The organism is Roseovarius aquimarinus, assembly GCF_043661195.1.
Lineage (GTDB): Bacteria > Pseudomonadota > Alphaproteobacteria > Rhodobacterales > Rhodobacteraceae > Roseovarius > Roseovarius aquimarinus.
On sequence record NZ_JBIHMM010000001.1, the window covers coordinates 1 to 110472 of the forward strand.

Here is a 110472-nt window from a genome sequence, read left to right on the forward strand (position 1 = left end):
GAAGCCTGTGCGCTTTGAAATCTCTGAAGGCACCCGTGCATCACTGGCACGGTGGATGCGGGAGCCGCTCATGATCGGATCTGAACACCTTTGGCCTGGGCGTTTTCACGAACGGCTCCATATCTCGACCCGCCAGTACGCGCGGATTGTGCGACAATGGGTGAAATCCATTGGCTTGGAAGCCAGCGCATACGGCACGCATTCGATGCGGCGCACAAAGGTCACGCAGATTTACAAGAAGACTGGCAACCTGCGGGCGGTCCAACTTCTGTTGGGGCATACAAAGATGGACAGCACTGTCAGATACCTCGGCGTTGAACTTGAAGATGCGCTGGCTATCGCCGAAGCTATCGAAATCTAAACGACTGGGCCGTCTACACGGACGGCCCGGAGCTGCCGTTCGTTCCCCGCGCAGCGGATGACCGCTCCTAGCCCGCTTTTACGTGCTATCCGCAGGAGACTCGGCACAAAAGCCGCACATTTTTTTGTCCTTCTCACGGAAGGTCATACCTTTTGGTCTTTTTCTTTAAGTGCTTCGGCCAATTCTTCAACTCGAGGCCTCAGTTGTTTCAGCTCCCCAAACATCGTCCAGTAGCCATCTTCATCCTCTTCAAATCCAAATTCCGCAAGAGCTTCTTGTAGGTCACCTTCTTCCGTCATGGGTTCTGCTAAGTAGAATTGGTATTGATTGGGTGCCTGATACAGCGTGAGGTAGAAAGTAATTTCCGCGCCCTTGAAGTCTCTTGTGAAGCAGAGGCCAGGCTCATCATCCGTGGACGTAGCCTCATAATAACTCGTCGAAAAGCCGTCTGGCTTCATGTCAGACGCGAGGCTGTCGTACAGGCAATAGGTAAACAGTTCCGCATGTCGTCCGTTCATCTGCGTCTTTCTAAGAAGGTAAATGCCCCCATCCTCTGAGAAGCGCATCATTCTGTATGTGCCGTAGTCGTACACCGAGGGCGTTGCGAGGATCGCCTCACGCCACGGATCGATTTCCGATGCAGACTCGAGGACGCCGCCAAGGTCAGCGGCATATGAGCCCGGGTCCTCAAGTTGGTCCCAGAGGTCCTTTAGAACCTGGCTTGACCGACCACCTGCAGCTGCATTGCGAAGGAGTCTCTTCCAACCCCAAGCCTCATCAGATGAAGTGTTCAGCAACGATCGATTTCTGCCGACATTCGGCAGGAAATCTCCAACCGCGAGAAGTGCGCTCTCCCAGAGCCGCCCAGATCCCTTCGGGTGTTTCACAAGGTCGTCGAACATCTGTGAGGCGCATGCGAGATAATGCTCGAACGGTTCCACTAGTTCGTTTGCGGTAGCTGCATCGAGACGCTCGATCTCGGCATCTACCTCACCAAGCTTCAAGCCACAGCAGCGTAGCAAGAACCCAATCTGCCCTCGAAAATAGGTATGCCGCTCTGCCCGGTCGAGCCGTTCCGGCCAGCCGTCGCCGAAACCGATGAGATGAGCTTTGATCCGCTCCTCTGCGACCTGCTCGCGGGAGAAACCTCTCACGTCGCCGTCCGAACTGGCGAGGTGGTTGAGGATATCGTTCATCCACGGCGTGAGGTCCCGGAGACCAGCAAAGCTCCGACGCAGGTCTTCGGGGCGATTGTAATCGGTATTGGTTGCGAGGTTGGAGACGACCCGCATCCATGCATCAAAAGCATTGGAATCAATCTCTCCGGGCGAATGCACGAGGAACTGGGCATAACCGGCAAGCTGAGCAAGCTGTTGGAAGGTAAGGCTGGTCGGTTTGGTGAGTATGTCCTGAAAAAGGGCCTGTTCATCGAGATGCCGCGTGTCGGGAAGATAGCGGCAGAACGTTTCGGCCCCCGCACTCCACCGCTCCAGGAGCGTGATCAGCGCCAGGACCATTTCCTGATCCAGCCAACCCCTGTCGTGAAACCACGTATAGCTGCTGGCTCGCGCCATGGAGCGAATGTCGGCCAGATCCAGCGAGGTTGCAGCAGCTTCGGGATCCCTCGTCACCATGATCACTGCCCGCAGCAGGTTCATCATGGCGTCGTCGAAGGTGGCAGTTTTCTTATCACGGAACGGCCAGAAAAAATCGGACCAGCGAGTATCAATCCGATGAGAGAAAAAGTCTGCAAGTGGCGTCCCATTGCAGAGATCCGGCGGAGCATCCTTGAACTGGTTTTCCAGATGCCTCTCGAAACGCGCCTTGAATGTCTCGAATGGAGTTAGCGGTTTCCCGCGCGCATTCATCTTGATGTACAAATCATCCGAAAGGTCAAAATGCTCAAGATCAAGAAGTTGGAATGTGATTGCGGGAGCCGTTTCGTCGATCAACCGGGCATAAAGGCCTGACGTTTTCCGGAAGACTTCGTGCATCCTGTCCAACATTGATAGTGCTGCACGAATCGTTGGATCGAACCGCCAGCTGCGAAAGTACCAAGGCTGGTCAGTTATCATCCCTGCAATATCTTCGCATTCCCCGGCCGATATAACCGGTATATAGTTAGCAAACGCGTTGATGAAATCCCGACTACTGGGACGCACTTCGTAGCTGAAGCGGGACCGTCCCGATGTGACGATCCGAGTGCGGAGATCTTCGCTGGAGCCGTCGACCCAAGCGAGATACCAGTGCAGCAGAAATAACGTGGTGAGGCGCTGTTGACCATCGAGCGGCTGAAAGGACCCGTTCACGATGCTCCCGTAGACGAAGTCGAGATCGAGGGGCAGTGTTGGGTCTTCTCTAGGCAGGCACAGCGCGTCGTGAAGGGATTTGAGGAAGTCGTCTCGGACGATGTGCTGGTCCGCCCGCCCTTGCGCATAGTCTCGCTGAATAACCGGGATCTCAACACGGCCGTGACGTTCGATCAGCTTGTCGAAGGTGGTTCGCGAAGTCATCGGCTTGCCCCTGCTTGCCCGAGGAAGAATCGCGTCAGCGTTCGACTGATCGCATCTAGGTAGTCTTGTCCGTCCTGGTCGGTCCAAAACATGACGTTGCCAACCGTGCGGCTGTAGCATTTAAGGAAGACGTTACGAGTGCAGAGAGGGACAAAAATTCCGGACCTGTCGTTTTCCAACAAAACGCTGCGCTTTATCGCAAAGACCGCATTTCGATAGCCGCGGTTGGTCCGCGAATCCAGCAGTGTCAGGTTTGCGAGGTCGTGATCAGGGCCGTCCGTCGCCTCGTTGAAGAATGACAGAATCTTGCCGTCGATTTCCTCGAAGCTCGCCCGGCTGCCTGGCTCAGAATCTGGGTCGAGGTAGGCTTCAATGCTTTCAGCAAGCGCTTGCTCGTCTTCTTCCTTGGCAGTGCTCAGGAACATCAAGCAGTGGCGCAGCCATTCGTCCTGCTCTCGGGGGCGTGAAGGTCGTTCGTCGCTCACTGAGCGTATGTGCTCGATATCCCAAGACTCTCTCTTGAAACTATCGAACTGGAACCGGATGTTTGATCGCGGATCCTCAAGCAGGGTTGCCAAATTGAACAAAAGAAGCAGGCTCCGCACCTTGGGTGCATTTGCGTAGTCGACTGTACGGCAGAGATTGGTGATCTCTTCCGAAAGTTCATCTGGGGAAGCCGCCGACAGATCACTTCCGAGCACCATCCGATAGACCCGATTGCGAAGACCTTGGGAAAAATCGTGTTTGCTAATGGCTTGGCTGTCAGCAAGCAGTTCGGTAATCGTGGAGAGCCCACCACCGGTCTGATTGAGAACAAACCCAAGGACGTGGAAGAGGTATCGGTCTTCGTACCATTCCTCCAGCGCCATGAAGATATCCTTCACCTTGCGCCATTCGATCTCGGCACTTTGTCCGACGCTCAAAAGGTCTGAAAAATGGGAAAATACCGCGTAGTCTTCTCCGTTCAACGCATGGCCTTCCATCCTTGCCGCGAGCCGAAAGACAAGGCCGATCCGGTTTGCGTCATCGAGGTCGGCGTTCTGCAGGAAGTACCAGACTGAGTTATCCTGCAGCCGTTTTTCGATCTGATCCCATTCGTAAGCAATTCGTAACGAAAGATTGCCGGTAGTATCGTCTTGGGACGCGCGGCGCAGGAACAAGGCACGGACCAGTTCAGCCTCTGTAAGTGGTATCTTCCCTATGTTCAGTCGGGTGAAAGCTGCAACCGGATCGTCATTGGGTGCCAGCTCGTACCAGATTACCTTCACGTTCCGACCGGCCTCATCGTCATTGAGCAGATGCTGCAGAAGCTTTAGCGCATGCATTCGGTCGCGGCCGGCAAGCCATTCCTCAATCGCTCGCCAAGCCTGGCAAATGTGGTAAAAATCTACGTTCTCGTTGGATCGGTCGAGATCGATTTCATCAAGAAAAGCGCGGTCACGCGTCTCGTAGTCGATGGAAAAGCGTTGTTTGCCGAGGAGTGTGAGGATTTCATTTTGGTGGGAGAGCAGGATGAAGATGGTTGTCAACCGCTGCTGCCCATCGACGACCTCGTATCCCCCGTCTTCCAGCTTACGTACAACTAATGGCTGCAGGCAGTAAAAGGAGGTTCGGCGTTTCTCCTCGCTGGATTGAATGAAGTCCCAGATGTCATCAAGGAGTTGGGTAACCTGTAGCCGGTCCCAGCGATATCCGCGCTGGTATGCGGGGATCCAGTACCGTGCAAGGGAGCCGTCTTCATCAATGAGCAGCCTATTTATTGATCTCAACTCAATGGATGCACTTTCAGATTCCATGGATTCTCCGCTCAAATTGCACGCTAATCATCAATGATGAAAACGTGCTTGCACATAAGGGCCAACTGCATTTCTGCACCTTGTCAGTCTGATTACTCAATACTCCGCAAAAAAATAGTGCGGACCAGTGCTTTCCCCTGAGACATTCTGGCTTGAGCGTCGTTCCTTGCCTCAGTCGCCGGGCAGCCGAAAGGGGTTAACAAACGTGATGTGCGTCTGCTCACGGCGCATTGGGGACGTTCGTGACTTGAGCGGCGAACTTCCGCTTCCCTGAAGGTTTTTCGATGCGGGCCTCGGCGCACCGGTGGCCATCCTGCGGTGGCGGCCCGCGTCGACAAACCTCGGAAGGAGGAAGCCGCGGGGGGCTGGGATCAGCTTATGGGGAAAGTGCCCGGACGCTTGGGGCAACCATTGGATCTGGTTGCGGCTGATAGCGTGGCTGGCGACCGATCCGCCCTCTGATTGCTCCAACAGCACGGAGGGATTGGGGGCGAATGCACCCAAGCGGCCTGGCCGGTGACGGCAGGCACAATCCAGTCTGGCCGGGTTTGCAGGGAGCAGCCGGTGCCATTCTGTAAAAGAGGATCGATGACAGGAGATTTATCATGCGGCTTGCTCCCTGGGTGGGGCGCGCGACATCGGTTTCTGCCCGCGCCGGAAGATCTCGATGATGCGCATGGGGCCGCCACAGCAGGGGCATGGCTCGCGCAGGGTGAGCGGAGCGGCGTCCGCCTCGGCACTTGGCGCAACGGTGTCTTCTGGGCGTTGTAGGCAGAGCAAGGCGCGGATCTTCGGAAGGTTGGCCTTGCGGGTCGAACTGGCCAGCAGGCCGTAGTGCCGGATACGGTGGAAGCCGTTCGGGAGGACGTGGATGAGAAAGCGGCGGATAAACTCGGGGGTGGCCAGCCGCATCACCCTCTGGCGATCCCCGCGCTTTATGCGGTAATCCTTCCAGCGGAAGGCCACGATATCGGCATCAGCGCTGACCAGGCGGGCGTTCGAGATCGCCACCCGGTGGGTATAGCGGCTCAGGTAGGCCAGCACCGCCTCGGGGCCACCGAAGGGCGGTTTGGCGTAGACCACCCATTCGGATTTGCGGAACGGGGCGAGCCAAGAAGCGAATGTATCTGCTTCAGCCAGCCCTTCGAGATTACCGAAGAAGGTGAGTTTGCCCGCGCGGTGCAGGTCCATTAGCCCATCCAGAAACAGGCGCCGGAACAGGCGGGACAGCACCCGCACATGCAGGAAGAAGCCAGGGCGGCAGGCGATCCAGCGGCTCCCGCCCGGCGACAGGCCGCCACCGGGAACGATCATGTGGACATGCGGGTGGTGCGTCAGCGCCGATCCCCAGGTGTGCAACACGCTGGTCATGCCGACCCGCGCGCCCATGCGCTTGGGATCGGCGGCGATGGTCATCACCGTTTGCGCCGAAGATTTGAACAGCAGGCCGTAGACCGCCCGCTTGTTCCAATAGGCGACCCGGGCAATCTCTGCTGGCAGCGTGAAGACGACATGGAAGTATTCAATGGGCAGCAAGTCTTCGGCGCGGGCCTCCATCCAGTCGCGTGCCGCTGGCCCCTGACACTTCGGGCAGTGCCGGTTCTTGCAGGAATTGTAGGCGATGTGGTGGTGGCCGCATTTGGTGCAGCCCGCCACATGCCCGCCGAGCGCCTCGGTCCGGCAGGCCTCGATCGCCGACATTACCTTGAGCTGGGACAGGCTGACATGCCCTGCATTGGCCCGCCGCCATGCAGGGCCATGAGCGCGAAAGATGTCAGCGATCTCCAGCTTGGGCCGAGCCACGGCCCCCGAGCGTTATGCCAACCCTCGTCGGAGGGTCTCGTCTTGCAGCAATTTGATCTGCTCATAGGGGCTGACCGTGCTACGGATCGTCTTGGTGGCCACATGGGCATAGCGCGCCGTCGTGGTCAGCTTGGCATGCCCGAGCAAAACCTGGATGACCCGGACATCTGTGTTCGCCTCCAGAAGATGCGTCGCAAAGCTGTGGCGGAGCGTGTGCAGCGTTGCGGCCTTCTTGATACCCGCCATGTGTTTTGCCGAGGTGAACGCCCGATTCAATTGCCGCGGCGACAGCGGGTTGATCTTGGGCTTGCCTGAAAACAGCCAGCCCTCCGGGCGGGACTCGCGCCAATACTCGCGCAACAACGCAAGCAGGTTGGGCGACAGCATTGCCTTGCGATCTCGCCCGCCCTTGCCGTCATCAACGTGGATCAGCATCCGATCGCTGTCGATGTCGGTGACCTTGAGATGGCATACCTCCGAGGCGCGCAGCCCTGCGCCGTAGCTGATGCCGAGAGCAGCGCGATACTTGAGCCCGGGCCCGGGAACGGCGGCCAACAGATCGGCCACCTCCTCGACGCTTAGGACGATGGGTAATTTGCGGGGCTTGCGGTGAAACTGCATGAACCGCTTCATGTCTTCGCGTCCGCAGGTGGTGCCGAAAAAGAAGCGAAGCGAGATAATACGCACATTGAACGTGCTGGCCGACACCCCGTCCTCGGTCATCTTGAGCTGATACGAGCGTAATTCCTCTGGCGTGGCCGTGTCAGGTGGCCGCCCGAGAAACGCCGCGAAATGCTTCACGTTGCGGATATGAGCTTTCTGGGTCTTCTCGGCCAAACCCCGAATGTTCATATCCTCGATCATCCGCTGACGCAGCGGTGTTACTCTTTCCTCTGTCATGGAAGCCTCCTGTCTATCGATTGAGAAGGCCCCAATCGTCAGGCAGGTCAGGAAGATCACAAAATACGCATCATTGGGGGAAATTCACACCATCAGACAAGAACACCAATGCCGCGGAGCGGCTTAGTCCTCCCGCCCGTTCTGTTGAAAAACTCGCTGGCTAGGTTCCGGCACGCCATCCGCAGCAAAGTCGTTCCGCTCCCGACCAAATTCGATCTACGGTGGGCTATCGATGACGGCTGCACCAGCAGGCAAAGTCGCCAAATCGTATGTAAGGCAAAGGAGACGTGGAAATGGAAGCATTACTTGACGCGATTGGAGCGGTTGCGCTCATTCTTCTGATCTTGATTGGCTTAGGCGCCGGCTATCTTGCAGGAAAAATAGCGGGTCGGCACAAGCCGCTCTACCTCGTCGTCGGCGTGGTGGCAGCCATCGCGACTCCCTTCCTTTTGGCAGCGCTAGGCATCGGTGTTCTCGCAGCTGGAGGGGTGATCCTCTTGGTGCTCGTTTCGGCTGCGGGCGCGCTCGTAGTCCTCGCGCTTGTCTGGGCAATCTTCGGGAGGGGGTAGCGCGCTTACTCTCTAACTTGAGCCCCCGGCGCGACATTTGGTGAGGCGCTGGAACCTCATTCCAAAAGCATCCGACCGTGGAAAGAGGCAGCGGCCCTGTGTTCAATGTTCCATAAGGAAGCGTGGATTCCGCAGACCCCAAATCCGCCCGACTCATATTCGTGATAAGTGCGCTGCCATTTTGGTCAACGACCGATGTCGGTCCGACCGCCAGTTTGATTTGCCGTCGCAACGAACGATGGCTTCCCGCCGAAATCGCCTGAAGTCGGCCTCACCTTCAATCTCAAACATTGGAGGATTACTCTGATGCTAGTTGGCCCCGCACTAGCGGATCTAATTTTCGTGAATTCCTCTCAAATGCCCCGCAGGAGGAGATGATCTCCCGCACGGACTGGTAAGCCTCCACCTTTTTCCAGACGACATCTGAACTCGTCGGCGCGCGCAGAGGGACCGAGGCGAGAAAGAGCGTCTTGCCAAAGAGGTACCGCTTATTTTGACGGTGGGGCGGCACGAGGATCGTCATGGTGAGGGAGCCATTATCGGTGGTTTCATTGTCGATCACGAAGATCCGGCCGTTCTGGTAGCCAACCTTTCCATCGCAGCGTGTCCAGCGGCGCGGGCGACCCGGAGCCTCGGGCAGCACCTCGATCAGGCGCGAGCGCACCGTGCCTTCGACCTCGTCCAGAAAGACGGCATTCACGAAGATCGAGCCCGGCGCGGCGGTCGAGGTGAAATGCACCTGGTAGGCACCCAGATGCGGCCTGAGCGCCGCCAGATCGCCGGGAAAGGCGGTCGCCAACGGATCGCGGCGGCGCTCGGTCAGTGATCGGGTCTTCTTGAGATAGATCTTGAGCAGCGCCTCGTGTGAGCCGCAAAGCACCGTGTCAGGCAAACCGAAATATCTGGAGATGCGGCGCAGGTTGTGGGCGGACGGTCGTGATCTCCCGCTCAGATATTTGCTGAACTGCTGATGGTTGATGCCGATTTCTCGGCACACTTGGGCGACCGACGGTTTTTCGGCGCAGAGAAATTGGAGGTTCTTCTCGAGCTCGCTGCTCATGGCGTCGCTCCTTATTTTGCTGCCCTGGTCATCATACGCTTATACTCGCGCAATTTAGCTTAAGGTCGCGCAATTGTTCGTTGCAACGATTCTCGTCGATGTTCGGGACGACCAGCCACATGGAGGACACGACATGGACCAGAAAGACCATCTGAAGCTGCTTGAGGCGCGCCTGCGCCGGGGTGCCATCGGTCGCCGCCAATTCATGCGGGGCGCGCTTGCCACCGGGATCGGCCTGACGGCGGCGGGTAGCCTTGCGGATCGCGCGGATGCCGCGACGCCGAAGAAGGGCGGTATGCTGACCGCAGGCCTTGGCCATGGCGCCACCACCGACACGCTCGATCCGGGCCGGTTCGAGGCGGGTTTTCTCATTCCGCTCGCCTTCGGGATGCACGGCTACCTGACCGAGATAGACGCGAACAGCGCCGTGCAGCCCTCGCTAGCAGAGAGCTGGGAGGCATCGGACGGTGCATCGGTCTGGACCTTCACATTGCGCGAGGGGCTGGAGTTCCATAACGGCCAGCCGGTCACCGCCGAGGATGTGATCGCCTCGATCAATTATCACCGCGGTGAGGGATCGAATTCGGCGGCGGCGCCGCTGGTTTCTGACGTTGCGGAGATTACCGCTGAGGGACCACGCACGGTCGTCTTCAAGCTGTCCGGCGGCAATGCCGATTTCCCGGCAGTTCTCAGCGACTACCACTTTCCCATCCTCCCAGCCGTCGATGGCGGCATCGATTGGAAAGCGGGCATCGGCACCGGGCCTTACCGCCTCGACAGTTTCAAGCCGGGCGTCTCGGCCGAGCTGTCGCGCTTCGAGAACCATTGGAACGACCAAGTTGGGCATGTCGATCAGTGGCGTCTCCTGGCGCTGCTCGACACGAACGCGCGCATGACTGCTGCCGCTTCGGGTGATGTGGATCTCGTCGATAAGGTCGATCTCAAAACCGCCAACCTCATGGCCCGCAAGCCAGGCGTGACGCTGCACTCCGTCGCAGGCACCCAGCATTACACTTTCCCGATGCTGACCAATATCGCGCCCTTTGACGACAACAATGTGCGCCAGGCGCTGAAATGGGCGATGAACCGCGAGGAGATGGTCGAGAAGGTGCTCTTCGGCTACGGCGCGGTCGGCAATGATCATCCCATCGGCCCGAACCAGCGGTTCTACAATGACCAGATGGAGCAAAAGACTTTCGATCCCGACAAGGCCAAATTCTACCTCGACAAGGCTGGCATCAGCGATCTGAGCGTGCCGCTGACCACATCGGATGCGGCCTTTCCGGGGGCGGTCGATGCCTGCCTTCTGATCCAGAACTCGGCCGCAAAGTGCGGTATCACCGTCGATGTCGAGCGCGCGCCGAACGACGGCTATTGGAGCGACGTGTGGCAGAAGCGCCCGTGGTGCGCGAGCTACATGGCGGGCCGCCCGGTCGAAGATCTGATGTTCTCGCTGGCCTACAAGTCGGGCGTGTCGTGGAACGAATCCTTCTGGTCAAACGAGGCGTTCGATGCGCTTCTGGTCGCGGCCCGCGCCGAACTGGACGAGACCAAGCGGCGCGAGATGTATTTCGAGATGCAGGAGATCGTCGCCAATCAAGGCGGCGTGGCGATCCCGATGTTCGCCTCCTACGTCTTTGCCACCGCGGACAGCGTCGGCACGCCAGAGGCTTTCGCCTCCAATCTCGACCTCGACGGCTCGCGCTTCATGGAACGCTGGTGGAAGGCCGACTAGGATTCTACGATTTAAGCAACGAAGGCTCCGGATCAGCCCCGGGGCCTCTACACGGCCTCATGCCGCCGCGTGCGGCAGGCCAAGAACTTGCAAGACGCGGGAATGACGATGCGATTGTTCATGGCGACCCTCTCGACCGAGACCAATACTTTTTGCTCCATGCCGACGGCCATGTCGGGCTTCGAGGAGTTCTACCTGCGCCACGGCACCGCGACGCAGGAGGCGCCCAACCTGATGACCGAGGCGCTGCATGTCTGGCGTAGCCGAGCCGAGGCCGAGGGCTGGGAGGTGACCGAAAGCTTGGCCGCGATTGCCGAGCCTGCGGGCCTGACCACCGCGCCCACCTATGAGGCGCTGCGCGGCGAGATCCTGTCGGATCTGGACGGCGCAGACGGCGCGGACGTCATCCTTCTGCAACTGCATGGCGCGATGGTGGCCGAGGGGGTCGAAGATTGCGAGGGCGACATCCTCGCCGCCGTCCGCGCGCGCTGCCCGGGTGCCGTGATCGGCGTTGCGCTGGATCTGCACTGCCACCTGACCGCCCGGATGTGCGAGGCGGCGGACCTAGTCATTACGTTCAAGGAATATCCGCATGACGACGCCACCCCCCGCGCCGAAGAGCTTTTCGACATGGCGCGACGCATGCTGGCGGGCGAAATCACCCCGGTCATGTCCGTCTTCGACTGCCGGATGCTGGGCCTCTACATGACCAAGGAGGGCGAGATGGCCCGAATCGTGCAGGAGATGCACGCGCTGGAGGAAACGCCCGGCATCCTGTCGGTATCGCTCGCGCATGGCTTTGCCTGGGCTGACGTGGCAGATCTCGGCGCGCGCGTTCTTGTGATCGCGGATGGCGATGCAGGGTTGGCGCGGCAGACCGCCGAGGCTTTCGGTCGCAGCTTCTACGAGCGACGGCAAGCGCTGACGAAGGATTATCCCTCCTTGGACGAGGCGCTTGAGTCCGCGTTGCGCGAGGGCGCCAATGGTCCGGTCGTGCTTGCCGACATGGGCGACAACTCGGGTGCGGGCGCCCCCGGAGACGCTACCTTCATGCTGCGCGAGATGCTGGAGCGCGGTCTGCCCGGCGTCGCGCTCGGGCTGATCTGGGATCCGATGGTGGTGCGCATCTGCCGCGACGCGGGGGAGGACGCGACGCTATCCCTGCGCGTCGGAGGCAAGACCAGCCCCTTTTCTGGCAATCCGATCGATATCGAGGCGCGTGTCATGCGCATCGCCTCGGGGCTGGGACAGCATCTCGGCCCGGGCCTCGAGCCGCTGGGCTGCATGGTCTGGCTGCGCATCGGCGAGGATACCGATCTTGTGATCAACGATCTGCGCACGCAGGTCTATCACCCCGAAGCCTTCGAGCAGATGGGCATCCGCCTGGCCGAGAAACGGCTTGTGGCAGTCAAATCCACCTTCCACTTCTACGCTCCGTTCCGCGCGATCGCCTCGCGCGTTATACAGGTGGCGACGCCCGGCGGCGCCTCGCCGGATTTCCGGAATTTCGATTATCGCCGAGGTGGTGCTGGGCTGTGGCCGTTTGTCGATGACCCTGCCGATATGTTGCTGGATGAGAATGCTGCACAAAAATCGTTAGTCTGAAACGATGCCCGGCCATTTGGCTTTATGATCAGCCATCCATTGGCTTGGAAGCCAGCAAATACGGCACGCATTCGGTGCGATGCATAAAGATCACGCAGATTTACCAAAAGGCCGGCAACCTGCGGGGGGTCCAAGTTCTGCTGGGGCACACCAAAAGGGGCAGCACCGTCCGATACCTCGGCGTTGAACTTGAAGATGCGCTGGCTATCGCCGAAGCTGTCGAAATCTAATCGACTGGGCCGTCATCACGGACGGCCCTTTGCTGACGTTCATCGACCGGTCAAGATGCTGCGGTCGCTACCCGCTTTGCGGACAAAAAATGATCAGTTCCGCTTGGGTCGACTTTGGCGCTAGCAAAGTCGGAGTCACAGCTACTTTGCTAACAAAGTGTAAGGTAGTAAGGAACCGGCTATCCCCGCTCGATTGAAGCCATCAAAAGACTTTATCTGCATTGGCCCTCATGTAATTTGAGACTTCCTTGACCAACTCCCTTGCGCCGACAAGATCGGCAGCCTTCTTGTAGTCAAGTTGCAAAACTTCTGTGAGCCAATTGGCTTTGTTCGCCCGAGATATCGTTCTGCAAAGGCTCTCTAGTTCGCCTTCCGGGTTAATGAAGAGACCATATGAGGCGGCTGCTTTTCGAATCCTGTCAAACGCGCGTATTGACTCAGCGTCGACAAACGCCCGTTTGCCGTCTTCCTTTATTCGTCCCCAAGGAGAAGAACGCCGGATCAGAGTCGCAATTTGGTCCGTAGTGTCTTTCTTGATATTCTCAGATTGCCCAGTCGCCGCTTTCAGCCTTTCTATCTCTGACCAAAAATAATGTGGAGAAATTTCTGACTTCCGCTCGGACACTCTTGTAAGGATCAGCTTGTGATCCTGTGCAACCTTTGAATAGTCGCCTCCATGAGCTTCAAAGAGCCGCTGAAAACTCACTTTGTCGTTCAGAACATCGATGTCACAAACCGAGAAAACGTTTGCACCAATAGCCGAAATTGCTTTGACGATCCCATGAATCTTCTGCTTACCGCCGCAATGGGTGATGAAGTAGTCGATGGAAAGGTCATCGCTCATCTCATCATCAAGCGCCCAGCGTAAGAAACGAGCGTCGGTTTCGCCCTCACAGACTATTGTGAACTGGTGAAATAGCGAAGATAGGGCATTGGATGTTCTTAGTAGCGGGTCTGACCAAAGTGTGGCAACGTCGTCATGCCTTAGATACTTGACAGACGCCCCCTCCTTTGAACGAGTTAATCGAATAAAGTTGATATCGTCTGGCTGAGTATCGAGTATGCCTTTGACGAACTCGTCACTATGGGTTGCAACAAACACCTGCGAATGCACGGGTCGCTCACGAACTAACGCGGCAGCAAGTTGCCTGATCTGAGGCGGATGCAGGAACAGTTCAGGTTCGTCAATTGCCAGAATGCTAAGTCTCCGGACAAATATTTCTATGAGCACCCTGGCAAAGCTGCGCATTCCATCGCCCTGAGACCGGAGGGTGGCTTGCTTTTCCATCCATTTTCGAAACTCTGGTGTCAGACGTTCTTCGTGTGAAGGAAGGTCACTGCGTTCCGCGATGTAGAATACACCTTCCTTTCTTGTTCGGTCCAAAATCAGATCGATACCGAACGACCTGCGAAAAATATCGCTAAGAGCAATCTCTTTGGGTTCGTTACTGAAAATCTGATTTACCGCGTGATTCACAGAGTCATTGTATCCCGTGCCGCTCAATCGCTCACTGGCAGGTAGGAACTTCGAAAACGTAGCTTCCACCGGATTTGGTAAGTTGTTGTTTGTAATTGCCTTGCGAAGAGTGGAAGTCTTGTAGCCGTTCTTCGAGTAACCATGGTCGAAACGGTATCTGTCCTCTTCTTTGTCGTAATAATTCAACGCTTCAAAGAACTCGAAAAAATCGCTGGCCGATCCGACCAACTCAGTCTCTACCTGCCGCACTACCCGACCAGTATAGCCTGCCCGGCCTCTGCCTGAAGAGAAATGCTTATCAATATCCCGCAGACTTGTACTCTTGCCTGCATTGTTTGGCCCTGTGATGACGGTGATTGAACCCGGTTTCAACGGCAATTCAGACTTATCCGAAAAATGAGCTTCGTGATAACGATACCGGGTTCCATGGGACCTCATGCGGGCAGCTTGGTTTAAAAGCAGTGTATGGCACATCAAGTTGTATAGGAAGACCTGCAGGTCTCTATATCTGGCGGTGCCATGTCTGAAGTGGAGCCAAAATAGGGCATTCCTTCACTGAGAAAGCTTGTAAAGGATGGTCCCCAACTTTTGCGGCGATGACCTTACAATCGTTCGGCGTAAAAAAGCGCGGTCGCGAATGGCCGCTTTCTTCCATGGATACATTTCAGCTAGCGTCAGTAGCGAATGCCTGCTTTCCGTCCGAAGCCGCGCTGTTTCCCGTAATGGCATAACTCAGAAAGGTAGTCAGGTCTCGGCCCATGCTGTTCACGTGATCTCACTAAACTGGCGGCCGATATCCGGACAATGCTTTCGACCCGCTTGAGGGAAAGATTACGCGCCCCGCTTGTGAGGCCGTAAGACGACTGCGTCCGCGCGCTCTGATGCCCCAGCGCCTTCGCGATGGCTTCGGGCTCAAACCGGTCCGACGCTTTCATGTCTGCGCCCAAGGCATGCCGGAAAACATAGGGTGTCAGGTTATGCCTGAGCCTTGGAAACGCGATTTTCCCGAGCCTGGTCACGAGCTTCCCCAGACTGACAGACACCCGGCGATGACGCTCGGATCTGTGAAGCGGAATTCCGGTAGTGGCATGGACAGGGCTGGAGAGCTCAAGCCGAAGAAATCGTTGATCGGCCAACCTGTCCCGAAGCCATCTCGTCTCGGGTGTCTTACATTCCAGCTCGAGGGTCCGAATTGATTGGCCCTTCCCCGGCAGCCCTTCGTGAACCTGGTCCGTTGTTTTCGCGCCATGGATCTCGAATAGCAGTCGATCCCGGCCGCCCTCCGAGACCAGCCGGACATTCACGCCTAGATCGTCCGAAAACTCTGCAGGCCGCGCCCCCGTCGCGATCATCGTCGCCAGAATAGCCCGTCTTGTCGGATCGAGATGCGGATCTCTCAAGACCGCCGTTGTCCAGAAGTGACTGCGCCAGTCATAGTCTGGAACATCGGTCCGCTTTCTGCGTGCATGTCGATTTAGGGCAGTGAGCGGTGTCTGCGCCGAACGATCCTGGCGGCGCCGATTGCCGGACGGGCCGTGTTTTGACTCTCTCTCGCGCGCCTTGCTGTGGAAGGGATCCGGCGGAACCTGAATGAGAAACCATGCAGCAGCCTTGAGCTCATCGCCTTCCTCTGCGGTGAGGGGCCGTCTCGCATCCTTCATCTGCTGCCTGACCGACGCAGACAGCTTGGGGCGCAGGTCGTCCAGAAGTGCCTCGCGCTCCGTCCAGGCCTCCATCTTGGACAACACCTGTCGCCAGTAGATTGGCATCAGATCGAGGACGATGCGCGCCGCGATGCGCACGAGGGCGGACCGGTCGGCTTGCCTGGCATTTCGGGTTGACCAGCCGTCCACAGCGAGGCGTGAGAGGAAGCCCGCAAACGGATCTCCTCTCGGATGAGCTCTGCCTAGGGCGGCGACACGGCGTTCATATTTTTCCCAGGTTCCAGTTTCGATCAGGTCTTCGGGACTGAACGCCACACTCGCGCTTGATGCGAGATCGAAAGATTGAATGCTGGTTTGAAAGGGTATGAGGCCAGCCTCATGGACGGACTGGTCTCCTTCCAAGCCTCTGAGAAAGAGGTCGCTTGGACTGGAATGCTGGAATTCATCGATCTTCATGAGGATTTCTTCTTGAATTTACTGTGTGGCAAGCCCCAAGGTTCACAACAGGTTGGATCCCTATGCCGTCTGCGAACGAATGCTGGGGCAAGTGATGGGCCCGGGACGTAGTGATCACCCTGTCACGAAGGGTGAGGATGGCTATCTGGCCCGGCGAGTGACGCTCGCAGAACCTCGAGCAATGCGATCTTGAGCTTGTCGCCATTTACGCCTGCGCAGAAAAAGATGCTGATGTTCAGAACAGCGACCTGGAGGTCAATTCGGGCTTTCAGACGAGGATCTGACACGTGGTCATCAGCGGCGATCAACTCGAAGTCTCGTCGCTGAAAAAACGGCCACAATCCGGTGATGCGTCCCCAATTCTGGAAACGCATCTCACCCGTCGGCCTCTTGTCGCGCATCCGGCAGACCGTGATCGTCAGATGGCGGTTGTAACCGTCGAGCAGCAGATCGCCTTTCCACGTGGAATGCTTTCGGTTTGGCACATCGAGCAGCACTCCAGAATAGGCCGGGCGCTTTAACCCTGCGAGCGCAAGTCTCGCAATCTCTCGCTGCTGTCGCTCTCGGAATTGGCGTCCAAAATTGCTTTCATCAGCGTCTGACATCGCCACACCTCTCGCTTGGATCTGCGGGTGAGGTGGGGCGGCGAGCTTAAAGCAAGGTAAATTGCCTACGCTGGTGCATTGCGTTCTCGGTCACGGCAGTTGCCATGGGTGGATCCGCAACGCGATCATTCTGCATCAGCTCGTTTGAGGGCGGCTTTATGCTGCCCCGGCATTCCGAAGACCTTGGCGTCCCGTCTGCAGACATATCCAATATGATGCGACCGACCGAGGCTGTGTCAGACGGCGAATTGCAAGCCGAGGGGCTGGTCGCTTGCAGCCATCCGAGATACCTTTTCAAACAGACATGAGCCGAATAGGGCTGAGGGGAGAAGCCGTGCAGCGCATCCAGATTTTGTTCAAATTTTAATGTTCTAAAGGTGGATCAGTCGGTAGATGCGAAAAATGCATTATCGAGCAAGCACCGGTTTTGAAACAAAGAAACGGTATTGACACTACTCCCGCCGGAGGGGTGTTATCCTTGCGTCTTGCGATGTCGTGACGTCTCAAACCGTTTCCCGCCTATCCACTAGAAAAAGCACTAATGGCGTAAGGTGCTGATATGGCTTAGATTTTCCACCGTCTCGCCGGATTTTGCGCGACTTTCAGATTTCTGCTTCGCTGAGCACCCGCCGGGCCACATCACTCGATTGGCGGGACGAGCGGAGAGCCCCGATGATCACTGAACTGACGTCGGTCCCTGACATTTGGAAGCGGATGCCGAGCGAGATGCACGCGCGCCGCTTCCGGGAGGGCATCATATGGTCGACTGGCAGTGATCTGATCCCCGCAAACCGGACCGTGTGAAGCTGGAGTTTTCCGCTACGATTTCCCGGCTGGGAGAGGAGTGGACTGATATGAAGGCATCGAAGTTTTCGCTACGCGGTCCTTCAGTTCGGACGCGCAGAAAGGGTTCATCATCAAGCATGGCGAGGAAGGCACGCCGGTTTCTAAGATCTGCCGTAAGGCCGGGATCCGTTGACCGGAAGGTGATTGCAAAGCAATCGCCGAGAGGTGGTCAGGCGACCTACTTCAACTGGAAGAAGAAGTATGCCGGCCTTTTGCCGACCGAGATGAAGCGGCTGAAGCAGCTCGAGGATGAGAATGGCCGGTTGAAGAAGATCGCGGCCGATCTGATCTTGGACCGCGAGATGTTGCAGGATGTCATTCGGCGAAAGATCTGAAACCCTTCTCTCGGGCATGCAAGCATGCCCTGCCGGGCAGCGGATCGGATGCGCGAACTGGTGCGCGGGATGTGCAGCGATTGAGCGGTCTCGATCCGGACGGCGTGTGGCGTCATCGGATTTGATCGCTCGACGCTCCACTGCAAATCCCGCGGCGCCGATCAGGCTGTCGTGGAAAAGCGGATCAAGGAGATGTGCGAGATACGTTTGCGCTACGGCTGTCGCCGGGTCCACGTGCTCTTGGATCGCGAGGGCTGGGCATCAACATCGAGAAAGTCTATCGCATTTACAGGGAGTTGGGCATGCAGTTGAGGAACAAGACGCCGAAACGGCGGGTGAAGGCCAAGCTGCGCGATGACCCTGCCGAAGCCGTTGGGCTGAACGATGTCTGGGCGATACGCTGCCCGATAGGCGGTTGCGCAAGCGAAATCTGCTGGAAGGGATTTTGTCCATGACCAACTGGCGACTGGCAAAAAGCTTCGGGTGCTGACGATCGTGGACAGGTTCTCGCACATGTTCCGGTGCTCGACGCGCGGTTCAGCTATCGCGGTGAGGATGTCCTGGCGACGCTGGACCGGCTGTGCCGAATGATCGGGCTATCCCAAGACGATCCGGGTCGATCAAGGAAGCGACTTCTTCTGCTGCGACATGCACCTCTGGGCCTGTAAGCGTGGTGTCAAGCTCGACTTCTCACGTACGGAAAAGCCGACAGACAATGCGTTCATCGAAGCGTTCAATGGCCGGTTCCGTGCCGAGTGCCTGAACGCCACTGGTTCCTGACGCTCGCAGATGCGGCCGAAAGGTTGGAGACTTGGCGCAGACACCACAATGAGAAACGGCCGCACAGCGCGATCGGCAACAAAGCCCCGATCACGCTGATGAAATCGGGAGTCATTACCAGCCTGTCACCCTGATCGGAGCCGGAAAACTCTCGCCAAGGGCGAAAGAAAGGTCGGGGTCGGACCAGAAGCCGGAAATTCGTGCCTTCGGGTGGGCCAACCTTGGAGGGCAGATCAGGGCTGGCACGGAGCGACCTCAGGATGGTCGCAAAATGAGTGCAGTTCGATTTCAAAGACACCGGAGTACCTATCCTATCGTCGCGAAAGACATTGAAGACAGCCTGAGGAACGGCGAAACTGCCGTTTTACTATGGCGAGTTCATGGGATATCTGTGTCGACATGTCGCTTCGTAGTCTTCGTAAGTCTTTCCGTTCGTTGATGGCTCAACGAAAGAGCCACTCTCTTCGCCAGAGGGGAGAAGACATTCTGCGTGCGCGCGGGGAAGATCCGATGGTCATCGTCATGGTTGATGGCGGGCTCTGCTCGGCGATCACGAAATACGTATTGGGCGAGTGTTTCCGGAAGGCCTTCGGTATGGGCGTAAAATATGATCTGACGTGGTTCGAAACCAACGGAATGGATTGCGACAAGAAGGGCAGCCGTCTGTTCACCCTGACTACACTGTTCCCGAATATTGAAATGGAGTCTGCCACGAAGGACGAGATCGATTTCTACAAGCGGCACTTCTACTACAGCAATCCAAAACCTTACTGGTACGACCCTGCCATCTTTGATAACCCTAAACCTCTGTATTTCGATGGATACGCAGAGAACTGGAAGTACTTAGTCGACGTCGAGGATAAGGTGCTTTCCGAACTGCGCTTCAAAGATCTTGAGTTAGACGAGGCCAACCGGGATGTGCTGACAGACATTAATCAGTCGCCTCTGTCTATCGCGGTTCATGTACGTCGAGGGGATTACGTAGGGCTTGGAATGGCGATGCTTGGCGAGGACTACTATAGAACCGCCATCGAACAAATCGTATCTGCATCGGGGCAGGATAAGGCGAAGGTCTTCTTCTTTTCTGACGACATCGACTGGGTGCGAAGTCACCTTGCACCGAAACAGCCGCCATACATCGATTGGCGCTGCGTCGATGTGAACGATATCGAAGCCGGACACTTGGATCTTCTACTGATCTCGCAATGCGATCACCAAGTGAGCTCTAATTCCAGCTTCGGGTACTGGGGTGGCCTGCTCAACGACAACGACGACAAGATCGTGATCGTCCCAAAACGCTGGCTGCCAGACCAGACACGCGGGCCGGAACTGGCCGGTAGCGACACCGCGCATGACTACCCGGGCTTCCAGAAGCTTGAAAATTTCCCTAGCTCTTGAGAGTTTCGCCCGTTCAAGGAGGCTTGGCAGCGCCGAACGTGCCGCAAGGGACCTCATTTGGGACGGAGTCATCGCTGGCGCAACGCCCCGGAAACATAAATTGTGGCGCCCGCGACCGCGGCACCACCACATGCTCTAAGGGTATCATGACCAAATCGCCTGTTGCCCAAGTCACTGGGCCCAACCTGAGACTTAGACTGATCACGCCAGATGATGCGTCTTATGTATACGCGCTGCGCAAGGACCCACGCTACAGTCAGCACCTGTCTCCAGTAACGGGTACGGTCGAGGATCAGCGACTGTGGATCGAAGGCTACAAAACCCAAGAGGCAGAGTGCCGCCAGTTTTATTACGTGATCGAACGTCACGACGGCACTCGCTGCGGGTTAGTACGCCTGTATGACATCGAAAAAGATCAGTTCACCTGGGGTAGCTGGATACTCGACGCTAACAAACCGCGGAAAGCCGCGTTGGAAAGTGTCGTCTTGTCATTTGGCATTGGCTTCGATCATCTGAACCTCTGGGTGGCCAAGGTTGATGTCCGGGTGGGCAACCGCCACGCTGAGGCATTCTATCGCCGCCTCGGCATGATCGAGACCAATAGGACCGAGCAAGACATCTTCTTTGACTATCCGCGCAGAATTTTTCAAGAGACCCGCCCCTGCTATTTGCAACTTCTCAAGGAATGACCCTATCAATGGCACGAGTTTCTGCTCCCAATGTAACCTAATGGGATGAACTACCTTCCCGCCAAACCGCAGCTACTCTTGCGAGTATGGGTGGAGAGAGGAGCATCTGATGGACATCACGGTTTTGGGAGTTGATCACATTAGGTCACCATCTAAGCTCCGAGGTGGAGGCCTTCCCAATTGCCCGCCGCCTAGCACAAGAGATGCTGAGCTTGCCAATGTGACCGCAACTGGATAGATCCTTGGTCACAAAGCAGATCGTATCCGAGGTCTTGCGCTTGCGGATCTAGGCGGCTCTGATCGGCCGATGGCTTTCAATGGAACGCCCCGCCGATGACGAGGCAAAAAGCGAGAAATGAATGTCTCATCTGTGTTCTGTTTTATGTGTTTCCTTCCAGCATGCGAAATTCGCTGCGGCGGGGCTGCAATCGATTTACGAACAAACCTATCGAGACATAGAAGTCATTGTGTTGGATGACGGATCATCGGACAATTCGGTCGAAGTGATTGAGGCCATGCTGGCCGAGAGCCCCTTTCCGACCACTTTTATCAAGCAGGCAAATTCCGGCAATGTGCCGGCGAACTTCAACAAGGTTCTCGACGCGGCCTCCGGGGACTTTGTCACGATGATGTCGCTGGACGACCTCCTGATGCCGGACTGCATCGCAAATGCGGTTGAGGTGTTGTCCAGAGATCTGAACATCGTCTTCGCGGCCAATACCGGCCATTACGAGATTGACGGAAACGGACGCCAGATCACGGATGTGATCCACCTTCCGGCTCCTGAAAACCACCCTGAGACCGCTGAGGACTTAATTGAGCTTGAGTACAGTTGCCTTGGCTCATTTTACATTCAGGGGCAGGTGTTCCGCCGCGACGCCCTCATGGCCGTGGGTGGATTTGATGACACCATGACCGGGGATGACATAATTCTGCGGACGCGTCTGTTTCAGCACATGGTGCGACACCCTGAGCTAACCTTTGCGCTGGGGAACAACGTCGTACTATCCTACCGCAAACACGGGAGTAACCTGCATCAGAATACTTTCCGGCAGATCAAGACAGTTGTTCAGTGGAAGGAAAAGTACTTCCCGGAGCGCGCCTACCCTGATCTGTTTTTCAAATGGCTCGAAGCGTTGATCGAGAGGAGTATCAAGCAGGATCGACCCGAAGATATCCGAAACGCGTCGGAACTCAGCCCACAGGTCGCGCAGTTCATTCGAGACAAACAAAAGACGTGGGCTTATCGCCGCCGCATCACTAAGCGAAAAATCCGAAAGCTCTTCGGCGCGTAGTTTGTGCAGACAATAACGCGATTAGTCGGCGGTTGATCAAAGATACCAACCCTTTGCTCAATCTAGGATGACGTACTCCAGACTTTTAGCAAGTGGAGTAGCCTCCTGAAAGTGGTCCACCAACTGGGATAGATTGTCCGGCAAATTGGAGGATCAGCGATGGCTGGGAAAAGAGAGAAGCCCGAAGAGATTGTATCGAAGCTCCGGCAGGTTGAAGTGTTGCAGGGACAAGGTGCTACGATTGCCGAGGCAGTGCGCCAGATTGCCGTGACGCAGCAGACGTTCTATCGATGGCGTAAACTCTATGGCGGGATGCAACGGTCTCAGCTCGCCCGGCTGAAAGAGCTTGAGAAGGAGAACCAACGGCTTCGGCGGGCGGTGTCTGTCCTAACACTGGACAAGCTCATTCTGACCGAGGCAATACGGGGAAACTTCTGAGCCCTTCGCGTCACCGCAAATGCAACGACCATGTGCGGCGGGAGCTTGGCGTATCGGAACGCCGCGTCTGCCGCACGCTCGGGCAGCACCGCTCCACACAACGCAAAGTGCCGCAGGGCCGGGTCGATGAGCAGCGTCTGACTGATGACATCAGCGAGTTGGGCGATCAGTACGGGCGCTACGGATATCGGATGGTGACCGGCTTGCTGCACAACGCGGGCTGGCATGTAAACCACAAGCGGGTTGAGCGTATCTGGCGACGCGAAGGGCTGAAAGTCCCACAGAAACAGAAGAAGAGAGGACGGCCCTGGCTAAACGACGGGTCGTGTGTGCGTCTACGGCCGAAACGCCCCAATCACGTCTGGTCCTACGACTTTGTCCAGGATCGAACTGCTGACGGGCGGGTCTATCGGACTCTGAACATCATCGACGAAGACACTAGGGAGGCGCTCATGATCCGCGTGGATCGCAAGCTCAACTCAACAGATGTTTTGGATGCGCCGACGGACCTGTTCATCCTGCGCGGTCCACCGGAATATGTAAGATCCGACAATGGGCCCGAATTTATTGCCCAGAAGGTTTGGGACTGGATCGCGGCGGTCGGTGCCAAGACGGCGTTCATAGAGCCGGGCAGCCCTTGGGAGAACGGATACTGCGAAAGCTTCAACGCCAGGTTCCGAGACGAACTGTTGAACGGCGAGCTATTCTACAGCCTGCGTGAGGCCCAAATCCTGATTGAGCAATGGCGCGCTCACTACAACACTGTCAGGCCGCACAGCGCTCTGGGTTACCGCCTACCCGCGCCGGAAAGCGTCGTCCCAATGGACCAAAGGCCCACGATGCACTAACAATCAAACGGACTACCTAATCGGGGCACGCCAGGCTTTTCGATCGCGTGTTGGACAATGTGGCACCCCCGGAGCGGCGCAGGCTGATCAATCTCGTCGACGCGCTCACGGAGGCCGAACTGGCGCGCGCCTATCGGGCGATCATCAAGGATGACGAACTTCTGCTTGGCGGTTTCCTGAGTGGGTTCAATCTCTTGGTCTATGCCTGCCAGGAGGACTTTCCATTCAACAGCCGCGAAGGGGCTACAAATTTCAATGCCGGTGTTCGGTACCCTTTTCTTGTCGACCCGGATGACCTTGTAGCGCCTGAAACGATTTATGCGTCCTGCGAGGCGTTCACGCCGAACCTGCCACGGGCAGACTTTCACACACCCGTCGCCTCCGATCTGCCCGTCATGGTGCTATCCGGTCTTGCGGATACACAGACATCATGGCGGTGGGGGCCGCTCGCCACCGAGACACTGAGCAATGCGCAAAGTTTCGTTTTTCCGGGGGCAGGGCACGGCGCTTTGTTGTTTTCGGATTGCGCAAGAGACATGACGGTCACGTTCATTCACGCACCCGAACAGCCCGTTCCCGACGGTTGCATCCACGACCTTGTCCCGACCTTCGTGTTGCCGAACGACCGGATGCCGGACTAAGCGACGGATATGCGGGCTTTCGTTATCATCATATCCCTCGCTCTGGTAGGCGCCGTGATCTGGGGCTTTGGACGGCCGGTGCTCAACATCGAACGACCAGAGGGTTCTTTGCAGGTCAGCGCCGGGGCAGAAGCCGGCGCCAACGAAATCGAGGCACGTCTCCTCGCTGCCGGATTGCACCCTGTGGGTATTCTTAACGATCTGGGTGTGGACAACCACATGGATCGTCTCGCACGCGGAACTGTCGATGTGAGCACGCTTTCAGCCTATGCGGACGCCATCGACGCGCTGACGGCGCGCGGTCAGTCACTTCCTCCGACGCTTTGGGATGTCAGCACACCTGCTTTGCGTGAGGCAGGTTGGACCGTCTACACGCTTACCGAAGCGCTTTCCTCCGAGGCCGGTGGCGTTCACGTCGACTTGTTGATCGATGCGTATGCTGCATTTTTGTCTGCGCGGCCTGATGCGCTGGAGGGATCCCTCGCGCTCTTGCCGCTGGCCAGGGCGTATGTTGAGGCGCTTCCCGAAGAGGCCCGCGCAGAGCGTGAGGCCCACGCGCGCACACCGGGAGAGGCGACGCTTCTGATATGGCAGGCGCTTTTGAGCGGCACAACGCGGCATAATCCGATCACCCACCGCCCGCTCTGGTCACACGGTTATGTCGGCCACTTCAGCGTGCCACATATCCATCAGTATGCGACAGGTGAGGGGCTGACCCCGTCGCAGGTCTGGGGCACCGAGGGCTTTGCAGCCCACGTGGTTGGTCCCGCGTCCAACGCCAATCAGGTCGAGCATATGGGCATTTCGGCGCTGTTGCAGGGGGTTGTGCATGTCCCCGGCGCGGTCTTGAGCGCGGTAGAGGCGGTCGAGGTCATGGTAGACGGAGAGGACCCAGACGCCGCTGCGGCTGACCGGGCCTTGAACCAAGCGATCCGCGAAGCGCTACTGCCAAGGGTAGAGGCTCCGGCTGAGGAAATCGTTGTCGCGCTGCGCGAGGCTTTGGGTGACGGCTAACTCTCGTTGGCCGATGTCCTCGATGGCGCAGTCTCGGGAAGCATCTCACGGCAGGGTAAGAATGGCCTCATCGCCTCTTGTCCAGAGCTCCGCAGGCCCTCCGTCTTAATCGCTGAAGACACAGCGCGCACCGGAGCCGGACGGCACGCGCGGCAAGGCCGGCGCATTGTCGGTCCAGCGTCAGGAAACAAGCGAGAGATCGCCTTTCACAAAGACTGCACCAACGAGCGCTTCAAGGCCATCACAGCGCAATGCAACGGGCCCAACAGCAACACCACAATCCCCGCGCGCGGCGGCGTACCCTTCGCGCAGGTCGTGCAATCGAAACGTACAAGCATTGGCGACACACGTCTCAAGGCCGAGCGAAGATTTTCAGCATTCATCACACGATTTGATCCACCCCCGTTGTTCCGCGCGCGAACCGGACGCTTGGTCGTCTTCCAGGCCGATGAGTGCCGCGCGATATGTCCGCTGCAATTCCCTGTCCACTTCGGCCAATCCGGGATCACTGCACACTGCCTCTTCAGCGCTGGACGAAGGTTCGGTACAATCCAAACTTGGATTGCCTTGCGCCTGCCTGTGCCGCCAAAGCAGAAAAGCCAAGAACGGAAACAATGCGTCGCAGAATCATTGCACCGGCACCTTCCTGTAAGCTCGGAGTCGTTTCATTGCGCCCTTTTGGGTCTTACAAACCGTGAGAGACGGAACCGGCACCTTGATGAAAAGTGGCTTCCGTCACTATCCGGTTTTCGGGGGGGTAGCTCAGATGTGCTACTTTAACCGAAAGCAATTTCCGGCCAAATCCTAAGCGTGGATAACTAGGTGGATTTGATGCCTCATGTTACCTCCATCACTATGACAAATAGTTACTTTCTTGCTTGACAACATCCTCGCCGGAGGCATCCGCCGCCCGCCGGGTGCGCCGTCAGTTGCCGCGATAGAGATACTCGCGCGTGAGCGGCACCGCCTCCTGCGCGCGCGCGAGCTGCATCTGGAAGACGACCTGCCGGTTCAGGCGGAAGGACAGCTCGCTCGCCAGAAGGTAGAAGCGCCACATCCGGCAGAAGCGCTCGTCATAGAGCGCGCGCACCTTGTCGAGATTGTCCATGAAGCGCGCGTGCCAGTGGCGCAGCGTCTCGGCGTAGTGGAGGCGCCAGATCTCGACATCCGTGGCGATGAGCGCCGCGTCCTCGACGGCGCGCGACATCTCCGACAGGGCCGGCACGTAGCCGCCGGGAAAGATGTATTTCACGATCCAGGGGCTGGTGGTGCCGGGCGGGCGCGCGCGCCCGATCGTATGCACGAGCGCCACGCCATCGGGCGCGAGAAGCGTGCGGATCTTGTCGAAATATTCGAGATAATGGGGCGTGCCCACATGCTCGAACATGCCGACCGAGACGATGCGGTCGAACTCGCCGGTCACGTCGCGGTAATCCATCAGCTTGAACTCGGCCCGCCCCTCCAGCCCCGCGTCGCGCGCACGCTGCGTGGCGATCTTGTGCTGCTCCTCGCTCAGCGTGACGCCGGTGACTTGCGCGCCGTATTGTTTGGCGAGCGTGAGGCCCATGCCGCCCCAGCCGCACCCGATATCGAGCACGCGCATCCCAGGCTCGAGCAGCAGCTTGCCCGCGATATGCGCCTTCTTCGCCTCCTGCGCTTCCTCGAGCGTCATGTCGGGACGGCGGAAATAGGCGCAGGAATACTGGCGGTCGGTATCGAGGAAGAGATCGTAGAGCGCGCCCGACAGATCGTAATGATGCGCGACATTGGCGCGCGAGCGGTTGGCGGGGTTGAACTGCCGCGCGCGGCGGAAGAGATAGCGCAGAAAAACGAGCGGGCGATGGCTTTGCAGAACGCCGCCCTGCGCGCCGAGATTGCCGATGCAGACGCGCAGCAGCCCTTCGAGATCGTCGCCCTCGATCGTCAGGGTGCCGTCCATATACCCCTCGCCAAGCGCGATTTCGGGCGACATCATGAGGCGCCGGGGCAGGGCGGGATCATGGAGCGTGACCGCGACCTCGTTCGGCGCGCCGATCTCCTCTCCGCCGCCGGGCGCGTCTCCGGCGTATTGATGCGTCGTGCCGTCGGGATAGGTGATGCTCAGCCGGCCGTGCCGGATGAAGCCCGCCAGCATGCGGTGCAGGGCCTTTTGCCACATGTCCCACCTCGCTCATACCATCGGCGCCCGCACGGGGGGCGCTCCAGCTTACGAAGATGTCGGGCGCGGTCGGCACCCGAGCCTGCCGCCGATCTGCGCCGGCGCCCGGATATGTTTGCGCATATTCAAAATCTTGTAAATGCCCGTGATATCGGCGCGCGCCGCTCGGCGGATCGGCCCTGCGCCGCGCGGGCGCGCCGGAGGGCGCCGCGCGGGCCGCGCCCCTTGACTTTGCCGGCCCGGCCATGTGTATCGGCCTCGACACCGGACCCGCCGCCCGCACCGCGCCGCGCACCGCCAAAGAGGATGACCCGCATGCACGCCTATCGCAGCCACACCTGTGCCCAGCTGACCAAATCGGATGTGGGCCAAAATGTGCGCCTGTCGGGCTGGGTGCACCGCATCCGCGACCATGGCGGCGTCCTCTTCGTCGATCTGCGCGACCATTACGGCATGACACAGCTCATCTGCGATCCCGATAGCCCGGTCTTCACGCAGGTCGATGCCGTGCGCAGCGAGTGGTGCATCCGCATCGACGGCGAGGTGAAGGCGCGCGACGAGGCGCTGGTGAACCCCAAGCTGCCGACCGGCGAGATCGAGGTATTCATCCGCGATATCGAGGTGCTGGGCAGCGCCAAGGAATTGCCGCTGATGGTCTTCGGGGATCAGGACTATCCCGAGGAGACGCGCCTGCGGCACCGTTATCTCGACCTGCGGCGCGAGGCGATGCAGCGCAACATGACCCTGCGCAGCGACGTCGTGGCCTCCATGCGCCGCCGCATGTGGGATCAGAAGTTCCGCGAATACCAGACGCCGATCATCACCGCCTCCTCGCCCGAGGGCGCGCGCGACTTTCTCGTGCCGTCGCGCCTGCATCCCGGCAAGTTCTACGCGCTTCCGCAGGCGCCGCAGCTTTTCAAGCAGCTCATCATGGTGTCGGGCTTCGACAAGTATTTCCAGATCGCGCCTTGTTTTCGCGACGAGGATCCGCGCGCCGACCGCTCGCCCACCGATTTCTACCAGCTCGACCTCGAGATGAGTTTCGTGGAGCAGCAGGACGTCTTCGATACGATCCAGCCCGTCATTCAGGGCATTTTCGAGGAATTCGGCGGCGGGCGCAGCGTGGACGATGTCTGGCCGCAGATCAGCTATGCCGACGCCGCGCACTGGTACGGCACCGACAAGCCCGACCTGCGCAACCCGATCAAGATGCAGGACGCCTCCGACCATTTCCGCGGCTCGGGCTTCGCGATCTTCGCCAAGCTGCTGGAGCAGGAGGGCACCGAGATCCGCGCCATCCCCGCGCCGGGTGGCGGCAGCCGCAAGTTCTGCGACCGCATGAACGCCTTCGCCCAGAAAGAGGGCCTGCCGGGGATGGGCTATATCTTCTGGCGGGCGGGCGATGACGGGATGGAAGCCGCAGGCCCCCTCGCCAAGAATATCGGCCCCGAGCGGACCGAAGCGATCCGCCAGCAACTCGGCCTCGGCGAGGGTGACGCGGCCTTCTTCCTCGGCGGCAAGCCTGCCAGCTTCGAGCGGGTCGCGGGCAAGGCGCGGGTCGAGATCGGCAACGAGCTCGGCCTCACGGATCAAGACCGCTTCGCCTTCGCCTGGATCGTGGATTTCCCGATGTACGAGGCCGACGAGGAAACGGGCAAGATCGACTTCTCACATAATCCCTTCTCGATGCCGCAGGGCGGGCTCGAGGCGCTCAAGGGCGATCCGCTCAAGGTGCTGGGATATCAATACGATCTGGCCTGCAACGGCTACGAGCTCGTCTCGGGCGCGATCCGCAACCATCGCCTCGACGTTATGATCGCCGCCTTCGAGAAGGCCGGCTACGACGAGGCCGAGGTGCATGCGCGCTTCGGCGGCCTCGTGCAGGCCTTCCAATACGGCGCCCCGCCGCATGGCGGTTGCGCGGCGGGCATCGACCGCATCGTCATGCTGCTGGCGGATGAGGCGAATATCCGCGAGGTCATCATGTTCCCGATGAACCAGCGCGCCGAGGACGTCATGATGAACGCCCCCAGCGCGCCTTCGTCCGATCAGCTGATGGAACTGGGCCTGCGGGTGATCCCGCAGGACAAGTAGGCCGAAAAGGCGGGGTCAGTCCTCGAGACTGTCCTCGCGCTTTTCCTCGATCAGCTTCATCTCCTCGTCCTTGCGCTTGGCGAAACGCTCGCCATAGCCTTTGATCTCGCTGTCGGGGATCACTTCGCGGGCACGGGCGAAGACCTCTTCCTCTTCCTCGTCGATGTGATGCTCGTAGTCGTGGCGCAGGGTAATGAACTTCTCGAGCCACGCGCCCGAGGACATGTCCATTTCGCGCAACTCTTCCATAAGATCGTCGATCTCCTGATGCTCGTGGACCGAATGGCGCGCCGAATCCTGGCCCCAGGTCTTGGAGATCAGCTTGGAATAGAAGGTCTCCTCCTCGGCGGCGCCGTGGCTTTTGACGTCGCGGTAGAACTCCTCCCACGCGGTCTTGCGGTCCTCCGAGGCGCCGGAGGTGTCCTCGATGCGGTCCAGCAGCTCGCGGTGGTGATCGTGGTCGGCTTTGATCGCGGAATAGATGTCGCTCATGGCTTCGCTCCTTTTGCGTGGCGTCGCCCTAGCAACGCCGAAGAAGAGAGCGGGTTCCGCAGGGTCTAGAGGGTCTGCGCGGGATCACTCGCGGCGCGCACCAGCCGCGTCAGATCGCTCAGCGAGGAGCGCTGCACGCCGCCCGCGTCGAAATTCGACGGATCGAGCCAGAGCCGGAACGCTTCGCCGAGCGCGGGCCATTCGGCGTCGATCGCAGCGAACCACGCGGTATCGCGGTTGCGGCCCTTGATCACGGACGCCTGCCGGAAGATCCCCTCGTAGCTGAGGCCGAGCCGCTGCGCCGCGCGGCGCGACGGCATGTTGAGCGCGTTGCATTTCCACTCGTAGCGCCGATAGCCCGCATCGAAGGCCCATTTCATCATCAGATACATCGCCTCGGTCGCGGCGATGCTGCGCTGAAGTTGCGGCGCCATGGCGATATAGCCGACCTCGATCGAGCCGGCAGCGGGCTGGATGCGCAGATAGGAGGCGATGCCGCCATAGGCGTCTCGTGCGCGGTCGAAGATGGCGTAGAAAACGAAATCGGGCGAGGCGGTGATGTCGCGCACCCAGCGGTGGAACTGCGCGGCGGAAGCGAAAGGCCCGGCGGGCATGTAGTCCCACACCTCGTCATGCCCGTCATAGGCGCGAAAGAGCAGCGCCGCGTGCTTTTCGGCATCGAGCGGCTCGAGCCGTACGGCGCGGCCTTGCATCGGCGCGCCGTCGGGGGCGGGCGGCGGTGTCCAGCCGGGGATGATCGGGCCACGCGGCCGGGGATCGCTCATGATCGTCGCTCCTGTTTCAAGGCGGAATATAAGCGCCGGGGCGCCCGAGAAAAGCGCAAACTTGGCCCTCGGCCTTGCGGCAGATCGCTACATCGCCGCCCGGTTGCCCAGACGCTCCTGCACGAGGCCCGCCACCTGCGCGAGCCGCGCGCCGAGCGCTGTGCCGCCGCGTTCGGGCGCGCCGAGCGCCTCGGCCGCGCGGGCGAGCTGCACATCCTCCGCCGCGCGCGCGACGCCGCCCAGGAACTGCGCGAGATAGGTGAGCGCCGGCCCCTCGGACGTGTCGTCGAGCAGGTTCGAGGCATGCACCATGTCGTCGCGGTAGGCGATGGGATCGGGGTGGATCTCGTCCGAGCGGGCGACGCGCGGACCGGCGGGTCGGCGCTCGGCCGGCAAGGTGGCGAGCACCTTGCTCTGGAACACGCCGAGATTGGTCATCGGCTTGGCGAGAAAGCCGTCCGCGCCCGCCGCCAGCGCCGCCGCCTCGGCGCCGTCATCGCCGCTCGACGCGAGGATGGAGGTCACGCGCGGCGCCGCGCCCGCCAGCTCCGCGATCAGCTCGAGGCCCGAGCCGTCGGGCAGGCCGAGATCGACGATCACCACGGTGGGGCGATAGACCTGAAGATGCCGGCGCGCGGAGCGCAGACAATCGGCCCGCCGGATACGCGCGCCCGAATGCAGGCACATCAGGCGCATCGCATCGCAGGCGTAGAGGCTGTCGTCGACCACCAGCACGGTCATGCCCAGAAGGGGCCGCGCGGGCGTGGGGTGGGGGATCGGGGTCAGGCCGGGCAGATCGTCCATGGCGGTATCCTTTGGGTTGGCAGCATCACATGCCCCAGCGTTACGCAGCTTTGGCTAACGCGAAGTTAATGCCTGCGGCGAAATCCGAGCCGCTGCACCGCGCGGTGCGTGCGGTGCGACGCCGCGCCGCTTGCCCTCGCGCGCCGGGCGCCCCATAACAGGGGCCAGACGCGCGCCAGCGCCATGCACAGAAGGATTTCAGCATGATCGGACGCCTCAACCACGTGGCCATCGCGGTGCCGGATCTCGAGGCCGCGATGGCGCAGTATTCGGGCGCGCTGGGCGCCACTGTCGGTGCGCCGCAGGACGAGCCGGATCATGGCGTGACGGTCGTCTTCATCGAATTGCCGAACACCAAGATCGAGCTGCTCTATCCCTTGGGCGAGGCGAGCCCGATTCGCGGTTTTCTGGACAAGAACCCCTCGGGCGGCATCCATCACGTCTGCTACGAGGTTGAGGACATCGCCGCTGCCGCCGCGCGCCTGACCGAGAGCGGCGCGCGCGTTCTGGGCGACGGCACACCCAAGATCGGCGCGCATGGCAAGCCCGTGCTGTTCCTGCATCCGAAGGATTTCAACGGGTGCCTCATCGAGTTGGAGGAAGTCTGATGGGCCCCGTATCCGGTCTCGTTCTTTATGCGGTCATCTGGTTTCTGACCTTTTTCGTCGCCATTCCGATCCGCCTTCAGACGCAAGGCGAGGCGGGCAGCACCGTGCCGGGCACGCATCACAGCTCGCCCGAGCGGCACGATCTGAAGAAGAAGGCATGGATCACCACGGCGGTCGCCTTCGTGATCTGGGCGTTCACCGCCTATGTGATCCTCTGGGACGTCATCACGCTCGACGATATCGATCTCTTCACGCGCTTCGGCCCGGGTCCGGTCGAAGAGCGTGGACTAGGTGGGTAAAGGTCGCGGCGCCGAGGATCGGGATCAGCAGGTTCACCAGCGGCACCGATAGCGGGATCGCCATCAGCACACCCGCGCCCCAGATGCGCAGCCAGTGCCGGCGCCGCAGATCACGCGCGCCTGCGCGGCCCAACCGGCGCATCGCGGCGAGCTGAAAATACTCGCGCCCGAGCAGATAGCCGTTGAGGCCCCAGAAAATCGCGAAGGCCCCGAAGGGCAGCGCGATATAGAGAACGATCGCCAGAAGATTGGCGCCGATCAGCACGCCCAGAAAGCCCACCGAATCGCGCAGCGCTTCGAGCCAGCCCATTGGGGTCACGGGCGGCAATTGCGGGTAATGCCGGGCCTCGACAGCCGCGGCGACGTCATCGAGGAAAAGCGAGATGATGGCCGAGGCGACGGGCACCATGAGAAAGATCGACATGACGAGCATCGCGATCAGGCTGCTCCAGCCGAGAAGGTCGTCGACCCATGTCACCTCGCCGACGAGGGGCAGGGTCATCGTGTCGCCCGCCGCCCAAGAGACGAGCCCGAACACGAGTGCATAAGCCGCGAAGAGAAGCGCGACGGTGAGCGCCAGCCCGAGGAGGAGCACCCGGCGAAAGCGCGGATCGCCCATCTGCCCGAGCGCCTTGGAAAACGCGGTGAGGATCATACGTCGATCCAGCTCGTGATCGCGTCGATATCCGGGCGGGGCCGCTCGGGCGGCATGCTGGTCTCGGTGCCGATGTGGATGAAGCCCGCGATCCGCTCGTTCGGGGCGAGGCCCATGACGGTCCGCGCGAATTCGGCGTCGTGGCTCGCCCATCCGCTCAGCCAGTTGGCGCCCCAGCCCGCCGCCAGCGCGGCGTTGAGCAGCGCGAGGCAGACGGCGCCCGCCGAATAGGTCTGCTCGATCGCGGGGATCTTGGGCGAGGGGCGCTGCACCTCGATCACCGCCACGGCGAGATGCGCGCCTTCGTATTGCGCCTGCGCCTTCTGCACCGCCTCGGGATCGGTGGCCGCGGCAAGCGCCGGGATCGCCGCCGCGATGCGCAAGAGCGCCGCCCGCTCCAGCACGATGAAGCGCCACGGCTCCAGCTTGCCATGATCGGGCGAGCGCGCGGCCATCTCGAGAAGCGGGCGCAGCGCGGCGCGGTCCGGCACGGGCAGGCCCAGCGTCTTGGCGGGGCGCGAGCGGCGCGTGGCGAGAAAAGCGAGCACTTCGGGTTTGGGCGTCGGCATGAGGCAGGCTCCGGGCGGTCAGGTCAATCGGGTCGGCGCGATACGCCGTCGGGGGGCAGCACCTATGTCGGGGGGCGATGATGCGGGGTCAAGGGCGCGCCGCGCCCTTCTGCCGGATCTGCGCGCTGCGATAGACCCCTTCGGGCAAGTTCAGCGCGGCGCCCAGATCGCGAAGCTGCGTCATTGAGAGCGTGATGCTGCGCATCTCGTTCAGGCGCGGATCGAACTGGCGGATGACGACGCATTCCTCGAAGGCTTCGATCAGCACATCCTCGCTGAGCGGCGCCGCGCCCTCGTCGACGAGCGTGATCACGGTGGCGTCGAATTCGTGCTCGATGGAAAACATCGCGTCGGCTCCGCCTTGTTGGACAGTGATGCCGCCGAGAGTGGCGGCATCGGCGGCGCGTTGCAAGGGCGCGCCGCGCGGCGCGCGATCGCTCTGGCCCTCAGCGCGCGGCGGCGGTAAACTGGACGCCAAAGTTTCGGAGGTTTTTCATGCGAAAACTCGCCTTGCTCTGCGTCCTGGCCCTGGCCGCATGCGATGCGCCGCCCCCGCCCAGCGGCGGGCCCAGCCAGCCATCGACCCAGCCCGCGCCCCAGCCGCAGGCCCGGGCGCCGCGCGCGCCCGCCACGCCGACATCTGACAAGGTCGCGCAGTTCAAATCGGTCGTCGCCGCGGTCGAGCCGGTGGCCGAGCGCGAGTGCAACGCGCGCACGCAAGGCATCAATTGCGATTTCCGAATCGTCGTCGACGATCGTCCGGGCATGCCCGCCAACGCCTTTCAGACGGTCGACCGCCAGGGGCGCCCCATCCTCGCCTTCAACCTCGCGCTCATCGCCGAGGTGCGCAACCGCGACGAGCTTGCCTTCGTCATGGGACACGAGGCCGCGCATCACATCGCCGGGCATCTCGACCGGCAGCGCAACAACGCGATGGCGGGCGCGATCCTTCTGGGCGGGCTTGCCGCGATCACCGGCGCCAGCCAGGGCGCGGTGCAGAACGCGACCGATCTCGGCGCGGGCCTCGGCGCGCGCACCTATTCAAAGGATTACGAACTCGAGGCCGATGCGCTCGGCACCGTCATCACCAAGCGCGCGGGCTACGATCCGGTGCGCGGCGCCGCCTTCTTCACGCAGATTCCCGATCCCGGCGATCGCTTCCTCGGCACGCACCCGCCCAACGCCCAGCGGATCGAGACGGTCAAGCGGGTCGCGGCCGGCCTTTAAGCGCCGGGTATGGCGGCGGGCCGCATGTGGCAGCTGACCGGCGTTGTCAGCGACCGGGGATCGAAATACGCGGTCTCGGGCGGGCGGGCCGCCTCGCGCGAGGAGACGGACGCCTTTCTGAAGGACCTCAAGCGGGACAAGAAATTCGCCAAGGCCACGCATAGCAGCTGGGCGGTGATCCTGCCCGATGGAACGCCCCTCAAGGGCGATGACGGCGAGGCGGGGGCGGGCATGGTGATCCTGCGGATGCTCGAGCGCGAGGAGCTCTGCGGCTATATCCTCGTCGTCACGCGCTGGTATGGCGGCAAGCATCTGGGCGGCGACCGTTTCCGCCACGTCCAGACCTGCGTCGAGGCATGGCTCGCCGAATTCGCGCGGTAAGGCCCGATCAGGGGATGAGGGGCATGGCGGGAAGCGCCACCGCGATCCCGGCGAAGAAGCAGCCCGAGGCGACCACGACGAAGCCATGCCAGATCGCGTTCGAGAAACGAAGCGTCTCCCATGTGTAGAAGAGAACGCCGAGACTGTAGAGCAGCCCGCCGCCCGCGATGAGCCCGAGGCTGAGCCAAGGCAGAAGCTGCGTGAGCGGCACGAAAAGCGCGAGGCCGAGCCAGCCGAGCGCGAGATAGGACCAAGCGCCCGTGCGCATCCGCCCCGGCCCGGTCAGCAGCTTGGCCGCCGCGCCGATCAGCGCGAGCACCCAGACGAGCCCGAGCGTGACATAGCCGAAAGCCGAGCCGAGAAGCACGGCGAGCGGCGTGAACGTGCCCGCGATCTTGACGTAGATCGCCGCATGATCGAGCCGCCGCAGCGCCGGGCGCAGCACCGTGTAGGCCAGCGAGTGATAGGCGCCCGACGCGCTCAGCATCAAAATGAGCGTCACGCTGTAGACGATCAGCGCCGCACGAATACCGGTGCCCGAGCCATCCGGGATATGCACGAAGAGCACCGCCACCGCCGCAATGGCCATGCCCACGCCCACGAGATGCACGGTCCCGTCGGCCCAACGCTCGGCACGGGAATAAAGAGGGTAGGACATGCGATCCTGCCTTTTGGTTCTGCGGGCATCATAGCCGATAAAAGCGAAGAAACTGTGACCGGATGCGGCCTTGCCTTGGGACGTGATGTCCAAGCGGTGCATTTCAAGGGGACTACGCCCCCCGCACCCCCCAAAGGTCGTACTCGCCGGCCTCGTCGACGGTGACGCGCAGGATGTCGCCGACGGCGAGGCCTTCGGTGCCCTCATCGATGAAGAGATTGCCATCGATCTCGGGCGCGTCGGCCTTGGTGCGGCAGGTGGCGATGCCGTCCTCGTCGATATCGTCGACCAGAACCTCCTGCACGCTGCCCACTTTTGCGGCGAGCTTGGCCTCGGAGATCGTCTGGGCCTTCTGCATGAAGCGGTCCCAGCGCTCCTGCTTGACCTCTTCGGGCACATGGTCCGGCAGATCGTTCGAGCGCGCGCCCGCGACGTTCTCGTATTTGAAACAGCCCACACGATCGAGCTGCGCCTCGTCCATCCAGTCGAGCAGCGTCTGGAATTCGGCCTCGGTCTCGCCGGGATAGCCGATGATGAAGGTACTGCGCAGTGTGATGTCCGGGCAGATCTCGCGCCATGCCGCGATCTCGTCCAGGGTTTTGGCGGCGGCAGCGGGGCGGGCCATGCGGCGCAGCACGTCCGGGTGCGCGTGCTGGAACGGAATGTCGAGATAGGGAAGCACGAGGCCCTCGGCCATCAGCGGGATGAGCTGGCGCACATGCGGATAGGGATAGACGTAATGCAGCCGCACCCAGGCTCCGAGACTGCCCAGATCACGCGCCAGATCGGTGATATGGGCGCGGTGGCCGCGCTCTTCGGCATGCTTGATATCGACGCCGTAGGCCGAGGTGTCCTGACTGATGACCAAAAGCTCCTTCACCCCGTTCTCGACCAGCTTCTCGGCCTCGCGCAGCACCGCATGGGCGGGCCGGGACGCGAGACGTCCGCGCATGTCGGGGATGATGCAGAACTTGCACTTGTGATTGCAACCTTCTGAAATCTTGAGATAAGAATAGTGCCTTGGCGTCAGGCTGACGCCCGTCGCCGGCAGAAGGTCGACATAGGGGTCAGGCCGGGGCGGCACGGCGGCATGCACCGCATCGAGCACCTGCTCGTATTGATGCGGGCCGGTCACGGCCATGACGCTCGGATGCGCGCCGGTGATGTATTCGGGCTCGGCGCCGAGGCAGCCCGTCACGATCACGCGCCCGTTCTCGGCCAGTGCCTCGCCGATGGCCGAGAGGCTCTCGGCCTTGGCGCTGTCGAGAAAGCCGCAGGTATTGACGATCACCGCATCCGCGCCCGCGTAATCGGGAGAGATGCCATAGCCCTCGGCGCGCAGCCGCGTGAGGATGCGCTCGCTGTCGACCAGCGCCTTGGGGCAGCCAAGCGAGACCATGCCGATATGCGGCTGTCCCTCACGCCGGGGGGCGGGGGTCAGGCGCGCGCGGGCGAGGTCGGGGCGCAGCTCGGGAGGATTGGTGCTCATGCGGGCGATATAGACGACGCGCCGCGCCGGCAAAAGGGGCAAACTATTGCCGCGCCGCCATGCCCTGCCTAAGCTGGCCTTCAGAATGGGCGGCAGGCCCGCGCAGCTTGGACGAGGCAGATCATGAAATTCCTGACACGGCTCCTTGGCATCCTCCTCGTCGCGGTGGCGCTGGCCTTCGGCGCGCTGTTCTTCCTGCCGGGCGAGCGGATCGCGCGCATCGCCGCCGAGCGGATCGGCGCCATGACGGGCCGCGAGGTCAGCATGACCGGCGACACCGCGATCAGCTTCTATCCGGTGCTCGGCATCAGCACGGGCCGCACCACCATCGCCAATGCCGATTGGGCCTCGGGCGGGCCGATGCTGGAGGCGGACAGCCTCAAGGTGGGCGTCGATCCGATCGCGCTCATCGGCGGCGAAGTGCGCATCACCGGCCTCGAAGTGGCGCGCCCGCGCATCGTGATCGAGCGGGACGCAAGCGGGCGCGGCAACTGGGAGATCGGCGTCGATGGCGTCGCGCAATCGGGGCAGGGCGCGGACGGCGGCGACGGCACCGGCGGCGAGGCCGCGCAGTCGCGCGCGCTGGCCCTCACGCTCGACCGCGCGCTCATCACCGATGCGTCGGTCACCTATATCGATGCGCGCGCGGGCACCCAGCAGGAGATGTCGGGCGTCGATCTGGACCTGCGCTGGCCCGATTACAGCGGCGAGGCGACGTTCGATCTCGTGCTACGTCCGGCGGATCAGGACGTGCGCTTCGCGGGCCGGATCGCGCAGCTCGGCCCGCTCATCGAAGGGGGTGTCTCGCCGCTCGACGTGACGGTCTCGACCGAGGGCGGCACGCTCTCGCTCGAGGGGCGCGCGAGCGCGGCGCCGCAGCTCGATGCACGGCTCACGGGCGATATCGCGAGCACGGCGCGGTTCATGCGCGCGCTCGGCCTGCCGCCCGCTGATCTGCCCGAGGGCCTGGGCCGCGAGATCACCGTCGCGGCGCAGCTGAACGTCACCGAGGACATGCGCCTTTCGCTGCGGGACATGACGCTCGGCCTCGGCGGCAACAGCCTGACCGGCGATGTCGATGTGACGACGACCGGCGCGCGGCCCCGCGTGACGGCGCGGCTCGATGCGGGGGCGCTCGATCTCTCGGCGCTGGGCGCCGGCGAGGACGCGGCGGCGGGGCAGGGTGGCGGCGCCAGCGCGCCCGCTCCCGCCGCGCCCGAGGGATGGTCGCGCGCGCCCATCGACGCCAGCGCGCTCGGCCTCATGGACGCCGATATCGCATTGAGCGCCAGCAGCCTCGATCTGGGGCAATTCACCTTCGGCGCCGCCGATATCGGCCTTGCGATCGACAATGCGCGCGCCGTGGCGAGCCTGCGGCGCCTCGACGGCTATGGCGGCTCGCTCACCGGGCAGGCGGTCGCCAACAATCGCTCGGGCCTCTCTGTCGGCGGCGATCTGGCCGCGCGCGGCATCGACATGGAGAAGTTCCTCACCGATGCGGCCGACGTAACCCGCTTCTCGACCACCGGCACGATGGCGGTGGACTTCCTCGGGGTGGGACAATCGGTGCACGAGATCATGAACAGTCTCAGCGGCAATCTGAGCCTCGCGACCGGGCGCGGCGTCATTTCGGGCTTCGATCTCGACCGGCTGATGCGCACCGGCGACGGCAGCGGCGGCACGACGGTCTTCGACGAGATGGGGGCGAGCTTCGTGATCGAAGGCGGCAACATGCGCGGGAGCGATCTGACGATGTCTATGCCGCTGGCGACCGCGACCGGCAAGGGCCGCATCGGCCTCGGCGCGCGCGACATCGACTACCTCTTCACGCCGGTTCTCTTGCAGGGCGAGAACAGCCGGGGCCTCGCCATTCCGGTCAGCATCACCGGCCCCTGGTCCGGTCCGCGCATTCGCCCCGACTTGGAAAAGGCGATCGATCTCAACCTGCGCGAGGAGCGCAAGCAACTCGAGAAAAAGGCCCGCGAGGAGGTCGAACGCGAGATCGACAAGCTCGTCGAGAAGGAGCTAGGCGTGACGGTCGAGGAAGGCCAGTCCGTCGAGGACGCGCTGCGCGAGAACGTCAAGGAGCAGGCGGTCAAGGAGCTTTTCAAGCTCTTCGATTAGGGTCCGGCGTCATCTGGGCGCAGATGCCCGGGCCATATGAGACTCGGGCAGCACGAAGTTAGCCCCGCCGCGAAGGGCGGGGCTGACTTCGTCGCAAGCGTTCCGCGCCCTCAGCGGCGGCGATCGCGGCGCGAGCTCATCGGCTGGAACGCGACGCCCACATGCGCCTCGCAATAGGGCTTGCCCGCCTGGGTCGGCAGGCCGCAGAACCAGAAATCATCGGTCGCCGGATCGCCCACGGGCCATTTGCAGGTGCGCGACGTCAGCTCCATCAGCGACAGCTTCTTGGCCTTCTTCTCGACCTCGCTGACCTTCGCCAGCGCCTTCGGATCGATCTCGTTGGTCGAGGGCTGCGGCGGCAGGGGCTGACCCGCCGGGATGATCGGCTTGATGCGCGTGACCGGCGCCGCGGGCGCGTCGTCCTCGTCCTCCTCCTCGGAGGTTTCCGGCTCGAGCTTGGCGGCGGGTTTCGACGAGGCGGGCTTCGCGGCGGGTTTCGAGGCGGGCTTGGCGGCCGGTTTCGGCGCGGATTTGGGCGCTTCGGCTTCGGCGGGCTCGGCCTGCGCCGCGCTGGCCGCACCCGCGCCGCCGTTGCGGTTCGACAGGCCCAGACGGTGCACCTTGCCGATCACGGCATTGCGGGTGACGCCGCCCAATTCCTTGGCGATCTGGCTGGCCGACTGGCCTTCGCCCCACATTCTCTTCAGCGTCTCGACCCGTTCATCGCTCCAGGACATGCCCGTTCCTTAAACCTGGGAGACGCGCCGAAAAGGGCGCGCGATCCCGCAAATTTCCAAGAACCCCTATTCTAATCACTCGGGCACGAGTTACAAGACACCGAATCGGGCCGCCGGGGCGTCCGGCACGGCGCGCGAGAGGCCGGAAAGGACAGAACATGATGCAGGATTTCAGCGACATGGGCACGCGCCGTTTCGGGCGGATCAACTGGCTCGGGCTCGGCACGCTCTGCTGGCGCGAGATCATGCGCTTCTGGGCCGTCTGGACGCAGACCATCCTCGCTCCGTTGGCGACGGCGGCGCTCTTTCTGGTGATCTTCACCATCGCCATCGGCCCGGCGCGCGGCGAGGTGATGGGCGTGCCCTTCACGCATTTCATCGCGCCGGGGATCCTGATGATGACGGTGATCCAGAACGCCTTCGCCAACACCTCGTCCTCCATCGTGATCGGCAAGGTGCAGGGCAATATCGTCGACACGCTCATGCCGCCGCTCAGCGCGGCCGAGCTGGTGACAGGCTATCTCGTGGGCGGGATCGTGCGGGGCCTCTTGGTGGCGGTGGCCATCTCGGCCGGGATCGCGGTCTTCCTCGGCATCCTGCCGCAGCATCCGCTGATGCTCATCGGCTATGTCGTGCTCGGCTCGGCCTTCCTGGGCGCGGTCGGAATCGTCGCGGGCATCTTCGCGAACAAGTTCGACCAGATGGCGGCGATCACCAATTTCGTGGTGACGCCCCTCGCGTTCCTGTCGGGCACGTTCTATTCGGTCGATGCGCTGCCGCCCGTGCTGAACGAGATCACCCATTTCAACCCGATCTTCTATCTGATCGACGGGCTACGCTATTCCGTGCTGGGCGTGTCGGACAGCGCGCCCGCGCTCGGCGCCGTCGTCGCCACCGCCTCGACCCTCGCCGTCTCGGGCGCTGCGTGGTGGATGTTCGCGCGCGGCTACCGCCTCAAGGCCTGAGCCCGCCCGAGTTGACAGCCCGCCGCGCCTGCGGCACTCCTTGGCGCCTGACCCAAAGGAAGTTTGCCATGATCCCCGCCGTTCTGCCCACCTACAACCGCGCGCCGCTCAGCTTCGTGAAGGGCGAGGGCGCATGGCTGATCGAGGCGGACGGACGACGCTTTCTCGATCTGGCCGCGGGCATCGCCGTCAATGCGCTGGGCCACGCGCATCCCGCGCTCGTCGCGGCCCTGACCGAACAGGCGGGCCGGCTCTGGCACACGTCGAACCTCTACCGCATTCCGGCGCAGGAGGAGCTGGCCGAGCGCCTCGTCGCGGCGACCTTCGCCGACACGGTCTTCTTCACCAATTCGGGCACCGAGGCCTGCGAGCTGGCGGTCAAGATGGCGCGCCGGCATTTCCACGATGCGGGCCAGCCCGAGCGCACGCAGATCATCGCCTTCAACGGCTCCTTTCACGGCCGCTCCTCCGCCGGGATCGCCGCGGCCGGCTCGGAGAAGATGACCCACGGCTTCGGCCCGCTCCTGCCGGGCTTCACACATCTGCCCTGGGGTGATCACGAGGCGCTTCAGGACGCCGTAACGGACCGGACGGCGGCGATCCTGATCGAGCCCGTTCAGGGCGAGGGCGGCATCCGCCCGCTGCCCGATCAATGCCTCAAGGGCCTGCGCGATCTTTGCGACACGCATGGCATCCTGCTCATCCTCGACGAGGTGCAATGCGGCATGGGCCGCACGGGCCGCCTCTTCGCCCATGAATGGGCCGGGATCGAGCCCGACATCATGATGGTCGCCAAGGGCATCGGCGGCGGCTTTCCGCTCGGCGCGGTGCTCGCGACGGAGCATGCGGCGCGCGCCATGGTCGCCGGCACGCATGGCTCGACCTATGGCGGCAACCCTCTGGCCTGCGCGGTCGGCAACGCCGTGATGGCCGAGATCGCCGATGACGATTTCCTGCAAGGCGTGCGCGCCCGCGCGGGCTACATGCGCCAGCGTCTCGAGGCGCTGGTGGCCGAGCATCCGGACGTCTTCGAGGCGGTGCGCGGCTCGGGCCTCATGCTGGGCCTCAAATGCAAGCGGCTGAACACCGATGTGCTCGGCGCCTGCTACGACCAGCTTCTGTGCACCGTACCCGCGGGCGACAACGTGCTGCGCCTGTTGCCGCCGCTCACCATCACCGAGGCCGAGATCGCCGAGGCGCTGAGCCGCCTCGAGAAAGCCGCCAGCAGCCTGTCTTCTTGCTGAAAATATCCTCCGGGGGCGCGGGGGTGGAAAACCCCAGCTGGCCGCCGGCAACGGGAACCGCACATGAATCATTTTCTCGACATCCACAAAACCGATCCGGCCGCCCTGCGGCGCATCATCGACAGCGCCGCCGAGATGAAGACCGCCCGCGCGGGCCGCTCGCGCGGCGCGCCCGACGACGATCAGCCGCTCGCGGGGCAGATGGTCGCGCTCATCTTCGAAAAACCCTCGACGCGCACGCGGGTCAGTTTCGATGTGGGCGTGCGCCAGATGGGCGGGCAGACCATGCTGCTCTCGGGCTCGGAAATGCAGCTCGGTCATGGCGAGACGATCGCCGACACGGCCCGCGTGCTCAGCCGCTATGTCGATCTCATCATGATCCGTACCTTCGACGAGTCGGTGCTGATCGAGATGGCCGACTATGCCGACGTGCCCGTCATCAACGGCCTGACCGACCGCACGCATCCTTGCCAGATCATGGCCGATATCCTCACCTACGAGGAGCATCGCGGCCCCATCAAGGGCAAGAAGGTGGTCTGGTCCGGCGACGGCAACAATGTCTGCGCGTCCTTCCTGCACGCGGCGGGGCAGTTCGGCTTCGACATGACCTTCACCGGCCCCGTCCAGCTCGAGCCCGAACAGGAATTTATCGGCCTCGCCCGCAAAGCGGGCGTGCGCGTCACCATCGAGCGCGATCCCCACAAGGCCGTCGAAGGCGCCGATCTCGTAGTCACGGACACCTGGGTGTCGATGCATGACAGCCAGTCCACCAAGGAGCGGCGCCACAACATGTTGCGCCCATACCAGGTGAACGAGGCGCTGATGGCCGGCGCCAAGCCCGATGCGCTCTTCATGCACTGCCTGCCCGCCCACCGCGAGGAAGAGGCGACGAGCGCGGTCATGGACGGCGCGAATTCGGTGGTCTTCGACGAGGCCGAGAACCGCCTGCACGCCCAGAAGGCGATCATGCGCTGGTGCCTCGGCGTCTGAGGCGCCGGCTTGCAAACCGCCCGCCCGGGGGCCTAATCTCGGACGACGGTGGCAGGAGAGAGCATGAGCAGCGCACGGATCGGCATCTACGGCCTCGGCACGATGGGCAGCGCGCTCGCGCTCAACATGGCCGGGCAGGGCTTCGACGTTGCCGTGGCGAACCGCGAGGTGGACTGGCTTGCGGGGTTCATGTCCGAGGCGGGCGATCTCGCGCCGCGCCTTCGTCCGCATGAGACGCTCGAGGCCTTCGTCGCGGATCTCGCGCAGCCGCGCATCCTTCTCTTCATGATCCCCTCGGGCGCGCCGATGGACGCGATGATCGAGGCGGTCCAGCCGCTCCTTGCGCCCGGCGACACGATCATCGACGGCGGCAACGCCGATTTTCACGCGACGCGCCGCCGCAGCGCCGATCTGGCCGCGCGCGATATCCATTTCGTCGGCATGGGCGTCTCGGGCGGCGAGGCGGGGGCGCGGCACGGGCCTTCGCTGATGGTGGGCGGCACCGCGCATAGCTGGGCGCAGCTCGCGCCGATCCTGACCGCCATCGCCGCGCGGCACGAGGGCGATCCCTGCGCCGCGCATCTGGGGCCGGACGGCGCCGGGCATTTCGTCAAGACCGTGCATAACGGCATCGAATACGCCGACATGCAGCTCATCGCTGAGATCTACGGCCTCATGCGCTATGGCCTCGTGCGCCCGCCGCAGGAGATCGGCGCGGCCTTCGGGCGCTGGAACGCGGGCAAGCTGCGCTCCTATTTGACCGAGATCACCGCCGCGCTTCTGGGCTATGCCGACCCGGTGACGGGCCATCCGGCGGTCGATGTCATCAAGGACAGCGCGGGCCAGAAAGGCACCGGGCGCTGGACCGTGATCGAGGCGGTGCGGCTCGGCCAATCGGCCAGCATGATCGACGCGGCCGTCGCGGCGCGCAGCTGGTCGGCCGAAAAGGATACGCGCGTCGAGGCCGAAGCGATCCTGGGCGGCGCGCGCGGCGCGCTCGATCTGGGCGAGGTCGCGCTGGGCGATGCCTTCCTCGCCGCGCGGATCCTCTGCCACGCGCAGGGCTTTCGCATCCTCGCCGCGGCCAGCGACCAATACGGCTGGCAGCTCGATTTCGCGCGCATCGCCGAGATCTGGCGCGCGGGCTGCATCATCCGCTCGGCCCTGCTCGACGATATCGCGGCGGCCTTCCGCGCCGACATGCCGGGCGGCCAGCTCCTTCTCGCGCCGGTCATGGCCGCCGAGCTCGAGCGGACCATCCCCGCGCTGCGCCGCACCGTCGCGGCGGCGGTCGCGGGCGGGCATGCCGTGCCCGCCCTCGGCGCGGCGATCGGTTGGTTCGACACGATGCGGCAGGGGCGCGGCACCGCCGATCTCATCCAGGCACAGCGCGATTTCTTCGGCCATCACGGCTATGCACGCCTGGGCGAGACGGGGGTGCATCACGGGCCGTGGTGGGACGAGCCGCCTTCGTCGGCCTGAGTATTTTCGCCAAGATGAAGCAGGGGCGCGCGCCTTACTTGCGGGGTTTGGCGCGCAAGGTCGGGTCCGCGTCGCGCGGGTTCTCGGGCCAGGGGTGGCGCGGATAGCGCCCGCGCATGTCGCGGCGCACATCGGCATAGCTGCTGTCCCAGAACCCCGGAATGTCGAGCGTCGTCTGAACCGGGCGCTGGGCGGGCGACAAGAGCGTCACGCGCAGCGGTGTTCTGCCGACCATCGGATGCGTGGTCTGGCCGAACATCTCCTGAAGGCGCAGCTGGATCTCGGGCGGATCGGTGTTGTAGTCGATAGGAATGCGGCGCCCCAAAGGGGTGGTGAAATGCGGAGGCGCCAGCGCATCGAGCGCCTGCATCTGCCCATAATCGAGCTGCGCGCGCAGCGCTTCCAGCATGTCGAAACGCCGCCACTCCTGCGCCGAGCGCACGCCGCCCAGAAAGGGAAGGAGCCACTCCTCGAGCTGGCCCATCAGCGCGTCCTCGCCCATATCGGGCAGATCCATGCCTGCGGCGCGGCCCAGTGCCACGCGCGCGGCGAAGTGGCGGGCAGCCTCGCTCCAGACCAGCCCGATCTCGCGCACGCCGTCCAGCATGGCCCGCGCGACGGCCTCTTCGGGCGCGTCCTTCCACTGCCGATCACCCAGAACGAGCGCGCCATAGCGTTCCTGCTGCCGCGCGATCACGCGGCCCTCGCGGCGCGACCAGGCGCAAACGTCGTGCCAGGCTATGCGATCCGCATAGAGCCGCCGCAGGTCCGCCTCGCCGAGCGGGATCGCCTGCCGGATGCGCGCTTCGCGCGGATTGCCGTCCGTATCCGTCACCACGATGAGACGCTGGCCCGCCAGCGGATCCTCGGGCGCGAGCACGGCGCCCTTGCCGCCCGACAGAAGAAAGCGCGGCGCGTCGCCGGGCCTGCGCAGGCCGATCCGGTCGGGATAGGCGAGGGCGGCCATCTCGGCATCCGCGAGGCCGGGGTGCTCGGCGACACCAAGGCCCGCTGCAAGGCGCTTTGCCTCGGCTCCGATCCGCGCGAGTGCGCCGCGCGCCGGGGCGTGCGGGTGCGGGCCGCGCGGATTGTGCAGCGCGGCGAGGCGAAGCGCGAGATCGGCGGGCGCGCCGCGCGGCAGGGGGTCGCGGTCCGACAACAGCGCCGCGAGCGGCGCGGCGCGCGGCCCCGCCACCGCGAGCATATGCGCAAGACGCGGGTGGAGCGGCAGGGCCGCCAGCGCGCGCCCGTGATCGGTGATGCGCCCGCCCTCATCGAGCGCGCCCAGCATCGCCAGAAGCGCCTGCGCCTCGGCGTAGCTGCCGGGATTGGGCTGGGTGAGGAAGGGCATGGCCTCGGGCGCCGCGCCCCAGAGCGCAAGCTCGAGCGCGAGCGGCGCGAGGTCCGCCGCCTCGATCTCGGCCGGGGGAAAGGCGGGAAGCGCGCCGTCCTGGCCTCGCGTCCAGAGCCTGTAGCAGACGCCCGGCGCGACGCGCCCCGCGCGGCCCTGCCGCTGCGCGGCCTCGGCGCGGCTCACGGGCTCGGTCACAAGCCGCGCCATGCCTGCACCGGGATCGAAGCGCATGCGGCGCGCGCGCCCGCCATCGACGACGACGCGCACATCCTCGATGGTCAGCGACGTCTCGGCGATGGCGGTGGCGAGCACGATCTTGCGCGTGCCGGGGTCGGGCGCGATCGCGGCGCGCTGGGCCGCGAAGTCCATCGCGCCGAAGAGCGGACGCAGGCTGCACCCGTCGGGCAGGCGCGGCCCAAGGCGCGCCTCGAGCCGGCGGATTTCGCCCTCGCCCGGCAGGAAGACGAGCACGCCGCCCGTCGTCTCGGAAAGCGCCTTCAGCGTCAGATCGGCCAGCGCCTCCTCGAGCCGCTGCGTCTTGGGGAGCGGCTGTTCGAGCCAGCGCGTCTCGACCGGATGGGCGCGCCCCTCGCTCGTGATGCGCGGCGCGTCCCCCATCAGCGCGGCGACGGGCGCCGCGTCGAGCGTCGCGGACATGGCCAGAAGCAGAAGATCGGGCCGCAGCGCGCCCGCGATCTCGAGGCAGAGCGCGAGGCCCAGATCGCTGTCGAGGCCGCGCTCGTGAAATTCGTCGAAGAGAACCGCGCCGATGCCCGAAAGCTCGGGATCCGACTGGATGCGGCGAATGAGGATGCCGGTGGTCACGACCTCGATCACGGTGTCCGCCGAGACCTTCGCCTCGCCGCGCACGCGGTATCCGACGCGGCGGCCCAGAGGCTCGCCCAGCGTTTCGGCCATGCGCTCGGCGGCGGCGCGCGCGGCGAGGCGGCGCGGCTCGAGCACGAGGATGCGCCCGCGCGCGAGACCCGCCTCCATCAGCGCGAGCGGCACGCGCGTCGTCTTGCCCGCGCCCGGCGGGGCCTCGAGCACGGCGCGGCCGCGTCGGTGCAGCGCGTCCAGAAGGCGCGGGAGCGCTTCCTCGATAGGCAGGGTGCTGGGGGCGTCGCGGCTCATCTAGTCGCGGGTCATCTCGGCGGCGCCGTAGGAGGATCTCACGTGGAGCGCGGTCGCGCGCATCGCGCCGCCTGCAGGCATGTAGCTCACGGCGAAGGGATATACGCTCTGGCGCTTCATCTCGGAGGCAGAGAAGCCCGCGACGCGCGTATAGGCGCCGGTGCAGGTGGTGGCGCCGTTCTCGCCCGCCTCGCGGCCCGTCATCGTGATGCGCGAGCGGCGCTGGCCGTCGAAGATGCTCACGTCATTGCGGCAGACACTGTCCGCGGGCCGGTCGCGCAGCACGCCCCAAAGCGCGGTGAGCGGATCGACGGTGCCGCCCTGCTGCGCGGGATCGAGCGCCTCGGGGTCGGCCGCGACCTCCTCGGCCACGGTGCCCCCGGCGATGCGCGGCACGCCGCCCGCATAGCGCAGCTCCACGGTCGAGCTGCGGCTGCCGGTGTCGATGCGCTCGTCATAGCGCGAGGGGGCGAGCGCGCCGCCCCTGAGACGGCCCGCCGCGCTCAGATCGAAGCCCGCATCGACGATGCTGCCGACCCCGCCGGTGCGGAAGGTTCCGCGCACGGCATAGCCGCCCGAGGCCTCGCGCGCTGCGAATTGCATCTTGCCGACCGGCAGCCCCAGAAGGCGCACATCCCAGACCTGACGCGTCTCCTCGGCGGGGGCGACCGCGCCGAGGCCGATACCGGCGGCGAGAAGCGGGGCGAGGAGGGCGAGGCGCATGATCGAGGCTCCGGAGTGAAGGGCGGCAGGGGCGCACTGGACAAATCCTCGCGCCGCGCGCCACAAAGGGCAAGGGCGCAGGACCTATGCGCGCGAGATAACGACCGAGAGGCGGCCATGAGCATCGACATTGCACAGCTTGAGCGCGGGATTGTCAAAGGGGATCGCCGGGCCCTCTCGCGCGCGATCACGCTTGTCGAGAGCAGCCGGGCGGATCATCGCCAGCTCGCCGCCGAACTCGTCGAGGCGCTGAAGGGCGAGGGGGGCGTCGCGCGCGAGGCGCTGCGCATCGGCCTCTCGGGCACGCCGGGCGTCGGCAAGTCGACCTTCATCGAGGCCTTCGGCGGCATGCTGACGGCGGAGGGCCTGCGCGTTGCGGTCCTCGCGGTCGATCCCAGCTCGGCGCGCTCGGGCGGCTCGATCCTCGGCGACAAGACGCGCATGGACCGGCTCAGCCGCGATCCCAATGCGTTCATCCGCCCGTCGCCCTCGGGCGCGCATCTGGGCGGTGTCGGGCGCCGCTCGCGCGAGGCGGTGGCGCTCTGCGAGGCGGCGGGCTTCGACGTGGTTCTGATCGAGACGGTGGGCGTGGGCCAGTCCGAAACGGTGGTGGCGGAGATGGCGGATCTCTTCGTTCTTCTGCTCGCCCCGGCGGGCGGGGACGAGCTTCAGGGCGTCAAGCGCGGGATCATGGAGATCGCGGATATCATCCTCGTCAACAAGGCCGATGGCGATCTGAAATCCGCCGCGAGCCGCACATGCGCCGACTATTCCGGCGCGCTGCGCCTTCTGCGCAAGCGGGCGCAGGACCCGGAGGGGTTTCCCAAGGCGATGATGGTCTCGGCGCTCGAGGACACCGGCATGCAGGCGGCATGGCAGGAGATGCGGGCGCTGGCCGACTGGCGGCGCGCGCATGGCCATTGGGACGCGCGCCGCGCCGCGCAGGCCCGCTACTGGTTCGGCGAGGAGGTCCGCCAGGGGCTTCTGGCGCAACTCGCGGCGCCCGAGGCGCGCGCCGCGATGGAGGAGCTGGGCGCCGCCGTGGCCGAGGGGCGCACGACCCCGGCGATCGCCGCCCAGGCGCTGCTGGAGCGGATCGGAGCGCAAACCGGAAAGCGTGGGTGAGGGGCGCTGCCCCTCCGCCGCGATGCGGCTCCTCCCCGGGATATTTGAGGGCAAGAAGAAGGGGCGCTTTCTTCTTGCCTGCAAATATCCTCGCCGAAGGCCCGAAAACTCTTTTGGCGGGCGTTTTATTGCCGGATGCGCCCCTTGACGGGCCAGGCGATTCCGCCTATCCACCGCCAACGGATTTTCGGGCGCGGCCTTTGCGGCGTCCTTTGGCCTTGCCGGCCGCTTGAACCCGAACTGACACGAGGCCGACTGGCCTTCACCTAGCAAGACGAGGATGACACCATGTCGCGCCGCTGCGAATTGACCGGAAAAGGCCCGATGGTTGGCAACAACTCCAGCCACGCCAACAACAAGACCAAGCGCCGGTATCTGCCGAACCTGAATGACGTGACGCTTCAGTCCGAGGCGCTGAACCGCGGCATCAAGATGCGCATTTCGGCCCATGCCCTGCGCAGCGTCGATCACCGTGGCGGTCTCGATGCGTATCTGGCGAAAGCCAAGGATGTCGAGCTGTCGCCCGCCGTGCTCAAGGTCAAGAAAGAGATCGCGAAGGCGCTGGCCGCTTCGGCCTGACCTTCGGGTTTTCGTGAAGAATTCAGCGAGGCCCCGCCGGAGACGGCGGGGCTTTTCTCATGCGACAAAATGTGCCGGCCAATGCTTTGCAACCCGCCGGCTCCGCGCCTAATCTGCGCGCAGCACCCACGCAATTCGAAAGGAATTCTTCATGTCCATCGCTCTTCGCTCGCTTCTTGCCGGCGCCGCCATGATGGCCGCGATGCCCGCCTTCGCGGCCGATATCATGGTCGAGGACGCCTATGCGCGCAGCGCGTCGCCCGCCGCGAAATCGGGCGCCGCCTTCATGCAGATCGTCAATCACGGCGAGGATGACCGGCTGATCGGCGCCGCATCGCCCGCCGCCGAGAAGGTCGAGCTGCATACCCATGTCGAGACCGGCGATGGCGTGATGCAGATGAAGCATGTCGAGGAGGGATTCGAAATCCCGATGCACGGCACGCTCAGCCTCGAGCGGGGCGGCAATCACGTCATGCTGATGGGGCTGACCGCGCCGCTCGAGCAGGGGGACAGCATCCCCGTCACGCTGACATTCGAGAAGGCGGGCGAGATGACCGTCGATGTGATGGTCGATCTGGAGCGCGCGCCGGGCGAGGGCGCGGGCCACGACATGGAGCATTCGCACGGCACCGACAAGGACGGCGCCAAGAAAGCGGAGTGAAAGGAAAAACCGGGTGGCCCCGCATGCCGGGGCCGCCTGATCGTCGGTTACGGGGGTAAGGCCCTCGCGGGCCGGGTCGGCGCCTCAGAGCAGCGAGATATTCGCCGCCATTTCGCGCCCGTCGCGTCCTTCCTGCAACTCGAAGCTGACCTTCTGATCATCTGCAAGCCCGGTCAGGCCCGAGCGTTCGACCGCCGAGATATGCACGAAGATATCCTTGCCGCCGCCCTCGGGTGCGATGAAGCCGTAGCCTTTGGTCGTATTGAACCACTTCACGGTGCCTGTCGGCATTCCGCTTCTCCTTCCAGTCTGTCCTGCCGGGCGAGTGCCGGGCCTTTCGGCAGGGGCGACGCGACTGCGGAGGTGCGGCCTCATGGCCCCCGGCCGCACCCTTGATCTTTACACGGGTTTTGTAAAAATCAAGCAAAACAGGCGAGGGCGCCGCGGAATCGCTGCCCTTGCGTCAATGAGCGGCGAAAGGCCGCGCAAAAATCGGACCGAAATGGAATGGGGACGGGCGCATCATGAAGATCTACGGGCTGAAGACCTGCGATACCTGCCGCAAGGCCGCGAAGGCGCTGCCGGGGGCCGACCTCGTCGATATCCGCGCCGAGCCGCTGGCCGAAGACACTTTGCGCGCGGCGCATGAGACGTTCGGCGACGCGCTTGTCAACACGCGCTCGACCACATGGCGCGGCCTGCCCGAGGCCGAGCGCGCCGCGCCGCCCCTCGATCTGCTGCGCCGGCATCCGGCGCTGATGAAGCGCCCATTGATCGATGCGGGCGGAACGCTCTATCTCGGGTGGGGTAAGGACGTGCAGGCGGCGCTGGCGGGCTGAAGCTGAGGCTCAGGCCGACGCGAGACGCCGTGCGGCCAGCCGATCGAGCGAGAGCGGGCCCGCGCCCTTGAGGACGAGGACGAGCAGCACGAAGATCCAGAGCGCGCGCTGGTCGAGGATGAGCGAATCGGGGGCGCGGTCGAACCAGGCGCCGATCGCCTCCGGCTCGGCCGAGAGGCCGTGGCCGATGATGTCGGTCAGCGATTGCACGATGATGAAGCCGATCATGCCGAGCGCGGCGAGCCGCGTGGCCAGCCCGACCGCGATGAGCGCGGGCAGGATGAACTCGGCCCATGTGCCTGCGGTGACGACCGCCCAATGATAGAAGCCGAGCTGGCTCGCATCATAGCCCGCAGCCTCCATCGCGCGCGGGAAGATCTGCGCATAGGCGCCGAGCGAGGGCGAGAAGAGGCCGAGGATGCCGTCGCCCAGCTTGGTCAGCCCCGAGGCCCAGAAATAGACCATGAGGATCGCGGCGAAGAGAAGCCGCGCGGTGAGGCTCAGGGCCCCGTCGGCCTTGCCTAGAAAATGCGCGGCGTCTTGGTAGCGCTGGATGAGGCGGCTCATGAAGTCTCTCCGGGTATGAGGCGGGCGAGCGCGCCGCCGCCGATAAGGATGCCGAGGGCGGCGGGTAGATCGAAATCGGGCGCTGTTGTGATAGCGCGATCATGGGCCGCGCCGATGGTCTCGCCCTCTGCCAGCGCCGCGATGAAATCGGCCGCGCCGGGCCCTGCGACCGCCATTTGCGGATCGAAGCCGGGGCGCGTGATTATGACATCCTGCGGCATGCCGGGCGGCTGGGGCGCGCCCTCCTGCATGTTGTAGGCCCAGATCGCGTGCACGGGCCAGCGCGAACGAACGATGCGCAGCGCCGGGGCGATCGTCAGCCTCGCCGCGGGCAGCCGCTCGGGCGGCAGCTCTTGCAGGATAGATGGATCGAGCGGGGCCGCGTCGGCGGCGTGGTAGGATTCGCGCAACGCTTGCTCGAGCCGCGCGACGTCCGAAAGGTAGGGCAGGTGATGGAGCGGCGCGAAGTCCGCCAGAAAGCCGGGCAGGGCTGCGCCATAGACCGCGATCATGGGTTTCTCGGGCGGGTGGCTGCGCAGAAAGACACCCATGACGGCGCGGAAATTGCGCGGCCCGATCAGCTTTCGAACCGCCGGAAAGCCGACTTCGAGCGCATCGATCAGGCTCGTTGCCACATTGTTGCGATAGACGTCGAAACGCCGCCCCACCGGCCCGCCGCGCCCGTCGCCCAGCCCCGGCGGCGCGGGCAGGTCGGGCGCGAGCAGTGCCGCGCGGAAGGCGGTCTGCGTGCTCATGCCGGCACCTTCGCGCGATGCCGGGACAGCGCCTCGGCGGCGCGGGCGGCCTCGGCGCGCAGGATGGGCCAGTCCGGCACATCGGCGTCCCATTCGATCAAGAGCGGGCGCGGGCCGGTGCGGGCGAGCGTGTGGTCCAGAAGCGCCCAGACAGGATCGGCCACCTCGCGCCCATGGCTGTCGATCAGAAGCGGCGTCTCGCCGTTCTCGTCCTCGTCATGGCCGCCCAGATGCAACTCGCCCACATGTTGGACGGGAAAGGCGTCGATATAGGCGCGCGCGTCCATCCCGAGGTTATGGGCCGAGATGAAGACATTGTTCACATCGAGCAGAAGGCCGCAGCCGGTGCGCGCGGCGATCTCGGCCAGAAAGTCGGTCTCGGACAGGGTGCTGGCATCGAAGCTGAGATAGCTCGACGGGTTTTCCAGAAGCATCGGACGCTTGAGGGCGGTCTGCACCTCGTCGATATGCTCGCAGACGCGCGCGAGGGTCGCGGGCGTGTAGGGCAGGGGCAGAAGATCGTTGAGATAGGCGCCGTCATGCGTGGACCAAGCGAGATGTTCGGAAAAACTCGCGGGGTTCAGCCATTCGGTGAGATGCGCGAGCCGCGCGAGATGCGCCTTGTCGAGCGGCGCCTCGCCGCCGATGCTGAGCCCGACGCCATGCACCGAGATCGCGAACCGCTCCGAGAGGGCACGCAGTTGCGCGAGCGGGCGGCCGCCGTCGCCCATGTAATTCTCGGCATGTATTTCGAGCCAGGTGACGGGCGCGGGATCGGCCATGAGATCCGCGTAATGCTGCGCCTTGTAGCCGACGCCGATGCCATGCGGCAGGTCGGTCTGCGGGGTGTCGCTGCGGTCGAGCATGGCGCGTCTCCTCATCGTCGCGTGGGTGGGCGAAGGGACGGGCGAAGCGCCGAGGCGCCGCGCCCGCCATCTGTCTGGCGTCAGGCCGGCAGGTCGCGGTCCAGCTCTTCGAGCGAGCCTTGGCGCGGCGTGCCGTCCGCCATCGCGGGCAGTTCCATCGTGGTGCAGGTGCCTTCGTCGACGAGCGTCCAGGCGTTGCCCTGGTAGTCGACTTTCGATGTGCCGGCGCAGGACGTGCCCGCACCCGCCTTGCAGTCGTTCTCGCCGGCGAGCGAGACGCCGTAGCATTTCACCTGGCCGGCAGCCGAAGCAACGGTGGCCTGGGCGGCGAGGGCTGCGGTGAAGGCGCCGGCGATGGCGGCGGTTTTCATCATGTTGGACATATTCGGTCTCCCTATGGATGTGGTGTCGCGCTGAGTGCCGCGATGCCATGACCATAGGGAAGGCCGGGCGCGCCGGGCCAATCACGGAATCGTCAGACACGGATCTGTCAGATCCGCGTCAGAACGTCGCACCTGATTTCAAAAGAAAATTTTGGCTCGGCTTGTGCGGCGCGGCGAAATATTTCGTCGCCGCGTCACAATTCCGGACCGATTGTTACACGAGATCGGGGGCGAGAGCGTCCTGGCCCAGCGTCTCGAGAACGCCATCCAGAGCCTCGACACGCTTCTCTTCCTCGCCGAGGCGGCGCAGGGACACGGTGCGATCCTCGACCTCGCGATGCCCGCAGGCGAGGATGACCGGCACCTTGCCGACCGAATGCTCGCGCACCTTGTAGTTGATCTTCTCGTTGCGCGTATCGGCCTCGGCCCGCACGCCGCGCGCCTTGAGCGCGGCCACGACCTCGTGCACGTAATCATCCGCCTCCGAGACGATGGAGGCCACGACCACCTGACGCGGCGCGAGCCAGAAGGGCAGCTTGCCCGCGTGCTCCTCGATCAGGATGCCGATGAAGCGCTCGAAACTGCCCAGAGTGGCGCGGTGCAGCATGACGGGGCGGTGCTTGCCGCCATCCTCGCCGATATAGGTGGCGTCGAGCCGCTCAGGCAGGACGAAATCCACCTGATGCGTGCCGCATTGCCAGTCTCGCCCGATCGCGTCGGTCAGAACGAATTCCAGCTTGGGGCCATAGAATGCGCCTTCGCCGGGGTTGAGCACCGGCTCGATCCCGGCGGCGCGCGTGGCGCTCAGAAGGGCGGCCTCGGCCTTGTCCCAGACCGCGTCGCTGCCCGAGCGCTTCTCGGGGCGGTCTGAGAACTTGACGCTGAAATTCTCGAAGCCGAGATCGCGGTAGACCTCCGACAGGAAGCGGATGAATTCGGCCGTCTCAGCCTCGATCTGATCTTCGCGGCAGAAGATATGCCCGTCATCCTGGGTGAAGCCCCGCACGCGCATGATACCATGCAGCGCGCCCGACGGCTCGTAACGGTTGCACGAGCCGAATTCGGCCATGCGCAAGGGCAGATCGCGGTAGCTTTTGAGGCCCTGATTGAAGATCTGGACGTGGCAGGGGCAGTTCATCGGCTTGAGCGCGTTGACCGCCTTCTCGCGGGCATGCTCCTCGTCCACTTCGACGATGAACATGTTTTCCTGATATTTCTCCCAATGCCCGGACTCGACCCAGAGCTGGCGGTCCACGACCTGCGGCGTGTTCACCTCGACATAGCCGCCCGCGCGCTGCTTGCGGCGCATGTAGTCCTGAAGCGTCGTGTAGATGGTCCAGCCATTCGGGTGCCAGAAGATCTGGCCGCGCGCCTCTTCCTGCATGTGGAAAAGGTCCATCTCGCGGCCGAGCTTGCGGTGATCGCGCTTGGCGGCCTCCTCAAGCATCATCAGATGCGCCTTCAGCTTCTCCTTGGAGCTGAAGGCGACGCCGTAGATGCGTTGCAGCATCTCGCGCTTGCTGTCGCCGCGCCAATAGGCGCCCGCGACGCTCATCAGCTTGAACGCATCGGCCGGAAGCTGGCCGGTATGCTGCAAATGCGGGCCGCGGCAGAGGTCCTGCCACTCGCCATGCCAATACATGCGCAAGGGCTCGTCGCCGGGGATCGCCTCGATCAGCTCGACCTTGAAGGGCTCGTTCGCGTCCTTGTAGTGCCGGACCGCGCGCTCGCGCTCCCACACTTCGGTGCGGACGGGATCGCGCGCGTTGATGATGTCGCGCATCTTTTTCTCGATCAGGCCGAGGTCTTCGGGCGTGAAGGGCTCGGCGCGGTCGAAATCGTAATACCAGCCGTTCTCGATCACCGGGCCGATGGTGACTTTGACGTCGGGCCAGATCTCCTGCACGGCGCGGGCCATGACATGCGCGAGGTCGTGCCGGATCAGCTCGTTCGCCTGCGGCTCGTCCTGCATGGTATGGATGGCGATGCTGGCGTCCTGCTCGATCGGCCATTGCAGATCGTAGTGGCGTCCATCGACCGTGGCGGAAATCGCCTTTTTCCCGAGGGATGTGGAAATATCCGCGGCCACCTCGCCGGGGGTGATGCCGGGGGCGTATTGCCGCGCGTTGCCATCGGGGAATGTCAGGGAGATCTGGGCCATCTGGGGCGCTCCTCGTCGGTTTGGCGCCTACGCGTGCGCCCGGTTGCGAATGAGTGATCCTTGTGCCGCCGCCCCTTGGCGCTGTCAAGCGGCAGACCGCCGATGGCGATGGGGAAACCGGCTTGGTTTGCCGCGGTGCGGCGGCTAGACTGGGACAAACGTCCCTCAAATGGAGCGCGCGATGACCGGCTACAATCCGAATATCGAGATCAGCATTCAGGACATGGACCTGATCGAAGATGCCCTGCGCCACGCCAAGCGGCGGCTGTCGATGCCCGGTGGCGCCGATGCCGACGCCCCGATCGCGGGCCACAGCGTGCGCGAGATCGACGAGCTTCTGGGCCGCCTGCACAATCAGAAGGTCTTCTTCCGGCCCCGCAAGACGCCCTATGTCGGGGGGTGACCCCATGACGCAAGAGCCTGAATTCCTCGAAACGCCCAGCGGGCGGCTCATCGCCTTTCGCCGCAGCGAGGGGCAGGGGCCCGGCACCGTCTTTCTCGGCGGCTTCATGTCCGACATGGAGGGCACCAAGGCCGTCCATCTGGAGGCACGGGCGCGCGCCGAGGGCCGCGCCTTCCTGCGGTTCGACTATTCGGGGCATGGCGCCTCGTCCGAAGAGTTCACGGCTGGCTGCATTTCGGACTGGGCCGAGGATGCCGCCGCCGTCATCGAGGCCTGCACGGATGGCAAGCAGATCCTCGTCGGCTCGTCGATGGGCGGGTGGATCGCGCTGCTGCTTGCGAAGCGGATGCCCGAGCGGGTGGCGGGCCTCGTCACCATCGCCGCCGCGCCGGATTTCACCGAAGACAGCATGTGGGCGGGCATGAACGAGATCGAACGCGCCAAGCTGATGCGCGAGGGCAAGATCCTGCGCCCGAGCGACTATGACGCACCCTACCAGATCACCCGCAAACTGATCGAGGACGGGCGCCGGAACCTCGTTTTGCGTGATCCGCTCGATTTGCCCTTTCCTGTTCGATTTCTGCAAGGAACGGCGGACCTTGATGTGGATAAGTCGGTTGCATTATCGCTTTTGGACCATGTGCGCGGAGACGATATGCGTCTCACGCTGGTCGATGGGGCCGATCATCGCTTCTCGGATCCGGACTGTCTCGCCCTGATCGACGCGAGCGTCGCCGAGGTCGCGGCGCGCGCGGTCTGAGCCGACGGTCGATGCCGGTTGACGCGCCCGCCCGCTCTGCCAAGGTGCGCCCCAGCGTCGGATATGGCGCCCCCAGAAAGGACCGCTTTGAATGAACGAGCCCATCGTTCTTTTGCCTGACATGATGTGCGACGCGCGGCTCTACGGCCCGCAACTCGCCGCCTTTTCCAAATCCTTCGCGATCACGGTGGCGCCGCTCACGGGGGGCGACCGCATCGAGGAGATGGCGTCGAACCTTCTCGACGTGCTGCCGCGCCGCTTTGCGGTGGCCGGGCTGGGGCTGGGCGCGAGCGCGGCGATGGAGATCGTGCGCCGCGCGCCGGACCGCGTCACGCGCATCGCGCTGATGAACGCCAGCGCCTTCGCCGAGACGCCGCAGACCGTGGCCGATTTCGAGCCGGTCGTCGTCAAGGCGCGGGCGGGCAATCTGCGCGACTTCGCCGCCGGGGTTATCCCGCCCGAAACGCTCGCCCCCGGCCCGATGCGCGCCGAGGTGATGGAACTGGTGCATGACATGGTGGCCCATCTGGGCAAGGAGACGGTCATCCGCCAATTGCGCGCGATGCAGCGCCGGCGCGATTATCAGGCGGTCCTGCGCAAGATCAAGATCCCCGCGCTGGTGCTCTGCGGTGCCCATGAGGGCGGCGCCCCGATCAAGCGGCACAAGTTTCTGGCCGATCTCATCCCCTATGCGGAACTGACGGTGATCGAGAGCGCGGGCCGGCTTCCCTCGCTCGAGCAGCCGGACGAGACGACGGACGCGCTCATGACCTGGCTGCGTCAGCCGCTCGTCCTGCGATAGCTGCGCGCCTCAAGGGCGGCGCGCAAATTCTTCAGGCCGCTTGGTTTTTCGCCGCGATCTTGACTGCCTTTCCGTCGCTCGCGTCGATGAACTTGAGCACGAGCGGGCGGATGTTCTTGCGCCAGCTGCTGCCCGCGAAGATGCCGTAATGGCCCGCGTCGGGCTCGAGATGGCTGTTCTTCTTGGCGTCCGGCAGACCCGTCAGCAGATCGAGCGCGGCGATGCACTGGCCGGGGGCCGAGATATCGTCCTTGCCGCCTTCGACCGTCATCACGGCGACCCGGTTGATCTTGCCCAGATCGACGGCGCGTCCCTCGATCGTGAAGCTGTTCGTGGCGATCTCGCGGTTCTTGAAGATGCGCTCGACCGTCGAGAGATAGAATTCTGCGGGCATGTCCATCACGGCGAGATACTCGTCGTAGAATCTGTTGTGCCGGTCGTGATCGCTGTCCTCGCCGCGCGCGACGCGGGCGATCTGCTCGCTGAACGCCTTGGCATGCGTCTCGCCATTCATCGAGATGAAGGAGGCGAGTTGCAGAAGGCCCGGATAGACCATGCGCCCGACGCCCGGATACTTGAAGCCAACTCGCTGAAGCATCGTCTGCTCGAGCTGGCCCATCGTGACGCGGCGCCCGAAATCGGTGACCTCGGTCGGGGCGGCATCGGGATCGACCGGCCCGCCGATGAGGATGAGCGAGCGCGGCTGCGCCTCCGGCTCGGCCTCGGCGAGATAGGCCGTGGCGGCCAGCGCGAGCGGCACCGGCTGGCAGACCGCGACGACATGCGTGTCAGGCCCCATTTCGCGCATGAATTCAGCGAGGTAGAGCGTGTAATCCTCGACGTCGAACTTGCCCTCGCTCACCGGGATGTCGCGGGCGTTGTGCCAGTCGGTGACATAGACTTCGCAATCCACCAGAAGGCTTTTGACGGTCGAGCGCAGCAGCGTCGCATAATGGCCCGACATGGGCGCGACCAGCAGGATCTTGCGCTTCATCTTGCGCCGACCCGGCACCGCGAAATGCAGCAGGTTGCCGAAGGGCTTTTCGACCACCGTGTCGATGCTCACCAGATGATCCTTGCCATCCTCGCAGGTGAAGGTGCGGATGCCCCAATCGGGCTTGGTCACCATGCGGTCGAACGTCCGCTCGGTCACCTCGCCCCAGGCCGCCAGCCATTGGAAGGCGGGGTTTGGCGTCATGCTGAAAATCGGATAGGATGCGAAGGAAAGTGCCGTCGCCCCAAGCCATTGATTGGCGTTGCGCAAGGTTTCCATCATGTCATAGGTGGCCATGTAGCGCATGTGACTCCTTCAGGGCGAAAGCCCTATCTTTGTGGCGTGCCGCGCGCCATGCTGGTGCGACGGGACAATGCTGCAAGGCAGAAACTTAGAGGTTCGAAGGCGATATGGCAACGGATCAGCGCAAAAGCGGCACCAAAGATGACGAAAAAGCCGAAAGCGCCGGGGGCGAGGGCGGCGCCGCGCGCGAGCGCATGGCCGAGAATCTCGCGCGGGTCGAGGAATTGTCCAAGCGCCTCATCGCCGCGCTGGCGCAGCGCAATCCGCCCAATGCCGTGCTGAACGGGCCGGGGCAGGATCTCTTCGCCAAGGCCGCCGCTTCCTACTGGAGCGAGGCGATCGAGAATCCGGCGCGCCTTTACGAGCACCAACTCTCCTATTGGAGCGAGTCGGTGCGCCATTTCATGGAAGCGCAGCGCCTGATGCTGACCGCGACGCCCGCGCCCGCGGATGACAAGCCGGCGGACAAGCGGTTCTCCAACCCGCTCTGGACCACGCACCCTTATTTTCGCTACGTGCGCGAGCAATACGAGCTGAACGCGCGGGCCGTGGCCGAAGCCGTCTCCGAGGCCAGCGATCTGAGTCCCGTCGAGCAAAAGCGCCTCGCCTATTTCTCGCGCCAGATCGTCGACATGATGGCGCCCACGAATTTTCTGGGCACCAACCCCGACGCGCTCGAGCGCGCGGTCGAAACCGAGGGCGAGAGCCTCGTGCGCGGGCTCGAGAATCTCGTCGCGGATCTCGAGGCAAACAATGGCGAGATGGTCGTCCGCCTCGCGGATGAAAGCGCCTTCCGACTGGGCGAGAACATCGCCACGACCCCCGGCAAGGTCGTCTTTCGCAACCAGATGATGGAGCTCATCCAATATGCGCCCGCGACGGACGAGGTGCGCGAGATCCCCCTCGTCATCTTCCCGCCCTGGATCAACAAGTTCTACATCCTCGATCTCAAGGCGCAGAACAGCCTGATCAAGTGGATCACCGAACAGGGCTACACGCTCTTCGTCGTCTCTTGGGTCAACCCCGATGCCAGCCATGCCGAGATCGGGCTCGAGGATTATGTCGAGGAGGGGTATCTCGCCGCGATCCGCGAGGCCAAGGCGATCTGCGGCACCAAGAGCGTCAACGCGGTGGGCTATTGCATCGCGGGCACCACTCTGGCGCTGACCTTGGCGCTGATGAAGGCGCGGGGCGATACATCGGTCAACTCGGCCACCTTTTTCACCGCGCTCACCGATTTCGACAATCAGGGCGAATTCACGCCCTTCCTTCAGGACGATTTCGTCAGCGGCATCGAGGCCGAGATCGAGGCGCAGGGCATCCTGCGCTCCTTCATTCTCGGGCGCACGATGAGTTTCCTGCGCTCGAACGATCTGATCTACACGCCCGCGATCCGCAGCTACATGATGGGCGAGGCGCCCCCGGCCTTCGATCTGCTCTACTGGAACGGAGACGGCGCCAACCTGCCCGGGCGCATGACGCGGCAGTATCTGCGGGGTCTGTGCCAGCGCAACGAATTCGCGGGCGAGGGGTTCGAACTTCTGGGGCACAAGCTGCGCCTGCGCGATATCGATCTGCCGCTCATGGCCGTGACCTGCGAGACCGACCATATCGCTCCGTGGAAGGACTGCTTTCGCGGCATGGGGAAGACCGCCGCGAAGGACCGCACCTTCATCGTCTCGCAATCGGGCCATATCGCGGGCATCGTCAATCCGCCCTCCAAGAAGAAATACGGCCATTACACCAACGGCGACTGGAGCGGCGATGCCGAGGCCTGGATGAAGGCCGCGACCTTCCACGAAGGCAGCTGGTGGCCGCGCTGGGAGGCGTGGCTGCGCCCGCGCTCGGGCAAGATGGTGCCCGCGCGCACGCCCGGCGATTCGGCGCATCCCCCGCTCGAAGATGCCCCCGGCACCTATGTGCGGGCCAAGGCGGCGCGGTAAAAACTGACGCTAGGTCAGTGCCTTGATGACAAAATTGCTGCAACGCAGAAAAACTCTTGAAATGCCGCAGCGCAGCATCCATATTTCTTGCAGACGCAGCAACCGGCGGCCGAGCGCCGCCACGCAAAGGAGCAATACGATGGCTAAGGCACAAGACATGAATTCGATGATGAAAGACATGATGGGCGCATTCCCCGTCGATACCAAAGCGATGGAAGACGCGTTCAAGAACCAGGCAGCGCTGAGCGAGAAGCTCTCGGGCGTCGCACTGAACGCCGCCGAGAAGTCGGCCGAGATCTCGAACGCCTGGACCAAGTCCACGCTGTCGAAGATGCAGGAAATGGCGAAAGCCAAGGCCGAGCCCGCCGATTACGCGAAGGCGATGAGCGATTTCGCATCCGCCAACGCCGAAGTCGCCGCCGAGAACATGGCCGCATTCGCCGAAGTCGCGAAGAAGGTCCAGATGGACACGGTCGAGCTGATGATGAACGCGGGCCGCGACATGCAGGAAGACGCGTCGAAAGCCGTCAAGAAGGCGACCGACGACATGACCGCCGCCGCCAAGAAAGCCGGCGCCAAGGCGTAAGCGACACACAATCCGCGTCCCTTCTCCTCCCAAATCAAGGGCGAGGATGACGATAGGGCGGGCCGCCATGCGGCTCGCCCTTTCTTTTTGCGCGCGCAGCGCCTAGGCTTCGCTGCACCGCTGCATTTCATGGGAGGCATGCGACATGGCTGATACCGGCAAACCCCTGTTGATCAAACGATACGCCAGCCGGCGCCTCTACAACACCGAGACGTCCGACTATGTCACGCTCGAGGATATCAGCCAGTTCATCCGCGAGGGGCGCGACGTCCAGATCATCGATCTGAAATCGGGCGACGATCTCACCCGCCAGTATCTTCTGCAAATCATCGCCGATCACGAGAGCCGGGGCGAGAACGTGCTGCCGATCAACGTTCTGAACGATCTCGTGCGCAGCTACACCACGCAGGCGACCTCGGTCGTGCCCGAATTCCTCGCCGCCAGCTTCGAGATGCTGCGCGACGGGCAGTCGCAGCTTCTCGAGAACATGACCAAGGGCAATCCGATGGCCTCGATGCCCGGCATGGAAGCCATGCGCGCCCAGCAGGAAGCCTTCATGAAGGCGATGACCGGCGGCATGGGCGGGCTTTCCGGCATGTCCGGCCCCCGCGCCGAGGAGGCCGAGCCGCGCAAGGACGGCGATCTCGACGACATCAAGGCCCAACTGGCCGAGCTGCAACGCCAGCTGGCGCGCATGGGCAAGTAGGCGATCATGGCCACCAGCCCGGGACGCATCACGCTCTGGGGGATCGAGGTGTTCATGGCGGCCGCGGACGAGCGGTCGATCTCCGCCGCGGCGCGGCGTCTCGGCGCCAGCGTCTCGACGGTCAGCCAGCAACTCAGCAATCTCGAAGCCGCCGTCGGCGCGCCGCTTCTCGAGCGGAGCGCGCGCCCCTTGCGCCTCACGCGCGCGGGCGAGATCATGCATCGCCGCGCGCAGACCATCCTCGCCGAGGCGGCCAAGGCCCGGGCCGAGCTTGCCACGGCCGATCTCGCGCGCCTCACCTCGGTGCGCCTCGGCATGATCGAGGATTTCGAGGCCGATGTGACGCCCCGCCTTCTGACGCACATGGCCGGGCGGCTCACGCAATGCCAGTTCCTGCTCGAGACCGGCGCGAGCCACATGCTCCACGATCAGCTCGATGCGCAAAACCTCGACATCGTGGTCGCCGCGCAAGTGGGCGAGGGGGCGGATTGGGCCGAGACGCACCCTCTCATGCGCGAGGGTTTCGTCGTGGCCGCGCCCAAGGGGCGCATTGATGCCGCGGGCGATGTGCTGGCGCAGCTTCACGGCGCGCCCCTCGTGCAATACACGACCCGGCATTACATGGGCCGGCTTATCGCGGCGCATCTCGCGCGCCATGCCGCGCCCATCCCGCACCGGTTCGAGCTCGACAGCTATCACGCGATCCTGGCGCTCGTCGCCGAGGGGAGCGGCTGGACGATCCTGCCGCCGCTGGCGCTGATGCGCGCGCGCCGCTTCGCGGATGCGCTCGACGTGCTGCCCTTGCCGCTCGCGCCGCTCACGCGCACCATCGCGCTCACCGCGCGCCGGGATGTGCTGGGCAACATGCCCGCCGAGGTGGCGGCGACGCTGGCGCCGATCCTTCAGGAGGCCGTGGTCGCCCCCGCGCTCGCGCGCTATCCGTTCATGGGCGACGCGCTCACGCTGCTCTGAGCGGGGCGCGGTCAGGCTTCATCTTGGCGGAAATACTCGATTTCCGGCCTGCGCCGCCCACGCATTACGTTCCGTAGGCGCGCGCGTCCCCCATCACGTCCTCGATCGCGCCGAGCAGGGCCGAGGCGATCGCGTCATGCTGCGGGCGCGTCAGCCGTGCGGGCAGGCGCGTGTCGCAGGCGCGCGAGAGCATCGCGCGGGTGCGTGGCAAGTCGGGCGTCTCGCCTTCGATGAATTGCCAGTTCCAGAAGGCGCGCGCATTGTCGCGGCTCGCGCCGAAGATCTGCACCTTCACGCCGCGCGCGGCGGCGGCCTCGGCGAAAGCGCGGGCCTCGGCATCGTCCATGCCGACGAGGTTGAACTGGATCGAGTCGGGCGCGCGCTCCTCGGGGGGCAGCGGCGCGGGCACGCTCAGCCAAGGGCTCTGCTCGAGCAGGCCTGCCACGTAGTCATGCCCGGCGCGACCGTCGCGCACCCGGCGCGGGATCTCGGCCAGTTGCGGGCGGATGATCGCGGCGCTCAGGTTGTTGAGGCGCAGATTATAGAGCGGCAGCTTGTTCTGCCAGCGCGCGAAGGCGTCGGCCAGCGCCGTGTCGCCATGGGCGATATGCTTGGACCAGTTATGCTCGTAGGCGCCCGACATGATGACCGCGCGCGCGATCAGGTCGGCATCGTCCGAGATCATGATGCCGCCTTCGCCCGCGTTCAGCAGCTTGTAGGACTGGAACGAGAAACAGCCGATGCGCCCGATCGTGCCGATATTGCGCCCGTGCCAGGTGGTGCCGAGCGAATGGGCCGCATCCTCGATCACCGGGATGCCGCGCGCGTCGCAAAGCGCCATGATCGCGTCCATGTCCGAGGTATGCCCGCGCATATGGCTGATGATGACCGCCTTGATGCCGTCATCGAGCCGCGCCTCGAAATCCGCGATGTCGATGCGGTAATTCTCGCCCACTTCGCACAGGACCGGCACGCAGCCCGCATGGATCACCGAGGAGGGGACGGCGGCGAAGGTGAAGGCGGGGATCAAAACGCGCGCATCGCGCCCCAGATCCAGCGCCTCGAGCGACAGAAAGAGCGCCGCAGAGCAGCTCGACACCGCCAGCGCGTAGCGCGACCCCATCGCCGCCGCGAATTCGGCCTCGAGCAGCGCCACGGGCGAGTCCTGCGGTGCCGTGTAGCGGAAAAGATCGCCCGATTGCAGCATCGCGTCGATCGCGGCGCGGGCGGCCTCGGGGATCGGCTCGGCATCGTAGGTGTTGGGGGGGAGGGCCGTGGCGGACATGGTGTTTCACCTTTTCCGAAAAAGAGTTTCGGGAATCATAAACTCTCCGGCCCCATGCCGAAAGCACTAATTGCCACGCCGGCGCGGGTTTCGGCCTAGAATTCGTGCCATATCCCGAATTTGACGCCGAAATCCTCCGAGTCCTTCAGCGCGGTCGTCAGCCCGACCTCGAGGAGCCGCCCCGGCGCCACCTGCCAGACCGCCGCGCCTTCGAGCCGGATGAAATCGGGATCGGCGAGCGGCCCGCCCTGTTGCAGCTGCGTGATGAGTTTCGTGCCCTCCCAGGGCGCCACGCCCAGGGTCGCGTCGATGGCAAGCTCGGTGCCCCCTTGCGTCAGTTCGGCCCGCGTGTCGAGGTTCCACCAGCCGCCGAGGCCCGCAAGGTCCAGCCCCTTGCCGACCGATATCCCCGGGCGTAGCGCCGCGCCCTCGTCCAGTGCGCCCGCGCCCAGCTCGAAGGCGACATGCAGCCCCTCGCGCGAGAGCGGCACGCGCACGAAGGCCAGCGCCTTGTGCTCGCCCTCTTCGTCGCTGCCGAGGTCGAGGCCGACCGTCAGATCGGGATTGAGCCCGTATTCCGCGAAAAGCGTGCTGTAGGCCGTGGCGCTCTCGTCATCCTGGACCTTCACCGTCCAGGACGCGAAGCCCGTGCCCTCGGCGCGCAGCCATGCGCCCGCCGCCGCGCCCGCAGGCGCGAGGCTCAGACAAAGGGCGAGGATCAGGGGCGCGCGGCTCTGCATCGGGCGAGGATCGTCAACCTTGGTAAAGGATTGGTTAATCCCGGCGCGGATGGCGTGCGGTCTTTGTGCTTGGCGGCACCGCTGCTACACTCGGCCATGAAAGGAGAGCGCCATGCCCCGCATCACCCATCCCAGCCCCCCCCAGAGCGTCCTGACCACATTCGAGATGACGCCCGGCACCTGCCAGGATCTGATCGACGCGCTGGTCGACGCCTATGACAGCTTCATCTCGCATCAGCCCGGCTTCATCGCCGCGGCGCTGCATGTGAACGACGCGCAGACGCGGATCGCCAATTACTCGCAATGGGCGCGGCGCGAGGATTTTCAGGCGATGCTGCGGTCGGACGAGATGCGCCGCCGCAACCGCGAGATCCACGCGCTCTGCCGCAGCTTCGAGCCGGTGATGTACGATGTCGCCGCGACTTTCGGGACGGACTAGACGCCCAGCCGGTCGCGCAGCGAGTACCATGTCATCGCCAGCACGAGGAGCGGGGAGCGCAGCGCGGGGCCGCCCGGAAAGGGCGTGGCCGGCACGCGCGCCATCGTGTCGAAGCCCTCGGCCTGCCCGCGCACGGCATCGGCCATCAGCTTGCCCGCGTGGGTCGCGCTCCCGACGCCGTGCCCCGAATAGCCCGACGCGCTCAGCATGTTGGGCGCGAGCCGCGCAAGGTACGGCATCCGCTTGATCGTGATCGCGAGCGTGCCGCCCCAGGCGTAGTCGATCCGCACGTCATGTAGATGCGGGAAGATCTCGGTCATCGGCTTGCGCACGAGCGCCTCGATATCGGCGGGAAACTTGTAGCCATAGCTTTCGCCGCCGCCGAAAAGTAGGCGCTTGTCGTGGCTGAGGCGGAAATAGTTCACGACGAATTTCGTATCCGCCACGGCGACATCGCGCGCGAGCACGCGGGCGGCCTCGTCGCCCAGCGGCTCCGTCGCGGCGATGAAATTGTTGATCGGCATGACGCGGCTCGCCACCTTGCCGTTCAGCCCGCCCAGATAGCCGTTGCAGGCGAGAATGACGTGATCGGCGGTGATGCTGCCCGCGCCCGTGCGCAGCGTGACGCGCGCGCCCTCCTCGATGGCGGTGACTTCGCTCCGCTCGTAGATGCGCACGCCGGCCTTTTCAGCCGCCCGCGCCAGCCCCAGCGCGTAGCGCAGAGGGTGCAGATGCGCGGCCCCCATGTCGAGAATGCCGCCATGATAGGCGGGCGAGGGGCAGACCGCGTGCATCGCGTCGCGGCCCAGCTTTTCGACCTGCTCATAGCCATACCGCTCGGCCAGATGATCGGCATAGGCATGCTCATGCGCCATCTCCTTGGCCGACATCGCCGCATGGGCCACGCCGGGCGTGAGGTAGCAGTCGATATCGTGCTTCGATATCAGCGACTTGACGAGCGCCTTGGCATCCTCGGCCAGCTCCCAGAGCTTGGCGGCCTCCGCGGTGCCCATGAGCCGCTCGAGCCCTTGCTGGTCCATCCGCTGCCCGCTGCCGAGCTGGCCCCCATTGCGGCCAGACGCGCCGAAGCCGACGCGCTGCGCCTCGATGAGAGCGACATCCATGCCGGCCTCGGCGAGATGGAGCGCGGCGGAAAGGCCGGTATAGCCCGCGCCGACCACCACGACATCGGCGCGCGCCTCGCCCGTCAGGGGGGCGAAGGGCGGCAGCGCGTCGGCCGTGGCGGCGTACCAGCTGGACGGATAGGCGCCGGGCGCATCGTTGGCGTGCAGAAGATTGAGGGCCATGAGATCAGACGTTCAGCAGCAGATGCTCGCGCTCCCAAGGCGAGATGACCTGAAGGAACTCCTCGTATTCGGCGCGCTTGACGATGGCGTAGACCCGCGCGAATTCCGGCCCCAGCACCTCGTGCAGCTTGGGCGCCTCCTCGAAGAGATCGAGCGCGTCGCCCAGAACCTGCGGCACGTCGCTCTCGCTCTGGTAGCTGTCGGTCGTGCATTCGGGCTCGGGCATCTGCTGTTCTTCGAGGCCCAGTAGTCCGCAGGCGAGGCTGGCGGCGATGCCGAGATAGGGGTTGCAGTCCATCCCGGCGAGCCGGTTCTCCACGCGCCGCGCCTCGGGGCTGGCCAAAGGCACGCGGATGCCCGTCGTGCGGTTGTCGCGGCCCCAGTCGAGATTGATCGGCGCCGCGTGATCCTTGACGTAGCGGCGATAGGAATTGACGTAAGGCGCCAGCACCGCGATCGCGCTGGGCAGATGCCGCTGCATGCCGCCGATGAAATGATAGAAGGCGTCCGTCTCTCCGCCGTCCTCGCCGGTGAAGAGGTTGCGGCCCGTCGCCCTGTCGATCACGGAATGGTGGATATGCATGGCCGAGCCCGGCTCTTCGGCGATGGGCTTGGCCATGAAGGTGGCGAAGCAGTTGTGCCGCATCGCCGCCTCGCGGATCAGGCGCTTGAAATAGAAGACCTCGTCGGCGAGCTGCACCGGATCGCCATGGGCGAGGTTGATCTCGAGCTGGCCCGCGCCGCCTTCCTGCGTGATGCCGTCGATCTCGAAGCCTTGCGCTTCGGCGAAATCGTAGATGTCGTCGATCACCGGACCGAATTCGTCCACGGCGGTCATCGAATAGGCCTGCCGTGCGGCGGCGGGCCGGCCCGAGCGGCCCATCATCGGCTGGATCGTCTGTCCCGGATCGGTGTTGCGCGCGACGAGGAAGAATTCCATCTCGGGCGCGACGACGGGCGTGAGGCCGCGGGCCTCGTAGGCGGCGACGACGCGCTTCAGGACGTTGCGCGGCGAGAAGGGGATGGGCTGCATCTCGCGGTCATAGGCGTCATGGATCACCTGAAGCGTCCAGTCGCCCGTCCAGGGCGCGGCGCTGGCGGTGCTCATGTCGGGCACGAGGATCATGTCCTGCTCGATGAAACCCGTCTCGCCCGCGGCCTCGCCCCAGTCGCCGGTGATGGTCTGGTAGAAGATCGAGTCGGGCAGGTGGAAATGCTTCTGCTTGGCGAATTTGGACGCGGGCAAGGCCTTGCCGCGCGCGATCCCCGGCAGGTCCGCGATGATGCATTCCACCTCGTCGAGGCGCTTGCCCTCGAGATATTCGCGTGCCGCTTGCGGCAGCTCGTCAGTCCAGTCGGCCATTCAGGCACCTCTTTTGAGAAACGCCGCCATGCGGTCGGCGATTGTTTGCGCGTGCACCGGCTTGTCGAGCTGCGCGAGCGCATCGTCGAGCAGCGGATCGGGCACGAGGCCGCGGCCGCGGCTCTCGGCCAGGCGGCCGACGAATTCGGATGTGTGTTCGGGATGCGGCTGCACCGTCAGGATGCGGTTGTCATAGACCAGCGCGGCATTGTCGCAGAACTCGTTGCGGCCGATCACCGTCGCGCCCTCGGGGATGCGCGTCACCTGATCCTGATGCCAAGCATTGAGCGCGAGGGGCTGGCCGTCGATCATGTATTCGTGCCGGCCCACGGCCCAACCCTTGGAATATTTCTCGACCGTGCCGCCCAGGGCCTGCGCGATGATCTGATGGCCGAAGCAGATGCCCACCATGGGGCGACCGTCCTCGTAGACATCGCGGATGAATTGCTCGAGCGGGGGAATCCACTCATGCGGCTCGTAGGCGCCGTGCTTGGAGCCGGTGACGAGCCAGCCGTCGCAATCGGCGACGCTCTCGGGAAAGACATTGTCGACGACCGCGAAGGTGCGGAAATCGAAGCCGTGGCCCTTGAACAGCGCGGCGAACATCTCGTCGTAATCGCCCATATCGGCCTTTATGTCCTCGGGCGCGTGACCGCACAGAAGAATGCCGATGGTGATCGCGCCGCTCTCTGGGCTCAGCGAAGGGTGGGGGACGCTCACGGATGGTGCCTCATAATTTGATCAAATTCAGGGTAGCGCAGCTATTTTCGCGCGGCAAGGGGGGACGGAGCAAGAGGATTTCGGCGTGCCGTGGACCCCTCGCGCGGCCTAGACCTTGTCGAGATAGGTCTTCCAATGCTGCGCCTCGTCGATCTCGCCCATCACCGCGATTTCCTGCCGTTTCGTCAGGATCAGGTTGCGGATGAGGCGCGGCTCGAAGATGCGCGGAAGGAGTGGATCGGCCTTGAAAAGATCGACCGCCTCGGTCCAGCCGGTGGCGAGCTGCGGCAGGTCCTGCCCATAGGCATTGCCCCTGAGCGGCGGGCCCGGGTCCATCGCGTCCTCGATCCCCACGAGCGCGGCACCGAGGATGGCCGCGAAGCTCAGATAGGGGTTGATGTCGCCGCCCGCGACGCGGTGCTCGATCCGGCGCGCCTTTGGGCTGCCGCCCGGTACGCGGATCGCGGCGGTGCGGTTCTCGTAGGCCCAGCAGATCGACGTGGGCGCATGCGCGCCGGGGATCATCCGCTGATAGCTGTTGGCATGGGGCGCGAAGATGAGCGTCGAGCCCCGCATCGCGGCAAGGCAGCCGCCGATGGCATGGCGCAAGGTATCGGTGCCCTTGGGGCCGCCATCGTCGAAGACATTGTTGCCGTCCGCGTCGATCACCGAGAAATGCATGTGCATGCCATTGCCCGAGTCGAGCGCGAAGGGCTTGGCCATGAAGGTCGCCGCGCAGTCGAAGCGATAGGCGAGGCCGCGGATCAGCGACTTGAAGAGCCATGTGTCATCCGCCGCACGCAGCGCATCCTGATGGTTCAGCGTAATCTCGAACTGGCCGACGCCGGCCTCCGAAGTGGTGGTCTGCGCCTCGATTCCCATCGCCTCGCATGCCTCGTAGAGCGCCGACAGGAACGGATCGAACGCGTCCATCTGGCTGAGCGAGAGGATTTCCGAGGCGTCGATGCGCCGCCGGTTACGCGGATCGCGCACATGCCGCAGCTCCTTGCCGCCGTCATCGACGAGCGTGAACTCAAGCTCGGTCGCGGCCATCACCGACCAGCCGCGGTCGGCATAGCGCGCAAGCACCTGCCGTAGCGCGTGCCGCGCATCGCCGTAGAAGGGCGTGCCGTCCTCGAAATACATCTGCATCGGCACAAGCGGCTGCGCACTGTCGAGCCAGGGCAGCGGCACCGGCCCGCGCGAGGTGGGGCGCATGATGCCGTCTGCATCGCCGGTCTCGAAAAGGAGCGGGCTGTCCTCGATATCGGCGCCCTTGATGTCCACGTTCAGCACCGAAAGCGGCATGCGCACGCCATCGACATGAAGCTTGGAGAAATAGCTGGCCGGCATCCTCTTGCCGCGCATCTGCCCGTTCAGATCGCAGGCCGCGACCCGAAAAGTGGCGAAATTATCGAGGTTCATTCGGTGATCCCTTCCCTTTGGCGGAAATTGATTCACCGGATCAGGCCGGGGCGCAACCTCAATCTGGCGCGCTCAGACGCGGCTTTCGGGATCGGTCGGGGGCGCGGGGTTGGGCACGGCGAGGTAGTCCGCCTCGGGCACGTCGCAGATGCCGAAAAGGCCGATCACGTCCCGCTGCTCGGGCGAAAGAGCGGCGATGCCCTCGGCCAGCGCAGCGCGGATCGCGGCCGCATCTTGGTCCATCGAGGTGATGAAGGGCGGGGCGGGCGTCGGCGCGGTGCGCTCGATCTCGCGCAACCCGGCGGCATGCGGATCGTGCCGCTGAATGAGCCGCCAACTCAGTGCGTCAATGCAGGCGATCTCGGCGCGGCCCTCGGCGAGCGCGCGGGCGGAGCGCACATGCGCGCCCGTGTAGAGATCGCGCGAGAACTTGAACCCGCGCGCGGCGGCATGGTTCTGCGGTGCGCCCCAGCCCGATTGCGACAGCGGCTCGTTGAAGGCCAGAAGCGCGTCCGCGAACTCGGTCAGCGTGCGGCGCGGATCGTCGGCGCGCACCACGAAGACGCTGTTGTAATGGCCGGGCGGCACGCCGGGCAGGCGATTGTCGGGCATCGCCACGAGCTGAACATGGCCTTTCAGCCGTGCCCGGTAGGGATAGCCGCAAGTCTGCGACAGGACGAGATCAGGCGCCTCCCACACGTCCCAGAGGCTGCCGCCGCGCGTCAGCGTCTCGGGCGCGCCCTCGGGCAGGCGCGAACGTATCTCGCGCCAGAGCGCGTCGAGCGTCGCCGCCGTCTCGGGGCGGTCATACATGGGAAGGCTCGCGATCATGTCGGCTTGGCTGCGTGGATCACTGGCTCGACGCGGCGCGCTGGCGCGCGCCGGCGCTGTCCACGTCGCTCACGCCCAGAAGGCTGGCGGTCATGCGCAGCAGGGCATTCTCGGGATCGGCGCGGTCGCCATCCGCCAGCACGACCTGCCAGAGCGCCTCGATCACCGCGGTGCGGTCCTCATAGGGCACCGCGTCCTTGATTTCGCGCGTGAAGCGCACCGTGTCGGGCGCCTCGGCCTCGGCGGCCTCCGCCTCGCGGCGCAGCGCCTTGACGCCATCGGCATCGAGGCGATAGCGCGTGGCGAGAATGCGGTCGATCCGCTCGATCTCGCTCGGGGCATAATGGCCGTCCGTGCGCGCGACGCGCACCAGAAGCGCGGCCAAGGCGAGCCGGGCATCGCCGTCGCCCAAAGGCTCGGTCTGCGCGGCGGTGAGGCGTTTGAAGAAATCAGCTATCATACGAGTGGATATAATACGCCGCCCGCCCGCGGCCAATCGGAAATGCCGGACCTGCGGGCGGCGGCCCGCTCACTTGTCGTAATGCTTGCGGTACCATGCGACGAACTCGGCGATGCCCTCGCGGACATTCGTCTGTGGCTTGTAGCCCGTCAACCGCTCGAGCAGGGACGAATCCGCCCAGGTGGCCGGCACATCGCCCTTCTGCATGGGCATGAAGTTCTTCTTGATCGGCGCGCCGATCGCGCGCTCGATCTCTTCGATGAATTCCATGAGCTGAACCTTGGTCCCGTTGCCGATATTGACCGACCGCCAGGGCGCGACCGGGCTGAGGCTGTCGCCCTCTTCGATCTCGTCCGGCGAGGCGGGCTCGACCGGCGGGCAGTCCACGAGAAGCCGGATGCCGCGCACCAGATCGCCCACATAGGTGAAATCGCGCGCCATATCGCCGTTGTTGTAGACGTCGATCGCTTCGCCATCGAGCGCGGCGCGCGCGAATTTGAAGAGCGCGAGATCAGGGCGCCCCCACGGGCCATAGACGGTGAAGAAGCGGAACATCGTCGTCGGGATCTTCCACAGATGCGCGTAACTGTGGCCCATCGCCTCGTTCGCCTTCTTGGTCGCGGCGTAGAGCGTCAGCGGCGCTTCGGTCTTGTGCACCTCGCGGAAGGGCATTTCGACATTGGCGCCATAGACAGAAGAGGTGGACGCCATGAGCAGATGCTCGACGCCCGTTTCACGCACGCATTCCATCAGGTTGAACGTGCCGAGGATGTTCGCCTCGACATAGCTGCGCGGGTTCTCGAGCGAGTAGCGCACTCCGGCCTGCGCCGCGAGATGCACCACGATGTCGGGCTTCGTGCGCTCGAAGAGGGCATGCAGCCGCTCCATGTCCTCGAGCATGCCTTCCTCGCAGGAGAAATGCGCGTTCTGAAGCAGGATCTGATGACGGCTGCGCTTGAGCGCGACGTCGTAGTAATCGGTCATGCCGTCGTAGCCGACGACGCGAAAACCCTCGTCCAGCATCAGCTTGGCCAGGTGAAAGCCGATGAAACCGGCAGTGCCGGTGATGAGGACGGTGCGCATGAGGATGTCTCCGGTTCAGATGGCCTGGCCGATGTGTTGGGCGATTTGGGCGCTCATGGGAAGCCCCGATGCGCCTTTCGGGCCGTGCCGTGCCACGGGCGTCACCTGCCTGCAACGCGGAGCGAAAGGTCTAAAGCCGCGCCATGCGGCCCCGGGCCGCGTCGCATTCGGCGCGGCTGAGGCCGAGCGCTTCGCGCACTTGGAGCACGATGGCCATTTCCTCGTCGCTGGGCAGCCCGTCGGCGAGCATGATCTGCCATAGCGCCTCATGCGCCTCGATCCGGGCCTCGGGGCTCACGGTCTCCCGGATGAGCAGGGCGAATTTCTTGGTGCTGGGCGCCTCGGCCTCGATCTTCTCGCAGGTCGCGCGCATCTTGGCCGCATCGACCGGCCCCAGCCCGTTCATCCGCGCCAGAAGCTTGTCGATGCGCCCGATTTCGACCGCGCGGTAATCGCCATCGGATTTGGCCACGCGCACCATGAGCGCTCCGAGGGCGAGGCGCGCATCGGGTTCGGGCAGCGGATCGGGAGCGTGACCTTTGAACAGATCGAGAATACGGGCGAGCATCCCTTGACGATGGCCCGAGAGGCGCGTTGGAGCAAGCGTATTTCGCCTTGCCGCGACGTCTGGGCGCCCGCTGCGCGAAGATCGGCCGGAAGATGGGCGATCGGGCTGCCGGAAAAGCGCCACAGACCTGTCGCGATCGCACCCGAATCGCCGCGCATTTTCATGGCTCCGCTGCCGATGAACGAAGGATCACGCCACATGCACATGCCGACCCGCCGGGACTGGTCGCAAGGCTGCGCCGAGGCGCATCTCGAGGCGATGCGCCGCGCGCCGCGCGCCGATCTGCCCCGGCTCGCCCGCAGCTATGACTGGGGCGCGCATCCCGGCCCGGTGCTGGGCTGGATCATGGCGCAGCGCCGCATAGATCTGGCCACGGCGCTGTCGGTCTTTCTCTGCGGCGGTCCCGAGCGGTTCAACTACATGCCGAAACGCGACGTGCCGGGCGATCACCGCGCGGCGGCGCGGCTTCTGGACAATATCTGCCTGCGCATCAATTCGGGCTTCTACCTGCCGGGCGACGCGCTCGACCTCGCGGATCGCCCGCGCCTCGCCAATTGGCTGGTCGCGCAGAAGGCCGACCGCGCCGAGGGCACGAGCGGGCGCTGGGTTCTCGACGAGGAGATCGTCGCGCGCGTGTTGAGCGAGAGCGCCGCGCCGGTGCCCGAGACCCAGCACCAGCCCGCAGAGCCCGCACGGCCCGCCGGGCTTGCGGCGCTTTTCGCCCGCCTGAGCGCACGCCGCCTGCGGCGCACGGCCCCCGAGCGCGAGACCAAGCGCGCCTGAACCGGCCCGCCGCGCGTGATTGGGGGTGGACATGCCCGCGCCGGGCGGCAACGCTGCGCGCGCGCCGATGCGGCTTATTCGTCCGCCGCGCGCGCGACAGACGCGGGGCGCCGCCCCGTGCAGACGTGATGGACCCTGATGAGCCCGCCAGAGCCGAGTTTCAGCAAAAGGATGCTCGCCGATTTCCGCAGCGGCTCGGCGCGCGCCTGGACTGTGCTCGTCACGCGCGGGCCGAGCCAGTTCCAGTTCTGGATCATCGCGCTTCTGATCGGGATCGCGGCGGGCTTCGCGGCGCTCTTCTTCCGCAAGGGGATCAGCTGGCTTCAATGGGCGCTTTACGGCGTCGAGGATCCGCGGCTGCTCCACAGTTTCGCGGGCGGCATGGAATGGTACTGGATCCTGACCATCCCCATCCTCGGCGGGCTTGCGGTTGGCATCATCCTCGCGCGGTTCACGCCGGACGGGCGCGTGCGCTCGGTCGCCGATGTCATCGCGGGCGCCGCGCTGAATGAGGGCCGGGTCGAGCGGCGCGCGGGCATCGCCTCGGCCGCGGCCTCGCTCATCACGCTCGGGGCGGGCGGCTCGTCGGGACGGGAGGGGCCGGTCGTGCATCTCGCCGGCGTCATCTCGAGCTGGGCCGCCGACCGCATCAACGCGAGCGGCCTCAACGGGCGCGATCTTCTGGGCTGCGCGGTGGCGGCGGCGGTCTCGGCCTCGTTTAACGCGCCCATCGCCGGGGCGCTCTTCGCGCTCGAGGTGGTGCTGCGCCATTTCGCGATCCACGCCTTCGCGCCCATCGTCATCGCGAGCGTCGCGGGCACCGTCATCAACCGGCTGGAATTCGGGGGGCTGACGGAATTCGTGCTGCCGACCTCCTCGGCGCTCGAATTCTACGTCGAGTTGCCCGCATTCCTGATCCTCGGTCTCGTCTGCGGCGTCGTGGCCGCCGCGCTGATGCGCAGCGTCTTCTTCGCCGAAGACGTGGGCACGGCCATCTGCACGCGGCTCAGAATCCCCGGCTGGATGCGCCCCGCCGTGGCGGGCGCGCTGCTGGGCGGGATCGCGATCTGGTTTCCGCACATCATCGGCGTCGGCTACGAGACGACGACGGCGGCGCTGACGGGCGATCTGATGCTGCACGAGGCGATCGTCTTCGCGATGTTGAAGGTGCTCGCGGTCGCCATCACGCTGGGCGGGCGCATGGGCGGCGGTGTCTTCTCGCCCTCGCTGATGCTGGGGGCGCTCACCGGGCTGGCCTTCGGCCTCATCGCGACGCCGCTCTTTCCGGAGGTGTCGGGCGCGCTCTCGCTCTATGCGCTCGCGGGCATGGGCGCGGTGGCCGCCGCCGTGCTGGGCGCGCCGATCTCGACCACGCTCATCGTCTTCGAGCTGACGGGCGACTGGCAGACGGGCCTTGCGGTCATGGTCGCCGTCTCGACCTCGACCGCGCTCGGCACGCGGCTCGTCACGCGCTCCTTTTTTCTCACGCAGCTCAAGCGGCGGGGCATCCACCTCGCCGAGGGGCCGCAGGCCTATCTTCTGTCGATGACGGGCGTCGCCGGCCTCATGCGGCCCGCGGGCGACGACAGCGCGCCCTCGGAAGAAATGGTGCGCGCGATGATCGAGGAGGGCATCCATGTCGATATCGGCTCGACGCTCGAGACGGCGATGCCGCTTTTCGAGGCTCATGAGGTGAATTACGTTCCGGTCATCGCCCAGGGCGCGGGCGAGGCGCCGCCCGTTTACAAGGGCGTGCTCTACCATGTCGATGCGCTGAAGGCGTTCAACCTCGCGCTCGCCTCGCTGTCGCGCGAGGAGCATGGCTGAGACGGCGGCGGGGGCTTTGCCCCCGGCCTGAAATTCCCGAAAGAATTCCCGGCCTCCCCCAGGATATTTCCAGCAAGAAGAAAAAGCGCGCGTCAGACGCGCTCGACGGTCACCAGATCGCCGGTATGAAAAGCGAGGTGGCCCTCGATCTCGGAGACATCGGCGATGGGGCTTTCATAGCTCCAGGCGGCATTCTCGATCGTGCGGCTCTTGGTGACGATGGAATAATAGCTGGCCGTGCCCTTGTGCGGGCAGGTGGTGCTGCGATCGCTGGGGTCCAGAAAGGCGGTCGCGATATCGGCGCGCGGAAAGTAGATCACGGGCGGATAGCTCCCTTCGCGCAGCTCGAGCGCATTGCCGCTCTCGCCGATCACGGCGCCCCCGGCGCGCACCGACCATGTGCCGGTCGCAGGCTCGATTGTGATCTTCGTCATGGGCGTCATCCTCTCGTCGCTGCGTCTTTTGGCGCAGCATGACCGCTTTGACGCGGCAATGCCAGCGCCTTCGCGAGAGAGATCGTCAGAGGGGTGCGGCGGCCTTCTCCAGCCATTCTTTTGCCGCGCCTTCGAGCCGGGGCGCGATCTTGTCGCGGCAGGCGGCATGATAGGCGTCGATCCAGGCGATCTCGGGGCCGCTCAGCATGTCCTTGTCGATGAGGCGCCGGTCGATCGGCACGAAACTGATGGTCTCGAAGCAGAGCTTGCCCGCCGCGTTGTCGGCGGCATGCGCGCCGTCGAGCGGCCGGGCGGGCGCCACGACGAGAAGGTTCTCGATGCGGATGCCGAAATGGCCTTCGCGGTAATAACCGGGCTCGTTCGAGAGGATCATGCCGGGCGCGAGCGGGGTCTCGCTCGCGCGGCTGATGCGCTGGGGGCCTTCATGCACGCATAGATGCACGCCGACGCCGTGCCCGGTGCCATGCGCATAGTCCTGATCGGCGAGCCAGAGGGGCGCGCGCGCGATCACGTCGATATCGCGGCCCGCGAGGCCCTTGGGAAAGCGCAGGCGGCTGATGGCGATCATGCCTTGCAGGACGCGGGTGAAGGCCGCCCGCTCGTCCCCGCCCGGCGTTCCGATGGCCAGTGTGCGGGTGATGTCCGTCGTGCCGTCAAGATATTGACCGCCGCCATCGAGCACCAACAGATCGCCGTCCTGAAGCGTGCGGTTCGACGCTTCCGAGACGCGGTAATGGGCGAGCGCCCCATTGGGGCCGCTCCCGGCGATGGTGTCGAAGCTGATGTCGAGCAGCTTGCCGGTGGCGCGGCGCGCCTCCTCGAGGCGGGTCACGACGTCGATCTCGGTGATCGTGCCGGGCGCCTGCGCGTCGAGCCAGGCGAGCGCTTCGCAAAGGGCGGCGCCGTCGCGCAGATGCGCCTGCCGGGTGGCGGCGATCTCGGCGTCGGTCTTGCAGGCCTTGGGCAGGATGCAGGGATCGGCGCCATGCGCGGCGTCGATGCCCGCATCGCTCAGCGCCCGCGCGATGGCCACGGGGGCCGAGGCCGGATCGAGGCGCACGGGCGACAGCAGGAGGGTGAGCGCGGCGCTGAACCCCGCCTCGTCATGCGCGCTGACGCCGTCCGTGGTGCAGGCGTCCGGCAGGGCGCCCAGCTTGGCGGGATCGAGGTAAAGCTCGACCCGCGCGTCGTCATGCAGGATCGCGAAGGCGTGCGGCACGGGGTTGCGCGGAATGTCGGCGCCCCGGATGTTGAGAAGCCACGCGATGCTGTCGGGCAGCGTCAGGATCGCGGCGCGGTGGCCCGCCTCGCGCAGGGTTTCGGCCAGCTCGGCGCGCTTTTCGGCGCTGCTCTTGCCGGCGAGGGCATCGGGATACTCGGTGACCGCGCCGGTCGGCGGGGCGGGGCGATCCGGCCAGATGCCGTCGACCAAGTTGTCATGCGGCACGCAGCGTATGCCCGTGCCGTCGAGCGCGCGGGCGAGATCGTCCATCTCGCGCACCGTATGAAGCCAGGGATCGAAGCCGACCGCGCCGCCTTCGGGGAGCGCGCCTTTCAGCCAGTCGGCCAGCCGCGTCTCGGGCCAGTCGATCGGCTCGAAGGCGTCGGTATCTGTCTGGCTGCGCAGCTGCGCGCGGTAGCGGCCATCGACGAAGACGCCCGCGCGCTCCGCCGTGATCGCGGCGAACCCCGCCGAGCCGGTGAAGCCGGTGAGCCACGCCAGACGCTCGTCCCCCGGCGCCACGTATTCGCCCTGGAAGCGGTCGGCGCGGGGCACCAGCCAGCCGTCGAGGCGCTTCGATGCCAAGGCCTCCCGGAGCGCGGCAAGGCGGGGCGGCCCCTGTTCGGGGCTGGATTTGCTGTCGAAGGACTGGAACATCACGAGGCCCTTTTCATGCCCATCACGCGGGCGCGGGCGCGCGGGTCCTTGTCGAAGAGCGCGGCGAGTTGCTCGGTCATCGCGCCCGCGAGTTGATCGACATCGGTGATCGTCACCGCCCGGTCATAGTAGCGCGTCACGTCATGGCCGATGCCGATGGCCAGAAGCTCGACCGCGCGGCGCTTTTCGACCATCGCGATCACGTCGCGCAGGTGTTTCTCGAGGTAATTCGCGGGGTTGACGGACAGGGTCGAGTCGTCGACCGGCGCGCCGTCCGAAATCACCATGAGGATCTTGCGCGCCTCGCGGCGGGCCATCATCCGCCGGTGCGCCCATTCCAGCGCCTCGCCGTCGATGTTTTCCTTCAGCAGCCCTTCCTTCATCATCAGGCCGAGATTCTGGCGCGTGCGCCGCATGGGGCTGTCGGCGGATTTGTAGATGATGTGGCGCAGATCGTTGAGGCGGCCCGGCAGTTGCGGGCGCCCTTCGCCCAGCCACGCCTCGCGGCTCTGCCCGCCCTTCCACGCACGGGTGGTAAAGCCGAGGATCTCGACCTTCACGTTGCACCGCTCGAGCGTGCGGGCGAGCACGTCGGCGCAGATCGCGGCGATGCTGATCGGGCGGCCGCGCATCGAGCCGGAATTGTCCAGAAGCAGCGTGACGACCGTGTCGCGGAATTCGGTATCCTTCTCGACCTTGAAGCTGAGCGGCGTCGTCGGGCTGGCGACGATGCGCGCAAGGCGGCCCGCGTCGAGAATGCCTTCCTCGCGGTCGAATTCCCAGCTTCGGCTCTGCTGCGCCTGAAGGCGGCGTTGCAGCTTGTTGGCAAGGCGGCTCACCGCGCCTTTCAGCGGTTCGAGCTGCTGGTCGAGATAGGCGCGCAAACGCTCGAGTTCGACCGGCTCGGCAAGATCCTCGGCGTGGATTTCCTCATCGAATCCGGTGGTATAGACGGCATAGTTCGGGTCCGCGTCCGAGATGGGCTGGGGCGCGGGCGGCTCCATCGGGGCATCGCCATCGGGCATGTCGGCCTCGTCGCCCGCATCCTCGTTGGCGCTCTCGTCCATGCTGACCTGCGCCTGGCTCGCATCCTGCTGCTCGTCCTGGCTCTGCTCGGCCTCGGCATCGGCCTCTTCGGTGTCGCTCTCGTCCTGGCCGCTGCTGTCGGGCTCGTCCTCGTCCTGATCCTGCTGGGCCTCGTCCTCCTGCTCGTCATCCTCGGCATCGGGATCGTCGCCGAGCTGGTCGCCATAGCCCAGATCCTCGATCACCTTGCGCGCGAATTTGGCGAAGGCGGTCTGGTCGGCCAGCGTTTCCTGAAGGTTCTCGAGCGTCTCGCCCGCCTGACCTTCGATGAAGTCGCGGCGCAGCTCCATGATGTTGCGTGCGCCCTCGGGCAATTCGCGGCCCGTGGCGAGATGGCGGATGAGGTATTCGGCGGCCTTGTGGAGCGGCGCGTCGGCGGGATCGGTGATCTGGTCATAGCCTGAGCGCGCGGCCTCGGCGGCGATCTTGCTGTCGATATTGCTGGCCGTTCCGGGCATGGTGCGCGCGCCCACCGCCTCGCAGCGGGCCGTCTCCATCGCCTCGTAGATGTCGCGCGCGATGGCACCGGGGGGCACGTATTTCGCATGGGTCTTGGCGCTGTGATACTTGTGGCGCAGCGCCAGCGCATCGGCCGTGCCGCGCGCATGCAGCACCTCGTCGCGGCTCATCCGGCGGCTGATCTGCGGCAGGCGCATGCTGTCGCCCGAGATGCCCGAAGGATCGACCGAATAGCTCACCGTCAGATCGCGGTCGCCCGACATGACCTTGGTCGCCTCGGCGAGCGCCTTCTTGAACGGATCGGCTGGGTTATCGGATGGTTTCTTCATCTTGATCCCTCAACGCGTCTCGGGCGGGCCACCCAGGATGCCGCGCGCCGCAGCAGGGCGGCGCGGGGCCGGTTCAGCCGAGGCTCACGCTCGCCGCGCTTTCGGGAAGTTCCTCGTCGAAGCAGCGCTGGTAGAATTCGGCCACCGTCTGGCGCTCGAGCTCGTCGCACTTGTTCAGGAACGTCAGGCGGAATGCATAGCCCACGTCGCGGAAGATCGAGTTGTTCTGCGCCCAGGCGATCACCGTGCGGGGCGACATGACGGTCGACAGCTCGCCGTTCATGAAGGCGGTGCGGCTCAGATCCGCGACCGTCACCATCTGGCTGATCGTCTTGCGGCCTTCTGCGGTGTTGTAGTTGGGGTTCTTCGACAGCACGATCGCGGCTTCGGCATCTTGGCTGAGATAGTTGAGCGTCGCAACGAGGCTCCAGCGGTCCATCTGGCCCTGGTTGATCTGCTGGGTGCCGTGATAAAGGCCGGTCGTGTCGCCGAGGCCGACGGTGTTGGCCGTGGCGAAGAGGCGGAAATAGGGGTTGGGCGTGATGACCTGGTTCTGGTCCAGAAGCGTCAACTTGCCATCCGCTTCCAGCACGCGCTGGATCACGAACATCACGTCGGCGCGGCCCGCGTCATATTCGTCAAAGACGATCGCGGTCGGGTTGCGCAGCGCCCAAGGCAGGATTCCTTCATGGAATTCAGTGACCTGAACGCCGTCCTTCAGCTTGATCGCGTCCTTGCCGATCAAGTCGATCCGGCTGATATGGCTGTCGAGATTGACGCGCACGCAGGGCCAGTTGAGGCGGCTCGCCACCTGTTCGATATGGGTGGATTTGCCCGTGCCGTGATAGCCCTGGATCATCACGCGGCGGTTATGGGCGAAGCCCGCGAGGATGGCGAGCGTCGTGTCGCGGTCGAACTTGTAGGTGCTGTCATTGTCGGGCACGCGGTCCGTACGCTCGGCGAAGCCCTTGATCTTCATGTCCGACTCGATGCCGAACACGTCGCGCACGGAGATTTCTTCGGTCGGTTTCGCTTGCGCGTCGATCATGCCGTCAGCCATTCAATCAAGTCCTTAACTCGCGTTCCCGGTTGCCCGATGTGGTGCAACATATCGTGGGGAAGGGCAAGGGAAAGGGCGGAAAATGCTGGCGCCGGCGCGCATGCCTCCTATACCCATGTCAAAGGCCGCGCGGCGCGGCCCGACGGGCCCAATGCACGGACCCAATGCCCGGAGCGCATGTGACGCGAGACGAGATCGAAAATTTGATCGCCCGGGCCGCTCTCGGCGAGCGCGCCGCGTTCGGCGATCTTTATGCGCATACATCCGCGAAACTATTCGGCATCTGCCTGCGTGTGTTGAATGACGGGGCCGAGGCGGAGGAGGCGTTGCAGGAGGCCTTCGTCAAGATCTGGCGCAATGCCGACCGCTACCGCGCCAATGGCCTGAGCCCGATGACATGGCTCATCACCGTCGCGCGCAACACCGCGATCGACCGCGCCCGCAAGCGCCGCGAGGCGCAGCCGGGCCTCGATGCCGCCGAGGCGATGGCCGATGCCGCGCCAGGACCCGAGGCGCAGGCCATCGCCAGCAGCGAGGCGGCGCGGCTCGACGGCTGCCTCGCCGAGCTGGATGGCAGCCACGCCGAGGCGGTGCGCCGCGCCTATCTCGAGGGGGAGACCTATGCCGAGCTGGCCACGCATTTCGACGTGCCGCTCAACACGATGCGAACCTGGCTGCGCCGCAGCCTTCTAAAACTCAAGGAGTGCCTGACGCGATGACCGGCCCCACGCCATATGACGAGGACGACCGCGTCCTTGCGGGCGAATACGCGCTCGGTCTGATGGACCGCGAGGCCGCGGCCGCGTTCGAGGCGCGTCTTGCGCGTGAGCCCGAGCTGCGCGCGCTCTATGCCGAATGGGCCGAGAGCCTCGCCGGTCTCACGGATGCCGCAGCGCCCGAGACGCCGCCCGCGCGGGTGCGGCGCGAGATCGAGGCGCGGCTCTTCGGGGCGCCGGTGCGGCGGCCCTTCGCGGGTCTGCGCGGGCTCGGCTGGCTGGTGGGCGGCGCCGTCGCCGCGACCCTCGCGCTCTATGTCGCGCTCAATGCGGGGCTTCTGGGGCAGGGGCCGGCAATGCCCGGCGCGCCCGATTTCGTCGCCGAGGTCGCCGCCGAGGATGGCGGGCTCGTGGTTCTGGCGACCTACGACACCGATGCCGGCGCCTTGCGGCTCGAGCGGCGCGCGGGCGCCGCGCCCGAGGGCCGCGTGCTGGAGCTTTGGCTGATCGCGGGCGAGGATGCGCCGGTCTCGCTCGGCCTCCTGCCCGAGGATGCCGCCGGCGAGATCGCCGTCGATCCCGCGCTCGGCGCACGCATGGCGGGCGGCATTCTCGCCATCTCCGACGAGCCGCCGGGCGGCTCGCCCACCGGTGCACCCACGGGCAGCGTTCTGGCGACCGGGGCCGTCACGCCCCTCTGACGCTCCGTTTAGGCAGGGCGCCGCGCCTTTCGAAATTAATTTGAAACTATCTTCTCGCAGTCCCCGTGGTTGGGGGTGTCAGCAGGCGATACTGCCTGCACAACCCGAGGAGAAAGACATGACTTTCAAGACATTCCTGACCGCGACCGCCACCGCAGCCGTTCTGGCCACCGGCGCCAATGCCGAAAACCCGATGGTCGGCGGTGCCGCCATGTTCGCGGACAAGAACATCATCGAAAACGCGGTGAATTCAGCGGATCACACCACGCTCGTCGCCGCCGTCAAGGCCGCGGGCCTTGTCGAGACGCTCTCGGGTGAAGGCCCCTTTACTGTCTTCGCGCCGACCAACGCCGCCTTCGAGAAGCTGCCCGAGGGCACCGTCGAGACGCTGCTGAAGCCCGAGAACAAGGATCAGCTGACCCAGATCCTGACCTGCCATGTCGTCGGCGCCGATGCGATGTCGACCGCCATCAAGGGCATGATCGACGATGACGGCGGCGCGCATATCGTCCCGACGCTGGGCGGCTGCGAGCTGAACGCGACCTATGACGGCGACAAGATCATGCTCGAGGACGAGCAGGGCCAGACGATCAACGTCACCATCGCCGATGTCGATCAGTCGAACGGCGTGATCCATGTCGTCGACACGGTCGTGCTGCCGGCGGCCAAGTAAGCGCACACGGGCGCTACACGATCAGGTGAGATCGCGGGCCCGGCACTTGCTTGCCGGGCCCGTTGCTTTCACATTCCATGCAATCGCGCGGCTTTACGGCCGGATGCGCACAGGCTCGAGGAGAGAAAAAATGGACAGACGTCATTTCATCACCGCCGCGATCGCCGCGGGATCGGCCGCCGCCTTCGCCCGCATCGGGACCGCCGCGGTCGGCGACTTCGAGGTGACGCGCACCGAAGCCGAATGGCGCGCGATGCTGAGCGATCTTGAATACAAGGTCATGCGCGAGGAGGGCACCGAGCGCGCCTTCACTTCGCCGCTCGACAAGAATTATGCCGATGGCACCTATATCTGCCGCGGCTGCGACCAGCCGCTCTATGCGTCCGAGACGAAATACGACAGCGGCACGGGCTGGCCCAGCTTCTACGAGGCGATGGACGGCGCGATCGGCACCAAGGAGGACCGCAAGTTCTTCATGCTGCGCACCGAATGCCATTGCAGCCGCTGCGGCAGCCATCTGGGCCATATCTTCGACGACGGCCCGCAGCCCACGGGCATGCGCCATTGCATCAACGGCGTCAGCCTCGTCTTCGTGCCCGCCTGACGTCGCCTCCGGCGCTGAAACTTTAACGGCCGCCCTCGCGTTCCTGCCTCACCAAGGCCGCGATGGGCGGCCTTTCCATGCGCGGGAAGCGCGGAATTTTCAGAAGGGAGACAGCCATGGAACGCAAAGGTTCAGCCAAATGGAGCGGTGATCTCAAGACAGGACAGGGTCAGGTCAGCACCGAAAGCGGCGCGATCAAGAACCTGCCCTACGGGTTCAACACGAGGTTCGAGGACGAGCCGGGCACCAATCCCGAAGAACTCGTGGGCGCTGCGCATGCCAGCTGCTATGCCATGGCGATGTCGCTCGGTCTCGGAGAAAAGGACCTCGAGGCCGAGGAGATCAACGCCACCGCGAAGGTCACACTCGCCGAGAAGGATGGCGGCTTCGCCGTCACCACGGTGCATCTCGACGTGACCGCCAAGATCCCCGGCATCAGCGAGGAGGATTTTCAGGAGGTCGCCGAGGCCACCAAGAAGAATTGCCCGATCTCCAAGCTTCTGACGGCGGAGATCACGCTCGACGCGAAGCTGGTCTGACGGTCGGGTCTTGGAACGAGAAAGGCCTGCCGAACGCATTCGGCAGGCCTTTTTCTTGAGGGAATCGCGATGAGGGCGTGCCACCCGCCAGGCCGCCGGGCGCGCGGAGCCGCCCCGCTCACTTGAAATTGCGGCTGTTCTTGAGCTGCTCCCACGCCCACATGACCTGTTGAAGCTGCTCCTCCTGACTGCGATCGCCCCCGTTCATGTCGGGGTGCAGCACCTTGATGAGCGCGCGGTAGGCCTTGCGCAGATCCGCCTTGGTGTCGGTGTCCTTGGCGTCGAGGATCTCGACCGCCTGGCGTTCGGTCGGGGGCAGGCGGCGGCCGCCTCCACCGGACTTGTCCTTGCCGGGGTTGCGCGTGGCGTTCACGCCCAGAACCTGATGCGGATCCTCGATCCCCAGCCGCGCCCAGGCGCGCGCTTCGGGATCGGTGAAGGATTTGGTCGTGCGCTCCCACACCTTGTCCTTGGACAGTTGCGCATTCATCTCGGCCTCGGTGGTGCCGTCGAAAAAGTTCCACTTGAGATTGTATTCGCGCACATGCTCTTGGCAAAACCAGAAGTATTCGTCCAGAACGTCGGGCGCCTTGGGCGCGCGGTAGAGCCCCGGCTTGTCGCAGCCCTCGTGCTCGCACTGGCGGGTCGACGTCTCGGACGCGCCGGACATTCCGCGACGGCCGCGCGGGTTTTTCTTCTTGGCCGATGAAACGGACATGTCGAAACCAAATGGATCGGATTTGCTCATCGGGCACCTCTTTGCGAGTCGAAGCCGATACTCTAGTCTAAATGGCGCCGAGTTGAAGGGGGCGGAGGGGATAAAGATGAACAGGGCGGCAGAAATTCGCAGGGCGCTCGAGCAAAAGTTCAAGACGCAATATCTTGAAGTGATTGACGAAAGCGCGGCGCATCGCGGCCATGCGGGTGCCCCCGAGGAAGGCCAGTCGCATTTCCGCGTTCGCATCCGCGCGCCGGAGCTGGGATCGATGACGCGCATCGCGCGTCACCGCGCGATCCACTCGGCCATCGGCGCCGACATGATGGGGCAAATTCACGCTCTGGCGATCGAAGCGGAGGGCTGAGCGGGCCGCGCGCCTATTCCGGCTTGGGCTTGCCGTGATCCGGTGCGCCGGGCGCATCGGGCGTATCCGGGGCGTCCGGGGTCTCGGGCGCATCCGGCGCGGGCGCCGGATCGGCGTGGGAGGGCGCGATCTTGGTCACCGAAGGCTCGCGGCGCGGCGTCTCTGCGGCTGGCTGCGTCTCGGGCGCGGGGCGCGCATCCTCGGCGGCGTCCTGCGCGCTCTGGATCACGTCCTCGGCGGTGGTCGGCGCGCCGTCCTTCGCGCGGCGAAACACCAGAAGCGTGCGGTAGACCGTCTGCGAGCCGGTGAGGCCCTGCCGCTCGTCCGAGGGCAGGATATCGGTGCGCAGGTATTCCCAGCCTTCGGCGGCCTCGGCGTTGAGCGTGCTCTCGATCGTTCCGGCAAAGCGCGCCTCGGGCGTCTTGCGCCCCGGCGCCTTGACGCCCTTCGTCGGGGCGGGGATCACCTTGTATTCATACTGCGCCATCGGGGCCTCGCATCCTGCCTGGGTCCGCCGCATCCTAGCCCCAGCGCGCCCGGGGTTAAAGCGGCTTGGTCTTGCCCGGAATGCCCATCGGCAGGCCCACGGCCTCGGGGCGGGGCAGCTTGTCATGCGCGGCCTGAAGCGCGGCGATCCGCTCGGCGATATCGGGCGGCATCGGCGCCACCTTCGGCCCGCTCATGTCGATATGCAGCACCAGCGACTCGGCCGTCGCGGCGAGCCAGCCATCCTCGTGCCGTAATTCCTGATAGCTGTGAAACCGCTTCTCGTCATGCGCCAGAAGCTGAACCGAGCATTGCACGCGGTCGCCCTCGTGCAGCTCGCGCAAATAGCGCACGCGGAAATCCGCCACGAAGGTCGTCATGCCGCGCGTCTTGGCGTAATTGGCGCCGAAGCCCATCAGGTGATAGATGTCGTCGATGCCCTCGTCGAAAAGGACGTTGTAATAGGCCATGTTGAGATGACCGTTGAAGTCGATCCACTCGGGCTTGACCGTCATCCAGTCAGAGAGGGCGGGACCTTCGGGAATGCTCTGCGCGATATCGTCCATGCTCACAGCCCCAGCTTCGCGCTGACGATCTCGTTCACGGCCTTGGGATTGGCTTTGCCGCCCGTCGCCTTCATCGTCTGGCCCACGAACCAGCCCGCCAGCTTGGGGTTCTGCTTGGCCTTTTCGACCTGCGCGGGATTCTCGGCGATGATGCGGTCCACGGCCTCTTCGATGGCGCCGGTATCGGTGACCTGCTTCATGCCGCGCTCTTCCACGATCTGCGCGGGATCGCCGCCCTCGGTATAGACGATCTCGAAGAGGTCCTTCGCGATCTTGCCCGAGATGGCGTCCGAGGCGATGAGATCGACGATGCCGCCCAGTTGCGCGGGGCTTACGGGGCTTTCGGTGATGTCGGCGCCTTCCTTCTTGAGGCGGCCGAAAAGCTCGTTGATGACCCAATTGGCCACCAGCTTGCCGTCGCGGCCCCGGGCGGCCTCCTCGAAATAGGCGGCGTTGGCGACTTCGGCGGTCAGAACGCTCGCGTCGTATTCCGACAGGCCGAAATCCAGCACGAAACGCGCCTTCTTGGCGTCGGGAAGCTCGGGCAGTGACGCTCGGATGGCGTCCACCCAGCCCTGCTCGATCTCGAGCGGCAGAAGGTCGGGATCGGGGAAGTAGCGGTAATCATGCGCCTCTTCCTTCGAGCGCATAGAGCGGGTCTCGTTCTTGTCCGGATCGTAGAGGCGCGTTTCCTGCACCACCTCGCCGCCCGCCTCGACGATGGCGATCTGGCGGCGCGCCTCGACCTCGATGGCCGCCTGGATGAAGCGCATCGAGTTCATGTTCTTGATCTCGCAGCGGGTGCCCAAATGCGAGAAATCCTGCGTTTCCTGATACTTCTCGTAGGCGCCCGGACGGCAGATCGAGACGTTCACGTCCGCGCGCAGGTTGCCGTTCTGCATGTTGCCGTCGCAGGTGCCCAGGTAACGCAGGATCTGGCGCAGTTTCAGCACATAGGCCGCCGCCTCCTCGGGTCCGCGAATGTCGGGGCGGCTGACGATTTCCATCAGGCACACGCCCGTGCGGTTGAGGTCCACGAAGGACATGTTCGGGTCCATGTCGTGGATCGACTTGCCCGCGTCCTGCTCCATGTGGATGCGCTCGATCCGCACCAGCCGCGCGATGCCCGGCTCCATGTCCACGAGGATTTCGCCCTCGCCGACGATGGGATGGTAAAGCTGGCTGATCTGGTAGCCCTGCGGCAGGTCGGGGTAGAAGTAGTTCTTCCGGTCGAACGCCGACTTGAGGTTGATCCTGGCCTTGAGGCCGAGGCCCGTGCGCACCGCCTGCTCGACGCAGAATTCGTTGATGACCGGCAGCATGCCGGGCATGGCCGCATCGACGAAGGAGACGTTGGAATTGGGCTCGGCGCCGAATTTGGTGGACGCGCCCGAGAAAAGCTTGGCGTTCGAGGCGACCTGCGCATGCACCTCCATGCCGATGACCAGCTCCCAGTCATGCTGGGCGCCGGAGATCACGCGCGGTTTCGGGGTCTCGTATGTCAGGTCCAGCATGGCGGGCGTCCTTTGTCAGATCGCGTGACTTCTAGGACAGGCGGCGCGGCTGAGCAAGGGGCGGGGGCGCGGGTGCCGGGGCGAGACAGCGCTCGCTCAAAGCGAGGGCAGCATGTACATCCCGGCGGGCGAGAAGGCGATGGATTGCCCCTGCGCGATATCGTCCGCGAATTGCGCCGCGATGGCCCGAAGCGCGGTGCGGCGCCCCTCGCTCAAGAGGGCGCGGCGCGGCGGCAGCGGGCCCGCGCCGGGGCGGTGCAGCGCCTGCGTCCAGATCAGTGGGTGAAGCTCTTGCAGATGATCGCGCAGGAGCCACGGCAGGCAGGCGTGGAGCGCATCGCGGGCCGGTATGACGGGTGCGCGCCGGGCGGTATCGGGGCGCATGGTGATCGCGCAGAAGGCGGCCAGAAGATTGGCGGTATGCTGATCCCGCCGCCGGGCGAGAATGTCGCGCAGACCATCGATGAAAAAGGCCGGATCGAGCAAGCAGAGCGCGCCCGGATCGAGCGCGAGCGCGTCGAGATAGACCCATGCATAGGCGCCTGCGCCCCAGATGTCGCCGGTGCGCGCCGCCGTGCGCCGCGCCTCGAGCTCGAGCGCGCGGTAGTCGCCCGGCATGGCGGCGAGGACGGCGGCGCCGAGGCCGCGCATGTGGCGCGGGCTGGCCGGATCGATGTCGATGAGATGCTGGTAGCGGTCGGCGACATGCTGCGCGCCGTGGCCCGGCTGCGCGCGCAGAAGCGCGCAGCGCGCGGCGGCCACGGAAGGCGCATCGCCCGCCGCATCGACATGCGGCGCGAGCAGCGCCTCGGCGCGGGCGGCGTGATGCGCGGCGCGGATCGCGGCCCCGTCGAGGCCAGAGGCGCCCGGGATCGCGCGCCAGGCCCAGGCCATGTCGATATGCGCCAGCGCGACCACGGCGGCGACGGGGTAGTCGCCCGCGAACTCGTCGACCAGCGCCTCCATCGCGTCGATCCCGTCAAGATCGGGAATGGCGCCGTCATGCAGCGCGTCCTCGGTCATGGCCACCACATCGCTGCGCGCCCCGAACGCCAGAAGGAGCGAGGCCGACTCGCCCCCCGGCGTTCCGGCGCGGGCGGCATCGGTCTCGGCGATGAGGCGGGCGAGATCGTCCCACATCTCCTGGCGGGCAAGCTTGGTGCCGCGGTCCTGAAAGGCGGCGCGGGCGATCTCCTCGTCGGTGACGGCGACGGTCGGCAGGATGATATGGCGGCTCAGCCGGTCGAGATCGGCGCTGCCGAGCGCGCCCCTGCGCCCGCGCAGCCTCAGCGGGGCGTCCATCATAGCGCGCAGCGCATCGCGCAATCTCGTCATCGGTTCGGTAGGGGGGGTCGTCACGTCTTGTCCGCCTTTCGCTGCGCGTCGTCTCGGCTGCCGTGATGCGCGTCCTTTCGGGCCAAATCATGTCGCCGGTTGGGAGTGAAAATGATCGTTTCGCAGCAGCGACCGCCCGCGCGGACCCCCTGTGGCCTCGGCCATTGCTCGCGCGGCGGTTTTGGTCAATCATGCCGCATGAAACGCCTGCTGCCTTCCTTGTGCCTGATGAGCTGCATCGCCCTCGGCGAGGGGCCGGCGCATGCCACGGCGGGCGAGGGCGCCGCCGCCGCGACGCGCCCGCAGGCCCGCAGCATGGAGATCCCCAAGGCGCGCTGGGATCATCGCCCCGGCGGCGCGGCCTGGACGCGCAGCGCGCTCACCGCGCTCGCGCAGCATGGCAAGCCATTGGTCGATACCGTGCCGCGCGACATCGCCGCCTGGTGTCCGGGCTATGCGGCGGGCGACGAGGGGCAGCGGCGCGCCTTCTGGGTCGGCTTCCTGTCGGCGCTCGCCAAGCATGAAAGCACTTACCGCGCAAAGGCGGTCGGGGGCGGGGGGCAATGGTACGGCCTCTTGCAGATCCTGCCCGGCACCGCGCGCGGCTATGGCTGCCGGGCGACCTCGGGCGGGGAGCTGACGGATGGGGGCGACAACCTCAGCTGCGCGATCCGCATCATGGCGCGCACCGTGCCGCGCGACAACGCCATCGCCGTCAAGGACAGCCGGTGGCGCGGCGTCGCGGCGGACTGGGGGCCGATGCGCAGCGATGCGAAGCGCCGGGACATGGCCTCCTGGGTGCGCGGGCAGGAATATTGCGCGTTGCGCCGCTCGCCGCGCCCGGTGCCGCGCCCCGAGACGCTCGGCGCCGGGGGCCGCGCGCGCTGACGCGGCTCAGCTCGCGAGGATGCGCCCCACCATTTCGCCGGTATCGCGGCTCAAACCCGGGCTCGCCTCGATCCGGCGCAGCTCGGCCTCGATCAGCGCCTGACGGTCCGCATCGTATCGCCGCCATGTCTCGAAGGCCGAGCACATGCGCGCGGTCGTCTGAGGATTGAGCGGATCGAGCCGGATCAGCCAATCGGCCAGCAGGCGATAGCCCTTGCCCGAGGCGTGATGAAAGCCCGCCGGCGATCCGGCCAGAGCGCCCAGCGTGGCGCGGAACCGGTTCGGGTTCTTCATCGTGAAGTCGGGATGCCGCGTCAGGCGCTCGGCCACGTCCGCCGCATCGGCCGGCTCGGCGCAGGCCACCTGAAGGCTGAACCACTTGTCCACGACAAGCCGGTCCTTCTGCCACTGGTCATAGAAGCGCCCCAGCGCCAGATCGCCCTTGCCGGCCTGCAAGAGACAGGCGAGCGCGGCGAGCTGCTGCGTCATGTTGTCCGCCGCATCGTATTGCGCCTGCGCGGCGGCGCCGCCGTCGCGGCGCGTCAGCATCGCCAGCGCGGCGTTGGCGAGTGCGCGGGCGCCCGATTGCGCGGCATCGGGCCGATAGGGGGCGGTCACCTGATGCTGCGCATAAAGCGCGCGGGCGGTGCCTTCCATCGCCTCGGCGCGCGCGTCCTTGAGCGCCTCGAGCGCATCCCAGATCGCCTGAGGATCGGGCACGGTGCCGGCGTCATGGAGCGCCTGCGCCAGATCGTCCTGCGTCGGCAGCCCGAGCGCCAGCGCGCGGAAGGCCGGATCGAGGCTCTCGTCGCGCGCCATCGTCTCGGCGGCGGCGATATAGGCCGGATCGGCGGGCGCGCCGTCCCGGATCATGGCGATCAACCCCTCGCGGGCGAGGGCGCGGCCCGCCTCCCATTTGTTGAAGGGGTCGGTGTCATGCGCCAGAAGGAAGGCGCGCTCGGCATTGCTCGTCTCGCGGCGCAGGATCACGGGCGCCGAGAAGCCGCGCAGGATCGACGGGATGGGGCGTGCGTCCAGCCCGCTGAACTCGAAGCTCTGCTCGGCCTCGGTCATCTCCAGAAGGCGCGTCGGCACGATCTCGGTTCCGTCCTCGGCCAGAAGGCCGACCTGTATCGGAATGACGCGCGGCGGCTTGTCGGGCTGGCCCGGCGTGGGCGGCGTTTCCTGTTTGAAATGAAGCGTGTAGGTGCCGTCCTTGAAGTTTTCCGTCACTGTCAGCCGCGGCGTGCCTGCATGCTCGTACCAGCGCTTGAACTGCGCCAGATCGCGGCCCGTCACATCCTCGAAGACGCGCAGCCAATCCTCGATGGTGCAGGCCTGCCCGTCATGGCGATCGAAATAGAGCGCGAGCGCCTTCGACCATGCCGCGTCGCCGACCAGCGTCTTGAGCATGCCGATCACCTCGGCGCCCTTCTCGTAGACGGTCGCGGTGTAGAAATTGTTGATCTCGACGAAGCTCTGTGGGCGGACAGGATGCGCGAGCGGGCCGTTATCCTCACGGAACTGCCGGGCGCGCAGCGCGATCACGTCCTCGATGCGCTTGACCGGCGCGCTGCGCAGATCGGAGGTGAACTGCGCGTCCCGAAAGACGGTCAGCCCCTCCTTGAGGCAAAGCTGGAACCAATCGCGGCAGGTGATGCGGTTGCCGGTCCAGTTATGGAAATACTCATGCGCGATGATCGCCTCGATCTGCTCGAAATTGGCGTCCGTCGATGTCTCGGGCGAGGCGAGGACGCAGGAGGAGTTGAAGATGTTCAGCCCCTTGTTCTCCATCGCGCCCATGTTGAAATCATCGACCGCGACGATGTTGAAAAGATCGAGATCGTATTCGCGCCCGTAGACCTCCTCGTCCCAGCGCATCGAGGCCTTGAGCGCCTCCATGCCGAAGGCGCATTTGCCCTCGTCGCCGGGGCGCACCCAGATGTTGAGATCGACCTCGCGGCCCGACATGGTGGTGAACTTGCCCGGATGATTGACCAGTCGTCCGGCCACCAGCGCAAAGAGATAGGCCGGTTTCGGCCATGGGTCGTGCCATTCTGCAAAGCCGTCGCCGATCTTGCCGGGATTGCCGTTGGACAGCATCACCGGCTCGCCGCCCTCGATGCGCACGTCGAAGACGGCCATCACGTCGGGGCGGTCGGGATAATAGGTGATCTTGCGAAAGCCCTCGGCCTCGCATTGCGTGCAGTACATCCCGCTCGACATGTAGAGACCTTCGAGCGCGGTATTGGCCGAAGGATTGATCTCGACCTCGGCCTCCCAGGTGAAGGGGCCGTCCGGCACGTCGCAGGTCAGGCCGGTCTCCGTCACGGTGGGCGCAACTTCGACGCCGTCGATCTTGGCGCGGATCAGCGTCATGTTCTCGCCGTCCAGCTTGAACGCGCGGCTTGCCGCGTCGGGATTGGGCGCGAAGCCGATGCGGCTGAGCACGCGCGTGCGCGTCGGATCGAGGCGAAAGGTCAGATGGACCCCCGTCACCAGCCAGTTGGGCGGCGTGTAGTCGGCGAGGTGGATGGTCTGGGGGGCTGCGTCGCGCATCATGCGTCCTTTCGGTCGGAACCTTTGGCTGCATAGAGAGTTAGAGGCATAACAAGGGGCCTTCAATGCCCCATCGCGGCGTGCGCGCCGCGTCCAGCTTTCAAGGAGGATGCGCAATGTCTGCACCTGACACCAACACCGAAAAGACCAAGCCGGCGCACAAGACGCCCATCGGCGGGATGATCGGCGTGGTCGTCTTCGCCCTCGTTCTGCTCTTCGCTCTGGTCACCTGGCTCAGCTTCGCGGGGAACGATCCGGAGGACGAGGCGGGTGTCGAGAACGGCATCAGCACCGAGATCACCGGCGGCGAAAGCGAAGGCATCACGACCGAGGGCATCGTAGAGGAGTGATCCCGGCCCTTGTCCGAGCGCCCATCGGAGTTACCATCGCGGCCTGCAAGCCTCTTGCAGGCCGTTTTGCATGTTCACCCGGCGAGGCCCCATGAAACACCGCAAGAAGGGCGATCTGCCCACCAAGATCTGCGCGACCTGCGGTCTGCCCTTCGCGTGGCGCAAGAAATGGGAGCGCAGCTGGGACGAGGTGCGCCATTGCAGCGAAAAATGCCGCCGGAACAAGCGCCCCGCCGCCGGAAATGGGCCGAAAGGCGGCCCCGGCCGATAGGGATCGCGCCGGGGGTTGAAGTTTCGCGTGCGCATCACGAAACTGGGCACCATCACCCGCACAGAAGGCATCGCATGACTCGGCCCCTCATCGGCATCATCGCAAATCATCACGTGATCGACGATCGCTATCCGCTGCACGGCACGGGGCGGATGAACCTTGAGGCGGTCACGCAGGTGGCGGGCGGCATGCCCTATATCGTCCCCGCCGATCCCACACTGGTCAGCGTGGAGGAGCTGATGCGGACCTGCGACGGTTTCGTTCTCACGGGCGGGCGCCCCAATGTGCATCCCGAGCATTACGGCGAGGAGCCGACCGAGGCGCATGGCGCCTTCGATCCCGCGCGGGACGCGATCACGCTGCCGCTGGTGCGCGCCTGCGTCGAGGCGGGCTTGCCCATCCTCGGCCTCTGCCGCGGTTTTCAGGAGATGAACGTGGCGATGGGCGGCACGCTCCATCCCGAGATCCGCGACCTGCCCGGGCGCGACAATCACCGCATGCCGCCCGACGGCACGCTGGAGGAGCAGTTCGCGCTGCGCCATGTCGTCAGCTTTTGCGAGGGCGGCGTCTTTCACAAGCTGATGGGCGCGCGCGAGGTAATGACGAACACGCTGCACGGGCAGGGCATCAAGACGCCGGGTCCGCGCGTCGTGATCGAAGGCCACGCGCCCGACGGCACCGCCGAGGCGATCCACATCGACGGCGCGCCCGGTTTCGCGCTGGCGGTGCAATGGCATCCCGAGTGGAAGGCGGCCGAGGATCCGGTCTCGCGGCCGCTGTTCTCGGCCTTCGGAGAAGCGGCGCGCCATTGGGCGGCGGGACACGGCCCCGTCTCCCTGCGCGGCGCGGCGCTGAAATCGGCCTGATCGGGCACCGCGCGGGCGTTGGCGCCGCTTCGACAGGGCGGGCCGTGAGTATTTTCGCCAAGATGAAGTCGGGCCAGTCTTTCGGGGTCTTCGACCGGGTGACGCCATGACGCGGCCCGAGCGAAAGGGCGAGGCGGGCGCGGTGATGCGCTCGCTCTGGGTCACGCTCGGCTGCGTGTCGCTGGCGCTGGGCGCGCTGGGGGTGATCCTGCCGCTTCTGCCGACGACGCCCCTCGTGATCCTCGCCGCCTTCGCCTTCACGCGCGGCTCGCCGCGTCTGCGCGCATGGCTGGGGCGCAGCCGCGTCTTCGGGCCGATCATCGAGGAATGGGAGGCGCATGGCGCGATCGCCCCGCGCTACAAGGCGATGGCCTGCGGGGCGATGGCGCTCGTGCTGATCGCGTCGCTGATCGCGGGGCTGGGCTGGTGGCTCATCGCGGTGCAGGCGGTCTGCATGGGGGGCGCCGCAGCCTATGTGCTGAGCCGCCCCTCGAATCCGGGCGCCTGAGCCGGTCAGGCGATATCGCCCTCGTAGATCTGCGCGAGAGCCGCGCGCACCTGTCCCTGCACCTCCGCCGCCGAGCGCTCGAGATGCTGCGAAAGGATGGCGAGCGCGGCGGGCCTGTCGCGGGCCAGCAGGGCGGAGACGAGGCGCGCGTGTTCCTCGAGCGCGCTGGCGCGCCGGGCGTCGCTCTCGAGATTGATGCGGCGCACGAAGCGGATGCGGTCGTTGATGTTTTCCAAGAAATCGATGCGCGCCGTGTTTCCGCCGAGCCGGGCGAGGGCGAGGTGAAACGCCTCGTCGGCGGCGACGAGCGTGTCCGCGTCCACGGCATCCGGCCGCCAGCCCTCGGCGAAAGCCGCCAGATCCTCCGGCGCCGCGTGATCGATCGCCGCGCCGAGCGCGCCCGCCTCGAGATCGAAGCGCAGCTGATAGAGCTCCGTGATCTCGCGCGCGCTCAGCTTGCGGCAGAAAAAGCCGCGCCCCGGCTCGAACCGCACGAGCCCATCGGGAATGAGCCGGTTGAGCGCCTCGCGGATCGGCGCGCGGCTCATCCCGAGATCGGCGGCGAGCGCGCTTTCGTTGAGCCGCGCGCCCGGCTTGAGGCCGAAGGACGTCAACTCGGCGCGCAGCGCGGCATAGGCCTGATCGACGGTGGTTTCGCGCTGAGACGTCATGACGTGTGGGCCTTTCCCGGGCGGTGGATCGAAGGCCATGCTTGACAGAACGCCGCGTGGTGTCAATCCTGCCGTCAGGGCTGTCGACAATTCTGTCGGCAGGGTCAATCCGGTTTGAACAAGGAGGCTGCGGCATGACGGCCACGACCGAGACGGCGCTGAGCGACGCGAAAGTCGCCGAGTATCACGAGCGTGGGTGGGTGATCCCCGATTGGGAGTTGCCCGCGAGCCTGATCGAGGAGATGCGCGCGGAATACGCGGCGCTCCTGGCGCGCAATCCCGGCATCGCGCCCGACATCATCCTCGCCCCGCATCAGGAGGAGGGCGGCTCGATGGGGGTGAAGGGCAGCCGCAAATGGCTCGACTTCGCCACGCATCCCAAGCTCATGGCCGCCGCGCGGCAACTGATCGGCGACGACATCATCCTTTGGGGCACCACGCTCTTCGGCAAGCCGCCCAAGAACGGCAAGGAGACGCCTTGGCACCAGGATGGCGGCTATTATCCGATCAAGCCGCTCGAAACGCTGACCATGTGGATCCCGCTCGACGACGTGACGCCCGAGAACGGGCCGATGACCTTCATCCCCGGCTCGCACAAGGCGCATGAGCTCTACAGCCATTCCTGGCAGGAGGGGGACGACAAGACGATCAACCTCGTCTGCGACGCGGAGCATTTCGACGAGGCCGAGGCCGAGCCGCTGATCCTGAAGGCGGGTCAGGTGAGCTTTCACGATGTCTACATGATCCACGGCTCGAAGGCGAACCATACCGAGCATCGCCGCGCCGCCTTCATCGTGCGGCTGATGCCGGCGACCTCCCTCTACGATCACGCATGGGGCGCCGAGATCGGCAAGAAACATCCGAGCCAGGGCTACGGCACGCGGCCTCTTTATCTCGTCAGCGGGAAGGACCGCGCGGGCAACGATTTCGAGATCGGGCACGGTGCCGCCGCGCCCGCATGAGGGCCTAGCCGCGCAGGCGGGCGAGGATGGCGTCGCAGGCGCCCTCCCATGCCTCGGGCACGCCTTCTGCCTCGAGATGGTCGAGCCCTTGCCGCGTGAGGCCGCCGGGCGTGCAGAGCTGGCCGAGGATATCGCCCATCGGCGCGTCCTCCTCGGCGATCATGCGGCCCGCGGCGGTGAAGGTGCGCGCGACGAGCTGGCGCGCATCGGCGGCGTCGATGCCTTGCGCCGCCGTCCAGTCCGCGCCCGTGCGGATCAGCGCCTGCGCCCAGCCATACATCGCCGCCGAGACGGTGGCCGCCTCGAACGCGTCCTCGCTGCCGAGCGCGATGGTGCTGCCGATCGCCTCGAGCAGCGAGCGCGCTTCGGGCAGGTCCGGATAGGCCAGCGTGGGGCTCGCGCCCAGCTTCGATGCGGTGATGGGCATGATGCGCATGATGCGCGCGGGCGCGGCGCCCAGCGCGGCGATTGGCACGCCCGCGCAGGCGCTCAGCAGGATCTGCCCCTCGCGCCAGCCGAGGCCGCGCACCGCATCCGGCGCATCGTTCGGCCGCACGGCCAAGAGCACCAGATCGCAGTCCGCCACGATCTGCGCATTGTCCGCCGCCAGCGCGAAGCCCCGCTCTTGCGCCAGATCAAGGCCGCGCCCGCGCGGCGAGAGCAGAATGCCCGAGGGCGCATGTCCTGCCCGCACGATCCCGTCCAGCATGGAGACAGCAAGATGGCCGACACCGATCACACCCAGTTTCATTACACATCGCCCCGTTCCTGTGGCAGTTTGGACCATAGTGTCACAGAGGCGCCCGATGACAAGGCCGCAGCGCCGGCGCCCTGCACGGGGCGCTGTCCGGGATGCCAAGGGAAGGCGAATGAACGCTCCGATCACTGACGATCCTCTGGGCGGTATCGCGCTCGGCGATCCGGCGCTGGCGCCAGGGCGTGATCTGCTGGCCGAGGGGCGCGCGATGGCGCGGGACTGGCGGCTGGGTCGCTCCGCCTTCATGGCGGCCGAGGGCGTGACGTCGGAGGCCGAGTACAAGCGCCGCGCGATGGCCGAGGGGCGCATGATGCAGCATGCGCATATCGGATTTCGCTCCATCGACCGGACCGTCGAGGCGATGGGCGCGCTGCATGCGCGCGCGGCCGAGCAGGGGGCGCGGATCGACCGTTTCGGCATCACGCTCGACTGGACGATGGGCTATCCGGCGGACCGGCGCGCGGATCTGCCGCGCGGCACCGGTATCGTGCTGACCGGGCCGGAGGATTTCGCGCGCATCACCGGGGCCAGCCCCGCCGCCGCGCATTTCGGGGATTTCATGCTGGGTCTGCCCGGCGCGCTCGACAACACGCGCGCGGCCATCGCGGCGGGGGCCACAGCCATCGGCAATCTGGGGCAGTATTTCACCTTCCGCTTGCCCTATTGGGACGACGACGTGGCGACGACCGAGGCGACCTTGCGCGCGCTGGGCCTCATCGCCGCGCAGGAGGCCGAAATCCTCGTGCACTCCAATCTCGACGACGGGTTCGCGGGCCTTTTTCTAGACATGACGTCGGCCTTCGGAATGGCGCTGATCGAAAAGCATATCGTCGAGGATCTGGTCGGCGCGCCCTTGGCCTTTTGCTTCGGGCATCACTTCTCGGCGCCGCTGACGCGCGCGGCGTTCCAGGCGGCGCTCGCCCGCGAGACGGCGACGCCCGGCACGATGATCTTCGGCAACACGGTCGCCTATCAGGGGGTGCCTGCGCAGAATTATGCGAGCCTCGCCAGTTACTTGCTGGCCGATCTTTGTGCGCTGGGCAAGCATCACTCGGGCCATGCCGTGAACCCGGTGCCCGTGACGGAAAATCAGCGCATTCCCGATATCGACGAGATTCTGGAGGCGCAACTTTTCGCCGCGCGGCTGGCCGCGCATGCACCGGGGCACGGCGCGGTGCGGAACGACGGGCTGATCGAGAGCATGGCCGACAGGCTCGTCGCGGGCGGGCGCGCCTTCGCCGAGGCCGCGCTCGCGGGTCTGGCGGAGCGCGGCGTCGATACCGATGATCCCGCTGCGCTCATGCTCGCGATCCGGCGGCTCGGCGCGCGGCGGATGGAGGCGCTCTTCGGGCAGGGGGCGATGGCGCATGGCGCGCGCGTGGCGCTCGTCGCCGCCGACTGGGCCGAGGAGCTGGACGAGATGGCCGCCGCATGGGTCGCGCGGCAGGAGGGGGCACGGCTGGCGCGGCGCGTCGCGCTCGGCACGACGGATGTGCACGAGCATGGCGCCTATCTCGTGCGGCGCGCGCTGACCGGGCTGGGCGCCGAAGTGATCGAGGCGGGCGTCGCGGTGGATGCCGAGGTGATGGTCGCCCGCGCGCTCGAGGCGGGGGCGGACGCCATCGCGGTCAGCACCTATAACGGGATCGGGCTGGGCTATGCGCGCCGCCTCATGGCCGAGCTGGAGGCGCGGGGCGCGCGGATCCCGGTCATCATGGGCGGCAAGCTGAACGAAATCCCGCAGGACAGCAATTCCAGCCTGCCCATCGACGTGACCGCGCAGATCCGGGCGTCGGGCGTGCATCCCTGCGCCGGGCTCGACGACATGCTGGCGGCGCTGAGGCCCTAGACGTGCTGGCCGCCGTTCACGTCGATGGAGGCGCCGCTAATGTAGGAGGATTGCTCGGAGCAGAGGAAAAGGACGACGCGCGCCACCTCCTCGGACTGGCCGAGGCGGCGCAGCGGAATGCTGCGCGTGATTTCCTCGGTGCCGGGCGACAGGATCTCGGTCTCGATCTCGCCCGGAGTGACCATGTTGCAGCGGATGCCGCGCGGCCCGAACTCGGCCGCCGCCTCGCGCGTGAGCGCCGCAAGCGCCGCCTTCGAGCAGGCATAGGCCGCGCCCGCGAAAGGATGCACCCGGCTGCCGACGATGGAGCCGACATTGACGACGCAGCCCTTCGCCGTCTCGAGCTCGGGCATGAGGTCGCGCATGAGGGCGGCGGGGCCGAAGAGATTGACGTTCATCACCTGCTGCCATGTCGCGTCATCCGTGCCCGCGATCCCGAGCCGCGCGCCGCCCTCGCCCTTGGGCGAGATCCCGGCGTTGTTGACGATCGCGCCCAGCCCCTCGGGGCCGAGCGTCTCGCGCACCCGCGCGACCAGATCGGCCCGGGCCTCTGCATCCGACAGATCGCCCTGGAAATGGTCGGTCGCGCCCGCATGCCAGGGGCAGCGGTTGTCGAAGGCCGTGCGCGAGACGGTCAGCACCCGCCAGCCCGCCGCCTGAAAGGACTTCACCGTCGCATGGCCGATGCCGCGGCTGGCGCCGGTCAGAAGCAGGGTTTTCGTGCTCATCTGGGGGATCCTCCCGGATCGAAAGGGTGCCGCGCGACCTTAGGCCTGCCCCGGGCGGTGTCAACGGCCCGCGCGCATGCCGCCCGGTTCAGGAGTAGGACCGCTCACTCAGGGGCACGCGCGCGATCTCGTCGGTGAGCATGCCCATCAGAACGCTCTCGGCGCGGTTGAGGGTGCGCGCGGGGTTGCTGACGAGGTGAATGTCGATCGTCGGCAGGTTCGTCTCGGGCGGAAGTTGCCACAGGCGGCCCGCCGCCACGTCGCGCGCGGCGACATGGACGGGCAGGGCGCCGATGCCGACATTGGTCATGATGAGGCGCCGCACTTCCGACAGGGACGAGGACACGCCCTTGAGATCGGGGCGCATGCCGGCCTGCTGGCGCAGCCGCGCCAGCTCGAAGAGCGGCCCGGACGCGGTGTCGGTCTGGAACGAGACCGCCTGCTCGCCATGCAGATCGCGCAGCTTCAGCCCCGTCTTGCCGAAGAGGCGATGCCCCGGCCCGCAGTAATGGCCGAAATATTCGCGGTAGAGCACGCGGTAATCGAGATCGGGCGCGGGATGCGCGACAAGGCAGATGCCGAAGGCCACGCGGTTATGCGCGACGCGCCCGATCACCTCCTCGCTCTCGGCGATGGAGAGCGAATAGGTGACGTCCGGATGCGCCGCGTTGAACCGCTCGAGCACCGCGTCGAGATGGGGGCTGACCACGTGGCTCGCCAGCGCGATGGCGACATGGCCCGTCACCTTGTCCTCGGCGGCGCCGAGCAGCGTCGGAAGCTGCGCGACCGCGCCGAAGATCGTGCAGGCCTCGCGGTAGAGCGTCTCGCCCGCTGGCGTCACGCGAAAATGCGTCGAGGATCGGTCGATCAGGCGCCGGCCCACCTGCGCCTCGAGCCGCTTGAGCGCCGAGGAGAGCGTGGGCTGCTTGAGGCCGAGGAAAACGGCGGCGGGCGTGATGCCGCCTTGGTCCACCAGCACCATGAAGGTGCGCAGGAGGTTCCAGTCGAGATTCCAGGTAAAGCGCTGCTCGTAGAGGTTTCTCATAGATTTCGTCAATTCATTGCATTGCCTTTATTTATTTGCACGATGTTTGACCCGCATGCAATCGTCTCGTCAGACCAGACCGCCGGGGCGGGCTCGGCGGATGACGCGCCACGCTTCCCCATCGGCCTGCGCCTGCAAAAAACGATAGGGAGACGTTTCAAATGACCATCACCACCATGATTCGACGCACATTCCTCGCCGGCACGGCCCTGACGGCCGCGGCGCTCATCGCCGGCCCCGCCGCCGCCGACGAGTTGGAAGGCATCAAGGAGCGCGGCGTTCTGAAGATCGCCATGTCGGGCCAGTATCCGCCCTTCAACTTCGTCAACGAGCAGAACGACGTCGTCGGTTTCGATCCGGCCATCGGCACCGAGATCGCCAAGCGCATGGGCCTCGAGACCGAGATCGTCACCACCGCCTGGGACGGCATCATCGGCGGTCTTCTGGCCAACAAATACGACGCGGTCGTTGGCTCCATGTCGATCACCGAGGAGCGTGACAAGGTGATCGACTTCGTCGGCCCCTATTACACCACGAAGCGCTCCATCTTCACCAAGGCAGGCTCGGACCTGACCACGATCGAAGGGCTCGACGATGCGGTCGTCGGCGTCACGCTGGGCGAGACGCACGAGGAATGGGCGCGCGAGCAGGGCTACAACGTCAAGACCTACAAGGGTCTGCCCGAGCTGCTGCTGGAGCTGAACAACGGCCGTGTCGATGCGATCGTGAACGATTCGATCCCCGTCATGCTGGCGATCAAGGACGGCCAGTACGACCTCGCCGTGATCGAAGACCCGAGCGCCGAGCCGATCGGTGCGGGCATCGCCATCCGCGAGAACAATCCCGAGCTGGCCGCCGCCATGCAGGAGGCGCTCGACGCCATGATGGAAGACGGCACCTATCTCGAGATCGCGAACGAGTGGGTCGGCGGCGACATCCGCTGATCCGATGCGATGCGCGGGCTCGCCGGGAGACCGGCGGGCCCTCTTCATTCCTGCGGGCAAGAGCATGACCACGACATACGGACATCTGACCTGGGAAGAGGTGCGCGATGCGGACAAGGACCGCGTCGTGATCCTTTCCGTCTCGGCCACCGAGGATCATGGCCCGCACATGCCGCTCGACACCGACACGGTGCTGGGCATGGCCGTGGCCGAAGGAGTGGCCAAGGCGGCGCCGGGCGAGGTCTTCGTCATGCCGCCCATTCCCTACGGCTTTAACGAGCATCACAAGGATTTTCCGGGCGTCATCTGGATCCAGCCCGAGACGCTGATCGCCTTCGTCACGGATGTCACCAAGTCGCTCGCGCATCACGGCTTTCGCCGCATTCTGCTGCTCAACTCGCACGGCTCGAACCACCCGGTTCTGGACCTTGCCGCCCGCAAGACGGTGATCGAGACCGGCATCATCTGCGTTTCGGCCTCCTACTGGAACCTGATGAGCGACCGCATCAACGAGATCCGCGCGTCCGAGCTGGGCGGCATCGCGCATGCGGGCGAATTCGAGGCCGCGATGTACATGCATCTTCATCCCGAGCGGGTCGACCTGAGCAAGGCCGCGACGCAGAACCTGCATGATCCCAAGTCGAAATTCTTCAATCTCGATCTGGCGGGCAGGGGCGGCGGCGCGATGCTGATGCGCTGGTGGTCCGAAGTCTCGCCCGACGGCACCATGGGCGATCCTACCGTCGCCACGCCCGAGAACGGCAGGAAATTCCTCGAGGCCGCCATCGAGGAGACGACCGCCCTCATCCGCGAAATCCGCGCGCTGCCGATCCTGCCGCGCAAGGACCATCACTAGCGCCCCTGGCGCCGCAACCGGGAGACCACCCTTTTGGACACGGAACTGATCCTGCGGGTTTACCCCTTCTTCCTGCAAGCCGCGTGGGTCACCGTGCAGCTTTCGGTGCTGACCTGCGCGCTGGGCCTTGCCTGCGGCGCCGTGGGCGCGGCGATGCGCCTGTCGCGGCTGGCGCCGCTGCGCTGGATCGCGGCCACCTATGTGAGCCTCTTTCGCGGCACGCCCGCGCTCATCCAGGTCTTCATCCTCTATTTCGGCGGCCCGCAGATCGGCATCAATCTCGACGCTTTCGCGGCGGGCACCATCGCGCTCGGCGTCAATATCGGTGCCTACATGACCGAAACGATCCGCGGCGCCATCATTTCGGTCGATCGCGGCCAGACCGAAGCATCGCGCACGCTGGGCATGAGCCGCGCGCAGACGATGCGCAAGGTGATCCTGCCGCAGGCCGCGCGCATGATGATCCGCCCGCTCGGCGTCAACATCAACGCGCTCATCAAGGGCACGGCCCTCGTCGCGCCCATTTCCGTGATCGAGCTGACCTATACCGCACAGCGCTTCATCGGCTCGACCTACAAGCCCTTCGAGATGTTCTTCCTCGCGGGGCTTCTCTACATGGCGATCATCTATGTCGTCGGCCACGCGATCAAATGGCTCGACCGTCGGGCGCAGATCACATGATCGGCGCCGCGATGGACCAAGCAGGAGGCCGGCATGGGTCTTGATTTCACAGTCGTCCCCGGCTACGTGCCCGTCCTCTTGCTGGGCATGGCATGGACCGTGGCCATCACCATCGGCGCGGGGCTGCTCAGCTTTTTCGGCGGCATCGTCTTCGCCGTGATCGCCCTTTACGGCCATTGGATCATCCGGCTGCCCTTTCGCCTATTCGCGTGGCTTTTCATGGGCACGCCGCTGCTCTTGCAGCTTTTCCTCATCTATTTCGGCCTGATCGAGATCGGGATAGACCTGCCGGCCTTCGTCGCCGGGGTGATCGGCCTCGGCCTGCATTTCGCGGTCTATAATTCCGAGCTCATCCAGGCGTCGATCCTCGCGGTCGACAAGGGGCAGTATGAGGGCGCGCGCACGCTCGGCCTCTCGCGCGGGCAGACGCTGCGCCGCGTCGTCATCCCGCAGGCGGTGCGCGCCGTGATCCCGCCGATGGGCAACAACATGATCGCGCTTCTCAAGGATTCCGCGCTCGTGTCGGTGATCGGCGTGATGGAGCTGACGCTCGCCGCGCAGCAGGCGATCAGCCGCACCTATCGCCCGTTCGAATTCTATCTCGCCGCAGCCGCCTGCTATTACATCGTCAACCTGTGCCTCGAGGCCGGATTGCGCCGCCTCGAGCGCCGCATCGCCGCCACGCGCTGAGCAGGAGGAGCCATTCATGACCGACACGCCCTTCATCGAAATTCGCCACGCGGCCAAGAGCTTCGGCGCGCTCGAAGTGCTTAAGGACATCAACCTGACCGTCGAGCGCGGGCAGATCGTGGCCATCATCGGACCTTCGGGCTCGGGCAAGTCCACGCTTTTGCGCGCGATCAACGAGCTCGATCCGCTCACCTCGGGCGAGGTCTGGCTCGAGGGTGTGCAGATCAACAAGAAGCTGCCGCACCGCCAGTACGAGAAGCACGTCAATCAGGTGCGGCAGGACATCGGCATGGTGTTCCAGCACTTCAATCTCTTCCCGCATCTCAATGTGCGCGACAACATCACGCTCGCGCCGAAGATGCTGAAGGGCCTCTCGACCGAGGAGGCCGACAAGCTGGCCGAGGAGCAGCTGGCGCATGTGGGCCTCTCGGAGAAGATCGACGTCTATCCATCGCGCCTTTCGGGCGGGCAGAAGCAGCGCGTCGCGATCGCTCGCGCGCTGGCGATGAAGCCCAAGGTCATGCTTTTCGACGAGGCGACATCGGCGCTCGACCCCGAACTGGTCGAGGAGGTGAACCAGGTCATGAAGCAGCTCGCCGAGGAGCATATGACCATGATCATCGTGACGCACGAGATGGATTTCGCGGCCAGCGTATGCGACCGCGTGCTCTTCATGGATCAGGGCGTGGTGGTCGAGGAAGGGCCGCCCGAGGTCATCTTCAAGAACCCCCGCGAAGAGCGCACCAAGAACTTCCTGCGCAAACATCTCAGCCGCTAGGGCACGGATATGTCACATCTTTTCTATCAGACCAAATCACCCCGCCCGGTGCTGCACCGCGCCGAGGGCATCTACATGTATGCCGAGGACGGCAAGCGCTACATCGATGGCTCGTCGGGTGCGATGGTGTCGAATATCGGCCATTCCAACCCCGCCGTTCTGGACGCGATGCGCGCGCAGATGGAGAAATCCACCTTCGGCTACCGGCTCCATTTCCAGACCGAAGCCTCCGAAGAGCTGGCCGAGAAGATCGTCGCGCGCGCGCCCGAAGGCCTCGACAAGGTGTTCTTCGTCTCGGGCGGCTCCGAAGCGGTGGAAAGCTGCCTGAAACTCGCGCGGCAATACGTCCTGACGCAGGGGGAGGGCACGCGCTACAAGGTGATCTCGCGCTATCCGAGCTATCATGGCTGCACGCTGGGGGCGCTTGCCATCACGGGCATGTCCACGATGACGGCGCCCTTCGATCCCATGATGGCCCGCATGCCCAAGATCCCCGCGCCGCGCGCCTATCTCGATGGGCTCGATGCGGACGATCCCGCGACCGGGCTGCACTACGCGAACATGCTCGAGCAGAAGATACTGGACGAGGGGCCGGATACCGTCATGGCCTTCATCGTCGAGCCCGTCGGCGGCGCATCGACCGGCGCGCTGGTGCCGCCTGCGGGCTACATGCAGCGCATCCGCGAGATTTGCGATGCTTATGGCGTGCTCCTCATCCATGACGAGGTGATGACCGGCGGCGGGCGCACCGGTACCTTCTTCGGGGCCGAGCATTGGCGCACCGCGCCCGATCTCATCTGCCTCTCGAAGGGCTTCGGCGCGGGCTATGCGCCGCTGGGCGCGATGATCGCACGCGGCGACATGGTCGAGGCGGTGATGGAGGCGGGTGGGTTCGTCCACGGCTTCACCTATGCGGGCAACCCGCTCGCCTGCGCGGCGGGCTCGGCGGTGCTCGACGTGATCGACAAGGGCGGCCTCGTCGCGCATTCCGCCCGCATGGGCGACAAGCTGGCCGAACGGCTACGCGGGCTGATGCAGCGCTATCCGCTCATCGGGGATGTGCGCGGCAAGGGCCTTCTGACCGCGTTCGAGCTGATGGCCGACCGCGCCACTAAGGAGCCGCTGCCGAAGAGCCTCAACGCCCATAGCCGCCTGGTGGACATCGCCTACGACAACGGACTCATCATCTATTCGCGCCGCACGCGGGGCGGCACGTCGGGGGATCATTTCCTCGTCTGCCCGCCCATGATCGTGACCGAGGAGCAGCTTGACGAGATGACCGACATCCTCGACCGCTCGCTCGCGCAGTTCATGGCCGAAATGCCGCGGATGGCCGCCGAGTAGATGTCGAAGATCATCATCACCTGCGCGGTCACCGGCTCCATCCACACGCCCTCGATGTCGCCCCATCTGCCCATCACGGCGGAGGAGATCACCGATCATGCCATCGGCGCGGCAAAGGCGGGCGCGGCGATCCTGCATTTGCATGCCCGCGATCCGAAGGACGGCCGCCCCTCCGCCGATCCGGCGCATTTCCGCGCCTTCCTGCCGCGCATCAAGCAAGGCTGCGACGCGGTGCTGAACCTCACCACCGGCGGCAGCGCGACCATGACGCTCGCGCAGCGCCTCGCCGCGCCGCTCGAGGCCGAGCCGGAGATGTGCAGCCTCAACATGGGCAGCATGAATTTCGCGCTCTACCCGGCGGCCGAGAAAATCACCGAGTGGAAACACGACTGGGAGCGGCCCTTTCTCGAGAATTCGGACGATCTGATCTTCAAGAACACGCCGCGCGACATGGCCCATATCCTGACCGAAATGGGCGAGCGTCGCGGCGCGCGGTTCGAGTTCGAATGCTACGAGGTGGGCCATCTCTACATGCTCAGGCATTTCGTGGACCGGGGGCTGATCGAAGGCCCGCTCTTCATCCAGTTCGTCTTCGGCGTGCTGGGCGGGATCGGACCGGACCCCGAGAACCTGACGCATATGAAGGCGATCGCCGACAAGCTCTTCGGCCAGGATTATACGTTTTCCGTGCTCGCGGCGGGACGCCACCAGATGCCGCTTATCACCATGTCGGCCATCCTCGGCGGGCATGTGCGCGTGGGGCTGGAGGATTCGCTGATGATCGCGCGCGGCACGCTCGCGAGGACGAATGCCGAGCAGGTGACCAAGATCCGCCGCATCGTCGAGGATCTGGGCCGGGAGATCGCGGCGCCCGAGGAGGCGCGGGCGATGCTCGGGCTCAAGGGCGGCGACCGGACCGCGATCTGAGCGCGACCCGGGTCTCCGGCAGCGTCTAGAACGCCTCCCATTCGAGGTTTTTCGCATAGCGCGCGCTGGGCCGGCCATCCGCGTCCAGCACGATGAGGTGCAGCCAGCGGTTGTCGAAAAGCGCGCGCACCCCGTCATGGCGCCTCAGGATATCGGTGATCGCCTCCTGCGGCGCTTCGATGCAGACTGCGAGGCGCAAGGGATCATGCGCGAGGGCCTGCCCGTCATGCACCGATTGCCACGGAAGGCCGCCGCGCAGCATGCCGCCATTGCCCTCTACGACGCCGACGCCGCCGGTCACGTTGTGCAGAAGCTTGTTGCCCGCACCGAAGACATGCGGCGCGGTGACCGAGCCGTAATATTGCAGGCTGATCCAGCTCGCGACGACGACCGGCGCGGTCAGGATCAGCTCGAGCACGCCGAAGCCCTTGTCGGCTTGCCAGTTGTAATCGTGCAGGAACGCGCGGCCCTTCAGATCCTTGCCGCGTGTGCGGGCGCGCGGTGCGGCGATGAAGGCGCTGCACCCGGCCAGCGCCCATTCGGGACGCGTCTCGGACCAGTCGCGCGATCGGGCGGCGACATCGGCCCCCGACTTGGCGCGCGGCAGACGCTGCGCGCGCTCGGTCCGCGCGAGCGTGCCGGCGGTTCTGAGCGCGCTTCGCGCCTTTTTGAGCGCGGTGCGCGGCAGGGGGCTGTCCTGCTCGAAAATGGTCACCTCGTCGGTGGTGGTATCGTGCAGCGCGCCGGCGAAAACAGTGTCGGCGGGCACGTCGATCCCGCGCTCGGCCAGGCCGATGCGCACCTCGGCGGTGTTGAGCAGCCCGGCCAGCAGCCGCGCGTTCACCTCGCCCGAATACCCCCCGCAGGCACCGCATTGCAGCGCGCTGCCATGCGGGTTGTTGACGACGCTCGCGCCGTGGCCCGCGATCAGCACGAGAGGCGCGAAATTGCGGGTCAGCGACATGGCGCCCAGGATCTTCTCGGCCGCGTCCACTTTGCCCTCCAACGTCATGTCGGTGGTCAGGCGCGGCGGCAGGCTGTCGGGGCCGTGCTGTTGATGCAGCCCCAGCGCATCGCGGGCGAGCTTGCCGACATAGATCGGGCCCGTCGCCTCGACGAAGGCGAAGGACGAGACCGCCGCCAGCTTGAACCGGCCCCAAGCCCGCGCGGCGCGGGCGGCAAGGCGCGCCGCCATGTCGGCCTTGGCGTCTTCCGGCCCGCCGGTGCGGCTTGTCACGCCGTTGTTCAGAAGGACGGGCAGCCGCGCTTCGCGCACATCCGACGCGAAGCCGTGATGCGCCGTGGTCAGCCCGAAGAAGCCCGCGAAGCCGAGGGTCTGGATCTCGGGATCGACGCTCTCGAGCGCGCGGCGATAGACCTCCGAGCGCACGTCGATGCAGAAGGCCGCTTGCAGGGCGGGGCGCGTTTCGGCCAGGGCGGTGCCGTCTCCACCCAGGCGGCCGGCAAGCTCGCGCTGCGCGGCGCGCTCGGCCGCTTCCTGAAGCGTGGCGAGGGCGAGCTGCGCGTCGCTGGGCGCGATGGGTTTCGCATGCGCCGCGCGCACATCGGCCCATTTCCCGGCGATGGCGCTTTTGTAGCGCGTCAGAAGCGCCTGTTCCCACATCAGGCGGATGCTGAGCATGTCGGTGGTGATGGGATCGACTTCGCCGCCGAGTTCCGCCTGCCAGAGCCGCTGCCGCGCAAGCTGCGCCCAGCCGCCGAGACCCAGAAGAAGCTGATGAAAATAGGTCTGCGCCGCATCCGCGCCGAGGCCCAGCACGTCCGACGCGAAGGCCAGCGCGCCCCGCGCGCTTTCCGGCGCGCGCGCGATGTCGCCCGCAAAGCCCGAAAGCCCGGCGATTTCCGGCGTCAGATCGCGGCTGGCGAAGATCTGCCAGCTTGCGAAGGCGCCGCGCCCGTCGGTGAGTTGCCAGAGCGCCTGGCCCTGATCGAAATAGCCCGCGGCCCACGCGCCGATGCGCTCCTCGATGAGGGCGGGCCAGTCGGTGCCCGATGCCTCGGCGGCAAGCTCCGCAACGGTCGGCAGGGCGGGCGCGCGCTCTTCCTCGGCCCGCGCGGCGGCCTTCAGCGAAGCGATATCCTTCGGCGCGCCTTCGGGCGCGACGGCGAGCGCGGCGGCGAGATCGCCGTCGGTGATGGTGCCGTCTTCGATCCGCGCGGCATACCATGCGGGCGGCATCGTGGCGCGCGCGCCGGCTGTGCGGCTCATCAGCGCCGAGACTTCGCCCAGCGACTTGCCGGTCTGCCCCAGATAGGGGTTCACCGCGACGGTCGCCGAGAGCGGCCAGAGGGGCGGGATCGCGCGCGCGGCGGTCTCCGAGACGGCGATCAGTTCGAGATGCGGGCCGGAGAAACCGGCGTAGATATCGGCCTTCATGCTTTGGCTCCTTCGCCGGTCGTCGTGGGGGTCATGCTCGTCGAGGGCGTGCCGCGCCAGGCCCAGCCGCGCAGCAGACGGTCTTCGACCGCGTTGATGTAAAGCCCGTTCGAGAGGTGGATGCGCAGACCCTGCGCCGCCGGATGATGCGACCAGAGCGGCAGCGTCGCCTGCGCCAGCGCGACGAGGCCGAAGCTGAGCAGCGCAAGGAGGATCAGCGCCCATTCGAGATCGCCCGGCGGCGGCGTCAGCGGCAGCGTGCCCCAGGTGGCCCATTCGGCCAGCCTTTGCAGCGCGACATAGCTGACGGCCGCGATGCCCGACAAGAGCGCGGTGCGCTGGGTCAAGGCGCGGGGCGCCGCGTCGGCGAGGCCCTGCGCCAGAAGATAGGCGACCCCGAAGATGAGGATCGCGCCCAGCGCCACCGCCTGCGGCGACTTCGCGCCGAAGCCCAGAAGCGCGCCCGAGGCGAGATAGACGCACGCGTAGATCGCGATGGCCAGCGCGAAGGCGCGCCCGACATTGGCGAGGCTCGGCACCGCAACGGGTCCGGGGCGCCGGATCGAGGCCACGAGCGTGACAGCGCCGCCCGATGACAGGAACGCGTGCGCCTTGTAGAGCGAATGCGCCACGATATGCAGCAAGGCCAG

Annotated in this window: 109 protein-coding genes and 2 pseudogenes (1 of these 111 only partly in view); 56 read left to right on the top strand and 55 right to left on the bottom strand. The window is 65.1% G+C overall.

All coding sequences use genetic code 11. The features are described from left to right. Positions 1-361 (top strand): tyrosine-type recombinase/integrase (locus ACGRVM_RS00005; RefSeq protein ID WP_394624007.1); only part of this gene is annotated, 361 nt, incomplete at its 5' end. A gap of 143 nt (positions 362-504) precedes the next feature. On the opposite strand, the gene ACGRVM_RS00010 is transcribed toward ACGRVM_RS00005, so the two are convergent. The 4 genes from ACGRVM_RS00010 to ACGRVM_RS00025 form a co-directional block, all read right to left on the bottom strand. Next, a complete protein-coding gene (locus tag ACGRVM_RS00010) occupies positions 505-2874 on the bottom strand; it encodes a DUF262 domain-containing protein (RefSeq protein WP_377169970.1) in 2370 nt (789 codons plus the stop codon). Next, positions 2871-4670, bottom strand: a complete 1800-nt coding sequence (locus tag ACGRVM_RS00015; RefSeq protein WP_394624008.1) for a DUF262 domain-containing protein — start codon at positions 4668-4670, stop codon at positions 2871-2873. The genes ACGRVM_RS00010 and ACGRVM_RS00015 overlap by 4 nt, the downstream gene beginning before the upstream one ends. A 603-nt stretch (positions 4671-5273) precedes the next feature. Next, positions 5274-6473 carry an IS91 family transposase gene (locus ACGRVM_RS00020; RefSeq protein ID WP_377169966.1) on the bottom strand — a complete coding sequence of 400 codons (1200 nt, stop codon included), beginning with the start codon at positions 6471-6473 and terminating at the stop codon, positions 5274-5276. Between the two features lie 12 nt (positions 6474-6485). Continuing rightward, a complete protein-coding gene (locus ACGRVM_RS00025) occupies positions 6486-7373 on the bottom strand; it encodes a tyrosine-type recombinase/integrase (protein ID WP_377169964.1) in 888 nt (295 codons plus the stop codon). A gap of 293 nt (positions 7374-7666) precedes the next feature. Here ACGRVM_RS00025 and ACGRVM_RS00030 point away from each other — a divergent pair, with 293 nt between their 5' ends. Then, positions 7667-7942: a GlsB/YeaQ/YmgE family stress response membrane protein gene (locus ACGRVM_RS00030; protein ID WP_377169962.1), complete on the top strand. Its 276-nt coding sequence runs from the start codon at positions 7667-7669 to the stop codon at positions 7940-7942. Between the two features lie 298 nt (positions 7943-8240). Here the strand turns inward: ACGRVM_RS00030 and ACGRVM_RS00035 are convergent, their stop codons facing one another. Beyond that, positions 8241-9002 carry a helix-turn-helix domain-containing protein gene (locus ACGRVM_RS00035; RefSeq protein WP_377169960.1) on the bottom strand — a complete coding sequence of 254 codons (762 nt, stop codon included), beginning with the start codon at positions 9000-9002 and terminating at the stop codon, positions 8241-8243. 133 nt (positions 9003-9135) lie between these two features. On the opposite strand from ACGRVM_RS00035, the gene ACGRVM_RS00040 reads away from it, so the two are divergent. From ACGRVM_RS00040 to ACGRVM_RS00050, 3 genes and pseudogenes are all read left to right on the top strand, one after another. After that, positions 9136-10737: an ABC transporter substrate-binding protein gene (locus ACGRVM_RS00040; protein WP_377169957.1), complete on the top strand. Its 1602-nt coding sequence runs from the start codon at positions 9136-9138 to the stop codon at positions 10735-10737. A 102-nt stretch (positions 10738-10839) separates the two neighbouring features. Next, on the top strand, positions 10840-12342 hold the full coding sequence (locus ACGRVM_RS00045; RefSeq protein WP_377169955.1) for a M81 family metallopeptidase: 1503 nt from the start codon (positions 10840-10842) through the stop codon (positions 12340-12342). A gap of 35 nt (positions 12343-12377) precedes the next feature. Beyond that, a pseudogene (locus ACGRVM_RS00050) lies at positions 12378-12572 on the top strand (integrase); the annotation flags it as partial. A gap of 202 nt (positions 12573-12774) precedes the next feature. Here ACGRVM_RS00050 and ACGRVM_RS00055 read toward each other — a convergent pair. The 3 genes from ACGRVM_RS00055 to ACGRVM_RS00065 form a co-directional block, all read right to left on the bottom strand. Next, complete coding sequence (locus tag ACGRVM_RS00055) at positions 12775-14523, bottom strand: ATP-dependent nuclease (protein ID WP_377169953.1); 1749 nt, start codon at positions 14521-14523, stop codon at positions 12775-12777. A gap of 200 nt (positions 14524-14723) precedes the next feature. Beyond that, a complete protein-coding gene (locus ACGRVM_RS00060; RefSeq protein WP_377169951.1) occupies positions 14724-16169 on the bottom strand; it encodes a site-specific integrase in 1446 nt (481 codons plus the stop codon). Between the two features lie 122 nt (positions 16170-16291). Further along, positions 16292-16774, bottom strand: coding sequence for a hypothetical protein (locus ACGRVM_RS00065; protein WP_377169949.1), 483 nt, complete (start codon positions 16772-16774; stop codon positions 16292-16294). 862 nt (positions 16775-17636) lie between these two features. Between ACGRVM_RS00065 and ACGRVM_RS00070 the strand changes: the two are divergent. From ACGRVM_RS00070 to ACGRVM_RS00100, 7 genes and pseudogenes are all read left to right on the top strand, one after another. Beyond that, positions 17637-18869: pseudogene (locus ACGRVM_RS00070) on the top strand (IS3 family transposase). 376 nt (positions 18870-19245) lie between these two features. Then, positions 19246-20133: an alpha-1,2-fucosyltransferase gene (locus ACGRVM_RS00075; RefSeq protein WP_377169947.1), complete on the top strand. Its 888-nt coding sequence runs from the start codon at positions 19246-19248 to the stop codon at positions 20131-20133. A gap of 146 nt (positions 20134-20279) precedes the next feature. Next, positions 20280-20822 (top strand): GNAT family N-acetyltransferase, encoded by a 543-nt coding sequence (locus ACGRVM_RS00080; protein ID WP_377169945.1) that lies wholly within the window; start codon positions 20280-20282, stop codon positions 20820-20822. Positions 20823-21181: 359 nt separating this feature from the next. Continuing rightward, positions 21182-22117, top strand: coding sequence for a glycosyltransferase family 2 protein (locus tag ACGRVM_RS00085; RefSeq protein WP_377169943.1), 936 nt, complete (start codon positions 21182-21184; stop codon positions 22115-22117). A gap of 159 nt (positions 22118-22276) precedes the next feature. After that, a protein-coding gene (locus ACGRVM_RS00090; protein ID WP_377169941.1) for an IS3 family transposase occupies positions 22277-23403 on the top strand; the annotation gives its coding sequence in 2 pieces (ribosomal slippage) (positions 22277-22538 and positions 22538-23403; 1128 coding nt in all). Between the two features lie 47 nt (positions 23404-23450). Then, the gene (locus ACGRVM_RS00095; protein WP_377169939.1) at positions 23451-24044 is read left to right on the top strand and encodes an alpha/beta hydrolase; all 594 of its coding nucleotides are present in this window, start codon (positions 23451-23453) and stop codon (positions 24042-24044) included. Positions 24045-24053: 9 nt separating this feature from the next. Next, positions 24054-25058: a hypothetical protein gene (locus tag ACGRVM_RS00100; RefSeq protein ID WP_377169937.1), complete on the top strand. Its 1005-nt coding sequence runs from the start codon at positions 24054-24056 to the stop codon at positions 25056-25058. 372 nt (positions 25059-25430) lie between these two features. Here ACGRVM_RS00100 and ACGRVM_RS00105 read toward each other — a convergent pair whose 3' ends face one another. Next, positions 25431-25673, bottom strand: coding sequence for a lysozyme inhibitor LprI family protein (locus ACGRVM_RS00105; protein WP_394624009.1), 243 nt, complete (start codon positions 25671-25673; stop codon positions 25431-25433). Positions 25674-25983: 310 nt separating this feature from the next. After that, positions 25984-27216 (bottom strand): class I SAM-dependent methyltransferase, encoded by a 1233-nt coding sequence (locus ACGRVM_RS00110; protein WP_377169935.1) that lies wholly within the window; start codon positions 27214-27216, stop codon positions 25984-25986. Between the two features lie 315 nt (positions 27217-27531). On the opposite strand from ACGRVM_RS00110, the gene aspS reads away from it, so the two are divergent. After that, a complete protein-coding gene (gene aspS, locus ACGRVM_RS00115) occupies positions 27532-29310 on the top strand; it encodes an aspartate--tRNA ligase (protein WP_377169933.1) in 1779 nt (592 codons plus the stop codon). Between the two features lie 15 nt (positions 29311-29325). On the opposite strand, the gene ACGRVM_RS00120 is transcribed toward aspS, so the two are convergent. The 3 genes from ACGRVM_RS00120 to ACGRVM_RS00130 form a co-directional block, all read right to left on the bottom strand. Continuing rightward, positions 29326-29802: a hemerythrin domain-containing protein gene (locus ACGRVM_RS00120; protein ID WP_377169931.1), complete on the bottom strand. Its 477-nt coding sequence runs from the start codon at positions 29800-29802 to the stop codon at positions 29326-29328. A gap of 65 nt (positions 29803-29867) precedes the next feature. After that, a complete protein-coding gene (locus ACGRVM_RS00125) occupies positions 29868-30587 on the bottom strand; it encodes a GNAT family N-acetyltransferase (RefSeq protein WP_377169929.1) in 720 nt (239 codons plus the stop codon). A gap of 87 nt (positions 30588-30674) precedes the next feature. Continuing rightward, a complete protein-coding gene (locus ACGRVM_RS00130; protein WP_377169927.1) occupies positions 30675-31391 on the bottom strand; it encodes a response regulator in 717 nt (238 codons plus the stop codon). A 203-nt stretch (positions 31392-31594) separates the two neighbouring features. Here ACGRVM_RS00130 and mce point away from each other — a divergent pair, with 203 nt between their 5' ends. Both mce and ACGRVM_RS00140 read left to right on the top strand, forming a co-directional pair. Next, positions 31595-31999 carry a methylmalonyl-CoA epimerase gene (gene mce / locus ACGRVM_RS00135; RefSeq protein WP_377169925.1) on the top strand — a complete coding sequence of 135 codons (405 nt, stop codon included), beginning with the start codon at positions 31595-31597 and terminating at the stop codon, positions 31997-31999. Next, positions 31999-32298, top strand: coding sequence for a DUF1467 family protein (locus tag ACGRVM_RS00140; RefSeq protein WP_377169922.1), 300 nt, complete (start codon positions 31999-32001; stop codon positions 32296-32298). Before mce ends, ACGRVM_RS00140 begins: the two co-directional genes overlap by 1 nt. On the opposite strand, the gene ACGRVM_RS00145 is transcribed toward ACGRVM_RS00140, so the two are convergent. From ACGRVM_RS00145 to ACGRVM_RS00155, 3 genes are all read right to left on the bottom strand, one after another. Continuing rightward, positions 32249-32953 (bottom strand): EI24 domain-containing protein, encoded by a 705-nt coding sequence (locus tag ACGRVM_RS00145; protein WP_377169920.1) that lies wholly within the window; start codon positions 32951-32953, stop codon positions 32249-32251. The two genes, ACGRVM_RS00140 and ACGRVM_RS00145, sit on opposite strands and share 50 nt — an antisense overlap. Beyond that, positions 32950-33522, bottom strand: a complete 573-nt coding sequence (locus ACGRVM_RS00150) for a nitroreductase family protein (RefSeq protein ID WP_377169918.1) — start codon at positions 33520-33522, stop codon at positions 32950-32952. Before ACGRVM_RS00150 ends, ACGRVM_RS00145 begins: the two co-directional genes overlap by 4 nt. Positions 33523-33610: 88 nt before the next feature. Beyond that, positions 33611-33868, bottom strand: a complete 258-nt coding sequence (locus tag ACGRVM_RS00155) for a hypothetical protein (protein WP_377169916.1) — start codon at positions 33866-33868, stop codon at positions 33611-33613. Between the two features lie 149 nt (positions 33869-34017). Here ACGRVM_RS00155 and ACGRVM_RS00160 point away from each other — a divergent pair, with 149 nt between their 5' ends. Together ACGRVM_RS00160 and ACGRVM_RS00165 are read left to right on the top strand one after the other, a co-directional pair. Further along, positions 34018-34749, top strand: coding sequence for a M48 family metallopeptidase (locus tag ACGRVM_RS00160; protein WP_377169914.1), 732 nt, complete (start codon positions 34018-34020; stop codon positions 34747-34749). 24 nt (positions 34750-34773) lie between these two features. After that, a complete protein-coding gene (locus ACGRVM_RS00165) occupies positions 34774-35130 on the top strand; it encodes a YigZ family protein (protein ID WP_377169912.1) in 357 nt (118 codons plus the stop codon). A 7-nt stretch (positions 35131-35137) separates the two neighbouring features. Here ACGRVM_RS00165 and trhA read toward each other — a convergent pair whose 3' ends face one another. Beyond that, positions 35138-35788: a PAQR family membrane homeostasis protein TrhA gene (gene trhA / locus ACGRVM_RS00170; protein WP_377169910.1), complete on the bottom strand. Its 651-nt coding sequence runs from the start codon at positions 35786-35788 to the stop codon at positions 35138-35140. 112 nt (positions 35789-35900) lie between these two features. After that, a complete protein-coding gene (gene rimO / locus ACGRVM_RS00175; RefSeq protein ID WP_377169908.1) occupies positions 35901-37277 on the bottom strand; it encodes a 30S ribosomal protein S12 methylthiotransferase RimO in 1377 nt (458 codons plus the stop codon). Positions 37278-37400: 123 nt separating this feature from the next. Here rimO and ACGRVM_RS00180 point away from each other — a divergent pair, with 123 nt between their 5' ends. Next, entirely contained in the window at positions 37401-39401 is a 2001-nt protein-coding gene (locus ACGRVM_RS00180; RefSeq protein WP_377169906.1) for an AsmA family protein, read from the top strand. A gap of 110 nt (positions 39402-39511) precedes the next feature. On the opposite strand, the gene ACGRVM_RS00185 is transcribed toward ACGRVM_RS00180, so the two are convergent. Further along, positions 39512-40138, bottom strand: coding sequence for a GcrA family cell cycle regulator (locus tag ACGRVM_RS00185; protein WP_377169904.1), 627 nt, complete (start codon positions 40136-40138; stop codon positions 39512-39514). Between the two features lie 161 nt (positions 40139-40299). Between ACGRVM_RS00185 and ACGRVM_RS00190 the strand changes: the two genes are divergently transcribed. The 4 genes from ACGRVM_RS00190 (at position 40300) to gndA (ending at position 44819) form a co-directional block, all read left to right on the top strand. Beyond that, positions 40300-41103, top strand: a complete 804-nt coding sequence (locus ACGRVM_RS00190) for an ABC transporter permease (protein WP_377170071.1) — start codon at positions 40300-40302, stop codon at positions 41101-41103. Between the two features lie 68 nt (positions 41104-41171). After that, a complete protein-coding gene (locus ACGRVM_RS00195) occupies positions 41172-42347 on the top strand; it encodes an aspartate aminotransferase family protein (RefSeq protein ID WP_377169902.1) in 1176 nt (391 codons plus the stop codon). 63 nt (positions 42348-42410) lie between these two features. Beyond that, positions 42411-43337 (top strand): ornithine carbamoyltransferase, encoded by a 927-nt coding sequence (argF, locus tag ACGRVM_RS00200; protein ID WP_377169900.1) that lies wholly within the window; start codon positions 42411-42413, stop codon positions 43335-43337. 63 nt (positions 43338-43400) lie between these two features. Next, positions 43401-44819, top strand: coding sequence for an NADP-dependent phosphogluconate dehydrogenase (gndA, locus tag ACGRVM_RS00205; protein ID WP_377169898.1), 1419 nt, complete (start codon positions 43401-43403; stop codon positions 44817-44819). A gap of 34 nt (positions 44820-44853) precedes the next feature. On the opposite strand, the gene hrpB is transcribed toward gndA, so the two are convergent. Beyond that, positions 44854-47307 (bottom strand): ATP-dependent helicase HrpB, encoded by a 2454-nt coding sequence (gene hrpB, locus ACGRVM_RS00210; protein WP_377169896.1) that lies wholly within the window; start codon positions 47305-47307, stop codon positions 44854-44856. Then, complete coding sequence (locus ACGRVM_RS00215; RefSeq protein WP_377169894.1) at positions 47308-48030, bottom strand: DUF3108 domain-containing protein; 723 nt, start codon at positions 48028-48030, stop codon at positions 47308-47310. A 123-nt stretch (positions 48031-48153) separates the two neighbouring features. On the opposite strand from ACGRVM_RS00215, the gene meaB reads away from it, so the two are divergent. The 3 genes from meaB to ACGRVM_RS00230 all read left to right on the top strand — a co-directional run bounded on the left by meaB (position 48154) and on the right by ACGRVM_RS00230 (position 50395). After that, entirely contained in the window at positions 48154-49155 is a 1002-nt protein-coding gene (meaB, locus tag ACGRVM_RS00220; RefSeq protein ID WP_377170069.1) for a methylmalonyl Co-A mutase-associated GTPase MeaB, read from the top strand. A gap of 288 nt (positions 49156-49443) precedes the next feature. After that, on the top strand, positions 49444-49734 hold the full coding sequence (gene rpmB, locus ACGRVM_RS00225) for a 50S ribosomal protein L28 (RefSeq protein ID WP_377169892.1): 291 nt from the start codon (positions 49444-49446) through the stop codon (positions 49732-49734). A 151-nt stretch (positions 49735-49885) separates the two neighbouring features. Then, complete coding sequence (locus ACGRVM_RS00230; RefSeq protein ID WP_377169890.1) at positions 49886-50395, top strand: copper chaperone PCu(A)C; 510 nt, start codon at positions 49886-49888, stop codon at positions 50393-50395. A gap of 84 nt (positions 50396-50479) precedes the next feature. Here the strand turns inward: ACGRVM_RS00230 and ACGRVM_RS00235 are convergent, their stop codons facing one another. Next, positions 50480-50686 (bottom strand): cold-shock protein, encoded by a 207-nt coding sequence (locus tag ACGRVM_RS00235; protein WP_377169888.1) that lies wholly within the window; start codon positions 50684-50686, stop codon positions 50480-50482. Between the two features lie 233 nt (positions 50687-50919). Here ACGRVM_RS00235 and ACGRVM_RS00240 point away from each other — a divergent pair, with 233 nt between their 5' ends. After that, positions 50920-51234 carry an arsenate reductase family protein gene (locus tag ACGRVM_RS00240; protein ID WP_377169886.1) on the top strand — a complete coding sequence of 105 codons (315 nt, stop codon included), beginning with the start codon at positions 50920-50922 and terminating at the stop codon, positions 51232-51234. 9 nt (positions 51235-51243) lie between these two features. Here the strand turns inward: ACGRVM_RS00240 and ACGRVM_RS00245 are convergent, their stop codons facing one another. The 5 genes from ACGRVM_RS00245 to thrS form a co-directional block, all read right to left on the bottom strand. Further along, positions 51244-51801: a DoxX family protein gene (locus ACGRVM_RS00245; RefSeq protein ID WP_377169884.1), complete on the bottom strand. Its 558-nt coding sequence runs from the start codon at positions 51799-51801 to the stop codon at positions 51244-51246. Further along, positions 51798-52556, bottom strand: a complete 759-nt coding sequence (locus tag ACGRVM_RS00250; RefSeq protein WP_377169882.1) for an HvfC/BufC N-terminal domain-containing protein — start codon at positions 52554-52556, stop codon at positions 51798-51800. Before ACGRVM_RS00250 ends, ACGRVM_RS00245 begins: the two co-directional genes overlap by 4 nt. Next, positions 52553-53422 (bottom strand): MNIO family bufferin maturase, encoded by an 870-nt coding sequence (gene bufB, locus ACGRVM_RS00255; RefSeq protein WP_377169880.1) that lies wholly within the window; start codon positions 53420-53422, stop codon positions 52553-52555. Before bufB ends, ACGRVM_RS00250 begins: the two co-directional genes overlap by 4 nt. An 80-nt stretch (positions 53423-53502) precedes the next feature. Then, the gene (locus ACGRVM_RS00260) at positions 53503-53805 is read right to left on the bottom strand and encodes a BufA1 family periplasmic bufferin-type metallophore (RefSeq protein ID WP_377169878.1); all 303 of its coding nucleotides are present in this window, start codon (positions 53803-53805) and stop codon (positions 53503-53505) included. 214 nt (positions 53806-54019) lie between these two features. Beyond that, complete coding sequence (thrS, locus tag ACGRVM_RS00265) at positions 54020-55966, bottom strand: threonine--tRNA ligase (protein ID WP_377169876.1); 1947 nt, start codon at positions 55964-55966, stop codon at positions 54020-54022. 181 nt (positions 55967-56147) lie between these two features. On the opposite strand from thrS, the gene ACGRVM_RS00270 reads away from it, so the two are divergent. From ACGRVM_RS00270 to ACGRVM_RS00280, 3 genes are all read left to right on the top strand, one after another. Beyond that, positions 56148-56369, top strand: coding sequence for a hypothetical protein (locus ACGRVM_RS00270; RefSeq protein WP_377169874.1), 222 nt, complete (start codon positions 56148-56150; stop codon positions 56367-56369). A gap of 4 nt (positions 56370-56373) precedes the next feature. Further along, a complete protein-coding gene (locus tag ACGRVM_RS00275; protein WP_377169872.1) occupies positions 56374-57129 on the top strand; it encodes an alpha/beta hydrolase in 756 nt (251 codons plus the stop codon). A 91-nt stretch (positions 57130-57220) separates the two neighbouring features. Then, on the top strand, positions 57221-57931 hold the full coding sequence (locus ACGRVM_RS00280) for an alpha/beta fold hydrolase (protein WP_377169870.1): 711 nt from the start codon (positions 57221-57223) through the stop codon (positions 57929-57931). Positions 57932-57962: 31 nt separating this feature from the next. Here ACGRVM_RS00280 and phaZ read toward each other — a convergent pair whose 3' ends face one another. Further along, complete coding sequence (gene phaZ / locus ACGRVM_RS00285; RefSeq protein WP_377169868.1) at positions 57963-59231, bottom strand: polyhydroxyalkanoate depolymerase; 1269 nt, start codon at positions 59229-59231, stop codon at positions 57963-57965. A 191-nt stretch (positions 59232-59422) separates the two neighbouring features. Between phaZ and ACGRVM_RS00290 the strand changes: the two genes are divergently transcribed. Further along, positions 59423-61171, top strand: a complete 1749-nt coding sequence (locus ACGRVM_RS00290) for a PHA/PHB synthase family protein (RefSeq protein WP_377170067.1) — start codon at positions 59423-59425, stop codon at positions 61169-61171. 9 nt (positions 61172-61180) lie between these two features. On the opposite strand, the gene ACGRVM_RS00295 is transcribed toward ACGRVM_RS00290, so the two are convergent. After that, positions 61181-61351, bottom strand: a complete 171-nt coding sequence (locus ACGRVM_RS00295) for a hypothetical protein (protein WP_377170077.1) — start codon at positions 61349-61351, stop codon at positions 61181-61183. Here ACGRVM_RS00295 and ACGRVM_RS00300 point away from each other — a divergent pair. The 3 genes from ACGRVM_RS00300 (at position 61311) to ACGRVM_RS00310 (ending at position 63435) form a co-directional block, all read left to right on the top strand. Beyond that, positions 61311-61757 (top strand): phasin, PhaP, encoded by a 447-nt coding sequence (locus ACGRVM_RS00300; protein WP_377169866.1) that lies wholly within the window; start codon positions 61311-61313, stop codon positions 61755-61757. The two genes, ACGRVM_RS00295 and ACGRVM_RS00300, sit on opposite strands and share 41 nt — an antisense overlap. Positions 61758-61902: 145 nt before the next feature. After that, positions 61903-62463: a polyhydroxyalkanoate synthesis repressor PhaR gene (gene phaR, locus ACGRVM_RS00305; protein WP_377169864.1), complete on the top strand. Its 561-nt coding sequence runs from the start codon at positions 61903-61905 to the stop codon at positions 62461-62463. 6 nt (positions 62464-62469) lie between these two features. After that, the gene (locus ACGRVM_RS00310) at positions 62470-63435 is read left to right on the top strand and encodes a LysR family transcriptional regulator (protein WP_377169861.1); all 966 of its coding nucleotides are present in this window, start codon (positions 62470-62472) and stop codon (positions 63433-63435) included. Positions 63436-63499: 64 nt separating this feature from the next. On the opposite strand, the gene ACGRVM_RS00315 is transcribed toward ACGRVM_RS00310, so the two are convergent. Together ACGRVM_RS00315 and ACGRVM_RS00320 are read right to left on the bottom strand one after the other, a co-directional pair. Next, a complete protein-coding gene (locus tag ACGRVM_RS00315; protein ID WP_377169859.1) occupies positions 63500-64720 on the bottom strand; it encodes a DegT/DnrJ/EryC1/StrS family aminotransferase in 1221 nt (406 codons plus the stop codon). 95 nt (positions 64721-64815) lie between these two features. Further along, positions 64816-65460, bottom strand: coding sequence for a hypothetical protein (locus tag ACGRVM_RS00320; protein ID WP_377169857.1), 645 nt, complete (start codon positions 65458-65460; stop codon positions 64816-64818). Between the two features lie 112 nt (positions 65461-65572). Here ACGRVM_RS00320 and ACGRVM_RS00325 point away from each other — a divergent pair, with 112 nt between their 5' ends. Beyond that, positions 65573-65899, top strand: coding sequence for an antibiotic biosynthesis monooxygenase family protein (locus ACGRVM_RS00325; protein ID WP_377169855.1), 327 nt, complete (start codon positions 65573-65575; stop codon positions 65897-65899). Here the strand turns inward: ACGRVM_RS00325 and ACGRVM_RS00330 are convergent. The 8 genes from ACGRVM_RS00330 to ACGRVM_RS00365 all read right to left on the bottom strand — a co-directional run bounded on the left by ACGRVM_RS00330 (position 65896) and on the right by ACGRVM_RS00365 (position 73656). Further along, the gene (locus ACGRVM_RS00330) at positions 65896-67206 is read right to left on the bottom strand and encodes an NAD(P)/FAD-dependent oxidoreductase (RefSeq protein ID WP_377169853.1); all 1311 of its coding nucleotides are present in this window, start codon (positions 67204-67206) and stop codon (positions 65896-65898) included. The two genes, ACGRVM_RS00325 and ACGRVM_RS00330, sit on opposite strands and share 4 nt — an antisense overlap. A gap of 4 nt (positions 67207-67210) precedes the next feature. Next, the gene (locus ACGRVM_RS00335) at positions 67211-68569 is read right to left on the bottom strand and encodes a glutamine synthetase family protein (protein WP_377169851.1); all 1359 of its coding nucleotides are present in this window, start codon (positions 68567-68569) and stop codon (positions 67211-67213) included. Beyond that, positions 68570-69289 carry a type 1 glutamine amidotransferase gene (locus ACGRVM_RS00340; protein ID WP_377169849.1) on the bottom strand — a complete coding sequence of 240 codons (720 nt, stop codon included), beginning with the start codon at positions 69287-69289 and terminating at the stop codon, positions 68570-68572. It lies immediately after the preceding gene. Between the two features lie 108 nt (positions 69290-69397). Further along, positions 69398-70714, bottom strand: a complete 1317-nt coding sequence (locus ACGRVM_RS00345) for a glutamine synthetase family protein (protein ID WP_377169847.1) — start codon at positions 70712-70714, stop codon at positions 69398-69400. A 72-nt stretch (positions 70715-70786) separates the two neighbouring features. Next, entirely contained in the window at positions 70787-71545 is a 759-nt protein-coding gene (locus ACGRVM_RS00350) for a phosphate/phosphite/phosphonate ABC transporter substrate-binding protein (RefSeq protein WP_394624010.1), read from the bottom strand. Positions 71546-71564: 19 nt separating this feature from the next. Continuing rightward, positions 71565-72005, bottom strand: coding sequence for a tellurite resistance TerB family protein (locus tag ACGRVM_RS00355; protein ID WP_377169842.1), 441 nt, complete (start codon positions 72003-72005; stop codon positions 71565-71567). A gap of 69 nt (positions 72006-72074) precedes the next feature. Next, on the bottom strand, positions 72075-73088 hold the full coding sequence (locus ACGRVM_RS00360) for a GDP-mannose 4,6-dehydratase (RefSeq protein WP_377169840.1): 1014 nt from the start codon (positions 73086-73088) through the stop codon (positions 72075-72077). A 130-nt stretch (positions 73089-73218) separates the two neighbouring features. Then, the gene (locus ACGRVM_RS00365) at positions 73219-73656 is read right to left on the bottom strand and encodes a tellurite resistance TerB family protein (protein ID WP_377169838.1); all 438 of its coding nucleotides are present in this window, start codon (positions 73654-73656) and stop codon (positions 73219-73221) included. Positions 73657-73854: 198 nt separating this feature from the next. On the opposite strand from ACGRVM_RS00365, the gene ACGRVM_RS00370 reads away from it, so the two are divergent. Together ACGRVM_RS00370 and ACGRVM_RS00375 are read left to right on the top strand one after the other, a co-directional pair. Beyond that, the gene (locus ACGRVM_RS00370) at positions 73855-74439 is read left to right on the top strand and encodes a hypothetical protein (RefSeq protein WP_377169836.1); all 585 of its coding nucleotides are present in this window, start codon (positions 73855-73857) and stop codon (positions 74437-74439) included. 171 nt (positions 74440-74610) lie between these two features. Further along, a complete protein-coding gene (locus ACGRVM_RS00375; RefSeq protein WP_377169834.1) occupies positions 74611-76266 on the top strand; it encodes a chloride channel protein in 1656 nt (551 codons plus the stop codon). A gap of 92 nt (positions 76267-76358) precedes the next feature. Here ACGRVM_RS00375 and ACGRVM_RS00380 read toward each other — a convergent pair whose 3' ends face one another. From ACGRVM_RS00380 to cobS, 4 genes are all read right to left on the bottom strand, one after another. Then, positions 76359-76700, bottom strand: a complete 342-nt coding sequence (locus ACGRVM_RS00380) for a DUF427 domain-containing protein (protein WP_377169832.1) — start codon at positions 76698-76700, stop codon at positions 76359-76361. 85 nt (positions 76701-76785) lie between these two features. After that, on the bottom strand, positions 76786-78600 hold the full coding sequence (locus tag ACGRVM_RS00385; protein WP_377169830.1) for an aminopeptidase P family protein: 1815 nt from the start codon (positions 78598-78600) through the stop codon (positions 76786-76788). Next, positions 78600-80474 carry a cobaltochelatase subunit CobT gene (cobT, locus tag ACGRVM_RS00390; RefSeq protein ID WP_377169829.1) on the bottom strand — a complete coding sequence of 625 codons (1875 nt, stop codon included), beginning with the start codon at positions 80472-80474 and terminating at the stop codon, positions 78600-78602. Before cobT ends, ACGRVM_RS00385 begins: the two co-directional genes overlap by 1 nt. A gap of 73 nt (positions 80475-80547) precedes the next feature. Continuing rightward, positions 80548-81534, bottom strand: a complete 987-nt coding sequence (cobS, locus tag ACGRVM_RS00395) for a cobaltochelatase subunit CobS (RefSeq protein ID WP_377169827.1) — start codon at positions 81532-81534, stop codon at positions 80548-80550. Positions 81535-81698: 164 nt separating this feature from the next. Here cobS and ACGRVM_RS00400 point away from each other — a divergent pair, with 164 nt between their 5' ends. The 5 genes from ACGRVM_RS00400 to ACGRVM_RS00420 all read left to right on the top strand — a co-directional run bounded on the left by ACGRVM_RS00400 (position 81699) and on the right by ACGRVM_RS00420 (position 84767). Then, entirely contained in the window at positions 81699-82253 is a 555-nt protein-coding gene (locus ACGRVM_RS00400) for a sigma-70 family RNA polymerase sigma factor (protein ID WP_377169825.1), read from the top strand. Beyond that, positions 82250-82951, top strand: a complete 702-nt coding sequence (locus ACGRVM_RS00405) for an anti-sigma factor (protein WP_377169823.1) — start codon at positions 82250-82252, stop codon at positions 82949-82951. Before ACGRVM_RS00400 ends, ACGRVM_RS00405 begins: the two co-directional genes overlap by 4 nt. Before the next feature lie 118 nt (positions 82952-83069). Continuing rightward, positions 83070-83624 carry a fasciclin domain-containing protein gene (locus ACGRVM_RS00410; protein WP_377169821.1) on the top strand — a complete coding sequence of 185 codons (555 nt, stop codon included), beginning with the start codon at positions 83070-83072 and terminating at the stop codon, positions 83622-83624. 130 nt (positions 83625-83754) lie between these two features. Beyond that, a complete protein-coding gene (msrB, locus tag ACGRVM_RS00415; protein WP_377169819.1) occupies positions 83755-84228 on the top strand; it encodes a peptide-methionine (R)-S-oxide reductase MsrB in 474 nt (157 codons plus the stop codon). A gap of 116 nt (positions 84229-84344) precedes the next feature. Continuing rightward, on the top strand, positions 84345-84767 hold the full coding sequence (locus tag ACGRVM_RS00420; RefSeq protein ID WP_377169817.1) for an OsmC family protein: 423 nt from the start codon (positions 84345-84347) through the stop codon (positions 84765-84767). Between the two features lie 118 nt (positions 84768-84885). Here the strand turns inward: ACGRVM_RS00420 and ACGRVM_RS00425 are convergent, their stop codons facing one another. Next, a complete protein-coding gene (locus tag ACGRVM_RS00425; RefSeq protein ID WP_377169814.1) occupies positions 84886-85515 on the bottom strand; it encodes a J domain-containing protein in 630 nt (209 codons plus the stop codon). On the opposite strand from ACGRVM_RS00425, the gene ACGRVM_RS00430 reads away from it, so the two are divergent. Further along, entirely contained in the window at positions 85466-85849 is a 384-nt protein-coding gene (locus ACGRVM_RS00430; RefSeq protein WP_394624011.1) for a BolA family protein, read from the top strand. The two genes, ACGRVM_RS00425 and ACGRVM_RS00430, sit on opposite strands and share 50 nt — an antisense overlap. A gap of 13 nt (positions 85850-85862) precedes the next feature. Here the strand turns inward: ACGRVM_RS00430 and ACGRVM_RS00435 are convergent, their stop codons facing one another. The 4 genes from ACGRVM_RS00435 to ACGRVM_RS00450 all read right to left on the bottom strand — a co-directional run bounded on the left by ACGRVM_RS00435 (position 85863) and on the right by ACGRVM_RS00450 (position 89774). Beyond that, a complete protein-coding gene (locus ACGRVM_RS00435) occupies positions 85863-86336 on the bottom strand; it encodes a DUF4177 domain-containing protein (protein ID WP_377169810.1) in 474 nt (157 codons plus the stop codon). A gap of 55 nt (positions 86337-86391) precedes the next feature. After that, a complete protein-coding gene (locus ACGRVM_RS00440; RefSeq protein ID WP_377169808.1) occupies positions 86392-86901 on the bottom strand; it encodes a thioesterase family protein in 510 nt (169 codons plus the stop codon). A 2-nt stretch (positions 86902-86903) separates the two neighbouring features. Beyond that, entirely contained in the window at positions 86904-88415 is a 1512-nt protein-coding gene (gatB, locus tag ACGRVM_RS00445; RefSeq protein ID WP_377169806.1) for an Asp-tRNA(Asn)/Glu-tRNA(Gln) amidotransferase subunit GatB, read from the bottom strand. 96 nt (positions 88416-88511) lie between these two features. Further along, a complete protein-coding gene (locus tag ACGRVM_RS00450; protein ID WP_377169803.1) occupies positions 88512-89774 on the bottom strand; it encodes a hypothetical protein in 1263 nt (420 codons plus the stop codon). 204 nt (positions 89775-89978) lie between these two features. Between ACGRVM_RS00450 and ACGRVM_RS00455 the strand changes: the two genes are divergently transcribed. Continuing rightward, positions 89979-90638 carry a transglycosylase SLT domain-containing protein gene (locus ACGRVM_RS00455; protein ID WP_377169800.1) on the top strand — a complete coding sequence of 220 codons (660 nt, stop codon included), beginning with the start codon at positions 89979-89981 and terminating at the stop codon, positions 90636-90638. Between the two features lie 6 nt (positions 90639-90644). On the opposite strand, the gene pepN is transcribed toward ACGRVM_RS00455, so the two are convergent. Beyond that, a complete protein-coding gene (gene pepN, locus ACGRVM_RS00460; protein ID WP_377169798.1) occupies positions 90645-93197 on the bottom strand; it encodes an aminopeptidase N in 2553 nt (850 codons plus the stop codon). A 116-nt stretch (positions 93198-93313) separates the two neighbouring features. Here pepN and ACGRVM_RS00465 point away from each other — a divergent pair, with 116 nt between their 5' ends. The 4 genes from ACGRVM_RS00465 to ACGRVM_RS00480 all read left to right on the top strand — a co-directional run bounded on the left by ACGRVM_RS00465 (position 93314) and on the right by ACGRVM_RS00480 (position 95192). Beyond that, complete coding sequence (locus ACGRVM_RS00465; protein ID WP_377169796.1) at positions 93314-93547, top strand: hypothetical protein; 234 nt, start codon at positions 93314-93316, stop codon at positions 93545-93547. Positions 93548-93638: 91 nt separating this feature from the next. Next, a complete protein-coding gene (locus ACGRVM_RS00470; RefSeq protein ID WP_377169794.1) occupies positions 93639-93818 on the top strand; it encodes a DUF2256 domain-containing protein in 180 nt (59 codons plus the stop codon). Between the two features lie 74 nt (positions 93819-93892). Then, positions 93893-94684, top strand: coding sequence for a gamma-glutamyl-gamma-aminobutyrate hydrolase family protein (locus ACGRVM_RS00475; RefSeq protein ID WP_377169792.1), 792 nt, complete (start codon positions 93893-93895; stop codon positions 94682-94684). Positions 94685-94790: 106 nt separating this feature from the next. Further along, positions 94791-95192: a YbaN family protein gene (locus ACGRVM_RS00480; protein WP_377169790.1), complete on the top strand. Its 402-nt coding sequence runs from the start codon at positions 94791-94793 to the stop codon at positions 95190-95192. Between the two features lie 5 nt (positions 95193-95197). Here the strand turns inward: ACGRVM_RS00480 and ACGRVM_RS00485 are convergent, their stop codons facing one another. Continuing rightward, complete coding sequence (locus tag ACGRVM_RS00485; protein ID WP_377169788.1) at positions 95198-95863, bottom strand: GntR family transcriptional regulator; 666 nt, start codon at positions 95861-95863, stop codon at positions 95198-95200. Between the two features lie 134 nt (positions 95864-95997). Here ACGRVM_RS00485 and ACGRVM_RS00490 point away from each other — a divergent pair, with 134 nt between their 5' ends. Then, positions 95998-96825 (top strand): phytanoyl-CoA dioxygenase family protein, encoded by an 828-nt coding sequence (locus ACGRVM_RS00490; protein WP_377169786.1) that lies wholly within the window; start codon positions 95998-96000, stop codon positions 96823-96825. A gap of 4 nt (positions 96826-96829) precedes the next feature. On the opposite strand, the gene ACGRVM_RS00495 is transcribed toward ACGRVM_RS00490, so the two are convergent. Next, positions 96830-97576: a pyrroline-5-carboxylate reductase family protein gene (locus ACGRVM_RS00495; protein ID WP_377169784.1), complete on the bottom strand. Its 747-nt coding sequence runs from the start codon at positions 97574-97576 to the stop codon at positions 96830-96832. A 118-nt stretch (positions 97577-97694) separates the two neighbouring features. Here ACGRVM_RS00495 and ACGRVM_RS00500 point away from each other — a divergent pair, with 118 nt between their 5' ends. After that, a complete protein-coding gene (locus ACGRVM_RS00500; RefSeq protein ID WP_377169782.1) occupies positions 97695-99431 on the top strand; it encodes a cobalamin B12-binding domain-containing protein in 1737 nt (578 codons plus the stop codon). On the opposite strand, the gene ACGRVM_RS00505 is transcribed toward ACGRVM_RS00500, so the two are convergent. Beyond that, positions 99428-100159, bottom strand: a complete 732-nt coding sequence (locus tag ACGRVM_RS00505) for an SDR family NAD(P)-dependent oxidoreductase (protein WP_377169780.1) — start codon at positions 100157-100159, stop codon at positions 99428-99430. The genes ACGRVM_RS00500 and ACGRVM_RS00505 overlap by 4 nt on opposite strands. Positions 100160-100247: 88 nt before the next feature. After that, positions 100248-101204, bottom strand: a complete 957-nt coding sequence (locus ACGRVM_RS00510) for a LysR family transcriptional regulator (RefSeq protein ID WP_377169778.1) — start codon at positions 101202-101204, stop codon at positions 100248-100250. A gap of 161 nt (positions 101205-101365) precedes the next feature. Between ACGRVM_RS00510 and ACGRVM_RS00515 the strand changes: the two genes are divergently transcribed. The 7 genes from ACGRVM_RS00515 (at position 101366) to ACGRVM_RS00545 (ending at position 107424) form a co-directional block, all read left to right on the top strand. Then, complete coding sequence (locus ACGRVM_RS00515) at positions 101366-102148, top strand: transporter substrate-binding domain-containing protein (RefSeq protein WP_377169776.1); 783 nt, start codon at positions 101366-101368, stop codon at positions 102146-102148. A 64-nt stretch (positions 102149-102212) separates the two neighbouring features. Next, positions 102213-103004, top strand: a complete 792-nt coding sequence (locus ACGRVM_RS00520) for a creatininase family protein (RefSeq protein ID WP_377169774.1) — start codon at positions 102213-102215, stop codon at positions 103002-103004. Positions 103005-103037: 33 nt separating this feature from the next. Further along, positions 103038-103685, top strand: coding sequence for an amino acid ABC transporter permease (locus ACGRVM_RS00525; RefSeq protein WP_377169772.1), 648 nt, complete (start codon positions 103038-103040; stop codon positions 103683-103685). A gap of 33 nt (positions 103686-103718) precedes the next feature. Then, a complete protein-coding gene (locus tag ACGRVM_RS00530) occupies positions 103719-104375 on the top strand; it encodes an amino acid ABC transporter permease (protein ID WP_377169770.1) in 657 nt (218 codons plus the stop codon). A gap of 16 nt (positions 104376-104391) precedes the next feature. Continuing rightward, positions 104392-105153 (top strand): amino acid ABC transporter ATP-binding protein, encoded by a 762-nt coding sequence (locus ACGRVM_RS00535; protein ID WP_377169768.1) that lies wholly within the window; start codon positions 104392-104394, stop codon positions 105151-105153. Positions 105154-105162: 9 nt separating this feature from the next. Continuing rightward, positions 105163-106497: an aminotransferase family protein gene (locus tag ACGRVM_RS00540; RefSeq protein ID WP_377169766.1), complete on the top strand. Its 1335-nt coding sequence runs from the start codon at positions 105163-105165 to the stop codon at positions 106495-106497. Then, positions 106498-107424, top strand: a complete 927-nt coding sequence (locus ACGRVM_RS00545; protein WP_377169764.1) for a BKACE family enzyme — start codon at positions 106498-106500, stop codon at positions 107422-107424. A gap of 25 nt (positions 107425-107449) precedes the next feature. Here ACGRVM_RS00545 and ACGRVM_RS00550 read toward each other — a convergent pair whose 3' ends face one another. Together ACGRVM_RS00550 and ACGRVM_RS00555 are read right to left on the bottom strand one after the other, a co-directional pair. Next, the gene (locus ACGRVM_RS00550; protein ID WP_377169761.1) at positions 107450-109822 is read right to left on the bottom strand and encodes a YbcC family protein; all 2373 of its coding nucleotides are present in this window, start codon (positions 109820-109822) and stop codon (positions 107450-107452) included. After that, positions 109819-110472: the final stretch of a proton-conducting transporter transmembrane domain-containing protein gene (locus tag ACGRVM_RS00555; protein WP_377169759.1), read on the bottom strand. Its footprint extends 963 nt past the window's final position; only the last 654 of its 1617 coding nucleotides appear in the window; its start codon lies off the right edge, out of view; the stop codon is at positions 109819-109821. Before ACGRVM_RS00555 ends, ACGRVM_RS00550 begins: the two co-directional genes overlap by 4 nt.

What these genes read in the sequence shown, in the direction of transcription:
- ACGRVM_RS00010 (WP_377169970.1), bottom strand. Translation starts at nt 2,874, where the DNA reads ATGACTTCGCGAACCACCTTCGACAAGCTGATCGAACGTCACGGCCGT.
- ACGRVM_RS00015 (WP_394624008.1), bottom strand. Translation starts at nt 4,670, where the DNA reads ATGGAATCTGAAAGTGCATCCATTGAGTTGAGATCAATAAATAGGCTG.
- ACGRVM_RS00025 (WP_377169964.1), bottom strand. Translation starts at nt 7,373, where the DNA reads ATGACAGAGGAAAGAGTAACACCGCTGCGTCAGCGGATGATCGAGGAT.
- ACGRVM_RS00030 (WP_377169962.1), top strand. Translation starts at nt 7,667, where the DNA reads ATGGAAGCATTACTTGACGCGATTGGAGCGGTTGCGCTCATTCTTCTG.
- ACGRVM_RS00035 (WP_377169960.1), bottom strand. Translation starts at nt 9,002, where the DNA reads ATGAGCAGCGAGCTCGAGAAGAACCTCCAATTTCTCTGCGCCGAAAAA.
- ACGRVM_RS00040 (WP_377169957.1), top strand. Translation starts at nt 9,136, where the DNA reads ATGGACCAGAAAGACCATCTGAAGCTGCTTGAGGCGCGCCTGCGCCGG.
- ACGRVM_RS00045 (WP_377169955.1), top strand. Translation starts at nt 10,840, where the DNA reads ATGACGATGCGATTGTTCATGGCGACCCTCTCGACCGAGACCAATACT.
- ACGRVM_RS00055 (WP_377169953.1), bottom strand. Translation starts at nt 14,523, where the DNA reads ATGTGCCATACACTGCTTTTAAACCAAGCTGCCCGCATGAGGTCCCAT.
- ACGRVM_RS00060 (WP_377169951.1), bottom strand. Translation starts at nt 16,169, where the DNA reads ATGAAGATCGATGAATTCCAGCATTCCAGTCCAAGCGACCTCTTTCTC.
- ACGRVM_RS00065 (WP_377169949.1), bottom strand. Translation starts at nt 16,774, where the DNA reads ATGTCAGACGCTGATGAAAGCAATTTTGGACGCCAATTCCGAGAGCGA.
- ACGRVM_RS00075 (WP_377169947.1), top strand. Translation starts at nt 19,246, where the DNA reads ATGGTCATCGTCATGGTTGATGGCGGGCTCTGCTCGGCGATCACGAAA.
- ACGRVM_RS00080 (WP_377169945.1), top strand. Translation starts at nt 20,280, where the DNA reads ATGACCAAATCGCCTGTTGCCCAAGTCACTGGGCCCAACCTGAGACTT.
- ACGRVM_RS00085 (WP_377169943.1), top strand. Translation starts at nt 21,182, where the DNA reads ATGTCTCATCTGTGTTCTGTTTTATGTGTTTCCTTCCAGCATGCGAAA.
- ACGRVM_RS00100 (WP_377169937.1), top strand. Translation starts at nt 24,054, where the DNA reads ATGCGGGCTTTCGTTATCATCATATCCCTCGCTCTGGTAGGCGCCGTG.
- ACGRVM_RS00110 (WP_377169935.1), bottom strand. Translation starts at nt 27,216, where the DNA reads ATGTGGCAAAAGGCCCTGCACCGCATGCTGGCGGGCTTCATCCGGCAC.
- aspS (WP_377169933.1), top strand. Translation starts at nt 27,532, where the DNA reads ATGCACGCCTATCGCAGCCACACCTGTGCCCAGCTGACCAAATCGGAT.
- ACGRVM_RS00120 (WP_377169931.1), bottom strand. Translation starts at nt 29,802, where the DNA reads ATGAGCGACATCTATTCCGCGATCAAAGCCGACCACGATCACCACCGC.
- ACGRVM_RS00125 (WP_377169929.1), bottom strand. Translation starts at nt 30,587, where the DNA reads ATGAGCGATCCCCGGCCGCGTGGCCCGATCATCCCCGGCTGGACACCG.
- ACGRVM_RS00130 (WP_377169927.1), bottom strand. Translation starts at nt 31,391, where the DNA reads ATGGACGATCTGCCCGGCCTGACCCCGATCCCCCACCCCACGCCCGCG.
- mce (WP_377169925.1), top strand. Translation starts at nt 31,595, where the DNA reads ATGATCGGACGCCTCAACCACGTGGCCATCGCGGTGCCGGATCTCGAG.
- ACGRVM_RS00140 (WP_377169922.1), top strand. Translation starts at nt 31,999, where the DNA reads ATGGGCCCCGTATCCGGTCTCGTTCTTTATGCGGTCATCTGGTTTCTG.
- ACGRVM_RS00145 (WP_377169920.1), bottom strand. Translation starts at nt 32,953, where the DNA reads ATGATCCTCACCGCGTTTTCCAAGGCGCTCGGGCAGATGGGCGATCCG.
- ACGRVM_RS00150 (WP_377169918.1), bottom strand. Translation starts at nt 33,522, where the DNA reads ATGCCGACGCCCAAACCCGAAGTGCTCGCTTTTCTCGCCACGCGCCGC.
- ACGRVM_RS00155 (WP_377169916.1), bottom strand. Translation starts at nt 33,868, where the DNA reads ATGTTTTCCATCGAGCACGAATTCGACGCCACCGTGATCACGCTCGTC.
- ACGRVM_RS00160 (WP_377169914.1), top strand. Translation starts at nt 34,018, where the DNA reads ATGCGAAAACTCGCCTTGCTCTGCGTCCTGGCCCTGGCCGCATGCGAT.
- ACGRVM_RS00165 (WP_377169912.1), top strand. Translation starts at nt 34,774, where the DNA reads ATGTGGCAGCTGACCGGCGTTGTCAGCGACCGGGGATCGAAATACGCG.
- trhA (WP_377169910.1), bottom strand. Translation starts at nt 35,788, where the DNA reads ATGTCCTACCCTCTTTATTCCCGTGCCGAGCGTTGGGCCGACGGGACC.
- rimO (WP_377169908.1), bottom strand. Translation starts at nt 37,277, where the DNA reads ATGAGCACCAATCCTCCCGAGCTGCGCCCCGACCTCGCCCGCGCGCGC.
- ACGRVM_RS00180 (WP_377169906.1), top strand. Translation starts at nt 37,401, where the DNA reads ATGAAATTCCTGACACGGCTCCTTGGCATCCTCCTCGTCGCGGTGGCG.
- ACGRVM_RS00185 (WP_377169904.1), bottom strand. Translation starts at nt 40,138, where the DNA reads ATGTCCTGGAGCGATGAACGGGTCGAGACGCTGAAGAGAATGTGGGGC.
- ACGRVM_RS00190 (WP_377170071.1), top strand. Translation starts at nt 40,300, where the DNA reads ATGCAGGATTTCAGCGACATGGGCACGCGCCGTTTCGGGCGGATCAAC.
- ACGRVM_RS00195 (WP_377169902.1), top strand. Translation starts at nt 41,172, where the DNA reads ATGATCCCCGCCGTTCTGCCCACCTACAACCGCGCGCCGCTCAGCTTC.
- argF (WP_377169900.1), top strand. Translation starts at nt 42,411, where the DNA reads ATGAATCATTTTCTCGACATCCACAAAACCGATCCGGCCGCCCTGCGG.
- gndA (WP_377169898.1), top strand. Translation starts at nt 43,401, where the DNA reads ATGAGCAGCGCACGGATCGGCATCTACGGCCTCGGCACGATGGGCAGC.
- hrpB (WP_377169896.1), bottom strand. Translation starts at nt 47,307, where the DNA reads ATGAGCCGCGACGCCCCCAGCACCCTGCCTATCGAGGAAGCGCTCCCG.
- ACGRVM_RS00215 (WP_377169894.1), bottom strand. Translation starts at nt 48,030, where the DNA reads ATGCGCCTCGCCCTCCTCGCCCCGCTTCTCGCCGCCGGTATCGGCCTC.
- rpmB (WP_377169892.1), top strand. Translation starts at nt 49,444, where the DNA reads ATGTCGCGCCGCTGCGAATTGACCGGAAAAGGCCCGATGGTTGGCAAC.
- ACGRVM_RS00230 (WP_377169890.1), top strand. Translation starts at nt 49,886, where the DNA reads ATGTCCATCGCTCTTCGCTCGCTTCTTGCCGGCGCCGCCATGATGGCC.
- ACGRVM_RS00235 (WP_377169888.1), bottom strand. Translation starts at nt 50,686, where the DNA reads ATGCCGACAGGCACCGTGAAGTGGTTCAATACGACCAAAGGCTACGGC.
- ACGRVM_RS00240 (WP_377169886.1), top strand. Translation starts at nt 50,920, where the DNA reads ATGAAGATCTACGGGCTGAAGACCTGCGATACCTGCCGCAAGGCCGCG.
- ACGRVM_RS00245 (WP_377169884.1), bottom strand. Translation starts at nt 51,801, where the DNA reads ATGAGCCGCCTCATCCAGCGCTACCAAGACGCCGCGCATTTTCTAGGC.
- ACGRVM_RS00250 (WP_377169882.1), bottom strand. Translation starts at nt 52,556, where the DNA reads ATGAGCACGCAGACCGCCTTCCGCGCGGCACTGCTCGCGCCCGACCTG.
- bufB (WP_377169880.1), bottom strand. Translation starts at nt 53,422, where the DNA reads ATGCTCGACCGCAGCGACACCCCGCAGACCGACCTGCCGCATGGCATC.
- ACGRVM_RS00260 (WP_377169878.1), bottom strand. Translation starts at nt 53,805, where the DNA reads ATGTCCAACATGATGAAAACCGCCGCCATCGCCGGCGCCTTCACCGCA.
- thrS (WP_377169876.1), bottom strand. Translation starts at nt 55,966, where the DNA reads ATGGCCCAGATCTCCCTGACATTCCCCGATGGCAACGCGCGGCAATAC.
- ACGRVM_RS00270 (WP_377169874.1), top strand. Translation starts at nt 56,148, where the DNA reads ATGACCGGCTACAATCCGAATATCGAGATCAGCATTCAGGACATGGAC.
- ACGRVM_RS00275 (WP_377169872.1), top strand. Translation starts at nt 56,374, where the DNA reads ATGACGCAAGAGCCTGAATTCCTCGAAACGCCCAGCGGGCGGCTCATC.
- ACGRVM_RS00280 (WP_377169870.1), top strand. Translation starts at nt 57,221, where the DNA reads ATGAACGAGCCCATCGTTCTTTTGCCTGACATGATGTGCGACGCGCGG.
- phaZ (WP_377169868.1), bottom strand. Translation starts at nt 59,231, where the DNA reads ATGCGCTACATGGCCACCTATGACATGATGGAAACCTTGCGCAACGCC.
- ACGRVM_RS00290 (WP_377170067.1), top strand. Translation starts at nt 59,423, where the DNA reads ATGGCCGAGAATCTCGCGCGGGTCGAGGAATTGTCCAAGCGCCTCATC.
- ACGRVM_RS00300 (WP_377169866.1), top strand. Translation starts at nt 61,311, where the DNA reads ATGGCTAAGGCACAAGACATGAATTCGATGATGAAAGACATGATGGGC.
- ACGRVM_RS00295 (WP_377170077.1), bottom strand. Translation starts at nt 61,351, where the DNA reads ATGTCTTTCATCATCGAATTCATGTCTTGTGCCTTAGCCATCGTATTG.
- phaR (WP_377169864.1), top strand. Translation starts at nt 61,903, where the DNA reads ATGGCTGATACCGGCAAACCCCTGTTGATCAAACGATACGCCAGCCGG.
- ACGRVM_RS00310 (WP_377169861.1), top strand. Translation starts at nt 62,470, where the DNA reads ATGGCCACCAGCCCGGGACGCATCACGCTCTGGGGGATCGAGGTGTTC.
- ACGRVM_RS00315 (WP_377169859.1), bottom strand. Translation starts at nt 64,720, where the DNA reads ATGTCCGCCACGGCCCTCCCCCCCAACACCTACGATGCCGAGCCGATC.
- ACGRVM_RS00320 (WP_377169857.1), bottom strand. Translation starts at nt 65,460, where the DNA reads ATGCAGAGCCGCGCGCCCCTGATCCTCGCCCTTTGTCTGAGCCTCGCG.
- ACGRVM_RS00325 (WP_377169855.1), top strand. Translation starts at nt 65,573, where the DNA reads ATGCCCCGCATCACCCATCCCAGCCCCCCCCAGAGCGTCCTGACCACA.
- ACGRVM_RS00330 (WP_377169853.1), bottom strand. Translation starts at nt 67,206, where the DNA reads ATGGCCCTCAATCTTCTGCACGCCAACGATGCGCCCGGCGCCTATCCG.
- ACGRVM_RS00335 (WP_377169851.1), bottom strand. Translation starts at nt 68,569, where the DNA reads ATGGCCGACTGGACTGACGAGCTGCCGCAAGCGGCACGCGAATATCTC.
- ACGRVM_RS00345 (WP_377169847.1), bottom strand. Translation starts at nt 70,714, where the DNA reads ATGAACCTCGATAATTTCGCCACTTTTCGGGTCGCGGCCTGCGATCTG.
- ACGRVM_RS00350 (WP_394624010.1), bottom strand. Translation starts at nt 71,545, where the DNA reads ATGATCGCGAGCCTTCCCATGTATGACCGCCCCGAGACGGCGGCGACG.
- ACGRVM_RS00355 (WP_377169842.1), bottom strand. Translation starts at nt 72,005, where the DNA reads ATGATAGCTGATTTCTTCAAACGCCTCACCGCCGCGCAGACCGAGCCT.
- ACGRVM_RS00360 (WP_377169840.1), bottom strand. Translation starts at nt 73,088, where the DNA reads ATGCGCACCGTCCTCATCACCGGCACTGCCGGTTTCATCGGCTTTCAC.
- ACGRVM_RS00365 (WP_377169838.1), bottom strand. Translation starts at nt 73,656, where the DNA reads ATGCTCGCCCGTATTCTCGATCTGTTCAAAGGTCACGCTCCCGATCCG.
- ACGRVM_RS00370 (WP_377169836.1), top strand. Translation starts at nt 73,855, where the DNA reads ATGCACATGCCGACCCGCCGGGACTGGTCGCAAGGCTGCGCCGAGGCG.
- ACGRVM_RS00375 (WP_377169834.1), top strand. Translation starts at nt 74,611, where the DNA reads ATGCTCGCCGATTTCCGCAGCGGCTCGGCGCGCGCCTGGACTGTGCTC.
- ACGRVM_RS00380 (WP_377169832.1), bottom strand. Translation starts at nt 76,700, where the DNA reads ATGACGAAGATCACAATCGAGCCTGCGACCGGCACATGGTCGGTGCGC.
- ACGRVM_RS00385 (WP_377169830.1), bottom strand. Translation starts at nt 78,600, where the DNA reads ATGTTCCAGTCCTTCGACAGCAAATCCAGCCCCGAACAGGGGCCGCCC.
- cobT (WP_377169829.1), bottom strand. Translation starts at nt 80,474, where the DNA reads ATGAAGAAACCATCCGATAACCCAGCCGATCCGTTCAAGAAGGCGCTC.
- cobS (WP_377169827.1), bottom strand. Translation starts at nt 81,534, where the DNA reads ATGGCTGACGGCATGATCGACGCGCAAGCGAAACCGACCGAAGAAATC.
- ACGRVM_RS00400 (WP_377169825.1), top strand. Translation starts at nt 81,699, where the DNA reads ATGCCCGGAGCGCATGTGACGCGAGACGAGATCGAAAATTTGATCGCC.
- ACGRVM_RS00405 (WP_377169823.1), top strand. Translation starts at nt 82,250, where the DNA reads ATGACCGGCCCCACGCCATATGACGAGGACGACCGCGTCCTTGCGGGC.
- ACGRVM_RS00410 (WP_377169821.1), top strand. Translation starts at nt 83,070, where the DNA reads ATGACTTTCAAGACATTCCTGACCGCGACCGCCACCGCAGCCGTTCTG.
- msrB (WP_377169819.1), top strand. Translation starts at nt 83,755, where the DNA reads ATGGACAGACGTCATTTCATCACCGCCGCGATCGCCGCGGGATCGGCC.
- ACGRVM_RS00420 (WP_377169817.1), top strand. Translation starts at nt 84,345, where the DNA reads ATGGAACGCAAAGGTTCAGCCAAATGGAGCGGTGATCTCAAGACAGGA.
- ACGRVM_RS00425 (WP_377169814.1), bottom strand. Translation starts at nt 85,515, where the DNA reads ATGAGCAAATCCGATCCATTTGGTTTCGACATGTCCGTTTCATCGGCC.
- ACGRVM_RS00435 (WP_377169810.1), bottom strand. Translation starts at nt 86,336, where the DNA reads ATGGCGCAGTATGAATACAAGGTGATCCCCGCCCCGACGAAGGGCGTC.
- ACGRVM_RS00440 (WP_377169808.1), bottom strand. Translation starts at nt 86,901, where the DNA reads ATGGACGATATCGCGCAGAGCATTCCCGAAGGTCCCGCCCTCTCTGAC.
- gatB (WP_377169806.1), bottom strand. Translation starts at nt 88,415, where the DNA reads ATGCTGGACCTGACATACGAGACCCCGAAACCGCGCGTGATCTCCGGC.
- ACGRVM_RS00455 (WP_377169800.1), top strand. Translation starts at nt 89,979, where the DNA reads ATGAGCTGCATCGCCCTCGGCGAGGGGCCGGCGCATGCCACGGCGGGC.
- pepN (WP_377169798.1), bottom strand. Translation starts at nt 93,197, where the DNA reads ATGCGCGACGCAGCCCCCCAGACCATCCACCTCGCCGACTACACGCCG.
- ACGRVM_RS00465 (WP_377169796.1), top strand. Translation starts at nt 93,314, where the DNA reads ATGTCTGCACCTGACACCAACACCGAAAAGACCAAGCCGGCGCACAAG.
- ACGRVM_RS00470 (WP_377169794.1), top strand. Translation starts at nt 93,639, where the DNA reads ATGAAACACCGCAAGAAGGGCGATCTGCCCACCAAGATCTGCGCGACC.
- ACGRVM_RS00475 (WP_377169792.1), top strand. Translation starts at nt 93,893, where the DNA reads ATGACTCGGCCCCTCATCGGCATCATCGCAAATCATCACGTGATCGAC.
- ACGRVM_RS00480 (WP_377169790.1), top strand. Translation starts at nt 94,791, where the DNA reads ATGACGCGGCCCGAGCGAAAGGGCGAGGCGGGCGCGGTGATGCGCTCG.
- ACGRVM_RS00485 (WP_377169788.1), bottom strand. Translation starts at nt 95,863, where the DNA reads ATGACGTCTCAGCGCGAAACCACCGTCGATCAGGCCTATGCCGCGCTG.
- ACGRVM_RS00490 (WP_377169786.1), top strand. Translation starts at nt 95,998, where the DNA reads ATGACGGCCACGACCGAGACGGCGCTGAGCGACGCGAAAGTCGCCGAG.
- ACGRVM_RS00495 (WP_377169784.1), bottom strand. Translation starts at nt 97,576, where the DNA reads ATGAAACTGGGTGTGATCGGTGTCGGCCATCTTGCTGTCTCCATGCTG.
- ACGRVM_RS00500 (WP_377169782.1), top strand. Translation starts at nt 97,695, where the DNA reads ATGAACGCTCCGATCACTGACGATCCTCTGGGCGGTATCGCGCTCGGC.
- ACGRVM_RS00505 (WP_377169780.1), bottom strand. Translation starts at nt 100,159, where the DNA reads ATGAGCACGAAAACCCTGCTTCTGACCGGCGCCAGCCGCGGCATCGGC.
- ACGRVM_RS00510 (WP_377169778.1), bottom strand. Translation starts at nt 101,204, where the DNA reads ATGAGAAACCTCTACGAGCAGCGCTTTACCTGGAATCTCGACTGGAAC.
- ACGRVM_RS00515 (WP_377169776.1), top strand. Translation starts at nt 101,366, where the DNA reads ATGACCATCACCACCATGATTCGACGCACATTCCTCGCCGGCACGGCC.
- ACGRVM_RS00520 (WP_377169774.1), top strand. Translation starts at nt 102,213, where the DNA reads ATGACCACGACATACGGACATCTGACCTGGGAAGAGGTGCGCGATGCG.
- ACGRVM_RS00530 (WP_377169770.1), top strand. Translation starts at nt 103,719, where the DNA reads ATGGGTCTTGATTTCACAGTCGTCCCCGGCTACGTGCCCGTCCTCTTG.
- ACGRVM_RS00535 (WP_377169768.1), top strand. Translation starts at nt 104,392, where the DNA reads ATGACCGACACGCCCTTCATCGAAATTCGCCACGCGGCCAAGAGCTTC.
- ACGRVM_RS00540 (WP_377169766.1), top strand. Translation starts at nt 105,163, where the DNA reads ATGTCACATCTTTTCTATCAGACCAAATCACCCCGCCCGGTGCTGCAC.
- ACGRVM_RS00545 (WP_377169764.1), top strand. Translation starts at nt 106,498, where the DNA reads ATGTCGAAGATCATCATCACCTGCGCGGTCACCGGCTCCATCCACACG.
- ACGRVM_RS00550 (WP_377169761.1), bottom strand. Translation starts at nt 109,822, where the DNA reads ATGAAGGCCGATATCTACGCCGGTTTCTCCGGCCCGCATCTCGAACTG.